The organism is Streptomyces sp. NPDC038213 (assembly GCF_055600495.1).
On sequence record NZ_JBVJYM010000017.1, the window covers coordinates 1 to 115,343 of the forward strand.

Sequence of the window (115,343 nt, forward strand, 5' to 3'; positions counted from 1 at the left end):
AACCGCTCACCCGCAGGCGACTTGACCTGCCCCACCCTCGCCACACCACAACCAACGAGCACAGAACATCTAAGTCACCAGCATTGGGGCTAGGCCGGGCCGGGGGCGCGGCAGTGGTCAGGGGTGCGGGGGCCGGTCCGGCGGCGGGGCGGCGGAGAAGGAGCGGACGGCGGTGCGCAGGGCGGCGAGGGCAGCCGACAGGGCGCTGACGGAGCCCAGCGCGCCCGCGACCGCCAGCAGGGCCCGCAGCAGCCGGGCCGGTTCGGGGGCGCCTCCGGCGGCCATCGCCTGGAGTGCGGCGAGCTCCTCCTCGGCGATGCCGCGCTCGGGGAACTCCCGCGGGTACGCGGCCAGTTCGCGGCGCAGCCGGGACACCGCGAGTTCCAGCGCGACCACCCTCGGGTCCCCTCCGCCGTTGCCCACGCGCCCGCGCACGCCGGTCAGTCAACCACGCCGCGGTGGTATCCAGGACCCATGGCACAGACCGGGAACCCCGAGAACACCCCGCCGGCCGTCGCCGGCCTCCTGCTGGCCGCGGGCGGCGGCCGCCGCCTGGGCGGGCGGCCCAAGGCCCTGCTGGACTTCCACGGCCGCCCGCTGGTCGAGAACGCGGTCCGGGTGCTGCGCGAGGCCGGCTGCGGGCCGGTCCACGTGGTGCTGGGGGCCGCCGCGGAGCAGGTGCGCGAGCGCGCGGCGCTGGACGGCTGCGTGCTCGTCGACAATCCGGACTGGGCCGAGGGGATGGGCTCCTCGCTGCGGGTCGGGCTGGGCTCGCTGGCGGGCTCGGGGGCGCGGGCGGCGCTGGTGAGCCTGGTGGACCAGCCGGGGATCGGGGCGGAGGCGGTGGCCCGGGTGCGGGCGGCGTACCGCTCCCCCGCGACGCTGGCGGCGGCCGCGTACGGCGGGGAGCGCGGGCACCCGGTGCTCTTCGGGGCGGACCGGTGGCCGGACATCGCGGCGACGGCGACCGGGGACCGCGGTGCGCGTGTCCACCTGAGGAATCACGCCGCGGAGCTCATCCTGGTGGAGTGCGGCGACATCGCGGAGGCCTATGACATCGACACCCCGCCGGACCTGGCGCGGCTGCGGTGAGCAGGGTGTGACCGCCGTGGCACCGAGAGCCATCCGTACGGCCGATATGTCGACCCGGAGAATCTCGACATCAACAAACCATTGAACTTCCACCACGTGGAAATTACTATCCACTGGTCAGAAGCGCCCTGAATCACAGACGGCGCCCGCGACCGTTACCCGGAACTCTCACCACCCAGCGGCACTCCGTGCCGTCGCACGAGCATTCCCACGGCCGCCAGGCACCGCCGCCGAAGGAGTGACAGCCATGTCAGCACCAGCGCCGTCCCCGCTGGCCATCGTCGACGCCGAGCCCCTGCCCCGGCAGGACGAGGTCCTCACAGAAGCGGCGCTGGCCTTCGTGGCCGAGCTGCACCGGCGGTTCACCCCCCGCCGCGACGAGCTCCTCGCCCGTCGCGGCGAGCGGCGAGCCGAGATCGCCCGCACCTCCCACCTCGACTTCCTCCCGGACACCGCACAGGTCCGCGAGGGGGACTGGAAGGTCGCCCCGGCCCCGGCTGCGCTCAACGACCGCCGCGTGGAGATCACCGGTCCCACGGACCGCAAGATGACCATCAACGCCCTGAACTCCGGGGCGAAGGTCTGGCTCGCCGACTTCGAGGACGCCTCCGCCCCCACCTGGGAGAACGTGGTCCTCGGCCAGCTCAACCTGATCGACGCCTATGAGCGCCGCATCGACTTCACCGACCCGCGGTCCGGCAAGTCGTACGCCCTGAAGCCCGCGGAGCAGCTCGCGACCGTGGTCATGCGGCCGCGCGGCTGGCACCTGGAGGAGCGCCACCTGCGCTTCGACGGCCGCCCGGTCCCCGGCGCGCTCGTCGACTTCGGCCTGTACTTCTTCCACAACGCGCAGCGCCTGATCGACCTCGGCAAGGGCCCGTACTTCTACCTGCCGAAGACGGAGTCGCACCTGGAGGCCCGCCTCTGGAACGAGATCTTCGTCTTCGCCCAGGACTACGTCGGCATCCCGCAGGGCACGGTCCGCGCGACCGTCCTGATCGAGACCATCACCGCCGCGTACGAGATGGAGGAGATCCTCTACGAGCTGCGCGACCACGCCGCGGGCCTGAACGCCGGCCGCTGGGACTACCTCTTCTCCATCGTGAAGAACTTCCGCGACGGCGGCGAGAAGTTCGTCCTGCCGGACCGCAACGCGGTCACGATGACGGCCCCGTTCATGCGGGCGTACACCGAACTGCTCGTGCGCACCTGCCACAAGCGCGGCGCCCACGCCATCGGCGGCATGGCGGCCTTCATCCCCTCCCGCAAGGACGCCGAGGTCAACAAGGTCGCCTTCGAGAAGGTCAAGGCCGACAAGGACCGCGAGGCCGGGGACGGGTTCGACGGGTCATGGGTGGCCCACCCGGACCTGGTGCCGATCGCCATGGCCTCCTTCGACGCCGTCCTCGGCGACAAGCCGAACCAGAAGGACCGGCTGCGCGAGGACGTCGCCGTGGCCCCCGGCGACCTGATCGCGATCGACTCGCTGGACGCCAAGCCCACCTACGACGGCCTGCGCAACGCCGTCCAGGTCGGCACCCGCTACATCGAGGCCTGGCTGCGCGGCCTGGGCGCCGTCGCCATCTTCAACCTGATGGAGGACGCGGCCACCGCCGAGATCTCGCGCTCGCAGATCTGGCAGTGGATCAACGCGGGCGTCGTCTTCGAGAACGGCGAGCTCGCCACCGCCGACCTGGCCCGCCGGGTCGCCGCCGAGGAACTGGCCGCCATCCGCGCCGAGATCGGCGAGGAGGCCTTCGCGGCCGGCAAGTGGCAGCAGGCCCACGACCTCCTGCTCCAGGTCTCCCTGGACGCCGACTACGCGGACTTCCTCACCCTGCCCGCGTACGACCAGCTGGTCGGCTGACGCCGCCCGCTCACACATCTGCAAAGGGGTCTGCCCCGGCACCGTGCGGTGCCGGGGCAGACCCCTTTGCACGTGCGTGCGCGGGCGGCGCGGGCCCGAACGACCGGTCGGTCGTTACCCAATAGTAATCTGCGGTTACCTAGCGGTAACACTTGCGGGCGTGGGAGATTCCGTGCCACCACCGGCCGGCGGTACCCCCACTGACCCAGCCATGCGCCCGAGTCGTCCCTCCTCGGCATGGCCTACCGCAGGAGTTCCGCCATGCCCGGATTCCGCACCGCCAGAAAGACGATGGCCGCCGCCCTGGCCGCCCCCCTCGCCCTCACCGCCCTGCTGGGCCCCGGCGCGGGCAGCGCCGCAGCCGGCCCCGGGACGGGCCCCACCGCCGTGGTCGCCATGGGCGACAGCTACATCTCCGGCGAGGCCGGCCGCTGGAAGGGCAACAGCCTCACCACCAGCGGCAGCCGCAACGGCACCGACCGCGCCTGGGTCAGCGGCAGCACGTACGACCCCTCCCTCGTATACGGGACCACGGCGGCCAGCGGCTGCCACCGCTCGGACTCCTCCGAGGTCGACAGCGCCACCGGCACCGCCCAGGCCCGGATCAACCTCGCCTGCTCCGGCGCCGTCACCGACAACGTCTTCCGCAGCTCCAACGGCGGGGTGTCCTACAAGGGCGAGAGCCCGCAGGCCGACCGGCTGGCAGCCGTGGCCGCGAGCCACGACGTCAAGGTCATCGCCCTGTCCATCGGCGGCAACGACCTCGGCTTCGCCGACATCATCCGCAAGTGCGCCACCGACTACATCGTCTGGTACTCGTACTGCCACGACGACCAGCAGCCCGCCGTGGACGCCAAGATGAACGGCGTCATGGCCAAGGTCGGCAAGGCCGTGGACGAGATCCGGGCCGTGATGTCCGCCGCCGGGTACGCCTCCTCCTCGTACCGGATCGTCCTGCAGTCCTACCCCTCGCCGATCCCGCGCGGCGGCGAGAACCGGTACTCCGAGAGCGGCTGGTCCCGGGTCAACTCCGGCGGCTGCCCCTTCTGGAACAAGGACTCCGACTGGGCCCGCGACTCCCTCGTCCCGCAGATCGCGAACCGGCTCCGGGCCGTGGCCGCCGCCAAGGGCGCGCAGTTCCTCGACCTGCGCGACATGCTCCAGGGCCGCGAGGTCTGCGCCCGGGCCGCCAAGCAGGTCACGAGCACCCAGCCGGCCTCCGGCGCAGCCAGCGAGTGGGCCCGCTGGGTCGACAGCAGCGAGTCCCAGGGCCTCGTCCAGGAGTCCATGCACCCCAACTACTACGGGCAGCTCGCCCAGGGCCGCTGCCTGTCCCTCGTCTACGCCCGCCCCACCGGCGACCACACCTGCCGCAACACCGCCGGCGCCGACCACACGGGCATGACGCTGACCACCCTGCCGTAGGCCCCGCGCGGCCCGCCGCCGCGGAGAACCGGACGATCGGAGCCCGGTCCCGGCCGGCCCCAGCCGGGGCGCGGCCGGGCGCGGGCGGTTGCTTCAGGCCGTGCCCCCGTGGAGCAGGGCGCGCAGGCCGGTGCGGGCGCCCTCCGCGTACGCGCGGGTGTACTCGGCGTCGCCCAGCCGGGTGCGGAGCACGGTCTCGGCGGGGGCCCGGCCGCGGGCCCAGAAGGCCGCCGCCCGCGGATCGCGCAGCAGCACGGCGCGGATCCGGTCCACCGCGCCCAGCAGCCGGGCGCCCTCGCGGTGCCGCCCGAGGTCGGTCTCCAGGGCGGCGAGCAGCTCGGCGGTGGCGGCCTGGCCCAGCAGGTCGCCCAGGGCCAGCTGCCCGGCGAGCGCCCCCAGCAGCTCGGTGCGGGCCGCGTCCCACTGGGCCTCGCGGCGCAGCACCTCGCCGTGGGCGTAGCCGACCCACGAGCGGGCCCACAGGTCCCCGGGGACCCCGGCGGGCCCGTCCTCGACGGGGACGGCCGAGGGGTCCGTACGGGACAGGGCCATCGTGTGCCCGGCCTGGAGGACGGCCCGCCCGGGGCCGAACTCCGGGTCGTCCGGCAGCTGGTCCAGGGCCTCGCGGAACTCCTCCCCGGCCTCCTTGAACCGGCACTCCCACAGGGCGACCGTGCCGCGCGCGTGGGCGAGGTAGGCCACGCAGGCGTCCTCGCCCTCCTGGACGGCGGCCGTCCAGCCCTCGACGAGCAGCGGATCGGCCCCGTCGGACTCCCCGAGCAGGCCGACCAGCCAGGCGGCCAGCCACAGCGCCCGCGCGGGCCGCGGGGCCGGGTGCAGGGCGAGGGCCCGCTCCAGGTGCCGGCGGCCCTCCAGGGCCAGCCCGCAGGCCGCCCACAGGAACCACAGGGCCACCGCGGTCTCCAGGGCCGGGGCCGGCCCGGGGCCGCCCACCGGGTCCATGGCCGCACGCAGGCCGGGCAGGTCGCGCAGGGCCGCCGCCCGGGCCTCGGTCTGCCGTCCGGCCCGCCACAGCTGTGCGCAGCGCTCGGCCACGAGCCGGTACCACTCGTGGCGGCGGCGGACCAGTTCGGTCTCCTCGCCGCGGGCCGGCAGCAGCCGGGCGGCGTGGGCGCGCGCGGACAGCGGCAGCCGGTAGCGGCCCGGGCCCGCGTCGAGCAGGAGGCCCGGGGCCAGCCGCAGCAGGAGGGTGCCGGCCTGCTCGGGCGGCAGGGCGCCGAAACCGCAGACCGCCTCGACGGCGGCCAGGTCGAAGGAGCCGGGGAAGACGGACAGCCGCTCCCACAGCAGCCGCTCGGCCGGGGTGCACAGCCGGTGGCTGCGCTCCGCGTCGGCGCGGGCCCCGCGGCCCGCCCCGCCCGCCAGGAAGCGCAGCGGGTCGGCCTCCAGCCGCCGCAGGGCCTGTTCGGGGGCGTACTGGTGGAGCCGGCCGGCGGCCAGCTCCAGGGCGCCGGGGATGCCGTCGAGCCGGCGGCACAGCCGGGCGACGGGGGCGGCGTTGCGGCGGTTCAGCTCGAAGGAGGGGTCGGCTCCGCGGGCCCGCTCGACGAACAGGCGCACGGCCGGGCAGTCGGCCGGGGCCGCCTCCCCGGAGCGGCCGGCGGCCTCGCGCTCGGCGGGCGGCACGGCCAGCGGCGGCACGCGCAGCACGGACTCCTGCGGCAGGCCCAGCGGCCACTGGGCGGTGGCGAGCACCCGCAGCCGCGGCAGCCGGACGAGGAGCTTGCCCACCAGCCCCGCAGCGGACTCCCCGAGCTCCTCGCAGCCGTCGAGGACCAGCAGGACTCCGGGGGCCGGTCCGGAGCCGGGGCGGGCGGCGACCGCGGCGGAACCCGGCAGCCGGGCCAGGAGCTCGCCCTCCAGGGCCGGCCAGGACTCCTCGGGCAGCCCCGCGAGATCGGCCCACACGGTCACCGCGCCGGAGCCCGCGCGCGCCCGGACCGCGCGGACCGCGAGACGGGTCTTGCCGATCCCGGCGGGACCCGTGAGAGTGACGAGGCGGTCGGTGTCGAGCCGGGCGGCGAGGGCGGCGAGCTCCTCCTCCCGGCCGACGAAACCGGACAGTTCGGCGGGAACGGCCGCGCGCAGCCCCCACCCGGACTCGCCCACGCTTCCTCCCGCCGTATCGCAGAGATGCACGCAACCACCCCCGTGCCCAGTTGAACGCACCCACGAGAGATCATCGGCTGACACCCCGGTCCCCCCGGGGACGACCGGGAGAACCACCAGGGGAAGGCATGAACTCCGCCGTTTCCGCCATGGACGACATGGATCGGGCACTCGTCCACGCACTTCAGCTTGCCCCCCGGGCCAGCTGGGAGAAACTCGCCCCGGTCCTCGGTGCCCGGCCCGACACCCTCGCCCGCCGCTGGGAGCGGCTGACCGGCTCCGGCGAGGCCTGGGTCTGCGGGCTGGGGCTGCGCACCGGGGGCCGGCCGCCCTGCACGGCCTGGATCGAGGTCAGCTGCACCGCCGGCACCGCGCCCGCGGTGGGCCGGGCCCTGACCCGCGACCCGCACGCGCTGGGCGTGGAGCACACCACGGGCGGCCGGGACCTGCTCGTCTTCACGGCGGTCCCGGACCTGCACGCCCTCTACCGCTACCTGTCGGCCCGGGTCCAGCGGATCCCCGGGGTGCTCGCGACCCGCTCCTCGATGGTGACGGCCGTGCACCACGCCCCGGACCGCTGGCGGCTGGACCAGCTGACCCCGGCGCAGACCACGGCCCTGGCCGGACTGTCCGCGGGCGCGGCCGGCCGCACTCCCCCGGGGGCCGCCGGGGTCGCCGCGCTGGCCCCGGAGGACCGGCCGATGGTGCTGGCCCTGGCCCGCGACGCCCGGCGCAGCGCGGCCTCCCTGGCGCGGGAGTTCGCGATGAGCGAGTCGACCGTGCGGCGGCGGCTGGCGCGGCTGGAGGCAGGGCACAGCCTGCGGTTCGGCTGCACCCTGGCCGCCGGGCACTCGGGCTGGCCGGTGTCGGCCACGCTGTGGGGGCAGGTGGCGGAGCAGGACGCGGCCGAGTGCGCGGCGCTGGCCGCGGGGCTGCGCGAGACCCGGACCTGCATGTCGGTCAGCGGCCGCTGGAACTTCCTCGTCACGGCGCGGCTGCGGGCCGTGGAGGACCTCGCCCGGTACACCGCCGAACTGGGCCGCCGGGTGCCGGGGCTGCGGGTCACGGACACCGCCGTGGCCCTGTACGCGCGCAAGAGCGAGGCCCAGGTGCTGGACCGGCAGGGCCGCCGGGTCGCCACCGTGCTCCCCGACATCTGGTCCGATCCGGCCCCGGGGGCCGGGTCCCGGGAGGGTGCGGCGAGCGGCGACCCGGGGCCGTTACGGGCGGCCTGAGCGCACCGCGGGCCCGCCCCGGGATCCGGGCGGGCCCGCGGCCGTACGGGAGCGGGGGCCGTACGGGGGACGGTCCCCGCTCCCGTACGGCGCCTCAGTGCGCGGCGACCGGATCGGGTGCGGCGCCGGCCCGTTCGCGGCGGGAACCGAGGTGGTTGAAGGCGAGGTTGAGCAGGATCGCCGCCACGCAGCCCGTGCTGATGCCCGAGTCGAGGACGACCAGCAGGTCCTCGGGGAAGGCGTGGTAGAAGCCGGGTGCGGCGATCGGGATCAGGCCGACGCCCAGGGAGGCGGCGACGATCAGGGCGTTCTCCCCCTTCTCCATGGCGGCGCCCGCGAGGGTCTGGATGCCGCTGGCGGCGACGGACCCGAAGAGGACGATCCCCGCGCCGCCGAGCACCGGCAGCGGGACCACGCCGATGACGGAGGCGGCGACCGGGCACAGGCCCAGCAGGATCAGGATGCCGCCGCCGGCGGCGACGACGAACCGGCTGCGCACCTTCGTCATGGCGACGAGCCCGATGTTCTGGGCGAAGGCGCTGCACATGAACCCGTTGAACAGCGGGCTGATCGCGCTGCCGAGGGCGTCGGCCCGCAGGCCGCCCTCGATGGTCCGCTCGTCCGCGGGGCGTTCGACGATCCGGCCGAGGGCCAGGATGTCGGCGGTGGACTCGGTCATGCAGACGACCATGACGATGCACATCGAGATGATGGCGGCGAGCTGGAACTGGGGGGCGCCGAAGTGGAAGGGCGTGGGGAAGCCGACCAGGTCGGCGCTGGTGACGGCGTCGAAGCTGGTCATGCCGAGCGGTATCGCGATCAGCGTGCCGGCGACCAGGCCGAGCAGGATGGAGATCTGCTGGAGGAAGCCGCGCAGGAACTTGCGCATCAGCAGGACGATCGCGAGGGTGGCGGCGGCCATGCCGATGTTCTTCAGGGAGCCGTAGCCGGCCGCGCCGGAGTTGCCGCCCTGGGACCAGTTGAAGGCCACGGGCAGGAGGGAGACGCCGATCAGGGTGATGACCGTACCCGTGACGACGGGCGGGAAGAAGCGGACCAGCCGGCCGAAGTAGGGGGCGGCGAAGTAGCCGAGGACCCCGGCGACGATGATCGCGCCGAAGATGACCGGTATCGCATTGTCCCCCTCGCCCTTGCCGATGGCGATCATCGGGGTCACACCGGCGAACGAGACGCCGTTGACGAAGGGGAGTTTGGCGCCGATCTTCCAGAAGCCGAGGGTCTGGAGGAGGGTGGCGAGCCCTGCGGTGAAGAGCGAGGCGCCCATCAGGAACGCGGTCTCGGTGGCGGTCAGGCCCACGGCCGGGCCGACGATCATGGGCGGGGCGACGACGCCCGCGTACATGGCGGCCACGTGCTGGAGGCCGCTGGTGAACATCTTCAGGGGCGGCAGGACCTCGTCGACCGGGTGCGTCCCCCCGGGATCCTGCGGTTGCCGCCCGAGCGGCGGGTCTGCGTCTGCGTCCTTGCTGAACCTGGGTGCTGCGACCACGGCGGAACTTCCTCCGGTCGGGTAACACGTCGGCAGGTGACGTGGGTGTCGGGAGGTGGTGCGGGACGGGGGTGTTCAGTTGTTTCGGGCATCCGCCGTACGGATCCGGGCCCTCCGGCCGGTCTGTTCGGGGCATGCCAAGTCGCCGGATCGGGGCGGACCCGTGTACACGAGTCACCAACCCCGGGGGCGCAGGAGGAGCAGGCCTCCGGCGCCCCCGGGACCGGCTGCCGCGGACCCCGCTCGGGTCCGCGGCGACCGGCCGGGGGCCGTCCCCCCCGACCGGACTTCCGGGGTCAGCCCTGCGCGGAGATCCGGGCCAGGCGCTGCGCCTCTTCCCGCGTGGACACGGCGATGGCGTCCTCGTCGGCGGTCAGGAGGCGGTTGTTCTCGACGATCTGCCGGCCGTTGACGAACGACGCGGTGACCGGGGCGGCCGCGCCGAAGACCAGGGCGGTGACCGGGTCGGCGATCGAGGAGTGCAGGAAGGTGCTCAGGTTCCACAGCACCAGGTCGGCGCACTTGCCGGCCTCGAGCGAGCCGATGCTGTCGGCGCGGCCGAGGACCTGGGCGCCGCCGTAGGTGCCCAGGCGCAGGGCCTGGCGGGCGTTGAGCGCGCGCTCGCGGTGCACCGGGTTCAGGCGGTTGATCAGCAGCGCGTTGCGCAGCTCGGTGTGCAGCTCGCCGGACTCGTTGGAGGCGGTGCCGTCCACGCCGAGGCCCACCGGTACGCCGGCGGCCAGCATGTCCGGGACCCGGGCGATGCCGGCGGCCAGGCGGGCGTTGGAGGACGGGCAGTGCGCCACACCGGTCTTCGTACGGGCGAAGGCCGCGATGTCGGAGTCGTTCATGTGGACGCTGTGCGCCATCCACACGTCCTCGCCGAGCCAGCCGGTCGACTCGAAGTAGTCGGTCGGGCCCATGCCGAAGAGCTCGTGGCAGAACTTCTCCTCCTCGACGGTCTCCGAACCGTGCGTGTGCATCCGCACGCCCAGGCGGCGCGCCAGCTCGGCGCCCTGCTTGAGCAGTTCGGTGGAGACGGAGAAGGGGGAGCAGGGGGCGACGGCGACCTGGGTCATCGAGTCGAAGGACGCGTCGTGGAACTTCTTGACGGTCGCCTCGGTGTCGGCCAGGGCGCCTTCGAGGGTCTCGACGGCGTGGTCCGGCGGCAGGCCGCCGTCCTTCTCGCTGCGGTCCATCGAGCCGCGGGCGAGGGTGAAGCGGACGCCCATCTCGGAGGCGGCGCGGATGATCGAGCCGGACAGGTCGCCGGAGCCCTTGGGGAAGACGTAGTGGTGGTCCATGGCGGTGGTGACACCGCCCTTGGCCATCGCGGCGAGGGAGCCCTGCGCGGCCGTGTACGTCATCTGCTCGTCGATGCGCGCCCAGGTCGGGTACAGGGCGACGAGCCAGTTGAAGAGGTTGTGGTCGGTGGCCAGGCCGCGGGTGATCCACTGGTAGAAGTGGTGGTGCGTGTTGACCAGACCGGGGGTCACGAGGTGCCCGGTGCCGTCGATCCGGCGGACGACGTTGTCGAGGTTCTCGGGGGCCCTGCCCGCGCCGATGGACTCGATCCGGTTGCCGGCGATGACGACGTGGCCCGAGGCGTACTCGGTGTCGTTCGCATCGACGGTCGCGATGGCGCAGTTCTCGATGACGATGCGCTCGACCGCGCTGTCAGGGGCTGCCGGTGCTGCCATGGGACTTCCTCGTGCTTTCAGTGGCGGTGCGGGCACGGCAAGGCCCGGGAATTTGAGGACCGGAGCCGGGGGCCTTGACAGCTGACAGTACTGCCGCCCCGTGCGATGCGTCCGGGTGCCGAATCAGGAAGTGACGGTGTGTTGTGCACGTGCGGTGCACGCGCCCCGGGACCACTGCGGAGCCCCGGGACGCGCAGGCCGCATCAGAGGTTGGTCATGTCCACGGGGATGCGCGCGTCGGCGCCGTCCCGCAGGATCGTGGCCTCGATCAGACCGTACGGGCGGTCCGCGGCGAAGTAGACCTCGTTGTCGTTCTTGAGGCCGAAGGGCTCCAGGTCGACGAGGAAGTGGTGCTTGTTCGGGAGCGAGAAGCGGACCTCGTCGATCTCCGAACGGTGGTTGATGATCCGCGAACCCATCTGGTACAGGGTCTGCTGGAGGGAGAGGGAGTAGGTCTCCGCGAAGGCTTCCAGCATGTGCTTGCGGGTGGCCTCGTAGGACTTCTCCCAGTGGGGCATCCGCTGCTCGTCGTCGGTCCAGTTGAACCGCCAGCGGCCCGACACCTGGGTGGCCAGGATGCGGTCGTACGCCTCCTGCAGGGTCGTGTACTTGTCCTTCACGTAGCCCCAGAACTCGGAGTTCGTGGAGTTCATGACGACCAGGTCCTTGAGGCCGGAGATGACCTCCCAGTTCGTGCCGTCGTACGTGATCTGGGTGACGCGGGTCTCCTGGCCCTTGCGGACGAAGGAGTGCTTGACCTCGTCGGCGCCGATGAACTTGGAGTTGGCGTCGGAGGTGGCGATCCGCTCCCAGCCGTACTCCTCGATGCGGATGCGCGCCCGGTGGATCGGCTCCTGGCTGTTGACGAACCAACGGGCCAGGTGGATGCCGAACTGCTCGGCGGACTCGATGCCGTACTCCTTGGCGAACGCGTACACCGTGTTCTTGGTGGTGTCCGTCGGCAGGACGTTGGCGTTCGAGCCGGAGTAGTGGACGTCGTCCATGTCGCCGGACAGGGCGACCGAGACGTTCAGGTCCTTGATGTGGTGGGTGTCGCCGTCCCGCGTGATCTTGACGACGCGGTTCTCTGCTTTGCCGTACTGGTTCTGGCCGAGAATCGTGGGCATTGTCTGCTAGCTCCCTCGGTAAACGGAGTAGCCGAACGGGTTGAGCAGCAGCGGTACGTGGTAGTGCTCGCCCGGGTTCACCGCGAAGGTGATGGTGACCTCGGGGAAGAACGCACCGCTGTCCCTTACGCGGGGGGCGTCCTGCTGCGCCTCGGCGGCTTGCTTCTTGGAGAAGTACGTCTCGGTCTCGAAGTCGAGGCGTACGTGGGTGGTGCCCTCCGGCAGGGCCGGCAGGTCCTTGCAGCGGCCGTCCGCGTCGGTGGCGCTGCCACCGAGCGCCACCCATGCGGCGTCGGAGCCGGCACGGGCGGCGAGCGCGATGGCCACGCCCTCGGCGGGGCGGCCGATGCTGGTGTCCAGGATGTGCGTGGACACGGAAGCGGTGGTGTCGGTGCTCATGCTCACTCTCCCTCTACGAGTCGGGTCAGGCGGATCCTGTTGATCTTGACGAGCTCTCCGCGGGCGATCTCCCGCTCGACCTCGGCGGTGTTCTCGATCCGGACCCTGACCGCGTCCCGCATCTGCTCGCCGGTCGCACCGGTGGCGCAGATGAGGAAGACGTGGCCGAACTTGTCCTGGTAGGCCAGGTTCAGCTCGAGCAGTTCGGCCTTGAGCTCCTCGGAGGCGCCGGCCATCCCGCGCTGCTCACGCGCGGAGGTCGGGTCACCCGGCTTCGGGCGGCCGATCGGCGGGTGGCCGGCCATCGCCTCTCCCAGGTCCGCGGCGGTGAGCTCGGCCATGGCGGCGTCGCTGGCTGCGAGGAGGGATGCGGCGTCGGCGTACGGGCGCTGGGCGAGCAGCCTGCTCCCCCATGCCGAACTGGCGCACACCTCGTGGAGCTCGGCCAGGGCCGCGGCGTCCGCCGAGGTGTTGAACCGGGCGAGGCCCGGTGTCGTACTCGAAGTCACGGGAAGCCTCCGTGGCCTTGTTGCTTTGGAACGGGCTGGGAGTAGCTAACGCCCTCGACAACACCGCGTCAACACTTTGTTGAAACTTCCCGTACACAAAAGCCGCCGCCCGGGAGATTGGGGCGGCGGCTCGTGACGGGGCGTGACAGAACGTGTCGGAGCTGTCACCCCTGGCTGTTCTTGTCGGTGTTTTCCCGGTTCAGATAGTTGTAGACCGTGAAGCGGCTGACGCCCAGCGCCCCCGCGACGGTCTCGACACCGTGCCGGACGGAGAAGGCGCCCCGCGCCTCCAGTATGCGCACGACGTCCTGCTTCGCCTTGCGGTCCAGCTGGGCCAACGGCACGCCGTGCCGCCGCTCCAGCGCCGCCAGGATGCGGTCCAGCGAGTCGGAGAGCTGCGGCAGCCGTACGGCGAGCACGTCCTGCCCCTCCCAGGCGAGCACGACGTCGTCGGCGCCGGCCTGCGCGGGATCCATGAGCTCCCCGCCCATGGCGTCGACCAGCGGCTTGACCGCCGCGACGAACGGGTGGTCGCGGGGTTCGGTCATGACGCGTCCTCCCCGAGCACGTTGACCTGGAGGGAGACCCGGGTGGCCCCGGCCTCCAGCGCATCGCGCAGCAGCGCGGCCACGGCGCCGAGCACCTCGGCCGCCCCGCCCTCGGCGGTATTGCCGAAGGGGCCGACGTCCACCGCGTCCAGCTGGGCCCTCTGGATGACCTCGCGGGCGGCCACGGCGTGGGCAGGGGCCTCTTCGAGATCGAAGGGCTCGGTCGTGAACTCCACTCTCAATCGCACGCGGCCAAGCTACCCCGAGGTACCGGAAAACCGGCAGGGGCCACTTGACATCCGCACACGAGCCCATGCAACCTTCCATCAAGCAGAAAACAACTTCCGCAATACGGAAGGAGCGCACACCCCTCATGGGATACACGGACCAGCGCTTCGATGTGAACCTGTCGATCCTCTTCACGGAACTCCCGCTCCTGGAGCGCCCCGCGGCCGCCGCCGCGGCGGGCTTCACCGCGGTCGAGCTGTGGTGGCCCTGGATCGACACCGCCACCCCCGCCCAGGAGGAGCTCGACTCCCTCAAGAAGGCCCTTGAGGCCGCGGGCACCCAGCTGGTGGGCCTGAACTTCTACGCCGGCCAGCTGCCGGGGCCGGACCGCGGTGCGGTGTCCGTACCCGGCGCGGAGTCGGACCGCTTCCGGGCCAACATCGACGTGGCCGCGGACTTCGCGGCCTCGGTCGGCTGCAAGGCCCTGAACGCCCTGTACGGCAACCGTGTCGAGGGAGTGGACCCGGCCGTCCAGGACGAGCTCGCCCTCGAGAACCTGGTCACCGCGGCCCGCGCCGCCGACCGCGTCGGCGCGATCCTCCTGATCGAGACGCTGAACAAGCCCGAGTCGCCGCTCTACCCGCTGGTGAGCGCCCCGTCCGCGATCGAGGTCGTGGACAGGGTCAACGAGGCGACCGGTCTGGGGAACGCCAAGTTCCTGCTCGACCTGTACCACCTGGCGATGAACGGTGAGGACCTCTCCGAGGTCATCGAAAAGTACGCCGCCAAGACCGGCCACGTCCAGATCGCGGACAAGCCGGGCCGGGGCGCCCCGGGCACGGGCGAGCTGCCCCTCGAGGACCTCCTCGACCAGCTCAAGAAGGCCGGCTACCAGGGCTTTGTCGGCCTGGAGTACAAGGCCGCCGACGCCGCCGCCTCCTTCGCGTGGCTGCCGGCCGAGGCCCGCGCCGCCGAATAAGGGGACGAAGTCCGGGCTTTCCGCCAGGCACCCCCGTCACTTTTCGTACATAGCTTTGAAGAGAAGGACCTCATCATGAGCGCTGCACTTCCGAAGGTCGCCTGGGTCGGGCTCGGCATCATGGGCTCCCCCATGTCCGAGAACCTCCTGAAGGCGGGCTACTCCGTCACCGGCTTCACCCTGGAGCAGGACAAGCTCGACCGCCTGGCCGCCGCCGGCGGCACCGCGGCCGGCTCGATCGCCGAGGCCGTGAAGGACGCCGACGTGATCATCACGATGGTGCCCGCCTCCCCGCAGGTCGAGGCCATCAACTACGGCCCGGACGGCATCCTGGAGAACGCCCGGTCCGGCGCGCTCATCATCGACATGTCGTCGATCACCCCGCAGACCTCGGTCGACCTGGCGAAGAACGCCGCCGCGAAGGGCATCCGCGTCATCGACGCCCCGGTGTCCGGCGGCGAGGCCGGCGCCATCGAGGCCGTCCTCTCCATCATGGTCGGCGGCGAGCAGGCCGACTTCGACGAGGCGCTCCCGATCCTGGAGGCCCTCGGCAAGGTCATCGTCCTGTGCGGCCCGCACGGCTCCGGCCAGACGGTGAAGGCCGCCAACCAGCTCATCGTCGCGGTCAACATCCAGGCCTGCGCCGAGGCCGTCGTCTTCCTCGAGAAGTCCGGCGTGGACCTCCAGGCCGCCCTGGACGTCCTCAACGGCGGTCTGGCCGGCTCCACGGTCCTGACCCGCAAGAAGGACAACTTCCTGAACCGCGACTTCAAGCCCGGTTTCCGGATCGACCTGCACCACAAGGACATGGGCATCGTGACCGACGCCGCCCGCAACGTGGGCGCGGCCCTGCCCGTCGGCGCGGTCGTGGCCCAGCTGGTCGCCTCCCTGCGCGCCCAGGGCGACGGCGGCCTGGACCACTCCGCCCTGCTGCGCGCCGTCGAGCGCCTCTCCGGCGCCCAGGTCTGATCCTGCGCCCCCCCCTGACGGGGACCTGAGTTTCCGGACGGTGCCGTCGCTGACACCTGTCCTGTCGCGCCCAGGCGGCGGCACCGTCCGGATCACCTCACCCTTCAACTTTCTTCAACAAACTGTTGACGTTGCGTTCGCGCCGAAATTAGGCTCATCCGCATGGCGGAAGACGCTTTCCGTCAGCAGCTCCCGTACGGAAGGTCACCATGTCGAAGCGCGTGCTCACGACCGAGTCCGGCGCCCCGGTCGCCGACAACCAGAACTCCGCCACCGCCGGCGTCGGTGGCCCGCTCCTGATCCAGGACCAGCAGCTCATCGAGAAGCTCGCCCGCTTCAACCGTGAGCGCATCCCGGAGCGCGTCGTGCACGCCCGCGGTTCCGCCGCGTACGGCTACTTCGAGGTGACCGACGACGTCACCGCGTACACCAGCGCGAAGTTCCTGAACGAGGTCGGCAAGAAGACCGAGACGTTCCTGCGCTTCTCCACGGTGGCCGACTCCCTCGGCGGCGCCGACGCCGTCCGCGACCCGCGGGGCTTCGCGCTGAAGTTCTACACCGAGGACGGCAACTACGACCTCGTGGGCAACAACACCCCGGTGTTCTTCATCAAGGACCCGATCAAGTTCCCCGACTTCATCCACTCCCAGAAGCGCGACCCCTTCACGGGCAAGCAGGAGGCGGACAACGTCTGGGACTTCTGGGCCCACGCCCCCGAGGCGACCCACCAGATCACCTGGCTCATGGGCGACCGCGGCATCCCCGCCTCGTACCGCCACATGAACGGCTACGGCTCCCACACCTACCAGTGGACCAACGCCCAGGGCGAGGCCTTCTTCGTCAAGTACCACTTCAAGACGAACCAGGGCATCCGCTGCCTGTCCTCCGAGCAGGGCGCCGAGCTCGCCGGCAAGGACGGCAACTCGCACCAGACCGACCTGCTCCAGGCCATCGAGCGCGGCGTGAACCCGAGCTGGACCCTGTACGTCCAGGTCATGCCCGCCGCCGAGGCCGCGGACTACCGCTTCAACCCGTTCGACCTCACCAAGGTGTGGCCGCACGCCGACTACCCGCTGCAGCGCGTGGGCCGCCTGGTCCTCGACCGCAACCCGGAGAACGTCTTCGCCGAGGTCGAGCAGTCCGCCTTCTCCCCGAACAACTTCGTCCCGGGCATCACCGCCTCGCCGGACAAGATGCTCCAGGGCCGCCTGTTCGCGTACGCCGACGCCCAGCGCTACCGCCTCGGTGTGAACCACACCCTGCTGCCGGTCAACGCCCCCAAGGCGACCACCGCGCAGAACTACGGCCGCGACGGCGCCATGGCGCTGCGCAACGGCTCGCGCCACGACAAGAACTACGAGCCCAACTCGTACCAGGGCCCGGCCGAGACCGGCCTGGCGCTGGGTGCCCCGAAGGCCGTCACCGGCTACACCGGCACGCACGAGGCCCCGGCCCACACCAAGGACGACGACTTCTTCCAGGCCGGCGAGCTCTACCGCCTGATGTCCGAGGACGAGAAGCAGCGTCTGGTGGCGAACATCGCCGGCGGCCTGTCCCAGGTCTCCCGCGAGGACGTCATCGAGAAGAACCTGGCTCACTTCCACGCCGCCGACGCCGACTACGGCAAGCGCGTCGAGGAGGCCGTCCGCGCCCTGCGCGAGGACTGAGCCCACAGGACGCACCGGGGGTCTGACGGGAGGTCGGACCCCGGGTGCCAGCCCGCTGCCGCGGACCCGGATGAGGGGTGGTTCACGGCGATGGGCAGGACGAGGACCGCGGTGGTGTCGAGCCAGTGCGGTGGTAAGGGCTCCGAGGCCCGTCTCTTGACCTGAGGGAGACGGACGCCGGAGGGCCTGTCGCCACCACCGCGGTCCCAGCCACTCCTTATATACAGGGGCTTCGCACAGGGCCCCCTGTACATCAGGACAACCACCTCCCCCTGTGACTCCGCCCGGCGGTGCGAACGTCCTGTCGCGCCAGCCTCGCACCGTCGGGCGGTCAGATTCCGCGCTCCACCGCAGTCCCGCAGTACAGCTCCACCCCAGGCCGGAGAGCCGGGTCACGGACGGTCCCGTGACCCGGCTCTCTGCCGTCTCCGCAGGCGTCCGGGCCGGATGCGGGGGCCTGCGCGGGGCGGACCGGCGCCCCGTACGCTCGCCGCATGATCGTTTCTCTTGAGGGCGCGACGGATGCCGAGGTCGCCATCGCCGCCGCCCGCAGCGGCGCCGACGTGGTGCGCGGGATGTACGGGCAGGACTCCGGGCGCGACCCCCGGGTCGACAAGGGCGGCGGGGACTTCGCGACCGCCGCCGACGTCGCGGCCGAGGAGGCGGTGCTCGCGGTCCTGCGCGGGGCCCGGCCGCAGGACTCCGTACTCGGTGAGGAGAGCGGCCGGCACGGCAGCTCCGCCGCCGCCCGCCAGTGGCTGGTGGACCCCCTGTGCGGCACCCTCAACTACGCCGCGGGATCCCTGCTCGTGGCCGTCAACGTGGCCCTGCGCGGCGGGGCCGCGGCCGTGGCCGACCCCTTCGGCGGGGAGGTGTACGCCACCGACGGCGAGCGCGCCTGGGTGCGCCGGGCGGGCGCGGACTCCCCGCTGCGGCCCACCGCCGCCACCACCCTCGTGGACGTGAACCTCGACCCGCCCTTCCCCGGCGCCCCGGAGTTCCGCGCGGTGGACCTGCTGGCCCGCCCCGGCTTCACGGCGGAGTTCCGCCCCCGGGTCGTCTCCACGACCCTCGCCCTGGCCTGGGTGGCCGCGGGCAGGCGCGCCGCGTACGTGACCGACGGCGGGGACCTGTCGGACAGCGTCCACTTCGCGGCCGGGATAGCCCTGTGCCGGGCGGCCGGCTGCGTGGTGACCGGGATCGACGGGGCCCCGCTCGGCCCGGAGGGCCGCGGGCTGCTGGCCGCCGCGGACGCGGCCACCCACCACCGCCTGCTCACCCTGATCCGCGGTGGGGCGTAGGCGCGGCCCGGGAACGCCGAGCGGCCCCCGTCCCTCCGGGTAGGAGGGGCGGGGGCCGCCGGTGCCGTGCGGTGAAGGCGGGGAGGCCTTCGGGGGCCGTCAGGCCTGGAGGGCCTTGATGGCGGTGGGCGCGTGGCCCGGCTCGGTCGCGAGCTCTTCGAACTCGGTGACGTCGCTCATGTCGACGGTCTTGCTCATCGCGATGTTGGTGATGCGCTCCAGGATGGCCTCGACGACGACCGGGACCTGGAACTCCTGGGCCAGCTTCTTGGCCTCCTCGAAGGCCTCGCCCAGCTTCTCCGGGTCGGTGACGCGGATGGCCTTGACGCCCAGGCCCTCGGCGACCTTGACGTGGTCGACGCCGTAGACGCCCAGCTCGGGGGTGTTGATGTTCTCGAACTCGAGGTTGACCTCGAAGTTGATGCCGAGGCCGCCCTGCGCCTGGCGGATCAGTCCCAGGTACGCGTTGTTCACGAGGACGTGGACGTAGGGGACCTTGTGCTGGGCGGCGACCGCCAGCTCCTCGATCATGAACTGGAAGTCGTAGTCGCCGGAGAGGGCGACGATCGGGGTGTCGCGGTCCGCGGTGGCGGCGCCGATGGCGGCCGGGATGGTCCAGCCGAGCGGGCCGGCCTGGCCGCAGTTGATCCAGTGGCGCGGCTTGTAGACGTGCAGGAACTGCGCGGCCGCGATCTGGGAGAGGCCGATGGTGGTGACGTAGCGGGTCTCCGGGCCGAAGGCCTTGTTCATCTCCTCGTAGACGCGCTGCGGCTTCATGGGGATGTTCTCGAAGTGCGTACGGCGCTGGAGGGTGGCCTTGCGCTCCTGCGCGGAGGCGGCCCAGGCGCTGAAGTCGGGCAGCTTGCCCTCCGCCTTCCACTCCTTGGCGACCTCGATGAAGAGCTCCAGGGCGGCCTTGGCGTCGGAGGCGATGCCGTAGTCCGGCATGAAGATCTTGCCGAGCTGGGTGGGCTCGATGTCCACGTGGACGAACGTGCGGCCCTTGGTGTACGCGTCCATGTTGTAGCCGGTGTGGCGGTTGGCCCAGCGGTTGCCGATACCGATGACGGTGTCGGACTCCAGGAAGGTCGCGTTGCCGTAGCGGTGCGCGGTCTGGACGCCGACCATGCCGGCGGCCAGCTCGTGGTCGTCCGGGATGGTTCCCCAGCCCATCAGGGTGGAGATGACCGGGACGCCGGTCAGCTCGGCGAACTCGACCAGCAGGTCGGAGGCGTCGGCGTTGATGATGCCGCCGCCGGCGACGATCAGCGGGCGCTCGGCCTCCAGCAGGAAGCCGAGGGCCTTCTCGGCCTGGGCGCGGCTGGCCTGCGGCTTGTAGACCGGCAGCGGGGTGTAGGTCTCGGGGTCGAACTCGATCTCGGTCAGCTGGACGTCGATCGGGAGGTCGATGAGGACCGGGCCGGGACGGCCGGAGCGCATCAGGTGGAAGGCCTGCTGGAAGACGCCGGGGACCTGCGCGGCCTCCAGGACGGTGGTCGCGGCCTTGGTGACGGGCTTGGCGATCGTCGCGATGTCGACGGCCTGGAAGTCCTCCTTGTGGAGCTTCGAGACCGGGGCCTGGCCGGTGATGCACAGGATCGGGATCGAGTCGGCGATGGCGGAGTACAGGCCGGTGATCATGTCCGTGCCGGCGGGGCCGGAGGTACCGATGCAGACACCGATGTTGCCCGCCTTGGCGCGCGTGTAGCCCTCGGCCATGTGGGAGGCGCCCTCGACGTGGCGGGCGAGCGTGTGGCTGATGCCGCCGACGTTCTTGAGCTCCCGGTAGAACGGGTTGATCGCAGCGCCGGGCACGCCGAACGCCTGGTCGATTCCTTCGAGCTTGAGGATCTCAACGGCCGCGGCGGCGGCGGTCATACGGGGCATCGGTACTCCTGCGGTCAGGCGGTTTCCGTAATCCGGAAGTTTTGTTCTGCTATACGGAACAACCTAGAAGGTGACTCTGTGTACGTCAAGACGCGTCCGCACCGCGGAACACACCAAATGCCGTGCCCCGGACCGTCGCTCAGACCAATCGCGGCCGGTCCCGGCAAGTACGGGGCCTGCGGCGCGCGCGTGCGCGACCATGGGTCCGGTGGTGCACGGCGCGTACGAGGGGGTACCCATGGCCGAGACGTTCCCGGTGCGCTGTCCGGCCTGCGGACGCCGCAACCCGTACGCCCCGCCGGCCTTCCCCTGCGCCTGCGGCAGCCCGGTCACCCCGCCGCTGGACCCGGGCCGCCCGCCCGTCGCCCTGACGCACCGGACCTGGGCGGACAGCTGGGTGGCGGTGCGCTGCGGGGCCTGCGGGCGGCAGGACGAGTGGCCGCAGCCGGAGGCGGCGTGCAGCTGCGGCACGGTGGCGCGGATCCCGGTGCTGCCCGCGGGCCGGGCGCTGCGGCCGGCGCACATACCCCTGCCCGTCACGGCCCCCGCGCCCCGGCCCGCCTTCCGGCCGGTGGTGATCCGCACGGCCGGGGACGCGGTGGCGGCGGCCGCGCTGTACCTGCGGTGGCTGGGCTTCCGGGAGGTGCACGGCACCGGCCCGGCCGCCGGGGCCGCGGGCTCCCCGGGCTCCGGCGCCGCCGTGGACCTGCGGGCCCCCGGGCTGGTGGCCCAGGTGGACCCGACCACCGCCCCCGCCGGGCTGCGGGCCGTGGAGTGCGTCTGGCTGACGGGACTGGCGGCCTCCGCGGCCGGGGTGTACTTCGCCCTGGCCGGCTACACCGACGAGGCCCGGTCCCGGGCGGACGACCTGGGCCTCCCCCTGTTCGTCATGGACCTCACCGGCGCCCCGCAGCCGGTGAACGGCGCGGCCGACGAGCTGGTGGGTACGGGCGCCTGAGCCGCGGTCCGGGGCTCAGCCGCCGCTGTTCCCGCCCGTACCCGGTCCGGCTGCGCCGCCGGCCCCCTGGAACCCCGTACCCCCGCCCGGCCCCGCGCCCCAGTCGTGCACCGGCCGCTTCGGCCGCCCCGGCTGGGCGTTCATCCGGTCGATCGCCTCGTCGAGGGTGGTCGCCGCCATGATCAGGGAGAGGTGGGTGAAGGCCTGCGGGAAGTTGCCGAGCTGCTCCCCGCTGGGGCCGATCTCCTCGGCGAAGAGGCCCACGTGGTTGGCGTACGTGAGCATCTTCTCGAAGGAGAACCGGGCCCGCCGCACCCGCCCGGCCCGGGCCAGGGCGTCCACGTGCAGGAAGGTGCACAGGCTGAAGGTGCCCTCGGCGCCGCGCAGCCCGTCGGGGGAGGCGCTGGGGTCGTACCGGTAGACCAGGCTGTCCTTGACCAGTTCGCGGTCGATCGCGTCGAGGGTGCTCAGCCAGGCGGGGTCGGTGGGGTTGAGCAGCCCGATCCGCGGGATCAGCAGCAGCGAGGCGTCGAGCACCTCGCTGTCGTAGTGCTGGACGAGGGCGGCCCGGCGCTCGCTCCAGCCCCGCCGCATGACCTGCTCGAAGATCTGGTCCCGGGCCCCTCGCCAGGTCTCCAGGTCCGCGGGCCGCCCGAACTCCTCGGCGAGCCGCAGCCCCCGGTCGAAGGCCACCCAGGACATGACCCGGCTGTACGTGAAGTGCTGCTGGCCGCCGCGGGTCTCCCAGATCCCCTCGTCCCGGTTGTCCCAGGACTCGGCCAGCCAGTCCAGCATCGAGGCGATGGCCTGCCAGCCGCGGTACGTGGGCTGGGTGTCGAGCCCGCGGCCCTGGGCGAGGGCGTAGAGGGCCTCCCCGTAGATGTCCAGCTGGACCTGGTCCACGGCGGCGTTGCCGACCCGGACCGGGTAGGAGCCGCGGTAGCCCTCGAAGTGGTCGAGTACCTCCTCGGGCAGCCAGGGGTCCCCGTCGACGCGGTACATGATCTGGAGGGGCCGGGTGCCGGTGGCGGGGCCGCCGGAGCGCTCGGTGACCCGGTCGGTGAGCCAGCCGGTGAAGGCGGCCGCCTCCTCCACGAAGCCGAGGTCGAGCAGGGCGCGTACGGACAGCGAGCCGTCCCGGATCCAGGTGTAGCGGTAGTCCCAGTTCCGCTCGCCGCCGATCAGCTCGGGCAGGCCGAGGGTGGCCGCGGCGATGGGGGCGCCGGTGGGGTGGTAGGTGAGCAGTTTGAGGGTGATGGCGGAGCGGTGGACCATGTCGGGCCAGCGGCCGCGGTAGCGGGTGGTGCGCACCCAGTTCTGCCAGAAGTCGACGGCGTTCCACAGGGCCTGCTCGACGGCGGGCAGGTCGGGCAGGGGCGGCGCGGCGGCGCCGGGTCCGGCCACGGTGAAGGAGGCCCCGGCGTACCCGCCCTCGGTGAGGGTGAGGGCGGCGCGCACGTCGTACTCCCCGTCGCGCTCCAGGGGCGCGCTGGACTGGAGGAAGGCCGTGGCCCCGGGGGTGCGGAAGGTGGCCGTCCGGCCGTCGACCGCGGTCTCGTGGCGGGCCCGCCCGAAGTCGAAGCGCGGCCGGCACTCCAGGGTGAAGGTGACCGTGCCGCGCATACAGCGCACGACCCGCATCAGGGTGTGCTGCGCGGCGGGCCGCCCGCTGTCGTCGGGGGGCATCCAGTCCATGAGCTCGCCCACGCCGTCGGGGGACATGAACCGGGTCACGAGCAGGGCGGTGTCCGGATAGTAGAGCTGCTTCACGGTGACGCCGGGGGCGTCCACGGAGAGCCGGAAGTACCCGCCGCGGTCGTGGTCGAGGAGGGCCGAGAAGATCCCCGGGGAGTCGAAGCGGGGGGCCGCGAACCAGTCGACCACCCCCCGGTTCGAGACCAGGGCTGCGGTCTGCAGGTCGCCGACGAGCCCGTGGTCGGCGATGAGCGGGTAGCGCTCCATGCCTCCCACTATCGGGGAGGGTGCGGATCGGGGCGCGGCGGAGGCGCGGGCGGGCCGCCGCACCCGCGGGGCGGCGCGGACACCGCGGTCCGAGATGCCCTCCGGGCGCGTACGGAAAACAATGATCCCAGGGGCATCGGGCTCCCCTCGGGGGGACCTCCTCCCGGAGACGGTCGCGACATGAACGCTGCACGCCAGGACCACGGGAAGACCGCGCCGGCCGGCGGCCCGCGCAAGAAGAGCGCGCTGTACCGGACCGGGCACTGGTGCGCCCGGCACTTCGTCGTCGTGATCGTGGCCTGGCTGGCCGCGGTGGCGGGGCTCCAGATCACCGACCGGGCCGTGGGCGGGGAGTTCTCCGACGACTTCGCCCTGCCCGGCGTGCAGTCGGCCGTGGGCCTCGACGTCCTCCAGGCCCACGAGCCCTCCGCGGGCGGCTACGGCACGCAGATCGTCCTCAACCAGCCCTCGAAACCGCTCACCGAGGACGCGGCGGCGATCAACTCCGCGGTCGCGAGCCTGCAGAAGCTGCCCGACGTGCTGAGCGCGCAGAACCCGCTGCCCCCGCCCGGGGCCACCCCGCCCGCCCAGCCCGCGGGCACCCCGAACACCGGCCCGCTGTCCACGGACGGCAGGACCGCGTACATCACGATGCGGTTCAGCGTGCCTCCCTCGACCCTCGGCGACGACTACCTGGCCGGGGTGGACGCGGCCGTCCAGCCGCTGCGCGATGCCGGGATCACCGTCGAGTACGGCGGCCCGCTCGGCGAGCTGGCCCGGCCCGACGCCGACGACCGCACCAGCGAGGCGATCGGGTTCGCGGTGGCGATCGTGGTCCTCCTGATCGGCTTCGGCAGCGTGGTCGGCGCCGTCCTGCCCCTGGTCACGGCCCTGGTCGGGGCGGTCGGCGGGCTGGCGCTGCTGGGGCTGATGGCGGCGGCGTTCACCTTCGGCACGGTCTCCCCCACCCTCGCCACCATGATCGGCCTCGGTGTCGGGATCGACTACGCGCTGTTCCTGATCACCCGCCACCGGCAGAACCTGATGGACGGGCACGATCCCGCCGACTCCGCGGGCCTGGCCACGACCACCAGCGGCCGGGCGGTGCTCGTCTCCGGCTGTACGGTGATCATCGCCCTGTCCGGGCTGTGGGTCTCCGGGGTCACGTTCATCGGCAAACTGGGCCTGGCCGCGGCCTTCACCGTGATCACCGCGGTCATCGCGGCCCTCACGCTGGTCCCGGCCATGCTGGGCCTGGTCGGCAACCGCATCGACAAGTGGCACGTGCGCAAGCCGGTGGCCGAGACCGGTGCGGCGCCCGGCGAGCAGGCCCAGGGCACCTGGCACCGGTACGCGCAGCGCGTCGAGAAGCGGCCCTGGTGGTTCCTGGTCTCCGGGGTGGTCGCCCTGGTGATCCTGGCCTTCCCGGTGTTCTTCATCCAACTGGGGCACATCGGGGACGGCGCCGACCCGAAGTCGTTCACGGACCGGCGGGCGTACGACCTGATCGCCGAGGCCTTCGGGCCGGGGGCGAACGGGCCGCTGACCGTCGTCGTCGACCAGTCCTCCGTACCCGCCGCCGACCGCTCGGCGCTGGCGGCGAAACTCCAGCAGTCCCTGACGGGGGTCCCGGACGCCGCCTCGATCACCCCGCTGCGCGCCACCTCCGACGGGGACGTGCTGATCGGCACGGCGTACTCGGTGGCCGCCCCGCAGGACGAGCGCACCACGCAGCTGACCGACCACCTCGTCGACGAGGTGCTGCCGCAGGCGGTGGAGGGCACGCAGGCGCAGACGTACGTGACCGGAACGACCGCCGCGCAGGTGGACTTCCTCGACATCGTCTCCAGCAGGCTGCCGCTGATCATCGCGGTGGTGGTGGCGCTGGCCTTCTTCGTCATCCTGGTGGTCTTCCGCGGGCTGCTGGTCGCCGTGAAGGCGGCGGTCCTCAACGTGCTCTCGATCGCCGCCTCGTACGGGGTGGTCGTGGCCGTGTTCCAGTGGGGCTGGGGCGGGCCGCTGCTCGGGGTCTCGGGCAAGGTGCCCATCGAGAGCTACGTACCGATGATGATGTTCGCCATCGTCTTCGGCCTGAGCATGGACTACGAGATCTTCCTGCTCTCCCGGGTCCGGGAGGCCTGGCTGCGCACCGGGGATCCGAAGGCCAGCGTGGCCCACGCCCTGGAGATCACCGCCCGGGTGATCACCTGCGCCGCACTGATCATGGTGAGCGTGTTCGCGGCCTTCGTGGTCTCGGACAACATCGTCGTCAAGATGCTCGGGCTGGGGCTCGCGGCGAGCGTGCTGATCGACGCGACGGTGGTGCGGCTGCTGCTCGTACCCGCGGTGATGACCCTGCTGGGGAAGTCCGCCTGGTGGACCCCCGGCTGGCTGGACCGGCTGCTGCCGCACCTGGACACGGAGGGCGAGGCCGCGCTCGAACGGGATCAGGCATCATCGACAGCGGACGAACGTCCCGCCGGTCCCGCCGGCACCGCCGGTCCTGCCCAGGAGAAGCCTTGAGCCTGTACGACATCCCGCTGACCACCCTGTCCGACGAGCCGACCAGCCTCGCGTCCTTCAAGGGCAAGGCGATCCTGCTGGTCAACACGGCCTCGCAGTGCGGTCTGACCCCGCAGTACTCCGGTCTGGCGCGGCTCCAGTTCAAGTACGCCGAGAAGGGCTTCACCGTCATCGGCGTCCCGTGCAACCAGTTCGGCGAGCAGGAGCCCGGCACCGCCGAGGACATCGCGACCTTCTGCGCGGCCGGCTTCGGGGTCACCTTCCCGATGCTGGAGAAGAGCGAGGTCAACGGTGAGAACCGGCACCCGCTCTACGCCGAGCTGGTCAAGCACGCGGACGCCGGGGGCGAGGCCGGCGACATCCAGTGGAACTTCGAGAAGTTCCTGATCTCCCCGCAGGGCGAGGTCGTGGGCCGCTTCCGCCCGCGTACGGAGCCGGAGGCGGAGGAGCTGGTCGCGGCGATCGAGGCGGTCCTGCCGGCCTGATCCGGTCCCGTCGGGGCGGGCCGGGGCCGGGACCGCGGGCGGTCCCGGCCCCGGCCTCCTCACTTGAGGTCGGCCTCGTGGTACTCGGGGCCCTCCCCCGCGCCCCGCGCCGTCAGCTCGCGCAGCTCCACGCGGCGGATCTTCCCGGACACCGTCTTCGGCAGCTCGGCGAACTCGATGCGGCGCACCCGCTTGTACGGGGAGAGCACCGCGCGCGAGTGCTCGAACAGCACCCGCGCGGTCTCCGGGCCCGGCTCCCACCCGGCGGCCAGGGCCACGTACGCCTTCGGCACGGCGAGCCGCAGCGGGTCGGGGGCGGGCACCACGGCCGCCTCCGCCACCGCCTCGTGCTCCAGCAGGGCGCTCTCCAGCTCGAAGGGGGAGATCTTGTAGTCGGAGGCCTTGAACACGTCGTCGGCCCGGCCCACGTAGGTCAGGCAGCCGTCCGCGTCCCGGGTGCCGATGTCCCCGGTGTGGTAGAAACCGCCGGCCACGGCCTCCGCCGTGCGCTCCGCGTCCCCGTGGTAGCCGGTCATCAGGCCGACGGGGGCGGGTCCGAGGTCCACGCAGATCTCGCCCTCCGCCGGGTGGGGGCGGCCGTCGGCCGGGTCGACCAGCGTGATCACGTACCCGGGGGCGGGCAGCCCCATCGCACCGGGCTTGACCGTCCGGCCGGGGAAGTTGCCCACCTGGAGGGTGGTCTCCGTCTGCCCGAACCCGTCGCGGACGGTGACCCCCCAGTCACGCCGGACCTGCTCGATCACCTCGGGGTTGAGGGGCTCGCCGGCGGCGACCACCTCGCGGGGCGGGGTGGCGAGGCGGGTCAGGTCGGACTGGATCAGCATCCGCCACACGGTGGGCGGGGCGCAGAAGCTGGTGACCCCGGCCCGGTCCATCTCGGCCATGAGCCGCTCGGGGTCGAAGCGGGTGTAGTTGTGGATGAAGACGGTGGCGCCGGCGTTCCACGGGGCGAAGAGGTTCGAGTAGGCGTGCTTGGCCCAGCCGGGCGAGGAGATGTTGAGGTGCACGTCCCCGGGGCGCAGCCCGATCCAGTACATGGTCGACAGGTGCCCGATGGGGTACGAGGCGTGGGTGTGCTCGACCAGCTTGGGCCGGGCGGTGGTCCCGGAGGTGAAGTAGAGCATCAGCGGGTCGGTGGCGGCGGTGGCGCCTTCGGGCGCGTACTCCGGGGAGGCTTCGTAGGCGGTGCTGAAGTCGAGCCAGCCGTGGGGTACTTGGGCGCCGACGGCGATCCGGGTGTAGTCCCCGGGGACCTCGTCGAACTTCGCGGCGTCCGCGGAGCGGACGAGTACGTGCCGGGCCCGGCCCCGCTCGACGCGGTCGCGCAGGTCGTGCGGGCCGAGCAGCGGGGTGGCCGGGATGACCACCGCGCGCAGCTTCATCGCGGCGAGCGCGGCCTCCCACAGCTCGCGCTGGTTGCCGAGCATGACGACGATCCGGTCGCCTGCGCAGACCCCCTGCGCGCGGAGCCAGTTGGCGACCCGGTTGCTGCGTTCGGCGAGGGCGGCGAAGGTGGTCCGCTCCTCGGTGCCGTCCTCCTCGGCGATGTGCAGGGCGGTGGCGGGGCCCAGTTCGCCGGCGGCCAGGTGGTCGAACCAGTCGAGGGCCCAGTTGAACCGCTCGGGGCGGGGCCAGGCGAAACCGGCGTACGCGGTCTCGTAGTCCTCGCGGTGCGCCAGGAGGAAGTCCCGCGCCGCCCGGAACTGGGCGGTGGCGCCCCCGGCTCCGCCGCCCGTGCCGGAACGCTGATCCGTACCGGCGCCCGTACCCGTACCCGAATCCGCCATGCCCTGCCCCTGCCCTTCCCGAACCCGCGCGCGGCCGACCGCCCGCCTGCGTACCTACTGCCTGCCTACCCGCCTGCCGGCCTATCCGCCTGCTCATACGCGCTGCGTCTGAGCATCGTGCCCGGGTACGACGGGTCGTCACCAGTCGCGCGTCAGCCGGTGATTGACCCGAAGCGGACCACGGGGTCGGCGGCCCCCGCCATCTCGCGCAGCATCCGCTCCCCCTCCTCGACCAGCTCCGCCCGCTCGGCCCTCCCCAGCCGGCCGAAGGCCTCCACGACCAGCTCGGCCCGCCCGCCGCCCCCGGGGTCCGCCTCCCCCATCCGCCAGACCCCCGCGAGGAGTCCGTCCACGAGGAAGGTGCAGTGAGCCTGGTTCCCCTGCCAGGTACGGCCCTTGAGGTCCGGCGGCACCAGGCGGGTGCGGTCGGCGTGCGACAGCAGGAGGTTGTCGAACTCGGGCAGGAAGCGGACGGGCGCGGGCGTGTCCCCGTCGGGCCTCGGGGCCTCCGGCAGGTCGAAGAGCTCCACTCCGTCCTCGTCCCGGAAGACGGCCAGCCGGGGCCGCAGCCGCTCGAAGACCTCCTTCAGGCGGGTGAGCCCGGCCCAGGTCTGCATGTCCCGTACGGAAGCCGGGCCGAAAGCACCCAGATAGCGCAGTACGGTCTCCTCCAGATCGGGCTCCGCGGCCTCGGCGGCCGCCCGGGCCGTGGCGGGCGAGCCGGCCAGCCAGCTCTCCAGCGTGGTCAGCCGCACCTGGCCGGAACGCCCCCACACCCCCCTGGGGGTGACCTGCACCAGCGGCAGCCGGCAGCGCGCGGCCACGGACAGCGACTGCGGATCGGCGTCCGGCCACTCCTTGAGGAGCTCCTCGCGCAGCTGGGCCATGGTCCGCGGCTCGGCCTCGACCAGCTCCCTCGCCAGGTCGGCCAGGCGGTCGAGGTCCACCCCGGTGAGCCCCCTGCGGAAGTACTGCACCTCCCGGTCGCGCGCCGCCTGCACCAGGGGCCGCAGCCGCAGGGCGTCCTCGGCGGTGTGCGTGTGGATGGTGGAGCGCATGGTGACGATCCGCACCACCTCCCGCGACTCCATCAGCCGCGCCAGCTCCGCCGTCTCGAACCCGCGCAGCCGGGACCAGAGCTGGAAGTACGGCGGCTTCACGTTCTGCGCCTGGAGCCCGAGCAGGAACGAGACGGCTTCGGCGGCCCCGGCCCCGGAACGCCCGAGGAGCATCTGCCGGGCGAGGGTGGCACGCCCGAGGGCCCGACGGCTGAGCACGGCATGCGACGCGTTGTCCATGCCCCCAACCTATCCCCGATCTAGGCCGAAACCTGTCCTACTTCCCGCCGCAGTTCACCGCCCGGCTCCTTCCCGCCTTCCCTCGCGCATCCCCTCCCCCACCCCCCTTCCCGCTCCCCTCCCCCACCCCCTTTCACCCGATATCCTCCCCCTGACCACCCCCCCAGCCGGGAGCTGCCCCCATGCCGGAGAACCGCGGACGCCGCCCCGCCCCCCGCAAGCACGTCTGGCGCCGCCCGCCCGCCCCGCAACCGGCCCCGTCCCCGCACCGCAGCCTGCTCGAAGCGGCCCTCTACCGCGACGGCCGCCGGGTGGCCTCCCCCGCCACCCTCGCCGAGACCTTCCGCCGGCTGCGCGAGCAGGAGGACGGCATGGCGTGGATCGGCCTGCACCGCCCCACCGAATCCGAACTCCACTCCCTCGCAGCCGAGTTCAACCTCCACCCGCTGGCCGTCGAAGACGCCCTGGAAGCCCACCAGCGCCCCAAGCTGGAACGCTACGGGGACACCCTCTTCGTGGTCCTGCGCGCGGCCCGCTACCTCGACGCCCCGGAGGAGGTGGACTTCGGCGAACTGCACGTCTTCGTCGGCCCGGACTTCCTCATCACCGTCCGCCACGCGGCCGCCCCGGACCTCTCCTCGGTCCGCCTGCGCATGGAGGAGAACCCCGAACTCCTCGCCCTGGGACCGGAAGCCGTCCTGTACGCGATCCTCGACGCGGTGGTCGACGGCTACGCCCCCGTGGTCGAAGGGGTCCAGAACGACATCGACGAGATCGAGACCGAGGTCTTCCGCGGCGATCCGGAGGTCTCCCGCCGGATCTACGAACTCTCCCGCGAAATGGTCGAGTTCCAGCGCGCCACCCGCCCCCTGGTCGGCATGCTCCACGCCCTGATGGCGGGCTTCGCGAAGTACGGCACGGACGAGGAACTCCAGCGCTACCTCCGCGACGTGGCCGACCACGTGACCCACACCAGCGAACGCGTCGACGGCTTCCGCCAGGCCCTCACCGAAATCCTCACGGTCAACGCCACCCTGGTCACCCAACAGCAGAACGCCGAAATGCGCGCCCTGGCCGAAGCCGGCTTCGAACAGAACGAGGAGATCAAGAAGATCTCCGCCTGGGCCGCCATCCTCTTCGCCCCCACCCTGGTGGGAACCATCTACGGCATGAACTTCGAGACGATGCCCGAACTGAAGTGGGTGGCGGGCTACCCCTTCGCCGTCCTGCTGATGGCAGTGGTCTGCGTCAGTCTCTACGTCGTCTTCAAGAAGCGGGACTGGCTGTAGGGGGGCGGCAGAGTGCGTAATATCTGAACTTGCGTATCAGGTATTACTCAACGGGGGGTCGCATGTGGGGGACCGCGCGGGCCTGGGTGGACGGGTGGGTTGTTTCGCGGGGGGTGGCGCAGGCCGTGGAGGAGCCCTGGGGGGTGAGTATCCGGGTCGGGGCGCCCGGTCAGGTGCTGCGGCACGTCCTGCTGGAGGCTGGGGCCGGGGAGGTCCGGGCGTTGGTCGGCTCCGTCACCGAGGCGACCACCTGTGTGAAGGGCTTCCTGCCCGCGGGGGTCATGGAGCCGTGGTTCACGGCCGACGGGTGGGAGCCGGTGGATCCCGGGTTCCTGATGGCCGCCGACCTGCGGCCCGCTCCCGTGCGGGCCCCCGAGGGGTACGCCCTCTCCGTCTCCGCCGCCGTCGGCGGGGTGGTGGACGTGCGGGTCCTCGACGGCCGCGGGGAGCAGGCCGCGGCGGGCCGGATCGGGCTGGCGGGCGGCACCTGCGTGTTCGACCAGATCGTGACCGGGCAGGCGCACCGGCGCCGCGGGCTCGGCACGGTGGTCATGGGAGCCCTCGCGCAGGCGGCCGTCGAGGGCGGTGCGGGCAGCGGCGTGCTCGTCGCGACCGTCCAGGGCCGGGCCCTCTACGAAGCGCTCGGCTGGAAGGTGCTCGCACCGGTCAGCGGGTTCGTCTACCGGCCGGCTCCGAAGAGCGCGTGGACCGCGGTGTCGTAGGCGGCGCTGACCCCGAAGGCCTTCGCCGCGAGGGAGAGGCGGCGGGGTCCGGGCACGGCGGCCGGGCGGCCGCCGCCGGCGGCGAGGAGGGCGAGGACGTCCGCGTAGTCGTCGGGGTCGGTGAGCGGGATGACGTGCTCGCAGTTCTTGGCCGCGCCGCGGAGCATGGCCGGCCCGCCCACGTCGATCTTCTCGCGGAAGGCCTCGAACTCCGGTGCCGGGGAGGCGCCTTCGGAGCCGGTGGCCGGAAGCAGGTAGTAGTTGCAGGCGACCAGGTCCACGCGGGTGATGTCGTACGCCCCGATCTCCGCGAGGTCGGCGGGGGTGTCCCGGGCGAGGATGCCGCCCATGACGGGCAGGGTGAGGGTCTTGACCCGGCCGCCGAGGAGGGTGGGGGCGCCGGCCAGGTCGGCGATGGAGCCCACTTCGATTCCGGACGCGGCCAGTTCGCGCCGGGTCCCCTCGGTGGCGGCCACGTCCCAGCCCAGGTCGAGGAGGCCGGCGGCCAGGGTGTCGATGTTGCGCTTGTCGCTGACGGCCAGGATGGCGAGCATGGCGGACTCCTTTACGGGAGGGTGATCAGGGCGTCGCGGTGGGAGCCGATCGAGACGTGGCGGACGGGGGTGCCGAGGAGTTCGGCGATGCCTTCGACGTAGGCGCGCGCGGCTGCGGGGAGTTCGGCGTACGTGCGGATCCCGGAGATGTCCTCGTCCCAGCCGGCGAAGGTCCGGTAGACCGGCCGGTACCCGGCGAGGACGGCCGGGCTGGTGCTGAACTCCTCGGTCCGGGTGCCGTCTTCGCGCGCGTACGCCGTGCAGACCTGGAGGTCTCCCGTGCCGGAGAGCTGGTCCAGATTGGTCAGGGCCACGGAGTCGGCGCCCTGGATCCGGGCCCCGTAGCGGGTGGCCACCGCGTCGAAGGCGCCCAGGCGGCGGGGCCGGTTGGTGGTGGAGCCGTACTCGCCCCACTGCCGGCGCAGCCGGTCGGCGCGCTCCTGCCCGTACTCCGTGACGAAGGGGCCCGCGCCCACGCAGGAGGCGAAGGCCTTGGTGACGCCCACGACGCGGTCCACCCGGGCCCAGGGGACGCCCATGCCGACGGGGGCGTGCCCGGCCAGGCAGGTGGAGGAGGTGGTGTAGGGGTAGATCCCGAAGTACAGGTCGCGCAGGGCGCCGAGCTGCCCCTCGGCGAGTACGGCGGCGTCCTCGTCCAGCGCGCGGGCCAGTACGGGGGTCACGTCGGCGACGTACGGCTCCAGGCGGTCGCGGACCTCCGCGGCCCAGCGCTCCACCTCGGCGGGCTGCGGCGGGACGGCGCCGTAGACCCCGGCGATCCGCTGCGCGGCCCAGTCCACGACCGCGGCCAGCCGCCCGGACAGGCCCTCCTTGTCGAACAACTCCCCCACCAGCAGGGTCTTCTTCATGACGCGGTCGCCGTACGCGGGCGAGATGCCCCGGCGCGTGGAGCCGTAGCGGCCGTCCGAGAGGCGGTCCTCCTCCAGGGCGTCGAGCTCGCGGTGGAAGGGAAAGCAGACGGAGGCCTGGTGGGAGACCAGGAGGCGGCCGGGGGCGACGCCGGGGTGGCCCGCGAGGGAGTCGATCTCGGCCAGCAGCCCTTCGGGGTCCACGGTCATGCCGGGGCCCAGGATGCTGGTCACGCCGGGGCGCATGACGCTGCTGGGCAGGCTGTGCAGCTTGAACGTGCCCTCGTCGGTGTGGATGGTGTGGCCGGCGTTGCCGCCGCCGTGGTAGCGGACCACGTACGCGGCCTCCGCGGCGAGGTTGTCGACCATCCTGCCTTTGCCCTCGTCACCCCAGTTGAGGCCGACTACTGCTGTGAGCATGGGAGGAGCTCCTTCGTGAAGCGGGAGGGTTGAGGGGCGGACGGGAGGAAGGGGGTGCGGGGCAGCGGGTGCGGCGCCGTCGCGCGCCGCACCCGCTGCCCCGCGGGCCGGAGTCAGGCCAGCAGCTGCCGGCGGCGCTCGGCGGTGCGCACCCAGACGTCCGGGTTGAGGGCGCTGGGCGGCTGCTTGCCGCCGAGGGCGGTGATGAGCTGCGTGGCGGCGTTGAGGGCCAGCGCCCGCTTGGTCTCGACGGTGAAGTCGGCGATGTGGGCGCTCAGTACGACGTTGTCCAGCTCCAGCAGCGGGCTGTCGGCCGGCAGCGGCTCCTCCTCGTACACGTCGAGAGCGGCTCCGGCGAGGTGTCCGCTGCGCACCGCGCGCACCAGGGCATCGGTGTCCACGACGCGCCCGCGCGAGGTGTTGACGAAGTAGGCCCCCGCCTTCATCTGCGCGAAGGTCTTGTCGTTGAAGATGTGCTCGGTCTCTTCGTTGAGTTCGGGGTGCGCGGTGACGAAGTCCGCCTCGGCGAGGAGGTCTTCGAGGCGCTCCACCTTGACGGCGCCGACCTCGGCCATCTTCTCGGCCGAGACGTAGGGGTCGTAGGCGAGGACGCGCATCAGGAAGCCGCCGTGGGCGCGGCGGGCGGTCCAGCCGCCGACGTTGCCGAGGCCGACGATGCCGAGGGTCTTGCCGGTGAGTTCGACGCGGTGGGCGGTGAGGCGGGAGTCCCACGCGGCCCGGTTGCCTTGCCGGTGTACGGCGGCGAGTCCGCGGGTGACCATCAGGAGCAGTCCGAAGAAGTGCTCGGAGACGGGCTTGCCGCCGAGTCCGGGGTTGTTGGCGACGACGACCCCGGCCTCGGTGGCGGCGTCGATGTCGATGTTGTCCACGCCGCGGCCGCTGGAGAGCACGGCGAGCAGGTTCGGTGCTGCGGCGAGGAGTTCGGCGTCGATGCGGGCGGGGTAGCGGGCCACCAGCCCGTGGGCGTCGGCGAGGGCCTCGACGAGGGCGGCGCGGTCGGAGTCGTCCACGCGGCGGACCTCGGCGTGCTGCTCCAGCAGTTCTTCCGCTTCGGCGGCGTACATCGAGCCGACGAGGACTACGTTCGGTCGCATGTGGTGTGCTTCCTGTGGGCCAGGGGCCGGGGGCTCCCTGGATGCGGTGGCAGGACGGGATAGGGGCAGGTCGGGGCGGGCAGGGGGACCGGGGCCCGGTCAGGCCGCCAGGCTGGCCGCCAACAAGCTCTCCAGCGGGCGGAGTTCGCCCCCGCGGCTGGCGGCCAGCAGCCGCTGGGTGAGCTCGGCGTGCTCCACGGGCGCGGCGGTGAAGCGGGGCCGCCCCTCGGCGAGCCGGTCGTGCGCCCGGCCGTACAGCTTGCGGCAGTACACCTCGCTGATGCCGAGGACGGCCGCGATCTCGCGGTAGCTGTACTCGAAGGCGGTGCGCAGGACGAGGACGGCCCGCTCGGCGGGGCCGAGGAGGGTGAGCAGCCAGTCCACCCCGTGCCGGAGCTCCTCGGCCCGGGCCACGTCCTGGAAGGGCTCCTCGGCGGGGGCCCGGCCGGCGGGGGCCTCGGGCACCAGGGTGCCGACGTAGGAGACCCGGCGGGTGTGGGCGGACTTCCAGTAGTCGGTGCACAGGTGGGTGACGACGGTGGACAGGAAGGCGTGGTCGTTCTCCACGTTGCGGGCCGTCATCCAGCGCAGCCAGGCCTCGGAGATGATGTCCTCCGCCTCCTCGGCCGAGCCGACACGGCGGTAGGCCAGCGCCTGCAGACTCGACCTGCGACGGTCGTACTCTTCACGGTCAAGATCGAACAAGGGTTTGCCTCCAGGCCGGCCCCGCGGCGCAGCCCATACTCGGGTCAGCTCAGGTCACTTGGTCCCGCCGGGCGGGGCGGTACGGGCCGGTCCCCCGGTCCGCACCGCCCCGCGGGCCGGGTGTCGTCAGGCGCGGCCCTCGGCCAGCACCTGGCGCAGCGAGGTGTCGAAGGCCTCGGCGAAGAACGCGATGTCCGCCTCGGTCATCGGGGTGGAGATGCAGCCCAGGCCGCTGTCGCCGATGTGGACGCCGTGGTCGAGCAGCACCCAGTACAGGCGCTTCAGGGCGGCCGCGGGGCTGGTGTAGCCCTCGGGGGTGCTGGTGGCGATCACGCGGAACAGCGAGCCGAGCCCGTTGACCTCCCAGTCCAGTCCCGCGGACTCGACGGCGGCGCGCATCGCGGTGCGGGCCTGCTCGCCCAGCTCGCCGATCCGCTCGTGCGCCTCGGGGGTGAGCAGGCGCAGCGAGGCCACGCCGGAGCTCATGCTGACCGGGTTGGCGTTGTACGAGCCGGAGTGCGGGAGCGCGGGGGCGCCCTGGCTCGGGTCGAAGACGCCCATGAACCTGCGGCGGCCGGCGACGGCGCCGATCGGCATCCCGCCGCCGATGACCTTGCCGAGGACGGTGATGTCGGCCTCGCTGCCGAGGAGTTGCATGGCCCCGTGGTAGCCGACGCGGTACGAGCCGACCTCGTCGGAGATCAGCACGGCGCCGCTCTCGTCGCAGAAGGCGCGCAGCGCGTCGAGGTAGTCCTTCTGCGCCGGGACCAGGCCGATCCGCCACGGCACCGGGTCGATCAGCACGCAGGCGAGCTCGTCGGCGTGCTCGCGCAGGACGGCGAGGGCGCCCTCGGCGTCGTTGTACGGGAACACCACGGTGTTGTCGACCACCCCGTCGGGGTTGCCGGTGGCGGCGTGGCTGATGAGCGAGCCGGAGCCGTCGTTGTTGACGGCGACCGCGTCGTAGGCCCCGTGGTAGGCGCCGGCGATCTTCGCGATCTTCGGGCGCCTGGTGTACGCGCGGGCGGCCTGGACCGCCATCATGACGGCCTCGGTGCCCGAGCTGGTGAAGCGGACGTGCTCGAAGGTCTCGTTGCGGGCCGAGAGCGCCTCGGCGTACTCGACCTCGACCGGGGTGGGCATGCCGAAGCTGGCGCCGCGGGCGACGGCCTCGGTGACGGCGCGCACCATCTCGGGGTGGGCGTGCCCGTGGATGAGGGTGGTGCTGTTGTTGAGGAAGTCGAGGCGCTCGACCCCGTCGGCGTCGGTGACGCGGGCGCCGCTGCCCGACTGGATGTAGACGGGGTACGGGGCGCTGTAGACGGCGGTGCGGCTGTTGCCGCCGGGCATGACCTCGACCGCGCGGGAGTAGAGCGCTGCGGACTTGTCCGTGTTCACGTGGTGGCCTTTCGCGGGCGGGAGATGGAGGAGGGGTGTGTCGGGAGGGGTACGTCGGAAGGGGCGGGGAGGACGGTGGGGGCGGTGCGGGACGGTGGGCGCCGTACGGTCCCTGCGCGCACCGGCTCAGCCCGCCGTGCGGATCGACACGTCGGGGCTGAAGTAGGGCCCGGCCAGCCGGACCCGGGTCCCGGCGGGCACCCACGGCGGGGACTGCGCCGGACCGGCGCCGGCGTCACCCGGGGCGCCGGCGTCACCACCGGGACCGCCCGGCTCCGTGCCGAGCTGCTCCCCGAGGCGCGCGGCCAGGACCGGCACCAGCGGGCCGGCGGTCTCGGCGAGGGCGCGTACGGCCATCAGCTCCAGCGCGGTGCAGGTGCGGGCGAGCCCGGTGGGCGGGCCCGCGGCGAGGGCGTCCTCGGCGGTCTCGGCGAACCGCCGGGCCTGCCGGACGAAGGTGTGCAGCAGTTCGGCGGCCCCGCGGGCGTCGAAGCGCTCGGGCCGCAGGGCGCGGGGCAGTTCGGCGCGGAAGGTGCGGATCTGCCCGTAGAACCGCTCGGCCTCCGGGTTCCAGCTGCCGGCCTCGGGGGCGGCGCCGCCGTAGTGCTTGTCGAGGCGGGCGCCGACGGAGGCGAGCCAGGGCTCCCAGCCGCCGAGCAGCTCGGTGCGGACGAAGCGGGCGTAGTCCTCGACGACGAAGTCGCGGCGGCGGATGTCGGGCCGGGTGCCGGCCAGGTGCAGGCGCAGCTGGTCGCGGGTCTCCTCGCGGAAGACCTCGCGGCCCCAGACGGCGTGCCGGCGGCCGGTGGAGAACTTGCTGCCGTCCAGCGTGTAGAACTCGTTGCAGACCATGGTGTCGGGCAGGGCGGGCCGGTCGGTGTACGCGCCGAGGACGGCCGGGAAGACGACGGTCCGCAGGAAGGCGTTGTCGAAGCCGAAGAACAGCACCGTGCGGGGGTCGTGGTCGCGCACGTACTCCCGCCAGCCGGCGGAGCCGCGGTCCTCGGCGAGGGCGTCGAGGGCGGTGAGGTAGCGGGCGGCGAGCTCGAAGGCCGAGTACATGCGCTGGCCCTCGGCGCCGCCGCCGGGGGCCGCGGGTACGGGGATGCCCTCGGAGGTGACGGTGCTGACCGGGAGGTCGGGCAGGGGGGAGGCCAGGACGCGGTCCACGTAGGCGCGGAGCCGGGCGCTCATGGCGACGGTGGCCAGGTATCCGGTGAGCTTCGCGCGCAGCGGTTCCAGCGGCAGGTACCAGCGGGTGAGTTCGCGCTGCTCCGCGGGGGTGTCGCAGGTGGCGCAGGACGGGTCGCGCAGGTCCTCGTCGGCGAAGGGCAGGGCGCAGGCCTCGCACTCGATGCCGGCGGTGTCGTACGAGCCGCAGTGCGGGCAGGCGCCCGCGACGAAGGCCTCGAAGAGGAAGGTGCCGCAGGGGCCGCAGTAGTTGGCGGGGACGGTGCGGGCGGTGACGGCGCCCTTGGCGCGGAGCTCCTCGAAGATCTCCAGGGCGATCCCCGGGTACGCGGGCGAGGAGGGGCGGACGAAGACGTCCCAGTCCACGCCGGCGGCGGTGAGGGCCTCCTGGATGGCGTCGGTGTTCTGCTCGGCCAGTTCGTAGAAGGACAGGCCACGGGCGCGGGCGGCGGCGGCGACCTGGGACTGGTGGCCGACGGTGCCGAGCAGGAGGTGCGCCGGGGTGCCGGCGGCGAGCAGGCCGCGGCGCACGAGGTCGGCGCCGAGGAAGGGGCCGACCATGTGCCCGAGGTGGAGTTCGCCGTTGGGGGTGGGGAAGGAGGGCAGCAGCAGCACGGGGCGCGCGGGGCCGGGCTGCGCGGCGTCCTCGCGGCCGCGGTGGGCGGCGTCGAGTGCGGCCATGTCCTCCCACCAGGTGGTGAGGAAGGTCAGCGGGCGGTCGGCGGAGGTGTTGTGCAGGGTGTGCACGCCCAGCGGGGGCAGCCGGACCGTGTCCCCGCCGGTGACCTGCGCGCGCTGCCCGTCGGAGGCGACCTCGCCCGCGCCGTCGAGGATCACCCAGACCTCGGTGTCGTGGTGGTTGTGCGGGGCGGTCTTCTCGCCGGGGCGCAGGGTGACCCTGCGGAGGTTGAACGGGAGGGGGGCCTGCTCCGCCCATGCGGGCTCGGCGCTGCGGACGAACCCGGGCAGGCCGAGCTCGCCGGCGGTGCGTGGGATGCGTATGACGTGCATGGCTGGGCGCGGAACGCCGTGCGGCCGCCGGGGGGGCCGCGGGCGTCCCACTGCTCCTCTCGTGGAAGGTCGTGTACGGGGTCTCAGCCCCGGCCGGCCGCGAGGGCGCCGGAGCGTTCCGGGTCCGGGTCCCAGTCCAGGGCGGTGCTGACCGCTCCCGTGTCGTAGCGCTCTCGGCCCAGCAGGCTGTTGGCGATGACCGCGCTGCGCCAGGCCAGCAGGCTGAGGTTGGGGTCGGCGACCCCGAACTCGCGGCGGGCGGCGTTCTGCACGTACACGCCGTGTCCGGCGGGGCCGTCCCAGTCGAGGCTGAAGTCCGAGCGGACCACGGGCAGTCCGTCGTGCAGGGTGAGCCGGTCCTTGAGGCCCAGGAGCAGGTCGGACATGCCGTGCTCGTAGCCGGTGGCGCAGACGACGGCGTCGACGCTCTCGTGGACGGGGTCGCCGCCGCGGCCGGGCTGCCAGGTGGTGCGGATGCCCTCGGAGGTGCGGGTGAGGGCGGTGAGGTGCGTGTCGAGGAGGATGCGGCAGGGCCGGCCGCCGCCTTCGAGGAGCTCCACGTCGTACAGGCGGCGGTAGAGGTCCTGGAGGGTGGACAGGGAGATGCCGTCGCTGGCCATCCGCAGCCGCTGGACGGTCTCCTCGCGCTCGGCCTCGGGGAGGCCGTGGAAGTGGCGGCTGTAGTCGGGCAGGAAGAGCTCGTCGACGAAGGGGCTGTCGTCCAGGGGGAGGAGGTTGCTGCGCCGGGTGCCCCACACGATGCGCGCGGGGCGCCCGGTCCCGTCGGCGAGGAGGTGGCGGACCACCTCGGCGCCGCTCTGCCCGCCGCCGACCACGGCCACCCGCTTGCCCGCGAAGTCCCTTGGTTTGCGGAGGAGTTGTTCCGCGTGGAACACCTGCGCGGGGTCGTGGCCCACGGCGCACTGGGGCAGTTTCGCAGTGAGCCCGGTGCCGGTGGCCACGTTGCGGGCGCGGAGCACCCCGTCGGTGGTGTGCACGAGGAAGGCGGAGCCGTCCCATTCGACGTTCTCGGTGGTGACGCCGAAGCGGAGGTTGCCGAGGCGGCGCGAGACCCAGCGGCAGTACTGCTCGAACTCGCGGCGGGGCACCTTGGAGCGGCCGGTGACCAGCAGCCGGTAGAGCCGCCTGTTCTCCACCTGGAAGGCGAGGAAGGAGTGCGGGTTGGTCGGGTCGACGGGGGTGACGAGGTCCTTGAGGAAGTGGACCTGCATCTCGGCGTCCGGCAGCATCAGGCCGGGGTGCCAGTCGAAGGCCTCCTTGCGGTCGAGGAACACGGCGGAGAAGCCGGGTTCCTGCGAGGTCAGGGCGGCGAGGCTCAGGTTGGAGGGGCCCAACCCGATGCCCACGAGATCGTGGGTCAGGGGTGAAGTACTCATGAGGGTGCTCCCGTTACAGGTGCGGGCGGCCGGCTTCGGCCGCCTCGTGGGCCGGCAGCCAGGTGACTCCGCGTGCGGTCAGCGACTCCATCACCCGCTGCGTCAGCTTCGGCGGCAGGGCGAGGTGGGGCTTGAGCCACCCCGTGCCGGCCACCGCGCCCTCGGCGAGCAGCCGGGCGGCCGCGGCCAGGGTGAACCCGGTGGTGCGGGCCATCGCGGAGAGGCCGGTGGTCTCGTCGGCGCGGTCGGTCACGGTGGTGCGCACGGAGGCCTCGCGGCCGTCGCGCTCGCCGTGCGCGGTCAGTTCCAGGACCACGATGTCGCGGTCCCCGGCCCGGGCCCGCACCTGCGGGGAGAGCACGCGCTCGACCAGGCGGCGCGGGACCACCCGGCCGCCGTCCACGTCGACCGGTTCGTCGGCCAGCAGGCCGAGCCGGGCCAGTTCGGTGACGGTGCGGGCGAAGCCCGGGCGGCGCAGGGTCTTCTGGGTGCAGTCCGCCTCGCGGAGGGCGGGGTGCTCGCCCAGCCAGGGGGCCATGCCGTCGTGGTAGGCCTCCAGCCGGCCGACCCCGTCGTAGTCGCGGGTCACCACCCCGGAGAAGCGGGGGTGGTGGACGGGCCGGCCGCCGTCGAGGGCGAGGGCCCGGCGCTGGGCGATCGGCAGGTGGTGGTCGTTCTCCCCGCCGAAGAAGGCCGTGTAGCCGAGGGGTCCGCGGGGGACGGCGGGGATGCCCCCGCAGTAGATCTCCAGGGAGCGGACGGTGTCGAGGCGCTCCGCGAGGTGGACGGCGAGCATTTCGGTCAGTCCGGGTTCGAGTCCGACGGGCAGCAGTACGGTGCCTGCGGCGGAGCGGATCCGGGCGTCGAGGGCGGCGAGGTCCTCGGTGGGCGGTCGGGTGATCGAGGCCACCGGTACCCCCGCGTCGAGCGCGGGTCCGAGGGCTGCTTCGGTGGGGGCCCAGGGCATGGCCGTCGCGAGCACCCCGCACCCGGTGAGGGCGGGGCCGATCGCGTCGGCCGTGCGGATCGCGGCGGCGGGCCGGGTCCCGGTCCCGCCGCCGCCCCGTAACCAGTCCCGCAGGGCTTCGGCCCGGCCGGGGTCCCGGTCGAGGAGGACGAGCTCCTCGGTGCCGGGGTCCGTGGCCAGCGCGTGGGCGGCGGCGCGGCCCATCTGGCCGCAGCCGAGGAGGGCGGCCTTCATCGGCGCGTCCTCCGCCCCCGTGTGCGGGCGGCCGTCATTCCCGGCCGGCGGCCGGGGTGATCCTGGCCGTCGCCTCGGTGGTGACGCGGTGCAGCAGCTGCTCCAGGCCCTCGCGGGTGAGGTGCCGCGCGATCACGGCGGACACCCGCTGCTGGCCGAAGTTCTCCGGCGGCAGGGCCACTTCGGTGCCCGCGGGGACCTCGGTGAACACGTGGTGGAAGCCCGGGTCCTCGAAGAGCGGGGTGAGTCCGGCGGCGCCCTCGAAGCGGCCGGGCCGCTCGGCGAGGACGAAGCGCAGGCCGGCGTTGAGCTGCCGGTCGTGCTCCAGCCGCAGGGGTTCGCCGGTGGCGACGCGGATCACGTTCTCGAAGTAGTCGACGCCGGTGGCCAGGGGCACCAGGTGGGAGCCGATGTAGTCCCCGGCGGGGCGGGCCGCGATCTCGATGAAACGCAGTCCGCGCCCGCCCCACTTGGCCTCCAGGTGGAAGGCGCAGTGGTCGAATTCGAGGGCGCCGACGATGTCCTTGGTGGTGGCGGCGATCTCGGCGAGGTCGTCGGCGGGCAGGGCGCTGGGCACCTTGTGCTCCAGCTCCAGGTGGTACGGGACACTGGTGGTCTTGTCGGTGACCGTGACGATGTGGACCTCCCCGCCGGAGACGAAGCCCTCGACGCTGAGCTCGTCGCCCTCGAGGAACTCCTCGACGATGAACTCGGCGCCGAACTGCCGGAAGACGGGGTCGAAGTCGGGCCGGGCGATGCCGGCGAGCCGCTCCATGGCCGCGTCCAGGTCCTGCGGGGCACGGAGTTCGAAGATGCCCTTGGAGCCGGAGGCGCCGGTGGGCTTGACCACCGCCGGGAGCCCGACCCGGGCGACGGCCTCCTTCAGCCCGGCCAGGTCGGTGACCTTGGCGAAGCGCGGGAGTACGCCGTCCAGGTGCCGCAGCGCGTCCTTCATGACGTACTTGTTGCGGGCCCGGAGGGCGGCGGTCTCGGACATCCCGGGGAGTCCGAGGTCGGCGGCGATGGCCGCCACGAGCTGGACGTCCACCTCGGTGAAGTTGGCGACGCCGGCGAACGCGTACGCGGCGTGGAGTTCGCGGGCCGCTTCGAGGGAGGCGGCCCGGTCGTAGGTGTCCACCTGGCGGAATTCGTGGACGAGCGGCTCGGCGAATTCGGGGAGGGAACGACCGAGGAGGACCACTCGGTATCCCAGGCGGCGGGCGGCGAGCAGGGACTCGAGCCCTTCCCTCTGAATGCGCCGGAGATTGACAAGGAGGAGATGACGCTCCGTCACTTAACTGCCCCTGTTGTGTTGGCTGTACACGTGGAATCTCAAGCACCAATCGAGTGATATCCAAGCACAGCCCCAGGGGCTTGTGAAGTTAATTCTGGGTGGATACTGGCCAATTCAGTTAAGTGCTGACTGAAAATAATCAGCTCGCACGGAGGCCCGCCACATGCGAGCGTGCACGCGGCATCTCTGGCGTTTTTCCGGCTGCCCGACCGGTTTTCGCAGCCCGGTAATGCCCTTAACTTCATTGCCACACGACGCGTGATATGGAGCCCCTCCCGCCACCCTCCCCAGTACGCCCAGGCACCCCGACACGGCTTTCTACCCGCCCTCTGACATGCGAAAACGCCGTCCGGTGCGGCCGGTCCGGGGGATCCCGGGCCGGCCGCCCCAGACGGCGTCTGAGGGTTCTCGCCAACGTCGCGGAAAAGAAATGTCAAAGACACCTAAAACCTAAAACACGGCGCCGGCCAATACGTGCCGGTCACGCAGGGCCACCGAGAATTGATCGGTGACGCGTTCCAGCCCCGCGGCGGATTCCTCGGCCACGGTCACCGCCCCGGAATCACCGAGGGTGATGTGCCGGTCCAGCGTGAACCAGCCCGGGGCGATGTGCGCCGCCCCCATCGCGGCCAGCACCGGTCGCAGTGCGTAGTCGATGGCCAGGAGGTGGGCGGTGGTCCCCCCGGTGGCCAGGGGCAGGACGGCCTTGCCGTGCAGGGCGTGCTGGGGCAGCAGGTCGAGCAGGGACTTCAGCAGTCCCGAGTAGGAGGCCTTGTAGATCGGCGTACCGATGACGATGCCGTCGGCGCGGTCGAACATGGCGGCGGCGGAGGCGATCGCCGGGTGGTCCACCTCGGCCGCGAGCAGCGGCCCGGCGGGCAGGGAGCGCACGTCGAGGTGGACCACCTCGTGCCCCCGTGCGGCGAGCCGGGCGTCCAGGTGGCGCAGCAGCCCGCTGGTCCGGGAGGTCGCCGAGGGACTTCCCGAGACGGACAGGACGGTGGCCATGCGAGGTCCCTTTCTCTGGGGTGGCGGCCCCCGACGGGGGCCGTGGGCGGGGCGGTTACGAGGCGGAGGCCCGCCAGTCCCCGCCCTCGGGCACGACGATCACGGCCGAGCGCACCGCGCTGAAATCGGCGTCGGGTCCCAGGCCGGGGGGGACCTCCCCGGCGGCGTGCGCCTTGAGGGCGTCGAGGAGGAAGCGGCGGGTGCGGACGATCCCGCGGTCGCTCTTGCCCGGGTTCTCCGCGGTCCGGTCCACGATCGGGCCCATGCTCTCCTGCACGGCCACGTCCTGGAGGACCAGTCCGCGGATCCCGGAGAAGCTGCGGCCCTCCCGCATGGCCTGCCGGTCCTGGCCCCACAGGTTCTCGCGGGTGTACCCCTCCCGGATGTCGTCGGGGTTGAGGGTGTCCAGGTCCAGCCCGAACTGCTCGCTGAAATAGGCCGGGTCGACGGGCCGGTCGTCGTTCCACCACAGGTACCACATGATCGTCTGGTGGTCGTTGACGGGCACCCAGGCGTGGAACAGCCGGTCCCCGTTGGGCAGTTCGGGGACCACCGTGTACCAGGGCATGGCGAAGGGCTTGACCCGGGCCAGGGTCTCCCCCGTCGACAGGGTGCGCAGGGCCGCGAAGCGCAGCCCGTACGGCTGCGGGTCGATCTCGTCGCGCGGGGCGGTGTCGTCCAGCAGGTCCTTCAGCGGACCGTTGCGCGCCTCGGTCTCGTGGAGCAGCGAGACGTGCGCGGAGTCGATGTCCGCCTCCAGCCCCTGGAGCCAGTTGCAGTCCACGAGGGCGACGGTGGCGAACACGTTCTCGGCGGGGACCTTGGTGAACGGGAACTCCGGGAAGGCCGGGGGCTTGCGGTCCGTACCCCCGAGCCATACCCAGACGACCCCGCCGGCCTCGACCACCGGGTGGTGCAGGAGCTTGACCCGCTCGCCGAAGCGCGGGCCGTCCTCCTCCGGTTCGGAGGGGGTCTCCAGCACCCGGCCCGAGACGTCGAACTTCCAGCCGTGGTAGACGCACCGCAGCGCGCAGTCCTCGTTGCGGGCGAGGACCAGGGAGGCGCCGCGGTGCGGGCAGGCCTCGTCGAAGCAGCCCACCCGGCCGTCGTCCGTGCGGAAGAACACGTACTTCCCGCCGAGGAGTTCCACCGGGAGCGGGGCGCCGCCGGGCTCCGCGAGCCGCTCCGAGCGCATGACGGGAAGCCAGTACTCGCGGAGGAGCTGCCCCATCGGGGTGCCCGCCCCCACCCGGGTCAGGGTCTCGTTCACCTTCTGCGTGGTCACTTCCGGCCTCCGTCGTGGTCGATTCCCGGGGGCCGACGCCGGCCTTCCGCCGTCGCCCACCCTTGTTGACGATCCAGGGCGGCCGGGCGTGACAGCCGGATCCCGTCAATCCGCCGCCGTACGGCCGGACAGCGCCGCGTACGGCTGCGGGGAGTCGGCCGGGACCCCGAGGAAGCGGCTGGTCAGGGCAGTCGCCTCGGCGAGCGCCGGAGCCCAGTCGGCGCCGGCGAGCCGGCCGGCCATCAGGCAGCCGAACAGCACGTCCCCGGCCCCGACCGTGACCACCTGCCCGGCCACGGCCGCCGCGGGCTGGTGCAGCGGCTCCGACCCGTCCTCCGGTACGAGCAGGGAGCCGTCGGCGCCGAGGGTGACCAGGCAGTGCCCGCCGGGCGCGGGCAGTGTGCGGGCCGCGGCCGCGATCTCCCGGCGGCCCGCGGGCGGCCCGCCGGCCCACAGGCCGAGCTCGCGCAGGTTCAGGGCCACGAGATCGGCCCCGCGGCCGCCCGGCCGCAGCTTGGACACCTCGTCGGGGTCGGCCGACAGCAGCCAGAAGGGCAGCCCGCGCCGCTGGGCCTCGGCCGCCAGCCAGGCGAGGGCGGGCTCCTCGGCGTCGGTGCCCGCGGCCAGCAGGGCGGCCGCGGCGAACAGGTCCCGGGAGCGGTCGAGGAGCCGGGGGGTGATCAGCCCGAGGGCCGCCTGCCCGAGGAAGCTCTTGCCGGCCACGGAGCCCTCGACGAGTTCGGCGTGGAAGACTGGCAGCGCGGTCCGTTCGGGCAGTGTCAGCCATTCCACGCCGTTTCCGGCCAGATGGGCGCCGACCGCCGGACCGAACTCCCCCGCGTAGGCGACGGTGGCCAGGGCCGGCCGGGCCCCGCGCGCGGCCAGGGCGCAGGCGGCGTTGTTCGCCACCCCTCCCCAGCGCAGGGTCACCGGCTCCCGGCCGCGGCCCGGCGGGCCCTCGTGCAGGAAGTCCAGCGTGACGGTGCCGACCAGGACCGGACCCCGCTGCTTCGTTTCGTGCGTGGTGGACAACACCGGTTCAACCCCTCTGCTCTCGGATCCCTGCGCCGGGCCGGCCGGACCGCCCGGGCGCGGCCCGGAGGCAGCGCGGCAGGCGGGGCGCGTACCGGTGCTGCGGCCGCGCTCCGGGCACGCACCGCGCGCCCGCACACCCCCCAGACCCCAGCGTCCTCATCGGAAAGGGAGGCCCGGACATGACACACACCGGTCGTACGGCCTCGGCGGAACCCCGCCGCCCGGCCGACGGCATCACCGTCGGGATCTTGACCTGGGCCTTCCCTCCGGCCCTCGTGGACGAGGCGGTGGCCGCCGCGGGCCGCACCGAGCAGCGTGCGCGCAGGCTCTCCGCCAGGACGATGGTCTATCACGCCCTGGCCATGTGGCTGTACCCCTCCGCCGGTCACGAGGAGGTGCTGCGCCGGCTGATGGGCGGCCTGTCCCGCAAGCACGGGTGGGCCCGCGGCTGGCGCATGCCCACCCCCTCGGCGCTCGCGCAGGCCCGGCAGCGGCTGGGCGCGGCCCCGCTGCGGCTGCTGTTCCGCACGGTCGCCCCGCGGGCCGTGCCGCTGTCCGCGCCGGCGGCCCCCGGGGCGGGGCGGGCGGCCGGACCGGGCGGGCGCGGCGGGGCGGGGGGTACGGGCGGCGGTACGGGCGCAGCGGCCGGTACGGTGCTCACGCTCGACGCGCTCGCCCTGCGCGTGCCCGACACCCCGGCGAACCGGGCGCGGTTCGGCCGCGCTGCCGGGCCGTGTCCCGGGGCGGGCCCCTCCCCCGCTGCCGCTCCCGCCCCTCCCGCCTCCCCCGCGCCCGCCCCGCAGGTGCTGCTGGTGGCCCTCGGGCACAGCGGGGCGCACGCGGTCCTGGACGCGGCCGTGGGGCCCCCGGCCCTCGGGGCCGCCGCCCTGGCCCTGGAGCTGCTGCCGTCCGTACCCCGCGGCAGCCTGCTCCTCGCCGAGCTGGACTCCCTGTCGGTGGGCCTGTGGCAGCAGGCGGCCACCCGGGCCGACCTGCTCTGGCGGGCCGGACCGCAGTGGCCGCTGCCGGTGGACGAGCCGCTCGCGGACGGCAGTTACCTCTCGCGGCTCGCGGAGCCCGAGGCCCCGGCCGCCCCGCCCGTCCCGGTCCGGGTGATCCCGTACCCGGCGGACGGGCGGGGCGGGCCGGACCGGCGGCTGATCACCACGCTGCTCACCCCGGAGGAGGCCGGGGCGGCCCAGCTGATCCGCGTGCACCGCGGCCGCTGGGGGCTCGCGGACATGGTGGAGGACGTGCTCGCGGGCGGGCTCACCGCGGTCGAACTGCTGCGCTCGCGCGGCCCGGAACTGGTCGAGCAGGAGATCTGGGCGATGCTGCTGGTCCACCACGCCGTCCACGGCCTGATCACGGACGAGCGCGAACTGCGGGCGGCGGTACGGGAGTGCGCCGCGGGCGGCGCGGCCGTGGCCGGAACCCTGCGCACGGCCCCCGGGGGACGCTTGTAGGCCGCTCGAAGATCGTGTTAGCTTCCGGCGAGTTGTGTCCGGTACGGCCGGTGCTGCGGAGCGCCTGCTCCCGCGGCCCCCGCACCGTGCGCGGTCCCGCCGCCCGAGCGCGAAGCCGGCCGCGGCCCGCGGACCCTGACGTCCCCCACTCCTTCACCTCCTTTCCCTTTCACCATTCCTCCTTTCTTTCTCACCCGTTCGTCTTCATTCGTTCGCTTCTCCACTCTCTTCTCGCCTGCCATTCCTCGTCGGCCTGTCGGAGGCGCCACGTGAGCACGGGAATGCTCCTCGGTTACGAATTACCGGAGGCGGGTCACCGCGACCCGACCCGCTTCCTCCTCGAATCCGCCCGGAAGGCCGAGGCCGCCGGGGTCCACCACCTCGTCCTCGGCGACCGGACCGCCACCGGGCCCGGCCGGTCCGCGTCCGGGTCCCCGGCCGCCCTGGTCGGCGTCTCGCTGCTGGCCGTCAACACCCGCCGGATCGGCCTGGTCATGACGGCCGCCCCCGCCTACCACGAGCCCTACAACCTGGCCCGGATGGTGGCCTCGGTGGACCACGCCAGCCGCGGGCGCGCGGGCTGGCGGGTGGTGACCGGCCCCGATCCGGACTCGGACGCGAACCACCGCCGCGAGGGTGCGGACCCGGCCGCGGGCCGGGAGGACCGGGCCCGGGAGTTCGTCCCCGTGGTCCGCGACCTGTGGGACACCTGGGAGGACGGGGCCTTCGTCCACGAGAAGGCCACCGGGCGCTTCATCGACCCCTCCCGCGTCCACGTCCTCGACCACCGCGGCACCCTGCGCGTACGCGGCCCCCTGAACGTGGTCCGCCCGCCCCAGGGGCACCCGGTCGTCCTCGCCGACGCCGCCGACCCGCTGGTGTCCGCCCACGCCGACGTGCTGACCGCCGGGAACCCGGACTCCGCGCTCAGCTCCGCGGCGGCGGGCGGGCGGCCCCGGCTCGGGGTGGTCACCCCCTTCGTCGCGGCCACCGCCGCGCAGGCCCGCGCCCTGCGCGAGCAGGCCGGCGCACCGGATTCCGACCGGGAGCGGGCCGTGCTCGACGGCACCCCCGGCGAGATCGCCGAACGGCTCGGCGCCTGGCTGGGCCGCGGCGCGGTGGACGGCTTCACCGTGCGCTTCCCCGAGCCCGGCCCCGGCCCGGACGGCGCCGCCGCCCGCGCGCTCGCGGAGTTCACGGACACCGTGCTGCCGCTGCTCACCGCCGCCGGGCACTTCCCGGCCACGTACACCGCCGACACCCTGCGCGGCCACTACGGGCTCACCCGGCCCGCGAACCACCTCGCCGAGCGGATCGCCGAGCGGACCGCCGCCGGCCCGGAAAGGGGCTGAACCCATGCCCACCGAGCGACAGCTCCACCTCGGCCTGATGTTCTGGGCCACCGGCACGCACGCCGCGGGCTGGCGCCACCCGGACGCCCGGGCGGACGCCGCGTACGACATCGAGCTGATCCAGGAGGTCGGCGCGGAGGCCGAACGCGCCAAGTTCGACTTCGTGTTCCTCGGTGACCGGCTGGCCTGCGACCCGGGGCTCCAGTACAGCAACCCGGCGCAGATCTCCCGGCTGGAGCCGTACGTCACGGCCACCGCGCTCGCCGCCGCCACCCGCCGCATCGGGGTGGTGGTCACCGCCAACCCCACGTACTCCGACCCGTACTCCCTCGCCCGGCTGCTGGCCTCCCTGGACCTGGTCAGCGCCGGGCGGGCCGCCTGGAACCTGGTCACCGGGGCCGACGCGGCCGCGGCGTACAACTTCGGCCGGGAGGAGCACTGGGACAACGCCAAGCGCTACGCCTGGGCGCAGGAGTGCCTGGACGCGGTACGGGCACTGTGGGACAGCACGGACGGCGGGGGCAGCGGCGGCGGGGCGGGCGACGGCGCGCAGGGTGAACAGGCCCTCCACGAAGGGGAGTTCTTCTCCGTGGCCGGTGCGCTGGACACCGGGCGCCCCCCGCAGGGGCAGGTGGTGCTGTTCAACGCGGGCACCTCCGACCACGCCCGCGAGCTCAGCGCCCGCGAGGCGGACATCGTCTTCGCCGGGCCGCAGCCGGACTTCGCGCTGCGCCGGGAGTACTACGCCGACATCAAGGCGCGGGCCGCCCGCCACGGCCGGGCCGGGCAGGTGGCCGTACTGCCCGGACTGACCCCGGTGGTGGCCCCGACCACGGAGGAGGCCGTGGAGCTGTACGACCTCCTCAACTCCCTGCTGGTCCTGGACCCGGAGGAGGAGCCCGGCGAACTGGTCCGCAAGGGCGGGATCGGTGAGGGCCACCGGCGCAACCTGTCCTCCGCGAGCCGGGTGTTCGGCGTGGACCTGCGCGGCGCCGACCTGGCGGCGGCGGTGCCGGCCGGGGTGCTGGCGCAGATGTCCGAGGAGGGGGTGCGGCGGCTGGCGGAGATCACCCGGCTGACCCGGCGCACCCCCGGGGGGCCGCGCCCGATCACGTACGGCGACCTGGTGCACGCCACCCCGTCCGAGCTCTCGTACACGGTGGTCGGCAATCCGGAGGAGGTGGCCGACATGATCCAGGAGTGGTTCGAGAACGGGGCCGCCGACGGATTCAACATCTACCCGGCGTACGTGCCCGGCTCCGTGACGGCGTTCACGGAACTGGTCGTGCCGGTGCTCCAGCGCCGGGGGCTCTACCGCAAGGACTACACCGGCAGCACCCTGCGCGAGCACCTCGGGCTGCCGGTGCCGCCGCCGCGCCGCCCGGCGCCCTGAAGCCCCAACCCCCTTCCGGATCGCGCGAGTTGACAAAGAGAGAGGTGAACCGGTGGCCACTCTGGCCGTCACGGGCGCCGGGACGCTGGTCTCCGGCGACCTCGCCCGCCCCCTGATCGAGGACGCCGACACGGTGCTGTGCACCGACGGGGTCATCACCGCCGTCGGCCGCGCCGCCGACCTGGCCGCGGACCTGGCCGCCGCCGACCGGGTCCTCGACGCCGGCGGGGGCACGGTCGCCCCCGGCCTGATCGACTCGCACGGGCACGTCACCTTCGGGGACTACTCCCCCCGGCAGAAGGCGGTGGACTACCTGGAGGGGTACGTCCACGGCGGGATCACCCGGACCATCTCGGCGGGCGAGGTGCACGTGCCCGGCCGGCCCCGCGACCGCGAGGGGGTCAAGGCGCTGGCCGTGGCCGCCCGGGCCAGCTTCGAGGCGTACCGGCCCGGCGGGATGCGGGTCCACGCGGGGAACGTGCTGCTCGAACCCACCCTGACCGAGGAGGACTTCGCGTACCTTGCGCGGTGCGGGGTATGGCTGGCCAAGTTCGGCTTCGGCGCCTACGGGAAGGCCGCCGAGGGGATCGACCAGGTGCGCTGGGCGCAGGCCCACGGGCTGGTGGTGATGTGCCACGGCGGGGGAGCGAGCGCGGCGGGCTCGGCCTCGCTGCGGGCCGCGGACCTGCTGGCGCTGGCGCCCGACGTGTGCGGGCACGCCAACGGGGGCCCGACCGCGCTGCCCGACGCCGATGTGGACCGCCTGCTGGCGGAGAGCCCGATGGCGCTCCAGCTGGTGCAGGCGGGCAATCTGCGGGCCGCACTGCGGATCCTGGACCGGGCCCGGCAGGAGGACGCGCTCGCTCGGATCGTGGTGGGCTCCGACAGCCCGTCCGGATTCGGGATCATGCCGCTGGCGGTGCTCAAGACCCTGGTGGAGCTGTCGGCGCTCGGCGGGCTGGAGCCGGCCCGTGCCTGGGCGCTGGCCACCGGGAACGTCGCCGACGTGTGGGGGCTGGCGGCGGGGCGGCTGCGGGTGGGGGCGGAGGCGGACCTGGTCGTCATGGACGCGCCGCGGGGGTCGGCGGGGGGTACGGCGCTGGGGGCGATGGCGGTGGGTGACGTGCCGGGGATCTCTGCGGTGGTCACGGACGGGGTGCCGCGGTTCCTCGCCAGCCGCAACACCCCGCGGGCGGGGCGGCCGGCCGCCCTCCTGCGCTGACCGGCCGTACGCCGTCCCGCCCGACCCCGGCCCCGCGCGCATCCGCTGCGCGGGGCCGTTCCCCTGCCCGCCCCTTCCCGTAGCGGGGGCTCCGCCCCCACACCCCCGCGCCTCAAACGCCGGCGGGGCTGGATGTGGCGCGCCTGAGCTGGCAACGTGCAGCGATATCCAGCCCCGCCGGCGTTTGAGGCGCGGGGTCTGGGGCGGAGCCCCAGGAACGGGAACGGGAACGGGCGGGTCGGGGAACAGGCCCCGCGCAGCGGGACCCGCACCCGGCTACGGGGTGAAGCGGTCGGGGCGGAAGGGCTCCGCCAGGGGGGACGGGGTGCCCAGGGCCTCCGCGGCGGCGATCTCGCCGAGGAGGGGGGCGAGGGTCAGGCCGCTGTGGGTGACGGTCACGTAGAGTCCCGGCACCACCCCGCCCACCACACTCAGGCCGTCCACCGGCATCGGCCGCACCCCCACGAACGCCGACTCCACCCCCACCCCGTCCCCCGCCCCCGGCAGGACCCGGTCCAGCCGGGCCAGGACCCGCGCCGCGGCGGTCCGCGCCTGCGCGTCCGGGTCGGGATGGGCCGGATCGAGCTCGTGGTCCACGTCGTGGCAGTGCAGGACCAGCCGGCCCCCGCTGTGCGGACGGATGCTGAGGTCGGGGGCGTGCAGGATGCGCCGGACCCGGCCCGGCTCCCCGCCCAGCGCACTGGTGCGGACCAGCAGCCCCATGGTCACCGGGCGTCCCTCCTGCCCCGGGTCGACGAGCGGCACGTGCGCCCCGGCGTGGGCGAGGAGTTCACGGGTGCCGCGCCCGGCGCAGCTGATGACGGTGTCGGCCCCGATCCGCTCACCGGAACCCAGCACCACCCCCCGCACCGCACCCCCGCGGCGCAGCAGTCCCGTGACGGGGGTGCCGGTCCGGATCTCCACGCCGAGGGCGCGGCAGCGGTCCTGGACGGCCGCCAGGAAGCGGTCGCTGATCACGTGCGCGTCGGACGGGTAGTGGTACAGGGGCCCGTGTACGCCGTCCAGGGCCAGCCCGGGCTGGAGCTCGGCCAGGGCCCGGGCGGTCCCGTACTCCTCCACGGGGTAGCCGCGGGCCCGGTAGCCCGCGGCGGTGGCGGCGAGGCGGGCGGCGCCGGCCGGGTCCTCGGCCCAGTGGAGGTTGCCGGTGCGGTGGAACCAGGGCGCTCCGGCGGTGCGGGCGGCGAGCCGCTCGTGGGCCGCGGGGGCTTCGGAGGTGAGGGCGTAGTAGGGGTCGGAGCCGTTGTCGACGGCGTTGACCCAGCCGAAGCCGTGGGCGGAGAGCCCGCGCGCCGGGTCGGCGCCGTCCACGAGGACGACGCGGGCGCCCCGTTCGGCGAGGTTGAGGGCGGTGCAGCTGCCGATGGATCCGGCGCCGACCACCACCACTGCTGCTGCTCCCGGGCCGGCGCTCACGCGTCCGCCCCGCCGCCCGCGCCGACGGCCGCCCCGCACAGGTAGCCGCCGACCAGGGCGGGCCCGAGGGTGCCGCCGGAGCCGGGGTAGCCGGGGCCCATGGGGGTGGCGGCCACGTTCCCGCAGGCGTACAGGCCGGGGACCGGGGTGTCGTCGTGGCGCAGGACCCGGCCGGCGGGGTCGGTGACGAGCCCGCCCTTGGTGCCGAGCATGCCGGGGCCGACCGGGACGGCGTAGTACGGCGCCTGTTCCAGGGGGCCGAGGCAGGGGTTGGGGCCGTGCCGGTCGTCGCCGTAGTAGCGGTCGTGGCTGGTGGTGCCGCGGCCGAACTCGGGGTCCTCGCCGCGGGCTGCATGCCGGTTGAAGGCGGTGAGGGTGGCGGTGAGTCCGGCCGCGTCGGCGCCCATGGCGCGGGCGAGGGCGGCGGGCGAGTCCCCGCGCAGGAACCAGTCGGGGACGGGGTCCCCGGGCTGGACGGAGGCGACGGGGTAGCGGCGGCGGAAGGCCTCGTCGAAGACCAGCCACGCGGGGGCATTGGGGCGGGTGTGGGTGGTGGGGTCGAAGGTGAGGAAGGCCTTGGTGATGTCGTTGTAGTTGACGGCCTCGTTGACGAACCTCCGGCCCTGCCCGTTGACGATCACCGAGCCGGGCAGGCAGCGCTCGCCCACCAGGTGGCGGGAGAGCGGGGCCCCGTCGTACTCCCAGTCCGGGGCGCCGACGGCGGGCACCCACCAGGCCTGGTCCATGCCGTCGAGGGCGGCGCCGGCCGCCATGGCCATCTGCAGTCCGTCGCCGTGGTTCCAGGGCGGGCTGACGGGGCGGGTGTCGGCGACCCCGAGGAAGGCCTGCTTGAGGCGGTCGTTCCACTCGTAGCCGCCGCTGGCGAGGACCACTCCGGCGGCGGCGCGGAACTCGGCCGGCCCGTCGGGGGTTTCGGCGCGGACCCCGGCCACCCGGCCGTCCTCGAGGAGGAGTTCGCGGACCCGCGTCCCGGTGGCGAACTGCACCCCGCGCTCGTCGCAGGCCGCGACCAGCCCGGCCACCAGGGCGGCGCCGACGGTCAGGACCCCCTCGGCCCGGCGGCGGGCGACCAGCTCGTGGTCGTACAGCTCCGGGGAGCGCCAGCGGTGGCGCTCGTCGTAGGTGACGGCGTCGAAGTGCTCGCCGCGCCGGATCCGCTCCACGAGGCCGGGGCGGCCGGCGGTGGGGAAGGGCACGTTGTCGAGGGTGCGGCCCGCGTCGCGGGCGCCGGGCCAGTCCGAGTGGTAGTCGGGCCGGTCGATCGGGAAGAGCCGGACCGGGGTCTTGGCGTGCAGGTAGTCCACCATCTCGGGGGCGGTGGCGACGTACTGTTCGAGCCGCTCGCGGGCCACCGCGCCCTCGGTGACCCGCTCCAGGTAGCGCAGGGCGTCCGCGGCGGAGTCGGGCAGGCCGTGCTCGCGCATCACGGAGCTGTCCGGCACCCAGACCATGCCGCCGGACACGGCGGTGGTGCCGCCGAGGACCGCGGTGCGTTCCAGGACCAGGACGCGGCGGCCCGCGTCGGCGGCGCGGCAGGCGGCGAGCAGCCCGGCCCCGCCGGAGCCGATCACGAGGGTGTCGTACGTGCGCGCCCCGGGCGCGTCGGTGCCGGACACGGGAAGCTCCTCCTGTGCGGGTACGGGGACGGGGGTGCGCGAGCGGTTCAGAGCAGCCGCCCCGGCTTGTAGCCCACTGCGTCGGGGTGGCGTTCCGTCACCTTGCCTATGCGGGCCAGGAGTTCGTCCACCTGGTCGGCGGCCGCCCCCGTGAAGCCGATGCGGTCGGCGAGGAGGGCGTCGAGCTGCCCGCGGTCGAGGGGGAAGCGCCCGTCGGCGGCGAGCCGGTCGAGGAGCAGGTTGTCCGCGCCCTCGGCGCGCATGGCGAGGGCGGCGCCGACCGCGTGCTCCTTGATGACCTCGTGGGCGGCCTCGCGGCCCACGCCGAGCCGGACGGCGGCCATCAGCATCTTGGTGGTGGCGAGGAACGGCAGGTACCGCTCCAGTTCGGCTTCGATCACGGAGGGGAAGACCTCGAACTCGTCGAGGACGGTCAGCAGGGTCTCCAGCATCCCGTCCAGGGCGAAGAAGGCGTCCGGCAGGGCGACCCGGCGGACCACGGAGCAGGACACGTCGCCCTCGTTCCACTGGTCGCCGGCGAGCTCGGCGGCCATGGAGGCGAACCCGCGCAGGACGATCATGAGCCCGTTGATCCGCTCGCAGGAGCGGGAGTTCATCTTGTGCGGCATCGCGGAGGAGCCGACCTGGCCCTCGGCGAAGCCCTCGCTGACCAGCTCGTCGCCGGCCATCAGCCGGATGGAGCGGGCCAGCGAGGAGGGCCCGGCGGCCAGCTGGACGAGGGCGCCCAGCACCTCGTGGTCGAGGGAGCGCGGGTAGACCTGGCCCACGGAGGTGAAGCGGTGGCTGAAGCCGAGGTGGGCGGCCACCCGGTCCTCCAGCTCGCCGAGCCGGGCCCGGTCGCCGCCGAGCAGGTCCAGCATGTCCTGGGCGGTGCCCATGGGGCCCTTGATGCCGCGCATCGGGTAGCGGGCGATCAGCTCCTCCAGCCGCGCGAAGGCCACGAGGACCTCCTCCGCGACGGTGGCGAAGCGCTTGCCGAGGGTGGTGGTCTGGGCGGCGACGTTGTGCGAGCGGCCGGCCATCACCTGCCCGGTGTGGGCTCCGGCGAGGCGGCCGAGGCGGGCGAGCAGGGCCGTGCAGCGGTCGCGTACGAGGACGAGGCTGTCGCGGATCTGGAGCTGCTCGACGTTCTCGGTGAGGTCCCGGGAGGTCATGCCCTTGTGGACGTGCTCGTGGCCGGCGAGGGCGTTGAACTCCTCGATCCGGGCCTTCACATCGTGGCGGGTGACCTGCTCGCGGCGGGCGATCGAGTCCAGGTCGATGGTGTCGACGACCCGCTCGTAGTCGGCGAGGACCTGCGCGGGCACCTCGATGCCGAGTTCGCGCTGGGCGCTCAGCACGGCCAGCCACAGCCGGCGTTCGAGCACGATCTTGTACTCGTGCGACCACAGGCCCGTCATCTCCGGGGAGGCGTAGCGGGCGGCAAGGACGTCGGGGATGTTGGCGTTCATCGCACTCTTTCCGGGTCTTTAGGACGGGCGGGCGGCGCTGGCGCCGGTCGCGGTGGTGGTGATGCCGCTGTTGTTGGCCTTGGTGAACCAGAAGTCGGTGACCAGCCCGCGGCGGCGGAGGTCCTCCGCCCAGGCGGTGGCCTCCTCGGGCCGCTGCGTGAAGGCGAAGCAGGCGGGGCCGGTGACGCTGAGGGCGATGGCGTCGATCGCGGGCGCGGCCCGCCCGGCGTCCAGCACGCTGGTGACGGCCCCGCCCTGGAAGGCGATCTGGGCCTGCTTGAAGTGGCCGGTGAAGGTGATCTCGTCGACGGCCGCGCAGAAGGCCTCGTAGTCCTGCTCCAGGACGGCCGGGGCCAGGCCCATGAAGACCAGGTGCGAGGTCCGCCAGGACTCCTCGGGCGGGATCGGGGTGGTGCGCTGGAACCAGTCCAGCTCCTCCCGGCCGCCGAGGTGGCGCCCGCGGGTGATCAGGACGAGCACCGGCCAGTCGGGGAAGTCCAGCCGGACCACCGGCCTGGGCGGGTCCACCTCCTGGGCGAACCGGCTGGGCCGCAGGTAGGCCCCCGGGTCGGCGGCGAAGCCGGGCGGGTTGCGGTGCCCGCCGTCCACGAGGAAGCCGCCGTGCTCCGCGAGCCCGGTGCTGGCCCCGGAGGTCCGGCCGCGGCCCAGGGTGCGGGCGAGGGCGCGCAGGTCCGGGTCCCGGCCGCACAGCTGCGCGTAGGCGTGGCCGACGGCGAGCAGGGTGCTGGTCTTCGAGCCGAAGCCGCTGTGCTGCGGCAGCGGACGGCTGACGGTGACCCGGGCGGCGGGGCCGTCCCACTGCTTGCGCAGGGTGTCGACGGCGGCGGCCACCTCGCGGGCGGTCTCCTCGGCGGTCCCGGTGACCTCGGTGACCCCGTCGGCGGCGGCCCGCACCTCGGCGGTCAGTCCGGGCCGGTCCACGGCCATGGCGGCGATGCCGTTGCGGCGCATGGAGGTGGCGTCGAGGCTGATGAGGGTGAAGCTGAGCCGGGCGGGGGCGGTGACCCGTACGGCGGCGGGGGGTACGGGGGCCACGGCGGCGCCTCCTCCTCGGTGGTCGTGGTCGTGGTCGTGGTGGTGATCGTGGCCGCGGCCGGTCACAGTCCGGTCCGCTCGCCCAGGTCGGCCCCGGTGGCCTTGGTGAACTCCCCCACGGCCGCGCCGAGTCGGGCGTGCGCGGCGGATCCTGAAGCCCCGTCCGATGCGGCGCGGTCCCGGCCGGTCCACAGGGCGGTGAGGGCGGCGTACACCTCGGAGGTGGCGGCGACGGCGTCGGCGGACAGCGGCTCCGGGCGGGGCCAGCGGTCGCGGGGCAGGCCCTCGCGGATGTGCTGCTGCACGCGCTCGCGCAGCCCGGGGTGGAGGTGGCGCAGCAGCTCCTTGCAGACCGGGGCGCCCTCGAAGTAGAAGCGGTTCTCGTCGGGGGTGCCGGCGTGGTCGATGACGATCGGCTCGCCGTCGGCGTCGAACCCGTACTCGGCCTTGCCGTCGACGAGTTCGAGGCCGAGGGCGGTGCAGTGGGCGGTGAGCACCGGGGCGAGGCGCCGGGTCAGCTCCTCGATGCGGGTGAGCCCGCCGGGGTCGACGCGGCCGACGCGGGCGGCCTCCTCGCGGGTGACGAAGCGGTCGGTCTCCTCGAACTTGGTGGTGAACTCGACCATGACGGAGGCCAGCCAGGGGGAGCCCGGTTCGCGCCGCGGCGGTACGAGCGCGGGGTCGAGGCGGCCCGCGGCGATCCGGCGGTGCACCGAGGACTCCCGGGGCAGGGCGTTGCGGTAGACCACCTGGAGGGGGATCATCCCGCCGGGCCCGGTGCGCTCCCGGGCGCCCTCGAAGTCGATGTCGAGGAGCTTGATGCGGATCGCGTTGTCGGAGACCTGCTCGGTGAAGTGGGTGCCGATGCCCGCCTCGTGCATCAGCTCGAAGGAGCGGACCGCCATGGCGCAGGAGGCCCGGCCCTTGCCGGGGATCTCGTCGGGCATGACCCCGAAGTCGAAGACGGAGTACCGGTCGGTGAAGGTCAGGATGCCGTCGCCGGGCCGGCCGTCGCGGGGCGGTGTGAGTGTGTACAGGTCTTTGGTGGACCAGCGCTTCATCGGCTCTTCTCTTCCGTGAGTGCGCCCGTGCGGTAGGCCACGGCGGCGCGGTGTTCACCCGGAGTGGAAGACGATCGAGGCCGTCCGGATGTGACAGCCGGCCGGGCGCGCGGCTGCTATCCGGGATCGGCGGTGAAGCCGAACACCCGCGCATACAGGGCGAGTTCGGTGCGCAGGGTACGGGCCACCACGGCGGCGCTGCGGAAGCCGTGGCCCTCCCCCTCGAAGGCCTCGTAGGTGTGCTCGACCCCGGATCCGGCCAGTGCCGCCAGCAGCCGTTCGGCCTGGCTGGGCGGGCAGACGGCGTCCCGGGTGCCCTGGAAGAGCGCGAAGGGGGCCCGGATGGCGGCGGCGCCGTGCACCGGGGAGCGGCGCCGGAACTCCGCCCGGTTCTGCGGCCAGGGGCCGATCAGGGTCTCGGCGTACCGCGATTCGAGGTCGTGGGTGGTGGACTGCCAGGTCTCCGCGTCGAGTACGGGGAAGTGGATGGCGGCGGCGCGGTAGAGCCCCGGTTCGGCGATCAGGGAGGCGGCGGCGGTCCAGCCGCCGGCGCTCGCGCCGCGGATCGCGAGGCGGTGCGGGTCGGCGAGCCCGTCGGCGACGAGCCCGCGGGCGGCGGTGGCGCAGTCCCGTACGTCGACCAGCCCCCAGCTGCCGCGCAGCCGGTCGCGGTAGGCGCGCCCGTAGCCGGTGGAGCCGCCGTACTGGACGTCGAGCACGCCGATGCCGCGGCTGGTGAAGTAGGCGATGTGCGGGTGCGGGGCCAGGTGGGTGCGGCTGGTGGGGCCGCCGTGCACCAGGACGACGTAGGGCGGGAGTTCGCCCTCCGGGCCCCGGCGGCGGGGGTGGTGCGGCGGGTAGACGTGGGCGTGCACCGGCTCCCCCGCCGCCCCCTCGTAGGTCCTGCGGAAGGGTGCGGGCCACAGCTCGGCGTGCGCGCGGGAGGGCGGTCGCAGGACCTCGGGGCGGGCGGGGCCGTACGGCGCCGGGCGGGCCGGCGCGGGTAAGGGTGCCGGTACGGGTGTCGGTACGGGCGGGGTGCCCTCCGCCGTCCCGGCCGGTGGCGCGGGGTCCGCCGCATACGGGTCGAGGAGGAGCACCGTCGGGCGGTGGGCCGGGCCGCAGGCCACGGCGGCGATCCGGCGGCCGTCGGTGGCGGGCGCCTGCCACTCGGTGTACGGGCCGCCGGGGTCCAGGGGGGTCCGGGTGCCGTCGGCGGTGAGGAGCGAGGGCCGGCGGGAGCCCGTGCCGTGGAGGACGAGCAGGCTGCCGTCGTGCAGGGGCAGGAACCAGCGCGATCCCGGCTTCCAGAGGGCCTCCGCGAACTCCTCCGGGACGGGGTACAGGGGGCGGCTGCCGCCACCGCCGGCTGCGGGTCCGGCGCCGGCGCCGGGCAGGTCCCCGAGGTCCACCTCGTGGAGGTTCCACCAGCCGTCGGGGTCGGTCACGGCGAACAGCCGCCCGCTGCCGTCGGCGGCCCACTCCGCCTGGGCCACCGACCGGCCGGGCCCGCCCGCGACCCGGACCGGGGGCCCCAGCTCCCCCGCCGGGGTGATGGCGGCGGCCATCAGGTCCGTACGGTCCCAGGGCATGTCGGGGTGGTCCCAGCCGAGCCAGGCGGCGCGGTCCCCGCCGGGTGCGATGCGGGGTCCGGTCAGGAAGCGGTGTCCGGCAGCCAGCACCCTTACCGCAGCCGGGTCTTCGGCCGCACTGCCGTCCAGCGGCAGCGCCACCAGCTCCCGCCGGACCCGCGGGGACGGGTCCGCCGCCGCATCCGGCTGCGGACCGGGGTCCGGATCCGCCAGCACCTCGCGTACGCACCACAGTTCGGCGCCCCGGACGGCGAAGTCGGCGTACCGGTGCAGTGCGCCGGGCGGGCCCTGCGGGCTGAGGGGGACGGGGTCGCCGCCGGGGTGCCAGCGGTAGGCGCGCTGGTCGGGGCAGTGCACGAAGGCGATGCCCGGTCCGGGCCCGGCGGCCGTCTCCGCCGCACCCGCCGCACCTCCCGCGGCGGGCGGCGGGAGCGGGATCCACGGCCTGGCCCCGTACTCGTTGAACCTGCTGCGGACGTCCCAGCCCGGCGGCAGCACCTCCTCGGGCGTCCCGTCCGGGCCGCGCCGCATCAGGGCGCTGCGCCCGCCGTCCTCGGCGAGCGGTTCCGTCCACCACACCTCGCCGCCCACGAAGTCCAGCCACTCGGGGAGGGCGGCCCCGCGGGCCACGTCCTCGGCGCGGAGGGCGGAGGGCCAGCTGCCGTAGGGCGCGGCCACGGCGGGTACCCCGCCCCCGGCGTGCTCGGCGTGCTCGTTCACGGCTTCCTCTCGTACGGCGGCAGGGGTACGGGGCGTACGGGCGTACGCAGGGACGCGGACCACCGGCGCGGGGCGGGCGGGCCTGCGCGCCGGGGTCAGTGCCCCGGGTCCGCGGGCGTCGGCGGCCGGCGGCCGGCCAGGAGGTGGGCGACGAGCGCGGCGACGGCGTCCTCGTCGTTCGACGGCAGGACCAGGTCCGCGGCCGCCCGCACCTCGGCGGGCGCGTTCGCGGGGGCGGCGGCCAGTCCAGCCAGGGCGAGCATGGGGAGGTCGTTGAGGCCGTCCCCGACGGCCGCCGCCTGCGCCGGTGGTGTGCCGAGCGCCTCGCACAGCAGCCGCAGCGCACCGGCCTTGCCGCCGCCGGGCGGTACGAGTTCCACGAACCGGCCCCCGGAGGCGGTGGCCGCGGCCCCGGTCCCGACGGCCCGCTGTACGGCGGCCACGGCCTCGGGGCCGCCGCCGGCACCGGTGTGCACGAGGAGTTTCGGCACCCGGCCGGCCGGCGGTTCGAGGGCTTCGCCGGGCCCGAGGTGGACCACGTCGTTCCAGTGCGCGGCGGCCTCGCGCGGGAAGGGGTCGAGGGTGACCGTGCGGTCGGCCAGGTCCAGGGCGCAGGACCAGCCGGGCGAGGCCGCGCGCAGGGTGTGCACGAGCCGGACCGCCGCCCCGGGCGGGAAGCCGAGCACCCGGCTCGGGCGGTCCGCGCCCGGCGCGTGGACCACGGCGCCGTTGCTGTACGCCCAGTGGGCGGCGGCGGGGATCCGGCGGACCACCTCGGCGGGCACGTCCCGCCGCGGGCGGGCGGTGATCACCGCGAGGGAGATCCCGGCCTCCCGGGCCCGGTGCAGGGCCGCGGAGACCCCGGTGCTCAGGCTGCCGCCCGAGTCGAGGAGGGTCCCGTCGAGATCGCAGGCGAGCAGCCGGATCGCGCCGGGGTCGGCCGCCCCCGCGCCCGCGCCTCTCTCCCCGGCCGCTCCGGCTCCGGCTCCCGGTCCGGCTCCCGCTCCCGCCGGGAGGGTGTGCTCCGGGGTGCCGGTCACCGGTCGGCCGGTTCGGAGGTGGTGGCGGGCGGGCGCGGGGCGGTCTCCGGGAGGCGGTGGCACAGGGCCAGCAGGACCACGCCGAGCAGGGCGCACAGGCCCGTGGAGGCGGCCGCCGGGCCGGGGCCGGAGGCTGCGAGGACCACTCCGGCGAGGGCCGACCCGAGGGCGGTGCCCGTGGTCAGGAGGGTGATCAGCCAGGCGAAGGCCTCGGTGACGGTCCCCTGCGGGGCGAGCGCGTCGACCAGCGTGAAGGCCACCACGAGCAGCGGGGACAGGAAGAACCCGGTGGACAGGCAGACCAGCGCCATCGGCGCGGGCGGGGCCATCAGGGCGACGAGCAGGTACGTGGCGCTGAGCCCGGCGCCGAAGCCGACGGCCTGCGCCGTGGGGGCCGCGCGCCAGTTCCCGCGCCCGTACAGCACGGCGCCGGCGAGGGCGCCGCAGGCGGACAGGGCGAGCAGGGTGCCGGCCCCGCCGGGCAGCGGGTGGCGTTCCGCGTAGGCGACGGCGACGATGTTGAGGCCGCCGATGGCCGTACCGGCCCCCGCCAGCCCGAGGAAGAGCAGCACGAGCGCGCGGCTGCGCAGCGGGCCGAGCCAGTTCCGGGCGCCCGGTGTGCCGCGCCACTGCCGGGAGGGGCGGGCCGTGGCCATGACGACGGCCCCGCCCAGGCACAGGGCGGCGGAGAGCACCACCGCCGCCTCGGGCGGGCCGAACGCGACGGTCGCGGAGACGAGCAGGGGGCCGCCGATGAAGACGAGCTCCTGGGCGGCGGCGTCCAGGGAGTAGGCCCGCTGGAGGTTCTCCTGCCCGACGAGTACGGGCCACAGGGCGCGCAGGCAGGGTTCCAGCGGCGGGGTGGCCGCCCCGGCGAGCGCGGCCCCGGCGAGGACGGCGGGCCGGACGGCCGGGGCCAGGGCGATCAGCAGGATGCCGCAGGTGGACAGGGCGGCGCTGGCCAGCAGGACGTACGTCTGCCCCCAGCGGTCGACCATGCGGCCGAGCACCGGGCCCCCGACGGCCCCCGCCACGGCGAGCACCGCCGTGGCCAGCCCCACGAAGCGGAAGTCCGCGCCGTGGGCGCGCAGGGCGAGGGTCATGGCGAGGGCCGTCATGGCGGTGGGCAGCCGCCCGATGAGCGCACCGCCGAGGGCGTGCGGGACGGACGGCCTGCGCAGCAGTGCCGCGTAGCTCACGTGCGGTTCTCCAGGTCGGTGCGGGAGTCGGGGACGGTTTCGGGGCCGCTACCAGTCTCCGGCGCCGTGACGAAGTGCAGCGACAGGCTCGTCACGGAGTCCGCGTCGAGCCGGATGCGGACGTCCGCGAGGCCGGAGCGGTGGCGCTCCGGGCGGTCGCCGGTGAGGGGGATCCACAGCCAGCCGCTGTCGAGCCAGGCGAACCCGACGCTCTCCCCGCCGCGCCGGGACGGGGCGGGGAGGGCCGGGGCCACGGCGTCCGGGACCTCGCGCACGTCGACCGCGCAGACCCGGCCGCCGGGGCCGAAGCCGACGGAGGCCACCGCGCGGAAGCCGACGGGGGTCTCCCCGGCCGCCGCGGGAGGCGGGCCGGAAGGCCGGCCGGAAGCCGGGGCGGCGGGCGGCGCGGGCCTCCCCGCCGGTGCCCCTGGGGGCGTGCCGGGCGTTCCGCCCCGGGTCCGTACGGCCTCCAGGGTTCCCGTGTGCGGGTTCCAGGCCGTGGTGAAGGTGTGCGGCGCCATCGCCACGCTCCCATCGGGTAGTCGGTGCAGCCGGCTCACACGTGCTGGAGCCGTTCGAAGCCGACCGCGGGCGGGGTGCCGAGCCGGGCCGGGCGCAGTTCGACCTCGCCGAGCACCGTGTCCGCGGGGGCCGAGACCACCCAGGACACGACCGAGGCCACCGATTCGGTGCTCATCTTCAGCTCGGAGAAGTCGTCGTCGAAATTGCGGATGGCGCCGGGGTTGAGGAGGGTGGTGCGGACCCCGTGCGGGCGCTCCTCCATCAGCAGGACCTCCGCCATGGACTTCAGCGCGGCCTTGGTCGCGCAGTAGGCCATGCCGCCCTCGAAGGGGCGGTCCCCGGCGTGCGAGCCCATCAGGACGATGTGCCCGCCGGCCGCCCGCAGGGCCGGCAGGGCGGCCTGGATGACGCGGAGGTTGGCGGTGAGGTTCACCGCCACCGCCTCGTCCCAGACCTCGGGGGCGAGCCCGTCCACCCGGCCGAGCCCGCGGGTGACGGCGTTGAGGACGAGCAGGTCGAGGGCGGGCCGGCCGCCGCGGGCCGGGAGGTCCGCGAGGACCGAGCCCGCGGCCTCGAACGCGGCCCGCCCGTCGGCCAGATCGGCCGTGACCGGGTCCCGGTGGTCGGGGCAGGAGCTGCGGTTGAGGCAGCGTACGGAGAACCCGTCGGCGGTGAGCCGCTGCCGGATGGCCCGCCCGGTGCCCCGGTTGGAGCCGGTCACCAGGGCGGTCCGCCCGGCCGCGGGTGCGGCCGGGGGCCCGGCTGCGGCCGCGGCCTCAGCCACGGGTGATGATCCGCATCAGCTCGGTCCACCGCTTGACGATCTCGTCCCCGGCCACGCCCTGGCGGAAGAGGTCCTTGTCGTAGCACTCTCCGGCGGCGGAGCGCAGCCGCATGCAGTCCGGGGAGATCTCGGAGTTGATGACGAGCCCGCGCTCCGGGTCGGGCGCGATGATCAGGCAGAAGTCCCAGAGGTCCAGGGGCTCCAGGAGTCCGCGCAGCACCGTGTTGCACTTCTGCGCGGCCTCGCGGTGGGCGTCCACGTCGAGCCCGAGGAGGCGCAGGTAGTCCTCGCCGATGGGCTGGTCCTCGGGGTCGGTGCGGTAGTCGAACTTCACCACGGGCCGGTCGAGGACCTGGCCCTCGGTGAAGAGGCCGGGGTACTTGCGGGTGGTCGAGCCGGTGGCCCGGTTCTTGACGATCACCTCGAAGGGCCCGGAGGGGCGGTAGTCGGCGAGGTAGGTGATCGGGCCGGTGCGCTCGCGGAAGACCGTGTGGACCCCTTCGGCGGCCAGCCGCCCGGAGACGTGCTCGAAGAAGTCGAGCCGCAGTTCGGCCGTCCCGTCGACGAGTTCGTTGCGGTTGAAGGTGAAGCTGCTGAGCGAGGGGATGAGTTCGACCAGGCAGGTCTGCCCGTCGAGCCGCCACACCTTCTTGCTCCGGCCCTTGACGTCGGGCTCCCGGGACATCACGTCCGTCACGTCGATATGCACGCCGCATTCCATTCTGGCCCGCAGGGCGCGGACCCGTGGGAAGGGAGGGGCGGCAGCCCGTGGGTGCGGGCGGCCGCGCTGCACCGTTCGCCTCCGGGCCTCGTGACAGGTGGCTACAGCACGCCTGGCCGACGGAGGGACTCGCACGCGATACACGTGAGTGAGGAAGAGAAGACTCGGCCGGCCCCGCACAGGGGGTCCGGGCCTCACGGAAAATCACCCTAGTCGGGCCTCTGAGAGATCGTCAACAGCCCGCCGGGGTGTGAGCAGGTCCATTCAACTCCCTTACGGATGGCCGGAATTGAGTGGTCAGTCAGGGTTCGCGGCGCGGTCGCAACGGGACCCGCGCCGGGCGGTCTCAGGCGGCGACGGCGAGGGTGAGCCGGCGGCGGCCCGCGAGCAGCAGCAGGACGGTGACGGTGACCCCGAGCGCCCCGCAGCCGGCCGCCCAGTGTGCGCCGTGGCCCTGGAGGACGACGCCGGTGAGGGCGGAGCCGAGGGAGGTGCCGGAGGCGAAGAGGGTGATCAGCCAGGAGAAGGCCTCGGTGGTGGTGCCGGGCGGGGCCAGTTCGCCGACGAGCATGAAGGTGGTGGCCAGCAGCGGGGCCAGGAAGAGGCCCGTGAGCACCATGAGGGGGGCCATCAGCAGCGGCGGGGGCAGCAGGACCAGCAGGGCGTACCCGGCGAACAGGCCGAGGGCCAGGATGCGGGCGCGCTGCGGCAGCGGAGCGGTCCAGCGGCGGGCGCCGTAGGCGAGTACGCCGGCCAGGGAGCCCGCGGCGTGCAGGGCGAGGAGTCCGGGCGCGCCGCCGGGGAAGGTGCGCTGCTCGGCGTAGTGGACGACGGTGATGTTGAGGGTGCCGATGGCGAAGCCGACCCCGCCGAGGCAGACGAGCAGGAGCACGAGGCCGCGTTCGCGCAGCGGGCCGAGCCAGTCGGTGGAGCGGGTGGCGGCCTTCCAGCGGCGGGAGGGGGCGGAGCCCGCCAGGACGAGGACGCCGGCGATGCCGAGGAGGGCCTGGGCCCACAGGACGGCGGTGGGTTCGAGGACCGCGACCGTGCCGGCGACGACCAGGGGGCCGGCGACGAAGACGAGTTCCTGGGCGCTGGAGTCCAGGGCGTACGCGGACTCCAGGTCCTCGGCGGGGACGAGATCCGGCCACAGGGCGCGCAGGCAGGGTTCGAGGGGCGGGGTGGCGGCCCCGGCGACGGCGGCGCCGAGGAGGACCAGGGCCCGCTGGTCGGGGGCGAGGGCGATGGCGATGAACCCGGCGGCGGCGAGCAGGGCCGTGGCGAGCAGGACGAGGGTCTGGCCGCGGCGGTCGACGAGCCGGCCGACTAAGGGGGCGCCGACGGCGGCGGCGAGGGCGTAGGTGCCCGCGGCGAGGCCGACGAACCCGTACGGGGCGCCCGCCTCGCGCAGGGCGAGGGGCACGGCCAGGGCGGCCATCGCGGACGGGAGCCGGCCCACCCAGCTGCCGGTGAGCAGCCGGAACACCGAGGGACGCCGGAGTATGTGCAGATAGGGCATGCGCGGTCCTTGTCAGGGTGCCGGGGCCTGGGGCAGCGCTCCGGCGATGAGCTGGGCGAGGTGGGCGGCCCGGCGGTCGGTCCGCTGGGCGATCTGGGTCCGGCAGCTGAACCCGTCGGCGAGGATGTGCGTGGCGGGGTCGGCGGCGCGGACGGCGGGGAGCAGCTTCTGCTCCCCCACGGCCACGGAGACCTCGTAGTGGCCGCGTTCGAAGCCGAAGTTGCCGGCGAGTCCACAGCAGCCGCTGCCCGCTTCGGTGTTGTCGACGCCCATGCGGCGCAGGAGCGCGGCTTCGGCGCCGGAGCCGCCGGCGGCGTACTGGTGGCAGTGGGTCTGGCTGAGGGAGCGGGCTTCGAGGGCGGGGGGTTCCCAGTCGGGGGCCCGCCGGGCGAGGAGTTCGGCGAGGGTCACGGCGGCGCCGGCCACGGCCCGGGAGTCTTCGGCGAACTGCGTCTCCCGGCCGAGGAGTTCGGGGAGGTCGGTGCGCAGGGCGGCGGTACAGCTGGGTTCCAGGCCGACGACGGGCAGGCCGGCGCGGACGGCGGGGGCAAGGGCGGAGACGGTGCGCCGGGCGGTGCGCCTGGCCGCGTCGAGCTGCCCGGTGGTGATCCAGGTGAGTCCGCAGCACGGGGTGCCGTCGGGGACCTGCACGGTGAACCCGGCGTGCTCCAGGACGGCCGTGGCGGCGCGCAGGACCTCCGGGGAGAAGTGGTTGTTGAACGAGTCGGCCCACAGCAGTACGGGGCCGCGCGGGCCCTCGGGGGCGGGGGTGCGGCGGCGGAACCAGGAGAGGAAGGTGCGGTCGGCGTACCGGGGCAGTTCGCGCTCCGGGGCGATCCCGCCGAGCCGTTTGACCAGCGGGGCCAGCGGGGAGCCGAAGACGGAGTTGACCAGGGCGGGGGCCCGGGAGGCGGCCCGGGACAGCAGGGGCAGCCAGCCCATGCTGTAGTGCGGGGCGGGCCGGAGGCGGCCCTTGTAGTGGTGGTGGAGGAACTCCGCCTTGTACGCGGCCATGTCGACGCCGACGGGGCAGTCGGTGCTGCACGCCTTGCAGGACAGGCACAGGTCGAGGGCCTCGCGGACCTCGGGGGAGCGCCAGCCGCCGGTGACGACCTCGCCCTGGGTCATCTCGTACAGGAGGCGGGCGCGGCCGCGGGTGGAGTCCTTCTCGTCGTGCGTGACCCGGTAGCTGGGGCACATGACGCCGGTGCCGTGGGCGGTGGAGGTCACGCACTTGCCGACGCCGACGCAGCGGCGGACGGCCTTCGTGAAGTCCCCGCCGTCGGCGTGGTGGGCGAAGGCGGTGGCGAGCGGGAGGGAAGGGCGGCGGGGGCTCACCTTCAGGTCCCCGTCCACGGGCAGCGGGCGGACGATGACCCCGGGGTTGAGCCCGCCGTCCGGGTCCCAGGCCTCCTTGAACCGGCGCATCAGGTCCATGGCGGCCGGGGAGTACATGGCGGGCAGGAACTCGGAGCGGGCCTGCCCGTCGCCGTGCTCCCCGGACAGGGAGCCGCCGTGGGCGGCGATGAGCCGGGAGACCTCGGAGCCGAAGGCCCGGAAGGCGGCGGTGCCCTCCTCGGTCTCGAAGTCGAAGTCGATGCGGACGTGCAGGCAGCCCTCGCCGAAGTGCCCGTACACGGCCCCGCTGAGGCCGTGCCGGTCCATGAGCTGCCGGAACTCCTTGAGGTACGGGCCGAGTTGCGCGGGCGGTACGGCGGCGTCCTCCCAGCCGGGCCAGGCCTCGGAGCCGTCGGCCCGGCGGGTGGCGAGTCCGGCGCCGTCCTCGCGGATGCGCCACAGCAGGCGGGCGCCGGCCGGGTCGCCGACGATCCGGCTGCCGAGGAAGCCCCCGGCCTGCCGGGCGGTCGCCAGCAGGGCCTCGGCCAGGTCCGGCAGTTCGGCTTCCGCTGCGCCCAGTTCGGCGATGAGCCAGGCCCGGCCGGGGGGCAGGGCCTCGACGGCGGCGCGGGTGGCGGGCCGGGTGACCATGTCCGTGAGGGACTCGTCGAGGCCTTCCAGGGCGAGCAGCGGGTGGGCGAGGAGGGGGACCACGGCGTCGGCTGAGGCGCCGGAGTCCGCGAAGCCGAGGACGACGAGGGTGCGGGCGGGGGGAGGTTCGGTGAGGCGGACGGTGGCGGATAGCACCACCCCGAGGGTGCCCTCGCTGCCGACGAAGGCCCGCGCGAGGTCGAACTGCTTCTCGGGCAGGAGGTGTTCCAGCGCGTAGCCGGAGACCTGGCGGGGGAAGCGGCCGAACTCCGTGCGCAGGGTGGCGAGTCCCCCGTCCGCGAGGGCGGCGAGGGCGGCGACGAGCCGGCCGCGGTCGTCGTCCGCGGCGGCAGCCGCCGCGATCTCGGCGCGGGTCATCGGGCCGAGGCGGACCACCGTGCCGCGGTAGGTGGCCACTTCCAGTTCGAGCACGTTGTCGGAGGTGCGGCCCCAGGCGAGGGAGTGGGTGCCGCAGGCGTTGTTGCCGATCATCCCGCCGAGGGTGCAGCGGCTGTGCGTGGAGGGGTCGGCGCCGAAGAGGAGCCCGTGGCCGGCCGCCGCGGCCTGGAGTGCGTCGAGGACGATGCCCGGTTCGACGGTGGCCGTGCGGGCCTGCGGGTCCAGGGCGAGGAGCCGGTTGTACGCGCGGGAGAAGTCGAGGACCACGCCCGCGCCGACGGCCTGCCCGGAGGTGCTGGTCCCGGCTCCGCGGGCGGTGACCGGGACGCCGAGGCGGCGGCACGCGGCGAGGGCGTTGAGCACGTGCGCCCGCTCCCGCGGGAAGACCACGGCCAGCGGGATCCGCCGGTAGTTGGAGGCGTCGGCGGAGTACCGGGCGCGGCTGCCGGGGTCGGCCGCCACCTCCCCGCAGTCCGCCGCGGCCAGGGCCCGGGCCACGGCCGCGGGGTCCGGTTCGGGCGGCACCCGCAAGGTCTCGTCCACGGTTCTCCGGTCGGGTCGGGGCGGGGCGGGGCCCGGTGCGGCGGCCCGGTGGGCGGGGCCGCTGCCGGGCGGCGCTGCCGCCGGGGGGTCAGCCGGTGGGTCCGGGCAGGGTGCCGTCCTTGGCCCGGCGCTCCAGCTCGTCGAGGGCGGCCACCGCCTGCCGGGCGGCCTCCGGGTCGGTCCGGGCGAGGCCGCTGGCCTCGAACTCGTCCTCGTCGAGGCGCAGCACCTCGGTCCGGTCGGCCGAAACCCACAGGTCGAGGTCGAGGTCCTCGACCAGGATCTCCGCGGCGCCGTCCGCGCCGGCGTCCTCGCGGACCGCGGCGGGGCGGGTGATGTCGCAATACCAGCCCTTGAGGGTGCCGGAGCCGTCGCGGACCTCCTTGACGGCGTACCAGCGGTCGCGCCAGTAGTGCTCCACGAACACGTCGCCCGGCTCGAAGCGCACGAAGCCGAAGTCGCGCACCCCGGGGGCGGACCAGGGGGCCCGCACCGAGATCCGGTTGCCGTCGTCCGAGAGCAGCTCCGCCGAGTAGCGGATCTTGACCCGGCCAGCCTTGGTGAGCACCACGTCCGCCTGCTGCCGCATGTCACGCCCCGTCCTCGTGCCGCTTTCCGTGCCCGGTGATCGTATCGGCGCGGGCGGCGGATGACGATCATCATTTTGGCCAACCGCGGGACAAACCGGCCGGGCCCCGCCGGTTCACCCGGATGGCCGAGCACCGGTCGGCACCGGGACCCGGACGGCCCAAGGGTGGAGGGACAAGGCCGCGGCGGCCCGGTGGGCAGCGCCGCACCGCACCACAGGAAGGTGACGGCCGTGACCCAGCAACCCACTCATGCTCCCCCCGCCGCGAACAGCGGCTGGGTGGTCGGCGGCGTGACCTTCGCGGGCGTCCTGATGCTCTGCAACGGCGTGATCGCCGTGCTCCAGGGCATCGCCGCCATCGCGGAGGACGACGTCTACGCACGCGTAGGCGACTACATCTACCGGATCAACCTCACCGGCTGGGGCTGGATCCTGCTGGTCCTCGGCATCCTGGCCGTCTTCGCCGGCTGGGGCATCCTCAAGGGCGCCGGCTGGGCGCGGGTGACCGGCATCATCCTGGCCTCGATCAGCCTGGTGTTCCAGTTCATGTTCCTGCCGTACGCGCCCCTGTGGTCGCTGTTCGTCCTGGCCATCGACGTGTTCGTGATCGCCGCGCTCGCGCTGTACGACCCGGAGGCGAAGGGCGCCTGACCCCGGAGCCCCTGCGCGTCCGGAAGGCGACCCGGGCCCGCCCCCACATCGGGGCGGGCCCCGGTCGTGGTCCCGTCCTGGTCCCGGTCCTGCGGGGCTCAGGCGCGGGGGTGCGCCGGTGCGGCGGGTTCCCGGTCCCCGGGGGCCTGCGCGGGCTCCGCCGCCAGGAACTCCACCACCGCGAGGGCGAGGAGCAGGCAGAGGGCCAGTGCGGCCACCACCCAGCCGGTCGGGTAGTCCCACAGCAGGTAGGCGAGCAGGGCTGCCGCGGTCAGGCCCCAGACGAACCAGGCCCGGTGGCGGCGCACGAAGGGGCCGACCGGCCCGGTGCGCAGGCCGGCGCGGTCGGCGGTGGCCCGTACCGCCCCGATGCCCGAGGTCCACAGCCCGCGGACCAGCGCGGCGCGGCGGCCGGAGCCGGTGAGCCAGGCGGCGAGGGCGACGAGCACGCCGAGGGCGACGACCATCCGCACGGTGGTGGACAGGAAGTGCGTGAGCGCGTCGTAGACGGAACCGGCCGCCGCCTGCGAGACCTCCGCGGGCAGGGCGTCGAGGTAGACCACGCGGAAGACCCGCAGTCCGAGCCCGAGGACCAGGGCGCCCGCGGCGACGGCGAGGCCCGCGGCGACCAGGGCCCGGCGGCGGCGTACGGCCAGCAGCACCCCGGCGGCGGCGCACAGCAGGCCGAGTACGGGCAGCCAGGTGCCGGCCGCCTGGAGCAGGCGCACGTACGTCCGGGCCCGGCCGATCTGCTCGGACCGCACCAGTGTGATGTCCGTGCTGACCTCGGGGATCCGCCCGGCGGCCGCCAGTCCCCCGTCGACGAGCCGCTGCTTGACCTGTTCGACCACGGGTCCGAGGTCGAGCGTGGCGGTGTCCCCCTCCAGCCGGACGGCCCCGCCGCCGCTGCCGGTCAGGGCCTTGTCCACGGCGGCGTGGGCCCGGCGGTTGGCCTCCGTCCATACCGTGGCGAAGGCGTCGGAGGCGGTGAAGTCCCCCGCCCGGTCGCGGACGAAGCTGCCGACGGCCCCTTCGAGGGAGTCGCCGAGCTTGCCGAGGGCCTTCTCCGCGAGCGGGCGTTCGGCGGGGGCGACCCCGGTGAGCAGGGCCTGGAGGTCGATCCGGGACATCACCGCGCCGGTGACCCGGTCGGCCACGGCGGCCTGGATGTCGGGGTCGGCGGCCAGGGGGGCGACGGTCTCGACGTAGCGGTCGGTGTCCCCCACCTCGGCGGAGGCCCAGGAGGCCACGATCCCGAGGGGGGCGAGCAGGGCGGCGAAGACGATGAGCACGGCGGAGAGGAGGGAGCGGCCGCGGTGGCGCGGCGGCCGGGGCCGCGAGCCTTCGAGCACCGCCACGCGGGCGCGCAGCTCCGCGAGCTCCCGTGCGTCCGAGAGGGCGTCCCCGCGGGCCCGGGGCTGGTCGTCGGCGTCCACCGGCACCTCCTGCTGTTCGGAGCCTCGTCTCCGGCCAGCGAATCCCCACCCGGCCCGGCCCGCGAGGAGGGCGCGCCGTTCGGGTGAGCCGGCCGGGAGCGGTCAGCCGGACGGGGGCGCCGGCGGGTTTCCAGGGGACTCGGGGGCCCCGGGCGCCCGCGGGTGCTCCACCCGGCCCAGGTAGCGGCTCGGCAGCGGCCGGGCGGCGAGGACGGCGCCGGTGGTGAAGGAGAAGGCGAGCGCGGCGCTGATCACGATCAGCCAGGACAGCAGGGTGAGGACCAGCCCCAGCGCCCCGTACTCCGCGAGGGCCCGGTCGAGGGCGGCCGGCATGTACAGGCGGGCGGTCAGCGCCAGGGCGGTGAGGGATCCGGCGGCGAGCAGGGCGCCGGGCAGCAGGGGCAGCCAGGGCACGCGCTTGGCGAGCAGCAGGTGCTGGGTCCACAGCCACAGCCCGGTGCCGGCGAGGAAGGAGAGCACGGTTCCGAGCCACGGGCCGGCCCCGAATCCGCTGCGGACCGGGCCCAGGAACAGCAGGAACAGCAGCAGGGCGAGCAGCCACACCAGCCAGCGCCAGGCGGCGATGCGCGTCTTCGCCTTGGGCAGCTGCCAGGCGCGCTCGCAGATCCGGGCCATGGCCCGGCTGAAGCTGGTGGCCGAGACGAGGGCCAGCAGGAGGCCGACGGCGCCGCTGGTCTCCCGTACGGTCTCGTCGGCGGACCCGTCGAGGACCATCTGCAGCTGCTGGTCGGCGGCCCCGGCGAGCCCGAACACGGCCCGCAGCGAGTCCCGGAGCTGGTCGCGCACGGCGAGCGGGGCGAAGGCGGCCACGGCGAACAGCAGGGGTACGGCGGCCAGGAAGGCCTGCGCCGCCAGCCGGGTGCCCGCCTCCAGGAGGTTCCCGGACGCCAGCCGGCCGGCGAGTTCGGTGAGCACGGGGAAGCGCCGCTCGGCCCCGGCCCGCAGGGCCCGCACCCGGGCCGTCCACGCCATCGCGCCTCCCGTCCCGGCCGTGCCGCCTGCGCACCCGCGGTCCCGGGCGCCCGCGCCGGCCCGGACCGCCCGACGGGCCGCCGCGGCCGCCGGCGCGCGCGGTCCCCGCCATTCGACGGGACGGCGGGCGCGCGGGCCAGCGGCGGGGGCCCGTACGGGGGATGCGGCCCCCGGCTACTTCCCGCGGCGGACCCGGGCGGCCCGGCGGGCCTCGGCGGCCTGGCGGGCCTCCGAGGCCCGCCGCGACGGCTGCTTGCCCGGGCGCGATCCGATGCCCTTGAAGCCCAGCTCGGGCTGCTTCCTGCCCTTGCCGCCGGAGCCGCCGGCACCCGGGGCGCCGCCCGCAGGCTCCTTCGCCCCGGTGATCCGGGCCAGCTCGGCCTCGCCCGGCTTGATCGTGGTGCTCTGCGGGCGGATGCCCGCCTCGGCCATCAGCGCGGCGACCTCGCGGCGGCGCCCGGCGGTCACCAGGGTGACCACGGTGCCCGTGCCGCCCGCGCGACCGGTGCGCCCGGCCCGGTGCAGGTAGTCCTTGGGGTCGGCCGGGGGGTCCACGTTGACCACGAGGTCGAGGTCGTCGATGTCCAGTCCGCGGGCGGCCACGTTGGTGGCGACCAGCACGCTGACCGCGCCCGTGCGGAACTGCTCCAGGGTGTGCGTGCGCTGCGGCTGGGACTTGCCGCCGTGCAGTGCGGCCGCGCGCACCCCGCTGTCCTTCAGCAGCCGGGTGAAGCGGTCCACGGCCTGCTTGGTGTCCAGGAACATGATCACGCGGCCCTCGCGGGAGGCGATCCGGACGGCCGCGTCGAAGCGGTCGGCGCCGTGCACGTGCAGCACGTGGTGCTCCGTCGCGCCGCCGGCCCCGGCCCCGGCGGCCGGGTCGACGGAGTGCACGGCGGGATCGGTCAGGTAGCGGCGGACCAGCAGGTCCACGTCCCCGTCGAGGGTGGCGGAGAACAGCATCCGCTGCCCGCCCGGCCGCACCAGCCCGAGCAGCTCGGTGACCTGCGGCAGGAAGCCGAGGTCGCACATCTGGTCGGCCTCGTCGAGCACGGTGACGGCCACGGCGTCGAGCCGGCAGTCGCGGCGCGCGACCAGGTCGGCCAGCCGGCCGGGCGTGGCGACCAGCACCTCGGCGCCCTCGCGCAGCGCCGCGGCCTGCCGGTTCAGGGCCAGCCCGCCGACGGCGGTGGCCAGGCGCAGGCCGAGGGCCTCCCCGTACGGGGTGAGGACCCCGGCGACCTGCTGGGCCAGTTCGCGGGTGGGGACGAGCACCAGGGCCAGCGGCTGCTTGGCCGCGGCCCGCCGGCCCGCCGTACGGGCGAGCAGGGCGAGCCCGAAGGCCAGGGTCTTGCCGGAGCCGGTGCGGGCCCGGCCCAGCACGTCCCGGCCCGCGAGGGCGCTCGGCAGGGTGGCCGCCTGGACCGGGAAGGGGGCGGTGACCCCGCGGGCCGCGAGCACGTCCAGCAGCGGCCGGGGCAGGCCCAGCGCCTCGAAGGTGGCGGAGGCTGCGGGGGCCCCGGGCGCACCAGCCGGGGTCGCGGCGGGGGCGTCCGCAGGAGCGGGGTCCTCCGTACGGGCGGGGTCCTCCGCAGGAGCGGGGCTGTTCGTACGGGCGGGGTCGTTCGTACGGGCGGAGCCGTCCACGGAAGAACCATCCTCGTGTCGCGCGCGGCGAGCGGATCCCCGTGCGGCCGTAAAGCGGTCATTTTAGCCGACCGGGCCCCGCCGGCCCGGCCCGCCGCGGCAGCGCCGACCGGGGGCGGGGCCGCACCGGCGCGGTACGGCCCCCGGTCAGCGGCCGCCGCTCCCCCGCCCCGCCGTGCGCGCCGCCCCCCGGTGCCGCACGATGCCTACATGAGCGAGGACAGCGCGGAGGGCGCCCCGCAGACCGAGGGGCTCAAGGCCGATGCGATCGGATTCCTCGACGCACTCGTCATCGGCCTGAACTCCACCTCGCCCGCCTACTCCCTGGCCGCCGCGCTCGGCCCGATCGTGGCGCTCGTGGGGATCTACGCCCCCGGGGTGATGCTGGCGTCGTTCGTGCCGATGCTGCTGATCGCGGCCGCGTTCTACTACCTGAACAAGGTCGACCAGGACTGCGGTACGACCTTCTCCTGGGTGACCCGGGCCATGGGCCCCTGGGCCGGCTGGATGGGCGGCTGGGCCATCGCCATGACCGGCGTGCTCGTGATCGGCTCGCTCGCCGACGTGGCCGTGCGGTTCGGGCTGCTGGCCGTCGGCCTCGACGGGGCCGCCGGGAACGAGTGGATCCGCCAGTCCCTCACCGTGCTCGTGATCCTCGTGATGACGGCGGTGTGTGTGATCGGCACCGAGATGTCGGCGCGGCTCCAGGACGTGCTCATCCTCGCCCAGGTGTTCTTCCTGCTGGTCTTCGCCCTGGTGGCGATCGGCAAGGTGTACGCGGGCACCGGCACCGCCGACTCCGTGGAACCCGCCCTGCACTGGCTGAACCCCTTCGGCGCGGGCGGGGCCGCCCTCACCGGCGGGCTCCTCCTCGGCGTGTTCATCTACTGGGGCTGGGAGTCCGCCGTGAACCTCACGGAGGAGGTCGAGGACTCCGCGACCGCGCCCGGGAAGGCAGGCCTCTGGTCGACGGTGGTGCTGCTCGTCACCTACCTGTCCGTCGGGATCGCCGTGGTCGCGTACGCGGGCCCCGCCTTCCTCGCGGACAACGCCGCCGAGGAGGAGGCGGTCTTCGCGGTCCTCGCCCACGAGGTGATGGGCGGCTGGGACTGGGTGGTGCTGCTCGCGGTCTGCACCTCGGCCCTGGCCTCCACCCAGACCACGATCATCCCGGCCTCCCGCACCGCCCTGTCCATGGCCCGCCGCAAGGCCCTGCCGGACGGGCTGGCGCACATCCACCCGCGGTTCCGCACCCCCGACGTGAGCACCTGGTGGGTGGCCGGCATCGCCATCGCCTGGTACCTGGTCGTGAACCGGATCAGCGAGAACGCCCTCTTCGACTCGCTGACCGCCCTGTCCCTGCTGATCGCCTTCTACTACGCGCTGACCGGCCTGGCCTGCGCGATCTACTACCGCCGGCACCTGACCGAGAGCCTGCACAACTTCCTGCTCATCGGGGTCGGCCCGGTGGTCGGCGCGGCCCTGCTGGCCTGGCTGCTCGTCGAGTCGGTCGTCGACATGGGCGACCCGGAGAACTCGTACAGCGGGGTGTCGTGGTTCGGGCTCGGGCCGCCGCTGGTGATCGGCATCGGGATCCTGGTGACCGGCGTGCTCGTGATGCTGTTCTGGCGGCTGAGGTCCGGCGTCTACTGGCAGGAGCGCCGCGGGGTGGCCGATCCGGCCCTCGTGCACCGCGGCCGCGAACACGAGGGGTGACCGGCGATGTCCGTGGTCCTCGGGTACGACGAATCGCCCGGCGCGGAGCGCGCGCTGCGGGTGGCGATCGAGGTGGCGGCAGCCTTCGGCGAGCCGCTGGTCCTGGTCTTCGGGGCGGCCGCCCCGGGCGGGGTCGGCGAGGAGTACCGCTCGCACCAGGAGGCCGTGCGGCAGGCGGGGCGCAGTGCGCTCACCCGGGCCGTGGAGGCGGCCGACGAGGCCGGGGTCCCCACGGCGGTGGAGATCGTCGACGCCCGGCCGGCGCAGGCCCTGCTGGAGGCCGCGGAGCGGCACGGCGGCCGGGTGATCGTGGTCGGCAGCTGGGGGGAGAGCCCGATCCGCGGGGCACTGCTCGGCTCCACCCCGCACAAGCTGCTGCACCTGTCCCCGCTGCCGGTGCTGTGCGTGCCGACGGAGCCGCCGGAGGGCTGAGCGGGGGACGGCCGCGCCCGGGCCGCGGGGCCCGGGCGCGCCGCGCCGTGCGGCGTGGTGCGCCGCGCTGTGCGGCGGTGTGTCAGGGGGCGATCGGGAGCTGCCGCTTGTGCTCGGTCATCCGGTACCGGCGCACGATCGCGTCGTACGCCGCCCCGCCGACCGGCTTCCCCTCCAGGAAGTCGTCGATGTCGTCGTACGTGACCCCGAGGGCGTCCTCGTCGGGCTTGCCCGGGTCGAGGGTCTCCAGGTCTGCGGTGGGGGTCTTCCAGACCAGTTCCGCCGGGGCGCCGAGCCGGTCGGCGAGGGCGCGGACCCGGCGCTTGGTGAGGCCGGTGAGCGGGACCAGGTCGGCGGCGCCGTCGCCGAACTTGGTGAAGAATCCGGAAACCGCCTCGGCCGCGTGGTCGGTGCCGACGACCAGGCCGTCGTGCGCGCCCGCGACGGCGTACTGGGCGATCATGCGCTGGCGGGCCTTGATGTTCCCGTGGACGAAGTCCTCGTGGTGGGCGTCGCGGAAGGCCACCCCGGCGGCGCGGGAGGCCTCCAGGGCCGCGTCGCTCGCGGGCTTGACGTCCACGGTGAGCACCTGGTCGGCGGCGATGACGGAGAGGGCGAGCTGGGCGTCCTTCTCGTCGCCCTGGACCCCGTACGGCAGGCGCATCGCGTAGAAGACCGCCTCGTGGCCCGCGGACCGGGCCCGCTCCACGGCGAGCTGGCAGAGCCGGCCGGCGGTGGTGGAGTCGACCCCGCCGCTGATGCCGAGGACGAGGGAGCGCAGCCCGGTGGAGGTGAGCCGGCCGGCGAGGAAGGCCACCCGGCGCTCGATCTCGGCGTCCGCGTCGAACTGGTCGGGCACCTGGAGCTCGCGGGCGATCTCCTGCTGCAGGTCGGTGGGCGCCGCGTCGGTCACGGGGTGCTCCTCGGGGGGTCGTGGGGGTCGTTCCGTCGTGCGTGCCGCACGCATCCGACTCTACGGGAGCACCCGGGGCCCGCCGGGGCCGGGAAGGGGTCGGCGGACGGGGGGCCGGCAGGGGAACGGACGGGGGCCGGGAGGCCGCCCCGGCGGTCCTCTCGGAAGGGCCCCGCGGGGGGCGGCGGGCGGGGTCGTGCAGGGGCTCGCGGAAGGGGTCGGCGGCGGGCCGCGAGCGGGGTCGCGGAAGGGGGCGCGCCGAGGCCCCCGCAGGGCCGTTCGGCACGGGCCCGATCGCCGGGTTTCACCTGGTTGACCGCCGCCCTTTACCTTCTCTTTTCCCACTCGGAGGTGCGGCTGTCGCACACTGTCCCACCAGCCTCAGCCGTGACCCGGTGGGAGGCGTTCCGACTCCCAAAAGGACCGAAGGCTCCGTGCCCGTATCCGTAGTCCTCACCGGCCGCTGCGTGCGGCTGGAGCCCCTCGCAGCGCACCACGCAGAGGCACTCGCCGAAGCCGGCGCGGAGGATCGTACGACTTATGCCTTCACTCCGGTGCCCCAGGGCCCGGAGGCGGCGCACCAGTACATCGCCCGTGCCCTCGCGGACCGGGACGCGGGCCGCTGCCTGCCCTTCGCGGTGGTCCGCACCGCGGACGGCCGGGTGGTCGGCTCGACCCGGTTCCTCGAACTCGACTACTGGCAGGGCCCGCTCGTGTGGCCCTGCGTGCCGGGCGTGCCCTACGGGGATCCGGCCACCGCCGTGCCCGACGCGGCGGAGATCGGCAACACCTGGCTCGCGCAGAGCGCCCAGGGCACCGGGATCAACGCCGAGGCGAAGCTGCTGATGCTGCGGCACGCCTTCGAGACCTGGGGGGTGCGCCGGATCTCGCTGCGGGCCGACGCCCGCAACACCCGCTCGCGCGCGGCGATCGAGCGGATCGGCGCCACCTGCGAGGGGGTGCGCCGGGCCCATTCGCGCGGGCTCGACGGGGCCGTGCGCAGTACGGCGTTCTACTCGATCCTCGATGAGGAGTGGCCGGCCGTGCGGGCCATCCTCCAGCTGCGGATCGCGCCCTCGGCGGTCTCCCCCGCCGCCCTCAGCCGGATGATCATGGCCTGAGTCCGCCTCGACCCGCCTCCCGGCCCCTGCGGGGGGTGGGGCATGCTGACGCGGTGACGCACGGGGCACTGACGGGGTTCGCCGCTTTCCTGCCCATCTGGGCCGTCACCGGCACGGGCTGGGCGGCGGGCCGGTACCAGGTGCTGGGGCCGCACGCCGCGGGGGTGCTGGGGCGGTTCGCCTTCGCCTTCGCGATGCCGGCGCTGCTGTTCCTGACGATGTCCCGGTCCCGGCCGGCCGATCTGGCCCGGCCGGGCGTCGTCGTGTTCGCGCTCAGCCTGCTGGCGGTGTTCGCGCTGGCGCAGCTGCTCGGGCACCGGGTCTTCCGGCGGGGCCGGGGCGACCGGGCCATCGCCTCGATGGCGGCGGCGTACGTGAACTCGGCGAACCTGGGCATCCCGGTGGCCGTGCACGTCCTGCACGACACCTCGTTCGTCGTGGCCGCGGCCCTCTTCCAGACCCTGCTGGTCACCCCGCTGATCCTGGTCCTGATCGACCTCGACGTGCGGCGCGGGGCCCCGGACCGGTTCCGGCGGCTGCTGAGCCTGCCCCTGCGCAACCCCGTGGTGGCCGCCTCGGGCGCGGGGCTCGCGGTGGCGGCGTCCGGGCACCCGCTGCCGGGGTGGGCGGTGGAGCCGCTGGAGCTGCTGGGCGGGGCAGCCGTGCCGGCCGCGCTGTTCGCGCTCGGGCTCTCGCTGCACACCCGGGCCCGGCCGGACGCGGAGGGGCGCGCGGAGCGGCGGGTGCTGGTGGCCCTGAAGGTGGCCGGGCAGCCGCTGCTGGCGTACGCGGTGGGCCGCTGGGCCTTCGGGCTGGAGGGGCACGCCCTGCTGTCGGTGGTGCTGGTGGCCGGGCTGCCGACGGCCCAGAACGCCTTCCTGTTCGCCTCGGAGTACCGGCTCGACGCGGACCTGGCCCGGGACGCGGTCCTGATGTCCACGCTGTGCTCGATGGTCTCCCTGTCGGTCATCACCTGGCTGCTGGCCGCCTGAGCCGTCCCCCGGATCCCGGCGGGGCCCGAAGCCGCGTACCAATCCGCCGCCCACCAGGAGTTACCGTAGGTAACATCACATCTTCCGGGGCAGCCGGGACCACCCGTCCGGCGGACAGTAGAGTGCGGATCCGTCCCCTTCAGATCCCGAGGTACCCGGCAGTGAGCTCCACGGCGCCCCCGCCCCCCACGACGCCCGCACCGACCCTCGTCGTCGGGATCGGAGCCGACGGCTGGGCCGGGCTCGGGCCCGCCGCCCGGCAGGCCCTCGGCGCGGCCGAGGTGCTGATCGGCGGGGTGCGGCAGCTGGACCTGCTGCCCGCCGCCGACTGCCCCGGCGAGCGGGTGCCCTGGCCGGTGCCGCTGCGGCCCGCCGTACCGAAGCTGCTCGCCGAGCACGCCGGGCGCCGGATCGCCGTACTGGCCAGCGGGGACCCCATGTTCTACGGGATCGGGCGGGCCCTGGCCGAGGAGCTGGGCCCGGAGCGGCTGCACGTGCTGCCCCACCCCTCCTCCGTCTCCTACGCCTGCGCCCGGCTCGGCTGGCCCGCCGAGGACACCGGGGTGGTCACCCTGGTGGGCCGCCCCGCGGCCCGGCTGGCCGCCGCCCTGCACCACGGCCGCCGGCTGCTGGTGCTCTCCGCGAACGGCGGCACCCCGGCGGAGGTGGCCGCCCTGCTGCGGGACCGCGGCTTCGGGCCCAGCCGGATGACCGTGCTCGAACAGCTCGGCTCCGAGCGCGAGGACGCCTACGCGGGCACGGCCGACGGCTGGGACCGTCCGGCCGGAGACCCGCTGAACGTCGTCGCCGTCGAATGCGCCCGCGCCCCGGGCGCCCCGCGGCTGGCGGCCGTACCCGGACTGCCCGACGCCGCGTACGAGCACGACGGGCAGCTGACCAAGCGGCACGTGCGCGCGGTGACCCTGGCCGCCCTCGCCCCCGCCCCCGGCGAACTGCTCTGGGACGTGGGCGGCGGCTCCGGCTCCATCGCCATCGAGTGGATGCGCACGCACCCGTCCTGCCGGGCCGCGAGCGTGGAGCGCGACCCGGTGCGCGCCGAGCGCATCGCCCGCAACGCCGAGCGGCTGGGCGTGCCGGGGCTGCGGATCGTGACCGGCGCGGCGCCCGGGGCCCTCGACGGACTGCCCGCGCCCGACGCCGTGTTCATCGGCGGCGGTCTCACCGCCCCCGGCCTGCTGGCGGCCTGCTGGGACGCGCTCCCGGCGGGCGGGCGGCTGGTCGCCAACACCGTGACCCTGGAGTCCGAGGCCCTGCTCGCCGGCTGGTACCGGCAGCACGGCGGGGAGCTCGTGAAGCTCGCGGTCTCGCACTCGGTGCGGGTGGGCGCCTTCACCGGCTGGCGGCAGGCCATGCCGATCACCCAGTGGTCCGTCACCAAACCGCACGCCGGCGCCCCGGGCCCGCCCGGCGCCGCCCCCGTACCCGTCCCGGGCACCACCTCAGGAGACCAGTCATGACCGTGTACTTCATCGGAGCGGGCCCCGGCGCCGCCGACCTGATCACGGTGCGCGGCGCCCGTACCCTCGCCGCCTGCCGGGTCTGCCTGTACGCGGGCAGCCTGGTCCCGCAGGAACTGCTGGCCGAATGCCCCCCGGACGCGCGCCTGGTGGACACCGCGCAGCTGACCCTGGACGAGATCGTCGGCGAGCTGGTGCGGGCCCACGAGGCGGGGCTGGACGTGGCCCGGCTGCACTCCGGCGACCCGTCGGTGTTCAGCGCGGTCGCCGAGCAGATGCGCCGGCTGGACGCGGCCGGGGTGCCGTACGAGGTCGTGCCGGGCGTACCGGCCTTCGCGGCGGCCGCGGCGGCCCTCAAGCGGGAGCTGACCGTACCGACGGTGGGCCAGACCGTGATCCTGACCCGGATCGCCCAGCAGGCCACCCCCATGCCGGAGGGCGAGGACCTGGCGACCCTGGGGCGCAGCGGGGCCCTGCTGGTGCTGCACCTGGCGACGCGGTACGCGGACCGGGTGGTGGCCGAGCTGCTGCCGCACTACGGCGCCGACTGCCCGGCCGCGGTGGTGGCCATGGCCAGCCGCCCGGACGAGCTGGTCATCCGCGGCACGCTCGGCGAGATCGCGGAGCGCGTGAAGGAGGCGGGCATCGTCCGCACGGCGGTCATCCTCGTCGGCCGCACCCTGGGCGCCGAGCAGTTCCGCGACAGCCACCTGTACTCGGCCGAACGCGACCGGCATGCCTGCTGATCCGGGGGGACCGGCCGGTCCCCCCGGCGGCGCGGCTGCCGGGGGTGGCTCCGGCGGCCGCGGGCACGTGCTGGTCCTCGGCGGGACGACCGAGGGCCGGCGGCTGGCCGAGGCCCTGCACGGCGGTGCGGAGGCGGCTCCCGGCAGCGGGTTCCGCGTCACGAGTTCGCTGGCCGGCCGGGTCGCGAACCCGGTGCTGCCGCCCGGGGAGACGCGGGTCGGCGGGTTCGGCGGGCCCGAGGGGCTGGCTGCCTGGCTGGCCGAGCACCGCGTGACCCGGCTGGTGGACGCCACGCACCCCTTCGCGCAGCGGATGAGCTTCCACGCGGCGGCCGCGGCGCGCGCCGCGGGCGTCCCCCTGCTGGCCCTGCGCCGGCCCTCCTGGCAGCCGCAGCCCGGGGACCGCTGGCACCGGGTGCCGAGCACGGCCGCGGCGGCCGCGGCCCTGCCGGGGCTGGGCCGGCGGGTGTTCCTGACCACCGGCCGCCAGGAGCTGGCCGCCTTCGCGCACCTGGACGGGCTGTGGTTCCTGGTGCGCTCGGTGGACCCGCCGGAGCCCCCGCTGCCGCCGTCGGCGCGGATCCTGCTGGCCCGGGGGCCGTTCACCGCGGAGGGCGAGCGCGCACTGCTGCGCGAGCACCGCATCGAGGTGCTGGTGACCAAGGACAGCGGCGGCTCCGCGACCGCCCCCAAGCTGGCGGCGGCCCGCGCCGCCGGGATCCCGGTGGTGGTCGTCGACCGCCCGCCGGTACCGCCGGGCGTGGCCGAAGCGGCCTCCGTGGCCGAGGCGCTGGCCTGGCTGTCCGAGCCCTCGCCTACCCTCGAAGGATGATCACGATCCTGATGACCGACGCGGGTCCGGTGGCCCCCGACGCCCCCGTGTCCCGTACGGGCGGCCTGCCCCTGGCCCCGCCCGGCACCGCGTGGCCGCACTGCGCGGAGTGCGCGGGCCCGCTGGGCTTCCTCGCCCAGCTGTACCCGGCCGACGCGCCCCGCGCCGCGGGCGGCCCGGGTGCGGGCGCCGCGGAGGCGGGGGTCACGGCCGTGTTCATGTGCCGCAACAACCCCGGCCTGTGCGAGGAGTGGGACCCCTTCGCCGGGGGGACGCTGGCCCTGCACTTCCCCGCCTCGGAAGCCGCCGCGCTGGTCCCGATGGAGGCGCCCGAGGGGGACGAGGTGCTGCTCGACGAGGTCCGCTCGATCGCGTACGAGCCGGCGGAGGGGCTGCCGTACGAGGACGCCGCGCCCGCGTGGGCGGAGCGGACCGGGCGCGACGAGCGGGAGGTGCTCGGCCAGTGGGGCGGGTCGCCGTTCTGGCTCCAGTACGAGGAGGTGCCCGACTGCCCCGGCTGCTCCCGCCCGATGGCCTTCACGGCCCAGCTGGAGGAGGGTCCCGACCCGGCCACGGCGATGAACTTCGGCTCGGGCAGCGCGTACCTGCACCACTGCACGCCCTGCGGGCGGGCCGCGTTCCTCTGGCAGTGCTGAACGCGCCCGCCCCCGCCGGGTGCGGAACCGGGCGGGGGCGGGCGGGTACGGGCACTGGTAGAGCTGACCGGGTCAGTCCCGGGGCGCCTCCGGGTAGCGGCGCGGGGTCCACGCCAGGCGGGTGCCGTCGGCGCGCTCGGTGACCCGCGTCTGCGAGGAGCCGACCAGCAGGATCGTGCGCATGTCCACCTCGGCCGGGTCCAGGGTGCCCAGGGTGAGCACCCGCACCGACTGCTGCGGGCCGCCCACGTCCCGGGCGACGACCACCGGGGTGGCGGCCCCGCGCAGTTCCACCAGCAGGTCGCGGGCCTGGCCCACCTGGTGGGTGCGGCTGCGCGAACCGGGGTTGTACAGCGCGAGCACCAGGTCGGCCGCGGAGGCCGCGCGCAGCCGCTCCGCGATCACCTCCCAGGGCTTGAGCCGGTCGGAGAGGGAGACCGTGGCGTAGTCGTGGCCCAGCGGGGCGCCGGCCGCCGCGGCGGCCGCGTTGGCGGCGGTCACGCCGGGGAGGACCCGTACCGGCACGTCCTTGTACGCGTCCTGCCCGGCGGCCTCCAGTACGGCGGTGGCCATGGCGAACACGCCCGGGTCGCCGCCGGAGACCACGGCCACCCGCTGCCCGCGGCGGGCCAGGTCGAGGGCGAACTCGGCGCGCTCCGCCTCGACCTTGTTGTCGGAGCCGTGCCGGACCTGCCCGGGGCGCACGGGCACCCGGTCGAGGTAGGTGGTGTAGCCGATCAGGACCTCGGCGTCGGCCAGGGCCCGCCGGGTCTCCGGGGTCAGCCACAGCGGCCCGGCCGGACCGGTGCCGACCACGGTGACCGCGCCGGGCCCGGAGGGCTTCGCCCCGGGGTTGCCGATCCGGCTGGGGAGCACGGCGACGGAGAAGTACGGCACGGAGTCCGGGTCGGTGTCCGCGAGGAGTCCGGTCCGCTCCCCCGCCATCGTGGCGCGCTCCACGTACCGGGCCTCGGGCAGCCGCCCCGAGGCCTCCATCGCCCGCCGCACGGCGGGGAAGGTCCGGCCGAGCTTCATCACCACGGCGGAGTCGGTGGCCGCGAGGCGGGCGGTGAGCTCCTCCTCCGGGAGGGTGCCCGGCAGGATGGTCAGCACCTCCTCGCCCTCGACGAGCGGGGTCTGGAGCCGGGCGGCCGCGGCGCTGACCGAGGTCACGCCGGGGATCACCTCGGTCTCGTACCGGTCGGCCAGCCGCTTGTGCATGTGCATGTACGAGCCGTAGAAGAGCGGGTCGCCCTCGGCGAGCACGGCCACGGTGCGGCCGGCGTCCAGGTGGGCGGCGAGGCGGGCCGCGGCGGAGGCGTAGAACTCCTCCATCGCGCCCTGGTAGCCGCCCGGGTGGTCGGTGGTCTCGGTGGTGACCGGGTAGACCAGCGGCTCCTCGACGTGGTCCGCGCGCAGGTGCTTCGCGGCGATGGAGCGGGCGATGGAGCGGCCGTGCCGGGCGCTGTGGTACGCCACGACATCGGCCTCCGCGATGACCTCGACGGCGCGCAGGGTCATGAGGGAGGGGTCGCCGGGGCCGAGCCCGACGCCGTACAGGCGGCCCGGGGCGGCGGGCCGCCCGGCAGCGGCGGCACCCGCTGCGCCGGTCTCCCCGCCGTTCGCCCCGCCCGTGGTGCCGGCGCCCGTCCCGGCGCTCGTGTCGGCGCTCATGTCGGCGCTCACTCCTCCTCGCTCGCAATGGCGTTGACCGCCGCCGCGGCGATGGCGCTGCCGCCGCGGCGGCCGCGCACGATCAGGTGCTCCAGCCCGGAGGGGTGCGCGGCGAGGGCCTCCTTGGACTCGGCCGCCCCGATGAAGCCGACGGGCACGCCGATGACCGCGGCGGGGCGGGGAGCGCCCTCCTCGATCATCTCCAGCAGCCGGAACAGCGCGGTGGGGGCGTTCCCGACGGCGACGACGGAACCCTCCAGCAGGCCGCGGTCGCGCCAGAGTTCGAGGGCGGCGGCGCTGCGCGTCGTGCCCATCTTCGCGGCGAGCTCCGGCACGGCCGGGTCGGAGAGGGTGCACAGCACCTCGTTGTCCGCGGGCAGGCGCTTGCGGGTGACCCCGCTCGCGACCATCTGCACGTCGCACAGGACCGGGGCGCCCGCGTGCAGCGCCGCGCGGGCGTTCAGCACCACGTCGGGCGTGTACCCGAGGTCCCGGGTGAGGTCCGTCATCCCGCAGGCGTGGATCATGCGCACCGCGACCTGCGCGACCGAGGCCGGCAGCCCGGCGAGATCCGACTCGGCGCGGATCGTGGCAAAGGACTGCCGGTAGATCGCGGCGCCGTCCTTCTCGTACTCGAACACTGTGTTCTCGCTCATCTCTTCACTGCTGTACGGGTCTTCACGTGCTGCGGGCTTGCGGGCTTGCGGGCTTGCGGGTCCTACGGATCACCGGGGGCGGCGGATGCGGCGGATGCGGATTCCGGTGCGGAACCCGCCCCCGCCAGCAGGGCGGCGATCCCCTCCGGCGGCACGCCGGTGCGCTCCGGCAGCCCCGGAGCCCGTACGGCGTACCCGCCGGGCGCCGCGACGAGGTCCACCCAGGCCGTGCCGCGGGGGTGCCCGCAGCGGCGTTCGCAGCCGGACCAGTGCACCGGGGCCCCGGGGGGACCGGCCTGCCGCTGCGCCACCGACCGGGCGTCGGCGCGCACGTCGGCCAGCGATTTCGCGCACCCGGGCCGTCCGGTGCAGGCGGTGACCCCTTCCCAGGGGCCGTCCGGCTCCACCGCCAGCCCGGCCGCGGCCAGCAGGGCGGCGGCGTCCGCGGGGGCCCGTACGGGGGCGTCGGGCACGACGACCGTACGCCACGGGGTCATCCGCAGCTCCCCCCGGCCGTGCCGGGCGACCTGGGCCAGGGCCCCGAGCTGCAGCGCGGACAGCCGGCCGAGCGGGGGCCGCACGCACAGGGTCGCAGCCGCCTGCGCCGCGGCGTCCGGGGCCGGGACGCGCCCGGTCCGCGGCGGCTCGCCGTACGGCCAGTCCACCTCCGCCACCGCCTGGGCGGTGAGCCCGTCCGCCAGCAGACGGCCTGTCAGAACACTTACGTCAAAGGGTTGTTCGGGGGGCAGCTCGGCGACCCGCCAGGCGCCGGTGCCGGCGGCCGCGGCGAGTTCGAGGAAGTGTCCGGCGGCCGCCAGCGCCGCCCGCGCGGCCTGCGCCGCCGGTACGGCGGCGGCCCCGCGGGCCGCGCCGGGCCGCACCAGCGCGCGGCCGTCCGGCAGCCCGAGCACGGTGATGTCGGGCGCGAGCGCCGCGACGTCCCCGCGCCCGTCGTCGAAGGCGAACAGGAACCGTCCGGAGAGGGCCGCGGCCCAGGGGCTCGCGCACAGCAGCCGGTCGAACTCCGCCACCCAGGGCAGCACATCGGGCCGACCGCCTCCGCCGGTGCCCGACATCGGACTGGCCACGATGTTGCGCACCCTCTCGTGGCCCGGCGCGGGCAGCAGCCCGGCCCCGTCGAGTACGGCGGCCAGTGCGGTCCCGCAGCCGTCGGCGAGTCCGCGCAGCTGGACGTTGCCGCGCGAGGTCAGGTCGACGTGCCCGTCGCCGAACCGGTCGGCGGCCCGCGCGAGCGCGGCGGCCTGCCGGACCGTGAGCAGCCCGCCGGGTATCCGGACCCGGGCGAGGAACCCGTCGTCCGCCGCGTGCAGGCGCAGCGCGCCGGGGCAGGCGTCGCCGCGCTCCCGTATGACGGGTTCGTCCCGGGATGCGGTGGAGGGGGGCGGGGGCATGGCGGCGAGCATACCCACGATTACACGCCCCCGACCTGTGGCCGTCGCCACCCCGGGCTCCGCCCCGGACCCCGATACCGTGCGCTCCGCGCCCGGTGCGCTCAATCTCCCCCAGACTTTGCCCGGGGGGGGACCGCCTGCGCACATCCCAGCCCCGCCGGCGTTTGAGGCGCGGGGTCCGGGGCGGAGCCCCGGTTCGGGAAGGGGCGGGGTGGGGAACAGTCCCCGCGCAGCGGACCTCGGCCCCCCGGGGACCCGCGCCACCTGGGAGAACCCCCTCTCCCGCGGCAGCGGACCGGCACATAGGATGCACCCCGACAGGCCGCCCGGCCCGTCGTCGCCGCAGACGGCGACAGGGGAGGAAGCCCGGTGAGACTCCGGCGCGGTCCCGCCACTGTGAGGACGGCACGCCACGCGCAAGCGCCCGGCGGCCGGACGAGCCAGGAACTCCCGCCGTCTGCACTGCCCGGGGCGAGGAAACCCCGAGGAAGGCCTGCCGCCGCATGATCCTGCTGCTGTCGACGTCCGACACCGATCTGCTGAGCGCCCGCGCCGCGCAGGGCCCGGTCCCCTACCGCTTCGCCAACCCCTCCCGGCTGCCCCTGGAGGACCTGCCCGCGCTCCTGGACGGCGCCGACCTGGTCGTCGTACGGCTCCTCGGCGGTCTGCGCGCCTGGCAGGAGGGCCTCGACCTGCTGCTCGCCGCCGGCCAGCACCGCCCGGTGGTGGTGCTCACCGGCGAACAGGCCCCCGACGCGCAGCTGATGGAGGCCTCGACGGTCCCGATCGGCATCGCCGCGGAGGCGCACGCCTACCTCGCGCACGGCGGCCCGGCGAACCTGGAGCAGCTGGCCCGGTTCCTCTCCGACACCGTGCTGCTGACCGGCCACGGCTTCGAGTCCCCCGCCGCCTCCCCCGCCTGGGGCCCGCTGGAGCGCCCGGAGGCGGCCGCCGCACAGGCACCGGCGGGCGGCCCCCGGATCGCGGTGCTCTACTACCGCGCCCACCAGATGAGCGGCAACACGGGCTTCGTGCACGCCCTGTGCGACGCGATCACCGAGGGCGGCGGCACCCCCGCGCCCCTGTACGTGTCGTCGCTGCGCAACCCGGAGCCCGGCCTGCTGGCCGAACTGGCCCACGCCGACGCCATCGTGACCACCGTCCTCGCCGCCGGCGGCACCCGCCCCGCGGACGCCTCCGCGGGCGGCGACGACGAGTCCTGGGACGCGGGCGCGCTGGCCGCGCTCGACGTACCGATCCTCCAGGCCCTGTGCCTGACCGGCTCGCGCAGCTCCTGGGAGGAGAACGACGAGGGCCTGTCCCCGCTCGACGCGGCCAGCCAGGTCGCCGTACCGGAGTTCGACGGCCGCCTGATCACCGTGCCGTTCTCCTTCAAGGAGATCGACCCGGACGGGCTGCCCGCCTACGTCGCCGATCCCGAGCGCGCCGCCCGCGTGGCCGGCATCGCCATCCGCCACGCCCTGCTGCGGCACACCGCCAACGCCGACAAGCGGATCGCGCTGGTCCTGTCCGCGTACCCGACCAAGCACTCCCGGATCGGCAACGCCGTCGGGCTCGACACCCCGGCCAGCGCCGTCGCGCTGCTGCGCCGGCTGTGCGCCGAGGGCTACGCCTTCGGTGCGCAGGAGGAGATCCCCGGCCTGGTCTCCGGCGACGGGGACGAGCTGATCCGCGCCCTGATCGAGGCCGGCGGCCACGACCAGGACTGGCTGACCGAGGAGCAGCTGGCCCGCAACCCGGTCCGGATCCCCGCGGCCGACTACCGCCGCTGGTACGCCGGGCTGCCCGCGGACCTGCGCGAGGCGGTCGAGGAGCACTGGGGCCCGGCCCCCGGGGAGATGTTCGTGGACCGCTCCCGCAACCCCGAGGGCGATATCGTCCTGGCGGCCCTGCGCTTCGGGAACCTCCTCGTCCTCATCCAGCCGCCGCGCGGCTTCGGCGAGAACCCGATCGCGATCTACCACGACCCGGACCTGCCGCCCTCGCACCACTACCTGGCCGCGTACCGCTGGATCCAGGCGTCGGCCGAGGAAGGCGGCTTCGGCGCGCACGCGATGATCCACCTCGGCAAGCACGGCAACCTGGAGTGGCTGCCGGGCAAGAACGCCGGCCTGTCGGCCTCCTGCGCCCCCGACGCGGCCCTCGGCGACGTGCCGCTGGTCTACCCGTTCCTGGTCAACGACCCGGGCGAGGGCACGCAGGCCAAGCGCCGCGTGCACGCCACGCTGGTCGACCACCTGGTGCCGCCGATGGCCCGCGCGGACTCGTACGGCGACATCGCGCGCCTGGAGCAGCACCTCGACGAGTACGCGCAGATCTCCTCCATGGACCCGGCGAAGCTGCCGGCGATCCGCGCCCAGATCTGGACCCTGATCCAGGCGGCGAAGCTCGACCACGACCTCGGGCTCGAAGAGCGCCCGGACGACGACGGGTTCGACGACTTCCTGCTGCACGTCGACGGCTGGCTGTGCGAGGTCAAGGACGCCCAGATCCGCGACGGGCTGCACGTCCTCGGCGGGGCCCCGGCGGGCACCGACCGGGTCAACCTGGTCCTGGCGATCCTGCGGGCCCGCCAGATCTGGGGCGGCACCACGGCCCTGCCGGGCCTGCGCGAGGCCCTGGGCCTGGACGAGTCGAAGGCCACCCGCACCGGCGCGGACGAGGCCGAGGCCGCCGCGCGCGCCCTGGTCGAGGCCATGGAGGCGGCGGGCTGGGACCCGGCGGCCGTGGCCCGCGTGGCGGAGGGCCACTCCCCGGACGTGGCGAACGTCCTGGACTTCGCCGCCCGCGAGGTGGTGCCGCGCCTGGCGGCCACCACCGACGAGATCGACCACGCGGTGCACGCCCTGGCGGGCGGTTTCGTCCCGGCCGGGCCCTCGGGCTCCCCGCTGCGCGGCCTGGTCAACGTGCTGCCGACCGGCCGGAACTTCTACTCCGTCGACCCCAAGGCCGTGCCCTCGCGCCTGGCCTGGGAGACCGGCCAGGCCCTGGCCGACTCGCTCGTGCAGCGCTACCGCACGGACAACGGCGAGTGGCCCGCCTCCGTCGGCCTGTCCCTGTGGGGCACCAGCGCGATGCGCACCGCCGGCGACGACGTGGCCGAGGCCATGGCCCTGCTGGGCGTCCGCCCGGTCTGGGACGAGGCCTCGCGCCGGGTCACCGGCCTGGAGCCGATCCCGTACGAGGAGCTGGGCCGGCCGCGCATCGACGTGACCCTGCGCATCTCGGGCTTCTTCCGGGACGCCTTCCCGCACGTGATCGGCCTGCTGGACGACGCGGTGCGGCTCGCCGCCTCCCTGGACGAGCCCGCCGAGGTCAACCACGTGCGCGCGCACGCGCAGGCCGACCTGGCCGAGCACGGGGACGAGCGGCGGGCCACCACCCGCATCTTCGGCTCCCGCCCGGGCACGTACGGCGCCGGCATCCTCCAGCTGATCGACAGCCGCGACTGGCGCACGGACGCCGACCTCGCCGAGGTCTACACCGTCTGGGGCGGCTACGCGTACGGCCGCGGGCTGGGCGGGCGCCCGGCGCGGGCCGAGATGGAGAGCGCGTACAAGCGCATCACGGTCGCCGCGAAGAACACCGACACCCGCGAGCACGACATCGCGGACTCGGACGACTACTTCCAGTACCACGGCGGCATGGTCGCCACCGTGCGCGCCCTGCGGGGCACGGCCCCGGAGGCGTACATCGGCGACTCGACCCGCCCGGAGACGGTCCGCACCCGCACCCTGGTCGAGGAGACCTCCCGGGTCTTCCGGGCCCGCGTGGTCAACCCCAAGTGGATCGAGGCGATGCGCCGCCACGGCTACAAGGGCGCGTTCGAGCTGGCGGCGACGGTGGACTACCTCTTCGGGTACGACGCCACGACCGGCGTGATCGCGGACTGGATGTACGACAAGCTGACGCAGACGTACGTCCTCGACCCCGAGAACCGCGCCTTCCTCCAGGACGCCAACCCCTGGGCCCTGCACGGGATCGCGGAGCGGCTGCTGGAGGCCGAGTCCCGCGGCCTGTGGGAGAAGCCGGACCCGCAGGTCCTGGCCGAGCTCCGGCAGGTCTACCTCGACACCGAGGGCGACCTGGAGGGCGAAGCCGAGAAGCAGTAGCCCGCAGGGGCCCGGCAGCCCCCGATGGGCCGCACCAATAGCGGTCGATCGGGGGCGAGCCCGACACAATGGCGCCATGTGCCACTACTGCGGGTGCCGCCAGATCCCCCTGATCCGGGAGTTCATCGCCGAGCACGAGGGCGTCACCGACGCCGCCGGAGATGCGCTGCGCGCCCTGGACCGGGGGGATCCGGCGGCCGCCCGGCCGCTGGTCGAGCGGATGGCCGGGGAGCTGCGCGCGCACTGGGAGGGCGAGGAGCGGGGCCTGTTCGCGATGATGCGGCAGGACCCCGAGTACGCGCCCTACATCGCGGACCTGGTGCGCGAGCACCGGGAGCTGGCCGCCTTCCTCGACCGCGCCGACCTGGCGGACCCCGCCGACGAGGCCCTGTTGCGCACGGCGGTGGACGAGCTCCACCACCACATCGCCAAGGAGGAGGACGGGCTCTTCCCCGCCTCCCTGACCGCCCTCACCGGCGAGGAGTGGGACCTCTCCATCGCCGCCTGGCAGTCCGCCCACCCGGACCGCACCCTGCGCCCGCCGGGCTGAACCCGCCCTTCCGCCCCCTGCCCGGCCCGCCCGTCCCCGCATCCCGGACAATCCAGCCATGGATCTTGATCTCACCATCGCCGGCATGGCGGAGCGGCTCGCCGCCGTGGACGGGGTCGCGGGCGTCTGCCTCGGCGGCAGCCGGGCCCGCGGCACGCACCGCCCCGACTCGGACTACGACCTCGGCCTCTACTACCGCGGCCGCCCCGACACCGCGGCCCTGCGGACCCTCGCCCTCGAACTGACCGGCGCCCCGGTGGAGGTCGCGGAGCCCGGGGCCTGGGGCCCCTGGGTCGACGGCGGGGCCTGGCTGGAGCTGGGCGGGATCCGGATCGACTGGCTCTACCGGGACCTCGACCGCGTGGAGCGGATCTGGGAGGACTGCCGCGCGGGCCGGTTCGAGATCGGCACCCAGGCGGGCCACCCCGCCGGGGTGTACTCCCACGCCTACGCCGGAGAGCTCGCCACCGGCGTCGTCCTCGCCGACCCGGGCGGCGAACTGGCCTCCCTCCAGAGGCAGATGGCCGCATACCCGCCGGCCCTGCGCACCGCGCTCGTCGAATCGGCCCGCTTCGAGGGCCCGTTCGCCCTGGCCTGCGCACGCAAGGCGGTGGCGCGGGCCGATGCCGCGTACGCGGCGGGCTGCCTCTTCCGCGCGGTCGTCGTGCTGGTCCAGGCCCTGCACGCGCAGGCCGGGAGCTGGCCGCTCAACGAGAAGGGGTCCGTGGCCGCCGCGGGGCTGCTCCCCGCCGCTCCCCCGGAGTTCGCCGCCCGCGCCCACGGCCTGCTGGGGGCCGTCGGCACCGGCCCGGAGGAGATCGGGGCCACGCTGGACCGCGCGGACGCCCTGATGCGCGACACCCTCAACCGGCTCTGACCCGCCCCACGGGCACCGGGGGGCCCGGCCGGGGCCGGACGGCCCTCCCGGGTATAGCGGGTCGGTGCGGGCGCCGGGGGCGAACGGGCACGCCGTCACCTGATGCGGTGAACTCCGCCATGAGGGGCGGGAGTCGGGGGTAGGGCACTGCAGATTCCCGTGCGGGGGGCCGGGGCCCGGCCCCCCGCACCCCGTGACGAAAGGTCTGGCCCCCTGTGACGCAGCCGTTCCGACTGCCGGAGTTCTACGTGCCCTATCCGGCCCGGCTCAACCCCCATCTGGAGGAGGCGAGGGCGCACACCAGGCAGTGGGCACGCGGCCTCGGCATGCTGGAGGGCTCCGGGGTCTGGACCGAACAGGACCTCGAGTCCCACGACTACGCGCTGCTGTGCGCGCACACCCACCCCGACTGCGACTCCGCGGCCCTGTCCCTGGTCACCGACTGGTACGTGTGGGTCTTCTTCTTCGACGACCACTTCCTGGAGGTCTTCAAGCGCACCGGGGACCGGGCCGGGGCCAAGGAGTACCTGGAGCGGCTGGCCGCCTTCATGCCCATGGACCTCTCCCAGGGCTTCCCCGAGGCGGTGAACCCGGTCGAGGCGGGGCTCGCGGACCTGTGGGCCCGGACCGTCCCCGCCATGGGCGCCGACTGGCGGGAACGGTTCTCCGAGAGCACCCGCAACCTCCTCAACGAGTCCATGTGGGAGCTCGCCAACATCGGCATCGGGCGGATCGCCAACCCGCTGGAGTACATCGAGATGCGCCGCAAGGTCGGCGGCGCGCCCTGGTCCGCGGGGCTGGTGGAGTACGTGGCGGCCGAGGTGCCCGCCCGGGTGGCCGGCACCCGCCCGCTGGCCGTGCTCCGCGACTCCTTCTCGGACGCGGTGCACATCAGGAACGACCTGTTCTCCTACGAGCGGGAGGTCCGCGACGAGGGCGAACTGTCCAATGCCGTGCTGGTGCTGGAGACCTTCCTCGGCTGCTCCACCCAGGAGGCCGCGGAGCTCGCCAACGACCTGCTGACCTCGCGGCTGCACCAGTTCGAGCACACCGCCCTGGTCGAGGTGCCCGCACTGGCCGCCACCCACGGGCTGAGCCCGGCCGAGCTGGCCGCCGTACTCGCCTACGCCAAGGGGCTCCAGGACTGGCAGTCCGGCGGCCACGCCTGGCACACGGTCTCCAGCCGCTACATGAACGCGGAGGTACAGGCGCCCGCGCCGGCCGCGCTGCCCCTCGCCCCCTCGGGTCCGGGCACCGCCGCCTTCGACGTGCGCTCCCTCGCCACCCCCCGCTCGGCCCGGCTGCGGGCGCGCAGCTTCACCCACACGCCCTTCCGCCCGGTGGGCCCGCCGGACCTGCCCGAGGTCAGGATGCCCTTCACCCTGAGCCTCAGCCCCCATCTGCCGCTGGCGCGGACCGAGTTGGTCGCGTGGTGCCGTACGACGGGACTGCTCGACCCGCAGCCCGGCGACCCCGGGTCCGCGATCTGGACCGAACGCACCCTCGTCGCCGCGGACTTCGCGCTCTGTTCGGCTGGCATCGACCCGGACGCGTCACCCGGGGACCTGTGCCGCAGCGCACAGTGGCTGGCCTGGGGCACGTACGCCGACGACTACTACCCCGCGGTCTTCGCCGCCTCGAAGGACCCGGCCGCGGCCCGCGCGGCGACCTCCCGCCTGATCGCCATGATCCCCCTCGACCCGGCGCAGGCACCGGAGCCGGTCACCGCACTGGAGCGGGGGCTGAAGGACCTGTGGGCGCGGACCGCCGCGCCCATGGGCCCCGCGGACCGGGCGGAGTTCCGGCAGTCCGTCGCGGACATGCTGGAGAGCTGGGTGTGGGAGGTCGACAACGCCGCCGCGCACCGCATCCCGGACCCGGTGGACTACACCGAGATGCGCCGCTACACCTTCGGCAGCCGGCTGACCATGCTGCTGACCCGGCTGGGCCACCAGGGCCCGGGCGTCCCCTCCGAGGTGTTCGCCACCGGGGTGTTCCAGTCCCTGGAGAACGCCGCCATGGACGTGGGCTGGCTGGTCAACGACCTGTACTCCTGGCAGAAGGAGACGGAGTTCGAGGACGAGCTGCACAACCACGTGCTCGTCACCCAGGCCTTCTTCGGCATCGGGCACGAGCAGGCCCTCCCGATCGTCTACGACCTCCTGGAGCGCCGGCTGGAGGAGTTCCTCCACATCCGGGACGCCCTGCTGCCCGTCCTGTGCGAGGACCTCTCGCTCGGCCGGCAGGCCCGGGAGTCCCTCGACGGGTACGTACGGGAGATCGAGGACTGGATGGCCGGGGTCCTGCACTGGCACCGCGAGACCCGCCGCTACGACGAGGCGGAGCTGCGCCGGGTCCCGGTGGGGTACCGCCCCGCCGGGCTGCCGTTCGCGGGGCCCGCGCTCGGTTTCGGCCCCGGGCGGGCGGCGGCCGGGCCGGGGACGGCGGCCGCGCGGATCCGTCCCGTGCGGACCGGCTGAGGTACGGGGGCGGGGAGGGGGCCGGCGCGGGCCGGGCCCCCTCCCCGCCTCCGGTCAGAACTCGTCGACGGTGTTCGGCAGCAGCGCCGTCCGCAGGGCTGCGTCGAGCCGCCCGGCCGCGCCCGGGGTGTGCTCCGCCGCCAGCCCGGCGCGGACCAGCGAGGCGGCCGGGGTACCGCCCAGGTAGCAGGCGGCGAGGCCGTCGACGCCGAGGGCGAGGTCGGCGGGCGGCCCGTCCGGCCCGGCCCCGGCCCCGTCGACTGCTTCGCACACCGCCCCGTCCGGTCCGGCCTTGAGCCGGAAGCGGCCGGAGTTCGCGGGCAGCAGCCCGTCCCGCACGTCGAGGACCAGTTCGACGGAGGCGGCCCAGGAGCGGGCGGCCAGGGCGGCCCGTACGTCGACCAGCCGCAGCCACAGCGCGGGGAACTGGCTCGTCACCCGGACCTGGTCGCGGTCGGCGGCGAAGAGCAGCAGCGGGTCGTCGGCGGGCCGCCCCCAGGCCTTGACCACGGAGGTGAGGTCGAGTGCGGCCAGGTACCTCCACAGGGCGGCCTCGGCGGCGGGGGTGTCGGCCTCGAGCTCGTAGACCTGCACCACGCCGCCGGGGCGGCCCGGGGCGCTGTCGTCCTCGGCCTTCGTGCGGTAGACGGCGTACCCGGCGAGGGGCTCGCCGGGGACGCCGAGGGCGAGGACCCGCGGCGGGCCCAGGGTGTCGTCGTCCTCGTCCTTGTCCTGCAGCCAGACCCCGGTCCAGCGCTCCTCGTCGCGGGCGGCGCGGCCCGCCCGGCCGGCCCGGGTGCGCTCGAAGTACGCGCCGGCCGCCGCGGCCGCCTCCCCGGGGGCGAGCAGCCGCAGCGGGCGCGGGTCGGGCTCGATGCGCAGGGCCAGGGGGCGGGTCGAGTCGATCTCGACGGTGGCGCCCTGGGTGGCCGCGCCCCACCCGAACCGCCCGTAGATGGCGCTCTCGGAGGCCCACAGCGCGGCCACGGCGTGCCCCGCCCGCTCCGCGCGGCGCAGGAACTCCGTCATGAGGGCGGTGAGCACCCCGCGGCGCCGGTGGGTGGGGGCGACGGACACGAAGGTCAGGGAGGGGCAGGGCAGGTCGGCCCCGGGCACCGACATCCGGAAGGGGTGGACCGCGAGCAGGCCGACGAGGGCGTCGCCCTCGTACGCGCCGAGCCGCTCGCAGCCCGTGAGGATCCGCCGGTCGCGCTCCCGGTCCTCCTCCTCGGGGCGGGCGTGGAAGACCAGGTAGGCCAGTTCCTGGGCGCATGGGATGTCTTCCACGGGTACGTCTCGGATGTCGATGTCCACCATGATCGGGACCCTACGGGCTCATTGGGGAGGGGTCATCTCATCATGGCCGGATTCGCCAGGCGTACGAGCTCCTCGGCCTGTTCGGGGAACCACTCGCCGGCCTTGGGGGCGACGAGTCCGCGCTCGGGGTCCTGCGGTCCGCGGGTGCCGCGCAGGCAGGAGCCGTCCGACTCCCCGGGGGTCTTGATCCAGAGCCTGGCGTCGTGGAGGACGTACCCGGTGGCGGTGGTGGGGCGGGCGCCGAGCCCGCGGCCGGGCGGGTTGCACCAGTCCTGCGGGTCGCGGTACTTGCCGGACGGGGCCTTCCAGGGGCCGTTGCCGTTGCGGCTGGTGTCGGTGACGAAGTGCTTCATCCTGGCCGGATCCAGCACCCCCCGGTGCGCGTCGACCCAGGCCCGGGCCTCGGCCCGGGGGCGCCACTGGTCGGGGCAGTCGGCGGGGCTGCCGCCGGAGTCCGCGTAGCCGAGGCAGACGGAGACCAGGTAGGCGAACCAGACGTTGTCGGCCTCGGTGTTGTAGTTGGAGACGTTGACGGCGAAGCCGGTGGCGCCCGCGACCCCGGCCTCGCGGAGCCTGGGCACCATGTTGGTGACGCTGTGCCAGGTGGCGTGGCCGGTGTCGAGGTACACGTCGGTGCCGGGGCGGGCCTCCAGGGTCCGCACGGCGTAGCCGATCTCGGTGTAGCGGGCGGCGGTGCGGGTGCCCGCCAGTTCGCCGGAGCCGGGGGCGGCGGGGCATTCGCGGGGCAGCAGGGCCAGCGAGTCGGGTTCGAGGACGACGAGGGCGGGGCGGTCGCCGATGCCGCGGGCGACCGCGTCGATCCAGCGTCGGTAGTCGGCGGTGCCGGCGGCCCCGCCGGCGGAGTACTGGGAGCAGTCGCGGCCGGGCACGTTGTACAGGACGAGGACGGGCAGGCTCCGGGTCCGGGCGGCGTCCTCGGTGACGGTACGGGCCTCGGCCTCGGCCTTCCCGGGGGTCTGGTCGCCGAGCCAGACGGCGTGCGGGGTGGCCGCCATGGCGGTGACCGCCTCGGCTTCGCGGCCCCGGCCGGCGGCGCCGAGCTGCCGGGCCTGGAGGTGGGCGGCCGGGTTGGCCGGGGGGACGTAGAGGGGGCGCTGCGGTGCGGCGCTCTCGCGGTGCACGGCAGGGGCGGCGGGCAGGGGGGCCGGGCCCGCCACAGGGGGGAGCATGACGGCGGCGAGGGCGGCGGCGGGCAGCAGGGCCCGCACGAGGTGTCGGTGGTGCACGGCAGCCGACGGTGGTGCAGGGGCCGCGGGCCGGTCAAGCCCCGTTACCCGGGCGGCTCAAGGGCGCAACCCGTGCGGGTTGCGCCCTGGTGTGACGGCTTGCTCCGGTGCGCCGGTCCGGGGGCGGTCGGCGGCGGCCGCCCTCAGGCGACGACGCCGATGCGGGTGACGGAGGTGGCGGAGCTGTCCTTGTGGATCGGGGTGTGCGCGCCGGTGAGGGCGGCGCCGGAGCCGCCGCGGCGGTTGGCGACGATCTCGGCGGCTATGGACAGGGCGGTCTCCTCCGGGGAGCGGGCGCCGAGGTCCAGGCCGATCGGGGAGCGCAGCCGGGCGAGTTCGAGCTCGGTGACGCCGACGGCGCGCAGCCGCTCGTTGCGGTCCTCGTGGGTGCGGCGGGAGCCCATGGCGCCGACGTAGGCGACGGGCAGTCTGAGGGCCAGTTCGAGGAGGGGGACGTCGAACTTGGCGTCGTGGGTGAGCACGCACAGCACGGTGCGGGCGTCCACCGGGGTCTGCGCGAGGTAGCGGTGGGGCCATTCGACGACGACCTCGTCGGCCTCGGGGAAGCGCTGCGGGGTGGCGAAGACGGGCCGGGCGTCGCAGAGGGTGACGTGGTAGCCGAGGAACTTGCCGATGCGTACGAGCGCGGAGGCGAAGTCGATGGCCCCGAAGACGATCATGCGGGGGGCCGGGACGCTGGACTCGACGAGGATCCGGAGGGGCTCTCCGCAGAGCCCGCCCTCGGCGCCGACCTCCAGGACCCCGGTGCGCCCGGCGTCGAGCATGGCGCGGGCCCCGTCGACGACGGTGCGGTCGAGTCCGGGGTGGCCGCCGAGGCCGCCTTCGTACGAGCCGTCGGGGTGCACGAGGACGGCGCGGCCCCGGAGCTCGGCGGGGCCGGCGGCGATCCGGGCCACGGCGGCGGGCTCGCCCTGGGCGGCGGCGGCCGCGGCGGCGGCGAACACGGCCCGCTGGGGGCTGTCGGCGCGGACCGGGGTGACGAGGATGTCGATGATGCCGCCGCAGGTCAGGCCGACGGCGAAGGCGTCGTCGTCGCTGTAGCCGAAGCGTTCGAGGACGGATTCGCCGTCGTCGAGGGCCTGGCGGCACAGCTCGTAGACGGCGCCTTCCACGCATCCGCCGGAGACCGATCCGATGGCGGTGCCCTCGGAGTCCACCGCGAGGGCGGCTCCGGGCTGCCGGGGTGCGCTGCCGCCCACCGCGACGACGGTGGCGACGGCGAAGTCGCGTCCCTGGCCGACCCACCGGTTCAGCTCTTCGGCGATGTCCAGCATGTCGGCCTCCTCGGCGGTCGTTTCCAGTATCGGATGCGGGGGCGGTGGAAAGGGGGCGCCGTCCGGGCCGGACGGGCCCGGACGGCGCGGTGGATCAGCCGATGCCGAGCCAGCCCTCGATCGGGTGCAGGGCGAAGAACACCACGAAGATCGCGGTCAGGCCCCACATGAAGGCGCCGATCTCGCGGGCCTTGCCCTGGGCCAGCTTGATGGCGACGTGGGCGATGACGCCGGCGGCGACGCCCGCGGTGATCGAGTAGGTGAAGGGCATGATCACCACGGTCAGGAAGACCGGGACGGCGGTGGCCATGTCGGCCCAGTCCACGTGGCGGGCGTTCTGCATCATCATGGCGCCGATGACGACCAGGGCGGCGGCGGCGACCTCACCGGGGACGATCTGGGTGATCGGGGTGAAGAAGATGCAGGCGGCGAAGAAGAGGCCGGTGACCACGGAGGCGAGGCCCGTACGGGCACCCTCGCCGACGCCGGTGGCGGACTCGACGAAGACCGTCTGGCCGGAGCCGCCGGTCACGCCGCCGATGGCACCGCCGGCACCGTCGATGAACAGCGCCTTCGACAGGCCGGGCATCCGGCCCTTGTCGTCGGCGAGCTTGGCCTCGGTGCCGACGCCGATGATGGTGGCCATCGCGTCGAAGAAGCCGGCGAGCACCAGGGTGAAGACGATCATGCCGATCGTCATGGCGCCGACCTCGCCCCAGCCGCCGAAGGAGACGTCGCCGAAGAGCGAGAAGTCCGGCATCGAGACGGCGGAGCCGGAGAGCTCCGGCGGGCCGCTGGCCCAGGCCTTGGCGGGGATGTCCACGACGGCGTTCAGGACGGCCGCGAGGACGGTGCCGGCCACGATGCCGATCAGGATGGCGCCGGGGGTCTTGCGGGCCTGCAGCATGAAGATCGCTATCAGGGTCACGCTGAAGAGGAGGACGGGCCAGCCGGCCAGCTCACCGGTGGGGCCGAGGACCACGGGGCCGCCGCCGGGGGCGGGGTTCTCGTGGACGAAGCCGGCCTTCACGAGGCCGATCAGGGCGACGAACATGCCGATGCCCATGGTGATCGCGTGCTTGAGTGCGAGGGGGATCGCATTCATGATCATCTCGCGGAGGCCGGTGACGACCAGGAGACAGATCACTACGCCGTACATCACGCACATGCCCATGGCCTGCGGCCAGGACATCTCGGGCGCGACCTGCGAGGCGAGTACACCGGAGACGGAGAGTCCGGCGGCGAGCGCGAGCGGTACCTTGCCGACGAAGCCCATGAGCAGGGTGGTCACGGCCGCGGCGAACGCGGTGGCGGTGATCACCGCCTTCTGGCTCATGGTGTCGCCGTTGACGTCCTGACCACCCAGGATCAGGGGGTTGAGCAGGAGGATGTAGGCCATCGCCATGAAGGTCGTGATACCGCCACGAACCTCGTTGCCGACGTTGGATCCTCTGTGGGTGATGTGAAAGTACCGGTCGAGCCAGGACGTGCCGGCGGGCTGCTGCGGGCCGGGGCCCGCATCTTCCGCGGTGGTCTTGGCCTCCACTGACGACTGGGTCATGGTGCCTAACTCCCAAGGTTCAAAGGGGCACCCGCAAGGGGGATGGGAAAAGCGCGCGGGATTTGGGATGAAACGTTGGCTGCACGACCCGGGGTGACGGCCCGAGACGAAGCTGATCTTTCGAACTGCGGTACTGCTGGTTCTGCCGGTGGTGCGGGTACTGCCGGGGGTGGAGCGGTGAAGCGGACCGCGAGCGGTGCGGTACTTCGTGCTCCGGGCGGTGCGGCGGCGAAGTGTGACGTTCCCTCCGCACCGCCCGGAGAGCCGGGGTCCGGGGGCCTCGCGGCCCCCGGAGGACGCCGTCCTAGAGGGTGCCGGTGAGGGCCTCGGGACGGATCGGCGTCTTGTTGAGCTCCAGGCCGGTCGCCGCCCGGATCGCCGCGAGGACGGCCGGGGTGGACGACAGGGTGGGGGCCTCGCCGAGACCGCGCAGGCCGTACGGCGCGTTCGGGTCGGCGAGCTCCAGGTAGTCGACCGGGATGCTCGGGGTGTCGAGGATCGTCGGGATCAGGTAGTCCGTGAAGGAGGGGTTGCGCACCTTCGCGGTCTTCGGGTCCACGATGATCTCCTCCATCACCGCGACGCCCAGGCCCTGGGTCGTACCGCCCTGGATCTGGCCGACGACGGAGAGCGGGTTGAGGGCCTTGCCGACGTCCTGGGCGCAGGCCAGCTCGACGACCTTGACGAGGCCGAGCTCGGTGTCCACCTCGACCACCGCGCGGTGCGCGGCGAAGGTGTACTGGACGTGGCCGTCGCCCTGGCCGGTGACCAGGTCGAAGGCGACGGTCGGCCGGTGCCGGAACTCCAGCTCCAGGTCGATCGCGTCCTCGCCCTCGAGCAGCTCCGCGATCTCAGCGAGGACCTCGCCGCCGTCGGTGACGACCTTGCCGCCCTCCAGGAGGAGCTCGGCGGTGGCCCACGCCGGGTGGTAGGAGCCGTTCTTGCGGCGGCCGATCTCCAGGACCTTCTCGCGCACGGCCTCGCAGGTGTTCTTGACGGCGCCGCCGGTCATGTACGTCTGCCGGGAGGCGGACGTGGAGCCGGCGGACCCGACCTGCGTGTCGGCGGGGTGGATGGTCACGTTGGTGACGCCCAGCTCCGTACGGGCGATCTGCGCGTGCACGGTGACACCGCCCTGGCCGACCTCCGCCATGGCCGTGTGGACCATCGCGACGGCCTCGCCGTTGACGACCTCCAGGCGCACCCGGGCGGTGGAGTAGTCGTCGAAGCCCTCGGAGAAGCCGACGTTCTTGATGCCGACCGCGTAGCCGACGCCGCGGACGACGCCCTCGCCGTGGGTGGTGTTCGACAGGCCGCCGGGCAGGGCGCGGACGTCCGCGTTCTCGCCGGCGGTCTCCCACTGGCGCTCGGGCGGCAGCGGGCGCGCCTTGACCCGGCGCAGCAGCTCGGCCACCGGGGCGGGCGAGTCGACGACCTGGCCGGTGGGCATGAGCGTGCCCATCTCCATGGCGTTGAGCTGCCGGAACTCCACCGGGTCCATGCCCAGCTTCTCGGCGAGCTTGTCCATCTGGGCCTCGTACGCGAAGCAGGCCTGGACGGCGCCGAAGCCGCGCATCGCGCCGCAGGGCGGGTTGTTCGTGTAGAGCGCCACGGCCTCGATGTCGACGTCCTCGACGACGTACGGGCCGACGGAGAGGGAGGAGGCGTTGCCGACGACCGCCGGGGAGGCCGACGCGTACGCGCCGCCGTCCAGGACGATCTTGCACTTCATGTGCGTGAGCTTGCCGTCCTTGGTGGCGCCGTGCTCGTAGTAGAGCTTCGCCGGGTGGCGGTGCACGTGCCCGAAGAAGGACTCGAAGCGGTTGTAGACGATCTTGACCGGCTTGTTGGTCGCGAGGGCCAGCAGGCAGGCGTGGATCTGCATCGAGATGTCCTCGCGGCCGCCGAAGGCACCGCCGACGCCGGAGAGCGTCATGCGGACCTTCTCCTCGGGCAGGCCGAGGACGGGGGCGATCTGCTTGAGGTCCGAGTGCAGCCACTGGGTGGCGACGTAGAGGTCGACGCCGCCGTCCTCGCACGGCACGGCGAGGCCGGACTCCGGGCCGAGGAAGGCCTGGTCCTGCATGCCGAAGGTGTACTCGCCCTCGACGATCACGTCGGCGCGCTTGCGCGCCTCCTCCACGTTGCCGCGGATGATCGGCTGGCGGTGCACGATGTTCGGGTGCGGCACGTGGCCGGCGTGGTGGTCGTCGCGGCCCTCGTGCAGCAGCGGCGCGTCGGGGGCGAGGGCGGAGGCCTCGTCCGTGACGACCGGCAGCTCGCGGTAGTCGATCTTGATCTTGGCGGCCGCGCGGCGGGCGGTCTCCGGGTGGTCGGCGGCCACGAGGGCCACCGGCTCGCCGTGGTGGCGGACCCGGCCGTTGGCCAGCACCGGGGTGTCCTGGATCTCCAGGCCGTAGTTCTTCACCTCGGTGGGCAGGTCGTCGTACGTCAGGACCGAGTAGACGCCCGGCATGGCCAGCGCCTCGGAGATGTCGATGCCGGCGATCTCGGCGTGCGCCACGGTGGACCGCAGGGTCTGGCCCCACAGCATGTCCTCGTGCCACATGTCCGACGAGTACGCGAACTCGCCGGTGACCTTCAGCGTGCCGTCCGGGCGGAGCGTCGACTCGCCGATGCCGCCCTGGCTGTGCTTCTGGGAGACGTTGGTCGGCGTACCGGAGGGAGTGGTGCGGATATTGGTCATGGTCAGACCGCCTCTCCCTGACGGGCGGCCGCCAGGCGGACCGCGTCGAGGATCTTCTCGTAGCCCGTGCAGCGGCAGAGGTTGCCGGAGAGGGCCTCACGGATGTCCTGGTCGGACGGGGACGCGTTGCTCTCCAGCAGCGCGTCCGCCTGCACCAGCAGACCCGGGGTGCAGAAACCGCACTGGACGGCGCCGGCGTCGATGAACGCCTGCTGGATCGGGGAGAGCTCCACGCCCTCGCCGGTCTGGGAGTCGCCCGGCTTGGCCGCCCACTGGCGGGCCTCGTCGGTGCTGACGCCCTTGCTGCCGCAGCCGCCGCCGGTGCCGCAGGCACCGCCGTGGCCGTGGGCCTCGCGCTGCTTGGCGAAGTCGGCCAGGCCCTCGACGGTCACGACGTCGCGGCCCTCGACCTGGCCGGCGGCCACGAGGCAGGAACATACGGGCACGCCGTCGAGGCGGACGGTGCAGGAACCGCACTCGCCCTGCTCACAGGCGTTCTTCGAACCCGGCAGCCCGAGGCGCTCGCGCAGGACGTACAGGAGCGACTCGCCCTCCCAGACGTCGTCGGCTTCCTGGGGACGGCCGTTGACCGTGAAATTGACGCGCATGGTTACGCAGCTCCTTCCAGCGAGCGGCCGTTGGTGCCGCGGTACTGCTCCCAGGTCCAGACGAGCTGGCGGCGGGCCATGATGCCGACCGCGTGGCGGCGGTACTTCGCCGTGCCGCGGACGTCGTCGATCGGGTTGCAGGCGCCGGAGGCCAGGTCTCCGAACTGCTTGGCGATCGAGGGGGTGATGATCTTGCCGGACTCCCAGAAGCCGCCCTCTTCGAGCGCGGCGTTCAGGAACTCCTCCGCGGCCTTCGCCCGGATGGGGGTCGGGGCGGCCGAACCGATGCCGGTGCGGACCGTGCGGGTCTCGGGGTGCAGCGCCAGGCCGAAGGCGCAGACCGCGATGACCATCGCGTTGCGGGTGCCGACCTTGGAGTACTGCTGGGGGCCGTCCGCCTTCTTGACGTGGACGGTCTTGATGAGCTCGTCGGGGGCGAGCGCGTTGCGCTTCACACCCGTGTAGAACTCGTCGATCGGGATGAAGCGGGTGCCGCGCACCGACTCCACCTCGACCTCGGCACCCGCGGCGAGCAGGGCGGGGTGCGCGTCACCGGCGGGCGAGGCGCAGCCGAGGTTGCCGCCGACGCCGCCGCGGTTGCGGATCTGCGGGGACGCGACCGTGTGCGAGGCGAGCGCGAGACCGGGCAGCTCCTCGCGGAGGTTCTCGATGATCTGGGTGTACGGGACGGAGGCGCCCAGGCGGACGTTCTCCTCGCCGACCTCCCACTCCCGCAGCAGCCCGATGCGGTTGAGGTCCAGGAGGTACTCCGGACGGCGGTGGTCGAAGTTGATCTCGACCATCACATCGGTGCCACCCGCAATCGGCACAGCTGTGGGGTGCTCTGCCTTGGCGGCGAGCGCCTCCTCCCAGCTGGCGGGGCGAAGGAAGTCCATGTGTGGCTCTCTTCTACTTAATCGGGTCGTTCACTTCAAGCCAGGAGGACCGAAGCCCCTCGACTGGTCGTTCACGTGCTGTTAACGCGGTGTGGAGTCAGTACACAAGCCGCGCGTCCCCGGGTGCAGTCACCGAAACCATGAAGGAGTTGGCTGGCTCCCTCCTTCGTCTTGTAGATTCGTATAAAAGGCGAGGCAGAGCTGCCTCTCCCCATCTCAACGGCAACATCGAGACAGATCGGCGGCGACCCATGAGGCTGCGCGCACTGCTGGAAACCGAGGCGCTGGGCCTGCGGCTGCTGGGCGGCGAGGACGAGCTCGACCGCACCGTCCGCGGGGTCATGACCACCGACCTGCGGGATCCCAGCCGGTACCTCTCGGGCGGCGAATTGGTGCTTACCGGGCTCGCCTGGCGAAAGAATTCAGCCGACTCCGAGCCGTTCGTACGAATCCTTGCGAGCGCGGGCGTCGCCGGTCTCGCCGCCGGCGAGGCGGAGCTGGGCGATATCCCGGACGATCTGGTTTCAGCCTGTCGGCGCAACCGGCTGCCGCTGTTCGCGGTGAACGAGAACGTCGCCTTCGCGACGATCACGGAGTACGTGGTCCGGCAGGTGTCCGGCGAGCGCGCCGGGGACCTCGCGGCCGTCGTGGACCGCCACCGCCGGCTGATGACCTCGGGTCCCGCGGGCGGCGGCCCCGACGTGGTCCTCGATCTGCTCACGACCGACCTCGATCTGCGCGCGTGGGTGCTCTCCCCCACGGGCCGGCAGATCGCCGGGGCCGGAGAGCCGCTGCCGCCGGGCGTCTGCGCGACGCTGGCGGGCGAGCACCTCGCGGCGACCCGGACCGGTCGCCGGGGCCCGCACCGGATCTCCATCCAGGGTATTACCTACTCGCTCTTCCCGATCAAGGGAGCGGTCCGGGCCGCCGGGCCCGCGGCACGCGACGTGCGCGAGACCGTCCTGTCCGACTGGCTGCTGGCCGTGGAGGCCGACGCGGGCGACTGGCCCGCCGAGCGCCTGGACCTGCTCCAGGGCGTCACCCAGCTGATCGCCGTGGAGCGCGACCGCCGGGACGCGGCGCGCACGGTCCGCCGCCGGCTCGCCCAGGAGGTCCTGGAGCTGGTCCAGACGGGCGCCCCGCCCGCCGAGATCGCCGCCCGCCTGCGCGTGGCGGCCCCGGTCCTGCTGCCGGGACTGGGCGCGGCCCCGCACTGGCAGGTGGTCGTGGCCCGGGTGGACTGGGACGGCGGGGAGGTCCCGGGCGGCCCGGTGGCCCAGTCCCTGCTGGAGGAGATCCTCGTCGACCCCGCCGCCTCGGGCCCCGAGCCCTCGGACCGGATCGCGGTGGCGCACGCGGGCGACGAGGCCATCGCCCTGGTCCCGCTGCCCGCCCTGGCGGGCGAGGGCGGGCCGGACGCCGCCCTGCACGCGGACGCGCTGCTGGCGTCCGTACGGGAGCCCCTGGCCGCCGGACTGGGGGACGACGGGCGCCTGACCCTGGGCGTGAGCGCCGCGGTGCACTCGGCGGAGGGCCTGCGCGGGGCGCTGGAGGAGGCGCGGCACGCCCGCCGGGTCGCGGCCGCGCGGCCGGGCCGGGTCTGCGCCGCGGGCCACCACGAGCTGGCGTCGCACGTGCTGCTGCTGCCGTTCGTCCCGGACGACGTCCGCAAGGCCTTCACGGCCCGCCTGCTGGACCCGCTGCGGGACTACGACCGGCGCCACCGGGCCGAGCTCATCCCGACCCTGGAGGCCTTCCTCGACTGCGACGGCTCCTGGACGCGCTGCGCGACCCGGCTGCACCTGCACGTCAACACGCTGCGCTACCGCGTCGGCCGGATCGAGCAGTTGACGGCCCGCGACCTCTCCCGGCTGGAGGACAAGCTCGACTTCTTCCTCGCCCTGCGGATGAGCTGATCAACGGCGGGAACGGCTCCCGGCACCGGACTGACTGATGATCACATTGTCGGTGCACGACTTTGTGAAAAGGTTCACCTGACCCCTTGGCCGATCACATCGGCGTGTGCTGGGATTCGCCCCAAGGCTCAACGACGCGCTTTGGGGAGGGCAATGTGGCGGACACCGCCATGTCGGGTGCCGGGGCGGCCGGGGGCGACGACCCCCTCCAGCGGGCGATATGGCGGCTGCGGTCGCGCGGCTGCTGGACGGACGCCGCGGCACTGCTGGAGCCGCACGCGGGAGCACCCTGGGCCGCCCTCCAGCGGGCGGCCCTGCTGATCGAGCGCTGCCTGTACACGGAGGCGGGCTGGACGGAGGCGGAGGAGGCCCTGCGGGCCGCCGAGGCCGCGGCGGGCACCGACGACGAGCGCGGCGAGGCCGCCTGCGAGCGGGGCTACCTGGCCTACGCGGCCACCCTGCTCGGCGTCCGGGACCGCTCCGACGAGGCCCGCTCGGCCCTGGGCCGGGCCGCGGCCCTGATCTCCCCGGCCTCGCCCCGGCGGGCGCTGCTCGACTTCCGCCGCGGCCTGGTCGCCGAGAACATCGCGGGCTCGGCCCAGGCGGCCAGGGCGGCGTACCGGCGCTCACACACCGCCGCGGCGGCCCACGGGGACGCGCTCCTGCTCTCCTTCACCTGGCGGCACCTGGCCGGACTCGCCCTGCGGGACGGGGAGTTGAAGGAGGCACGCAACGGCTTCGCGCAGTCCCTGGCACTGCGCGAGGAGCTCGGCTACCTGATCGGCACCGCGCCGGCGCTCGCCGCGCTCGCGGAGACCGAGGAGGAGCCGGAGGCCGGCCGGCTGCGGGCCGAAGCCCGGCGCCTCGTCCACCTGTTGGGCGGCGTACCCACCTGGCTGGCCGTCAGCCTGTCGCCCAGAACGGCCTGACGGGAGGGGGCCGCGGGCCCCGAACCCGCCGGTCAGGGGAGCGCCTCCGCGATCGCGGGGGCGCTCCGGTGCACCGTGCACCCCGGCCGGGCACCGATGCGCCGCAAGATCAGTGTTTGTGGCTCCGGTCCGGATGGGCACCCTGCCAGGCATGTCAGCGAAGACGCAGTTCACAGCGGGGAGCGCCCCCGGCGCGCTCCCCCTTGTCGGGCACGGGCGGCAACTGCTGCACCGTCCCCTCCAGTTCCTCGCGGAACTGCCCAAGTACGGGGACCTGGTGGAGATACGCCTCGGCCCGCACCCCGCCTACGTCCCCTGCCACCAGGACCTGCTGCACCAGGTCCTGGCGGACGACCGCACCTTCGACAAGGGCGGTCTGCTCTACGAGAAGGCCCGCGACTTCCTGGGCAACGGCCTCGGCAGCTGCCCGCACTCCGACCACCGCACCCAGCGCCGCCTCCTCCAGCCCGCCTTCCGCCCCGAGCGGCTGGAGCAGTACGGCACCGCGGTGGAGAACCGCCTCGACGCCCTCCAGGCGGACTGGTCGGACGGGGCCGTGTTCGACGCCTTCAGCACCTGGTACCGGTTCACGCTGGGCACGGCGGTGCGCGCCCTCTTCTCCACCGACATCGCCGACGCGACGGCCGCCCGCATCGAGCGCTCCCTCGACGTGATGCTCGGCAACATCTTCGCCCGCATGCTGGTGCCGGGCCCGCTGCAGAAGATCCCCACCCGCGGCCGGACCCGGTACGCCGAGGCCCTCGCGGACCTGCACGCCGTGATCGACGAGCTGGTCGCCCAGTACCGCACCTCCGGCGAGGACCACGGGGACGTCCTCTCCATCGTGCTGGCCTCGGGCGGGCGCATGGGCCGCGAGCCCACCCCCACCGAGCTGCACGACCAGATGACCAACCTCCTCACCGCCAGTTCGGAGACCTCGGCCGCCACCCTCACCTGGGCCTGCTGCCTGCTGGCCCAGCACCCCGAGGCCCTGCGCCGGGTCCAGGAGGAGGCCGACGCCGTCCTCGGCGGCCGGCAGCCCCGGTGGTCGGACGTCCCGGCGCTGGAGTACACCCGCAGGGTCCTCCAGGAGACCATGCGGCTCTACCCGGCGGGCTGGCTCCTGACCCGCGTGAGCACGGGAACCGACACCCGGCTCGCGGGCCGCCACATCCCCGCCGGCAGCACCGTGGTCTTCAGCCCGTACGTCGTCCAGCGGCGGGCGGACCTGTACGAGCGGCCGGACGCGTTCGATCCGGACCGCTGGCTCCCCGAGCGGGCGGCGCGCCTGCCGCGGGGCGCCTTCTCGACCTTCGGAGGCGGGGCGCGCAAATGCATCGGCGATACTTTCGCACTCGGCGAGACCTCCATGGCGCTCGCCAGCCTGACCTCCCGGTGGCACCTGGAAGTCGCCCCGGGGGCGGACCTGCGGCCCGCGCGGCTGGCGACCATCCTGCGCCCCCGGCGGCTCGGCATACGGCTGCGTGCGCGGTGAGCACGATACGCCGGGACCCAGTGGACACCCGGAGCCACCTGCACCTGCTGGAGCTGCCGTTCCCCGAGCGGGTCAGCCCCGACGCCGAGCGGGCCCGCCGCCGGCACCTGCGCTGGATGCGCCAGCAGGACCTGCTCTCCGCGCGCGACCTGCGGGCGTACGACGTGCTGCGGCTGGACCAGCTGGCCGCCCGCGCCTACCCGTTCGCCTCGGGCGCCGGGCTGGACCTGATGCTCGACTGGATGGGCTGGTACTTCGTCTTCGACGACCAGTTCGACAGCCCGCTGGGCCGGGACCCGGCCCGGGTGGCCGAGGTGGTCGCGGCCACGGTCGGGGTCATGGAGGGGCAGGTGCGCCCGGCGGGTCCGCGCGATCCGCTCCGGGACGCCTTCCGCGAGCTGTGGGGGCGCTCCGTCGAGGGCATGTCCCCCGACTGGCGGAGCCGGCACCGCGAGAGCTGGACCAGATTCGTCGGCGGGTACGCGGGCGAGGCCGCGGACCGGGATGCGCCCGGTCCGCCCTCGCGGGCCCGCTACCTGGCCGTCCGCCGGGACACGATCGGTACGGACTCCTGCTTCGACCTGGTCGAGCGGCTCACCGGGGCGGAGGTCCCCGCGGCGGTCCGCCAGGCCGCCGCGGTGACGGGGATGGCGGACCTCAGCAGCGAGGTGGTGGCCCTGACCAACGACCTCGCCTCGCTGGGCAAGGAGCTGGCCTCGGGCGAGTTCCACAACATCGTCCCGGTGCTCCAGGCCGAGACGGGCTGCTCGGCCGGGGAGGCGGCCGCCGAGGCGGTGCGGATGGTGGCCGACCGCGTGGCGCGCTTCAAGGAGCACGCCGCCTCGGTCCCGGCCCTGTGCCGGGCCCACCGGCTCTCGGAGCGGGAGGAGCAGGCCCTGTGGAACCTGGTCCGCTGCATGGAGGACTGGATGCGGGCCACCCGCGACTGGTCCCTGCTGACCGGCCGGTACTCCGAGGCCGGGGTCCGCGAGGCCGAGCGGCCGCGCCCCTGGGCGCGGATCTACCGGGCGCTGTGGTGAGGGGGTGCGGCGCGTGGGGCGTCCGCCCCGGTTAGGGCCGGGACAGCCCGTACGGGAGGGGGCCGCCGTGCGGGGCGGGCCCGCCGTGCGGGAGGGTGCGGGGGGCCGGGCCCCCCGTCAGCGCGGGGCGCCGGTGAAGTGCTCCCGTACGAGCGACTCCACGACGGGGAGGTCCTGGGCCATCAGGGCCTCCAGCAGGGCCGAGTGCTCCGCCGCGTCGGCCACCAGGTCGGCGCGGCGGATCCGCGGGGCGCCGGGTACGGGCCACTGGGACCGCCGGTGCAGGTCGTCGGCGACCAGCAGCAGCTGCTCGTTGCCCGCCAGGGCCAGTACGGCCCGGTGGAAGGCCCGGTCCGCGTCCGCGTAGCCGGGCAGGTCGCCCGCGGCGGCGGCCGCGGCGGTCGCCGCGGCGGCGGGCCGCAGCTGCGCCCAGCCGGACCGGGGGACCGTGCGGGCCAGCCCCAGCATCACCGGGACCTCCAGCAGGGCCCGTACCTCCGCCAGCTCGGCCAGCTCGCGCGCCGTGCGCTCCACGACCCGGAAGCCCCGGTTGGGGAGGCATTCGACGGCGCCTTCGAGGGCCAGCTGCTGCATCGCCTCGCGCACGGGTGTCGCCGAGACCCCGAAGCGCTCCCCCAGGGCCGGTCCGGAGTAGATCTCGCCCGGTACGAGCTCCCCGTCCACGAGGGCCGAGCGCAGGGCACCGAGGATCTGGCCGCGGACGGAGTGGCGCACCACCTTCTGGACCGGAACGGATGCTTCGCTGTGCACTCTCCGAGGATACGGGGCAGCGTGGACAGGGTATGCCTGAGATCAGGTAAGGTAAGGCTAACCTGTTAACGATCTGCGATTCGGTGGTCCCTCCATGACCGTCCCGGTTTTGCTCCCCGTTCCCTCCGCCCCGGCCGGCTCTCCGGTGGCGGACGCGTACGCACGCATGGCCGAGGTGTTCTCGGGACTGCGGATCCAGGAGCTCTCCGCCTCCGACCGGGCCCCTCGCCGTGCGGGCTGGGTCGGCGCGGCGGAGCTGGCGTCCGGCGGCGGTGCGCTGGACGCCTTCCTCGCCTGGGACAACGCCCAGGTGCTGCGCGACTACGCCCACCAGGCGCGGCCGGACGTGATCGCGAGCTTCGGGCTCCACCGGTACGCCTGGCCGGCCTGCCTGCTGTTCACGGTGCCCTGGTTCCTGGAGCGCCGGGTGCCGCGGCTGCCGGTGGAGTCGGTGGCCTTCCACCGGACGCTGGGCCGGATGGCCGTACGGGTGGACTCGTTCGCGTGCCTGCCGGGCGATCCGGCGGCGGCGCTCCCCGGGGCCCGGGTCGTGGCCGACGAGGAGGCGCTGCGGGCGGAGGTGCGGGCTGCGGTGGCCGAGCACCTCTCCCCCGTGCTGGAAGGTTTCGGCCCGCGGATGCGGCGCGGCCGGCGGGCCCTGTGGGGCATGGTCACGGACGAGGTGGCGGAGAGCCTCTGGTACATCGGCCACCTGCTCGGCGAGGAGCCGCGCGCCATGGCCGAGCTGGATCAGCTGCTGCCCGGGACCACGGCCCCTTACACGGGCGGGGCGGGCTTCCGGATGCTGACCGGGCCGGAGGGCGAGCAGCTGCCGACCCGCAACCGGGCCAGCTGCTGCTTCTTCTACACGATCCGCCCGGAGGACACCTGCATCACCTGCCCCCGCACCTGCGACGCCGACCGGGTCGCACGCCTGTCCGCGGCCGCGGCGGGCTAGCCCGCACGGGGGTCACGCGGGTCCGTTCGGATGACGGGATTCGAACTCGATTCCGTTGATTCGAGGGTGAGTTCGACTCGAATCACCCTATCCGGAGGGCCGCACCCCCCGAAGGCGTCCACTTGCCCCGAAACCCGCATGCGGGACGGACCGGGTCGGCCACTATGGCGCCCGGAAAGCCGCCGTACGCGAGTCAAGGGACACCGGATGAGACTGACCGACATATCGCTGGACTGGCTGCTTCCGGGCGCCGTGCTCATCCTGGGCGTGCTTGCGGCGGTGGCGGTCATGGCCCGGGGCCGGCGCGACGGCGACAAGGCGGTGGCCGAGGACAGCTGGGAGCGCAGCGAGGAGCGCCGCCGCCGCAAGGAGGCCGTGTACGGCACCGCCTCGTACGTCCTGCTCTTCTGCTGCGCGGCGGTCGCCGCCGCCCTCTCCTTCCACGGGCTCGTCGGCTTCGGCCGGCAGAACCTCAACCTCTCCGGGGGCTGGGAGTACCTCGTCCCCTTCGGGCTCGACGGCGCCGCCATGTTCTGTTCGGTGCTCGCCGTCCGCGAGGCCAGCCACGGGGACGCGGCCCTGGGGTCCCGGCTGCTGGTCTGGCTGTTCGCCGGCGCGGCCGCCTGGTTCAACTGGGTGCACGCACCCCGCGGGCTCGGCCACGACGGCGCCCCGCAGTTCTTCGCCGGCATGAGCCTCTCGGCGGCCGTGCTCTTCGACCGGGCGCTCAAGCAGACCCGCCGGGCCGCCCTGCGCGAACAGGGGCTGGTGCCGCGGCCGTTGCCGCAGATCCGCGTGGTCCGCTGGCTGCGCGCCCCCCGCGAGACCTTCGGCGCCTGGTCGCTGATGCTCCTGGAGGGCGTGCGCACCCTGGACGAGGCCGTCGAGGAGGTCCGCGAGGACAAGCGGGAGAAGGAGCAGGACCGGCTGCGGCGCCGCGAGCAGCAGCGCCGGGAGCGCGCCCACATGCGGGCGCTGGGACGCCAGAACCGGGCCTTCGGACGGCAGCGCGGGCGCCAGCTCGACCTGCCCGGACTGACCTCGGGAGCGGGCTCCGCGCCGGTCGGCGCGGAGCCCGCCATAACCGAGCCGGGACAGCTGCCGGTACGCCCCAGGCCCTCCCTCCAGGCCGTGAACAGCGGTCCTCATAGCGGTGGTTCGCGCAGCGGCGAGCCCGAGACGAGGACCGTGGACCTCACGGCCGAGGACGACACCCAGACCATCCCCCGGCTCGACACCCTGGAGCGCAAACTGAAGGACCTGGAGCAGCAGTTCGGATGACTGCGCCCGCCCGGCCGGGGTGCGGCCGGGAGACGGGCGGACGGACGGGGGGCCGGCCGGGGCGCGGAGCGCTCAGGCCGGCCCCCCGTCCAGTTCGAACCAGACGGACTTGCCGCACCGGTGCGCGCTGACCCCCCAGTCGTCGGAGAGCGACTCCACCAGGAAGAGGCCCCTGCCGTGCGTACCGTCGTCGGCGGCCGGTACGCACGGTCGGGGCTGCCTGGCGGCGAAGTCCCTGACCTCCACCCGGAGTCGGGAGGCGGCGAGGCTGGCGGTGATCTCGGCCCCCTGGTCGGTGTGGACCAGGGCGTTGGTGACCAGTTCGGTCGTGAGCAGCTCCGCCACCTCGGCGGAGTCGGGCCGCCCCCAGTGCCGCAGGAGCTCCCGCAGGGCCCGGCGGACCTCGCCCACGGCCCGCAGGTCGGCCCTCCGCAGGGACCTGCTCATCCCGGCGGCCGGAGCCTCCCGGCCGCCGTGGCCCGGCGGCCCCTTGCGGGCCTTCGGGCGGTGCGTCCCGTACGGCTCCTGCGGCCCGTACCGCTCGGCCGCACCCGGCGGGGCGGCGGGCTCCGCGGGCGCCGCGGCACCGGCGGGCCGCGGCGGCGCCGGGGCCGCAGGGGCTCCGGGCGGCTCCCCGGAGCCGGCGGACTCCCCGGGGCCCGGGGGCCCCGGTGGGCCCTGGCGGCCCGGCGGCGGCTGCCGCCCTGAGGGACCCCGCTGCCCCGGGGGTCCCGGGGAGCCCGCCGCTCCCGCCCCCCGGGCGGCCTCGGCCGCCCGCGCTCCCGTTCCCTGGTCCTCGGACGGCTCGCGCAGCGCCGGCCGTCCCCTCGGCTGATTCCCGGTTTTCGCCCCCACCCGCACGGCGACTCCATCCCCTTCCTCGAACAGGTCTACGGGATGCATGCCCCGCCGGGACGGCGGCACTCCTGCCCGGAACGGCTCGGGCAGGTCCCGGGTTCCCGTTGCCGCAAGGGGGTTTACGGGCGAGCTGCGCCGGGATTATGGCCGGGGCACATTCCGCAGGTTCGAGCGGGCGAGCTGCAGCATCCTTCCGACACCCCCGTCGAGCACGATCTTGCTGGCCGACAGGGCGAAGCCCGTGACCATCTCCGCCCTGATCTTCGGCGGGATGGAAAGGGCGTTGGGGTCGGTCACCACATCCACGAGAGCTGGGCCTTTGTGCCGGAAGGCGTCCTTCAGCGCACCCGCGAGCTGCTTCGGCTTCTCGACCCTGACCCCGTAGGCGCCGGCCGCCCGCGCGATCGCCGCGAAGTCCGGATTCCGATTCGTGGTTCCGTACGAAGGCAATCCGGCGACGAGCATTTCGAGTTCGACCATACCGAGCGAGGAGTTGTTGAAGAGCACCACTTTGACGGGCAGGTCGTACTGCACCAGGGTGAGGAAATCTCCCATCAGCATGGAGAATCCGCCGTCGCCCGACATCGACACCACTTGACGCCCGCGATCCGTGAACTGTGCGCCGATCGCCTGCGGAAGGGCATTGGCCATGGAACCGTGGCTGAAGGAACCGATGATGCGGCGTTTACCGTTGGGTGAAATGTAGCGCGCGGCCCAGACATTGCACATGCCCGTGTCCACGGTGAAAACGGCGTCCTCGTCGGCGAGTTCGTCGAGCACCGAGGCCACGTACTCGGGGTGGATCGGGGTGTGCTTCTCCACCTTGCGCGTATAGGCCTTCACCACCCCCTCCAGCGCGTCCGCGTGCTTCTTCAGCATCCGGTCGAGGAAGCGGCGGTCCGTCTTGGCCCGGACCCGCGGGGTCAGCGCGCGCAGGGTCTCCCGTACGTCGCCCCAGACCGCGAGGTCGAGCTTCGACCGGCGGCCGAGGTGCTCGGGCCGGACGTCGACCTGCACGATCTTGACGTCGTCCGGAAGGAAGGCGCGGTACGGGAAGTCGGTGCCGAGCAGGATCAGCAGGTCGCACTCGTGAGTGGCCTCGTACGCGGCCCCGTAGCCGAGCAGACCGCTCATCCCCACGTCGAAGGGGTTGTCGTACTGGATCCACTCCTTGCCCCGCAGGGCGTGGCCCACCGGCGCCTTGACCCGGGCGGCGAACTCCATCACCTCCGCGTGCGCCCCGGCCGTGCCGCTGCCG

The 115,343-nt window shown here is 74.3% G+C and carries 92 protein-coding genes (1 of these 92 running past the window's edge); 36 read left to right on the top strand and 56 right to left on the bottom strand.

Annotation, left to right across the window (positions count from 1 at the left end):
* Positions 1-117 precede the first annotated feature (117 nt).
* Entirely contained in the window at positions 118-435 is a 318-nt protein-coding gene (locus ACZ7JZ_RS22380) for a DUF5955 family protein (protein WP_470941891.1), read from the bottom strand.
* Positions 436-474: 39 nt separating this feature from the next.
* On the opposite strand from ACZ7JZ_RS22380, the gene ACZ7JZ_RS22385 reads away from it, so the two are divergent.
* The 3 genes from ACZ7JZ_RS22385 (at position 475) to ACZ7JZ_RS22395 (ending at position 4,384) form a co-directional block, all read left to right on the top strand.
* Positions 475-1,092: a nucleotidyltransferase family protein gene (locus tag ACZ7JZ_RS22385; RefSeq protein WP_470941893.1), complete on the top strand. Its 618-nt coding sequence runs from the start codon at positions 475-477 to the stop codon at positions 1,090-1,092.
* 247 nt (positions 1,093-1,339) lie between these two features.
* Positions 1,340-2,959, top strand: coding sequence for a malate synthase A (aceB, locus tag ACZ7JZ_RS22390; RefSeq protein WP_470941895.1), 1,620 nt, complete (start codon positions 1,340-1,342; stop codon positions 2,957-2,959).
* A 261-nt stretch (positions 2,960-3,220) separates the two neighbouring features.
* Positions 3,221-4,384 (top strand): GDSL-type esterase/lipase family protein, encoded by a 1,164-nt coding sequence (locus ACZ7JZ_RS22395; RefSeq protein WP_470941898.1) that lies wholly within the window; start codon positions 3,221-3,223, stop codon positions 4,382-4,384.
* Positions 4,385-4,477: 93 nt separating this feature from the next.
* Here the strand turns inward: ACZ7JZ_RS22395 and ACZ7JZ_RS22400 are convergent, their stop codons facing one another.
* A complete protein-coding gene (locus tag ACZ7JZ_RS22400; protein WP_470941901.1) occupies positions 4,478-6,514 on the bottom strand; it encodes an ATP-binding protein in 2,037 nt (678 codons plus the stop codon).
* A gap of 128 nt (positions 6,515-6,642) precedes the next feature.
* On the opposite strand from ACZ7JZ_RS22400, the gene ACZ7JZ_RS22405 reads away from it, so the two are divergent.
* On the top strand, positions 6,643-7,749 hold the full coding sequence (locus tag ACZ7JZ_RS22405; protein ID WP_470941903.1) for an Lrp/AsnC family transcriptional regulator: 1,107 nt from the start codon (positions 6,643-6,645) through the stop codon (positions 7,747-7,749).
* Between the two features lie 94 nt (positions 7,750-7,843).
* Here the strand turns inward: ACZ7JZ_RS22405 and ACZ7JZ_RS22410 are convergent, their stop codons facing one another.
* The 7 genes from ACZ7JZ_RS22410 to ACZ7JZ_RS22440 all read right to left on the bottom strand — a co-directional run bounded on the left by ACZ7JZ_RS22410 (position 7,844) and on the right by ACZ7JZ_RS22440 (position 13,790).
* Positions 7,844-9,259 carry a nucleobase:cation symporter-2 family protein gene (locus ACZ7JZ_RS22410; protein WP_470941905.1) on the bottom strand — a complete coding sequence of 472 codons (1,416 nt, stop codon included), beginning with the start codon at positions 9,257-9,259 and terminating at the stop codon, positions 7,844-7,846.
* A 296-nt stretch (positions 9,260-9,555) separates the two neighbouring features.
* Positions 9,556-10,959, bottom strand: a complete 1,404-nt coding sequence (locus tag ACZ7JZ_RS22415) for an 8-oxoguanine deaminase (protein ID WP_470941907.1) — start codon at positions 10,957-10,959, stop codon at positions 9,556-9,558.
* 203 nt (positions 10,960-11,162) lie between these two features.
* Positions 11,163-12,086: a factor-independent urate hydroxylase gene (gene pucL, locus ACZ7JZ_RS22420; protein WP_470941910.1), complete on the bottom strand. Its 924-nt coding sequence runs from the start codon at positions 12,084-12,086 to the stop codon at positions 11,163-11,165.
* 6 nt (positions 12,087-12,092) lie between these two features.
* Complete coding sequence (gene uraH, locus ACZ7JZ_RS22425) at positions 12,093-12,485, bottom strand: hydroxyisourate hydrolase (RefSeq protein WP_470941912.1); 393 nt, start codon at positions 12,483-12,485, stop codon at positions 12,093-12,095.
* Between the two features lie 2 nt (positions 12,486-12,487).
* Positions 12,488-12,994 (bottom strand): 2-oxo-4-hydroxy-4-carboxy-5-ureidoimidazoline decarboxylase, encoded by a 507-nt coding sequence (gene uraD, locus ACZ7JZ_RS22430; protein ID WP_470941915.1) that lies wholly within the window; start codon positions 12,992-12,994, stop codon positions 12,488-12,490.
* A 164-nt stretch (positions 12,995-13,158) separates the two neighbouring features.
* Positions 13,159-13,542 (bottom strand): helix-turn-helix domain-containing protein, encoded by a 384-nt coding sequence (locus ACZ7JZ_RS22435; RefSeq protein ID WP_470941918.1) that lies wholly within the window; start codon positions 13,540-13,542, stop codon positions 13,159-13,161.
* Positions 13,539-13,790 (bottom strand): hypothetical protein, encoded by a 252-nt coding sequence (locus ACZ7JZ_RS22440; protein WP_470941921.1) that lies wholly within the window; start codon positions 13,788-13,790, stop codon positions 13,539-13,541. Before ACZ7JZ_RS22440 ends, ACZ7JZ_RS22435 begins: the two co-directional genes overlap by 4 nt.
* Positions 13,791-13,915: 125 nt before the next feature.
* On the opposite strand from ACZ7JZ_RS22440, the gene ACZ7JZ_RS22445 reads away from it, so the two are divergent.
* From ACZ7JZ_RS22445 to ACZ7JZ_RS22460, 4 genes are all read left to right on the top strand, one after another.
* Positions 13,916-14,749 carry a TIM barrel protein gene (locus tag ACZ7JZ_RS22445; protein ID WP_470941924.1) on the top strand — a complete coding sequence of 278 codons (834 nt, stop codon included), beginning with the start codon at positions 13,916-13,918 and terminating at the stop codon, positions 14,747-14,749.
* Between the two features lie 75 nt (positions 14,750-14,824).
* Positions 14,825-15,718: a 2-hydroxy-3-oxopropionate reductase gene (locus ACZ7JZ_RS22450; protein WP_470941926.1), complete on the top strand. Its 894-nt coding sequence runs from the start codon at positions 14,825-14,827 to the stop codon at positions 15,716-15,718.
* A gap of 209 nt (positions 15,719-15,927) precedes the next feature.
* Positions 15,928-17,385: a catalase gene (locus ACZ7JZ_RS22455; protein WP_470941929.1), complete on the top strand. Its 1,458-nt coding sequence runs from the start codon at positions 15,928-15,930 to the stop codon at positions 17,383-17,385.
* A gap of 494 nt (positions 17,386-17,879) precedes the next feature.
* Positions 17,880-18,686 (top strand): inositol monophosphatase family protein, encoded by an 807-nt coding sequence (locus ACZ7JZ_RS22460; protein WP_470941932.1) that lies wholly within the window; start codon positions 17,880-17,882, stop codon positions 18,684-18,686.
* A gap of 99 nt (positions 18,687-18,785) precedes the next feature.
* On the opposite strand, the gene gcl is transcribed toward ACZ7JZ_RS22460, so the two are convergent.
* A complete protein-coding gene (gene gcl / locus ACZ7JZ_RS22465) occupies positions 18,786-20,573 on the bottom strand; it encodes a glyoxylate carboligase (RefSeq protein WP_470941935.1) in 1,788 nt (595 codons plus the stop codon).
* Positions 20,574-20,811: 238 nt separating this feature from the next.
* On the opposite strand from gcl, the gene ACZ7JZ_RS22470 reads away from it, so the two are divergent.
* Positions 20,812-21,531, top strand: a complete 720-nt coding sequence (locus ACZ7JZ_RS22470) for a hypothetical protein (RefSeq protein WP_470941937.1) — start codon at positions 20,812-20,814, stop codon at positions 21,529-21,531.
* Between the two features lie 15 nt (positions 21,532-21,546).
* Here ACZ7JZ_RS22470 and ACZ7JZ_RS22475 read toward each other — a convergent pair whose 3' ends face one another.
* Entirely contained in the window at positions 21,547-23,493 is a 1,947-nt protein-coding gene (locus ACZ7JZ_RS22475; protein WP_470941942.1) for a glycoside hydrolase family 15 protein, read from the bottom strand.
* Between the two features lie 180 nt (positions 23,494-23,673).
* Between ACZ7JZ_RS22475 and ACZ7JZ_RS22480 the strand changes: the two genes are divergently transcribed.
* Together ACZ7JZ_RS22480 and ACZ7JZ_RS22485 are read left to right on the top strand one after the other, a co-directional pair.
* A complete protein-coding gene (locus ACZ7JZ_RS22480; protein WP_470941946.1) occupies positions 23,674-26,016 on the top strand; it encodes an MMPL family transporter in 2,343 nt (780 codons plus the stop codon).
* A complete protein-coding gene (locus tag ACZ7JZ_RS22485; RefSeq protein ID WP_470941949.1) occupies positions 26,013-26,501 on the top strand; it encodes a glutathione peroxidase in 489 nt (162 codons plus the stop codon). Before ACZ7JZ_RS22480 ends, ACZ7JZ_RS22485 begins: the two co-directional genes overlap by 4 nt.
* A 59-nt stretch (positions 26,502-26,560) precedes the next feature.
* On the opposite strand, the gene ACZ7JZ_RS22490 is transcribed toward ACZ7JZ_RS22485, so the two are convergent.
* Together ACZ7JZ_RS22490 and ACZ7JZ_RS22495 are read right to left on the bottom strand one after the other, a co-directional pair.
* Positions 26,561-28,309, bottom strand: coding sequence for an AMP-binding protein (locus ACZ7JZ_RS22490; protein ID WP_470941951.1), 1,749 nt, complete (start codon positions 28,307-28,309; stop codon positions 26,561-26,563).
* A 152-nt stretch (positions 28,310-28,461) separates the two neighbouring features.
* Positions 28,462-29,607 carry a winged helix DNA-binding domain-containing protein gene (locus tag ACZ7JZ_RS22495; protein WP_470941953.1) on the bottom strand — a complete coding sequence of 382 codons (1,146 nt, stop codon included), beginning with the start codon at positions 29,605-29,607 and terminating at the stop codon, positions 28,462-28,464.
* A gap of 182 nt (positions 29,608-29,789) precedes the next feature.
* On the opposite strand from ACZ7JZ_RS22495, the gene ACZ7JZ_RS22500 reads away from it, so the two are divergent.
* Both ACZ7JZ_RS22500 and ACZ7JZ_RS22505 read left to right on the top strand, forming a co-directional pair.
* The gene (locus ACZ7JZ_RS22500; protein WP_470941955.1) at positions 29,790-30,896 is read left to right on the top strand and encodes a magnesium and cobalt transport protein CorA; all 1,107 of its coding nucleotides are present in this window, start codon (positions 29,790-29,792) and stop codon (positions 30,894-30,896) included.
* A gap of 143 nt (positions 30,897-31,039) precedes the next feature.
* Complete coding sequence (locus ACZ7JZ_RS22505) at positions 31,040-31,618, top strand: GNAT family N-acetyltransferase (RefSeq protein ID WP_470941958.1); 579 nt, start codon at positions 31,040-31,042, stop codon at positions 31,616-31,618.
* Here the strand turns inward: ACZ7JZ_RS22505 and ACZ7JZ_RS22510 are convergent.
* The 12 genes from ACZ7JZ_RS22510 to ACZ7JZ_RS22565 form a co-directional block, all read right to left on the bottom strand.
* Entirely contained in the window at positions 31,576-32,172 is a 597-nt protein-coding gene (locus ACZ7JZ_RS22510; RefSeq protein ID WP_470941963.1) for a hypothetical protein, read from the bottom strand. The genes ACZ7JZ_RS22505 and ACZ7JZ_RS22510 overlap by 43 nt on opposite strands.
* A gap of 11 nt (positions 32,173-32,183) precedes the next feature.
* Complete coding sequence (locus ACZ7JZ_RS22515) at positions 32,184-33,461, bottom strand: adenylosuccinate synthase (protein WP_470941966.1); 1,278 nt, start codon at positions 33,459-33,461, stop codon at positions 32,184-32,186.
* Between the two features lie 113 nt (positions 33,462-33,574).
* Positions 33,575-34,576 (bottom strand): hydroxyacid dehydrogenase, encoded by a 1,002-nt coding sequence (locus ACZ7JZ_RS22520; protein ID WP_470941968.1) that lies wholly within the window; start codon positions 34,574-34,576, stop codon positions 33,575-33,577.
* Positions 34,577-34,675: 99 nt separating this feature from the next.
* Positions 34,676-35,281, bottom strand: a complete 606-nt coding sequence (locus tag ACZ7JZ_RS22525; RefSeq protein ID WP_470941971.1) for a sigma-70 family RNA polymerase sigma factor — start codon at positions 35,279-35,281, stop codon at positions 34,676-34,678.
* Positions 35,282-35,407: 126 nt separating this feature from the next.
* The gene (locus ACZ7JZ_RS22530; protein ID WP_470941974.1) at positions 35,408-36,679 is read right to left on the bottom strand and encodes an aspartate aminotransferase family protein; all 1,272 of its coding nucleotides are present in this window, start codon (positions 36,677-36,679) and stop codon (positions 35,408-35,410) included.
* 126 nt (positions 36,680-36,805) lie between these two features.
* A complete protein-coding gene (locus tag ACZ7JZ_RS22535) occupies positions 36,806-38,881 on the bottom strand; it encodes a class I tRNA ligase family protein (RefSeq protein ID WP_470941976.1) in 2,076 nt (691 codons plus the stop codon).
* Positions 38,882-38,964: 83 nt separating this feature from the next.
* On the bottom strand, positions 38,965-40,278 hold the full coding sequence (locus ACZ7JZ_RS22540; RefSeq protein WP_470941979.1) for a lysine N(6)-hydroxylase/L-ornithine N(5)-oxygenase family protein: 1,314 nt from the start codon (positions 40,276-40,278) through the stop codon (positions 38,965-38,967).
* 13 nt (positions 40,279-40,291) lie between these two features.
* Entirely contained in the window at positions 40,292-41,479 is a 1,188-nt protein-coding gene (locus tag ACZ7JZ_RS22545) for a saccharopine dehydrogenase family protein (protein ID WP_470941981.1), read from the bottom strand.
* A 34-nt stretch (positions 41,480-41,513) separates the two neighbouring features.
* A complete protein-coding gene (locus ACZ7JZ_RS22550) occupies positions 41,514-42,773 on the bottom strand; it encodes an ATP-grasp domain-containing protein (protein WP_470941984.1) in 1,260 nt (419 codons plus the stop codon).
* 450 nt (positions 42,774-43,223) lie between these two features.
* Positions 43,224-43,781, bottom strand: coding sequence for an NADPH-dependent FMN reductase (gene ssuE / locus ACZ7JZ_RS22555; protein ID WP_470941986.1), 558 nt, complete (start codon positions 43,779-43,781; stop codon positions 43,224-43,226).
* Between the two features lie 55 nt (positions 43,782-43,836).
* Positions 43,837-45,066, bottom strand: a complete 1,230-nt coding sequence (locus ACZ7JZ_RS22560; protein ID WP_470941988.1) for a Rieske 2Fe-2S domain-containing protein — start codon at positions 45,064-45,066, stop codon at positions 43,837-43,839.
* A 105-nt stretch (positions 45,067-45,171) separates the two neighbouring features.
* Entirely contained in the window at positions 45,172-46,098 is a 927-nt protein-coding gene (locus ACZ7JZ_RS22565; RefSeq protein WP_470941991.1) for a PfkB family carbohydrate kinase, read from the bottom strand.
* 182 nt (positions 46,099-46,280) lie between these two features.
* On the opposite strand from ACZ7JZ_RS22565, the gene ACZ7JZ_RS22570 reads away from it, so the two are divergent.
* The 4 genes from ACZ7JZ_RS22570 (at position 46,281) to ACZ7JZ_RS22585 (ending at position 51,534) form a co-directional block, all read left to right on the top strand.
* Positions 46,281-47,567, top strand: a complete 1,287-nt coding sequence (locus tag ACZ7JZ_RS22570; RefSeq protein WP_470941993.1) for a transposase domain-containing protein — start codon at positions 46,281-46,283, stop codon at positions 47,565-47,567.
* A gap of 269 nt (positions 47,568-47,836) precedes the next feature.
* Positions 47,837-48,919 (top strand): LLM class flavin-dependent oxidoreductase, encoded by a 1,083-nt coding sequence (locus ACZ7JZ_RS22575; protein ID WP_470941996.1) that lies wholly within the window; start codon positions 47,837-47,839, stop codon positions 48,917-48,919.
* A 4-nt stretch (positions 48,920-48,923) separates the two neighbouring features.
* Positions 48,924-50,312 (top strand): LLM class flavin-dependent oxidoreductase, encoded by a 1,389-nt coding sequence (locus tag ACZ7JZ_RS22580; protein WP_470941998.1) that lies wholly within the window; start codon positions 48,924-48,926, stop codon positions 50,310-50,312.
* A gap of 52 nt (positions 50,313-50,364) precedes the next feature.
* Positions 50,365-51,534: an amidohydrolase family protein gene (locus ACZ7JZ_RS22585; protein ID WP_470942000.1), complete on the top strand. Its 1,170-nt coding sequence runs from the start codon at positions 50,365-50,367 to the stop codon at positions 51,532-51,534.
* A gap of 276 nt (positions 51,535-51,810) precedes the next feature.
* On the opposite strand, the gene ACZ7JZ_RS22590 is transcribed toward ACZ7JZ_RS22585, so the two are convergent.
* The 14 genes from ACZ7JZ_RS22590 to ACZ7JZ_RS22655 form a co-directional block, all read right to left on the bottom strand.
* The gene (locus ACZ7JZ_RS22590; RefSeq protein WP_470942003.1) at positions 51,811-52,968 is read right to left on the bottom strand and encodes an NAD(P)/FAD-dependent oxidoreductase; all 1,158 of its coding nucleotides are present in this window, start codon (positions 52,966-52,968) and stop codon (positions 51,811-51,813) included.
* Complete coding sequence (locus tag ACZ7JZ_RS22595) at positions 52,965-54,605, bottom strand: FAD-dependent oxidoreductase (RefSeq protein ID WP_470942006.1); 1,641 nt, start codon at positions 54,603-54,605, stop codon at positions 52,965-52,967. The genes ACZ7JZ_RS22590 and ACZ7JZ_RS22595 overlap by 4 nt, the downstream gene beginning before the upstream one ends.
* Before the next feature lie 47 nt (positions 54,606-54,652).
* Positions 54,653-56,077, bottom strand: coding sequence for an adenylosuccinate lyase (gene purB / locus ACZ7JZ_RS22600; RefSeq protein ID WP_470942009.1), 1,425 nt, complete (start codon positions 56,075-56,077; stop codon positions 54,653-54,655).
* A gap of 18 nt (positions 56,078-56,095) precedes the next feature.
* A complete protein-coding gene (locus ACZ7JZ_RS22605) occupies positions 56,096-57,133 on the bottom strand; it encodes a beta-ribofuranosylaminobenzene 5'-phosphate synthase family protein (RefSeq protein ID WP_470942015.1) in 1,038 nt (345 codons plus the stop codon).
* A 62-nt stretch (positions 57,134-57,195) separates the two neighbouring features.
* Positions 57,196-58,194 (bottom strand): phosphoribosylaminoimidazolesuccinocarboxamide synthase, encoded by a 999-nt coding sequence (locus ACZ7JZ_RS22610; RefSeq protein WP_470942018.1) that lies wholly within the window; start codon positions 58,192-58,194, stop codon positions 57,196-57,198.
* Between the two features lie 116 nt (positions 58,195-58,310).
* Positions 58,311-60,506 carry an alpha/beta hydrolase family protein gene (locus ACZ7JZ_RS22615; RefSeq protein ID WP_470942023.1) on the bottom strand — a complete coding sequence of 732 codons (2,196 nt, stop codon included), beginning with the start codon at positions 60,504-60,506 and terminating at the stop codon, positions 58,311-58,313.
* A 95-nt stretch (positions 60,507-60,601) separates the two neighbouring features.
* A complete protein-coding gene (locus ACZ7JZ_RS22620) occupies positions 60,602-61,546 on the bottom strand; it encodes an HAD family hydrolase (protein ID WP_470942025.1) in 945 nt (314 codons plus the stop codon).
* Positions 61,543-62,745, bottom strand: coding sequence for an MFS transporter (locus ACZ7JZ_RS22625; protein WP_470942028.1), 1,203 nt, complete (start codon positions 62,743-62,745; stop codon positions 61,543-61,545). Before ACZ7JZ_RS22625 ends, ACZ7JZ_RS22620 begins: the two co-directional genes overlap by 4 nt.
* Positions 62,742-63,266 carry a hypothetical protein gene (locus ACZ7JZ_RS22630; protein ID WP_470942030.1) on the bottom strand — a complete coding sequence of 175 codons (525 nt, stop codon included), beginning with the start codon at positions 63,264-63,266 and terminating at the stop codon, positions 62,742-62,744. Before ACZ7JZ_RS22630 ends, ACZ7JZ_RS22625 begins: the two co-directional genes overlap by 4 nt.
* A 35-nt stretch (positions 63,267-63,301) precedes the next feature.
* Entirely contained in the window at positions 63,302-64,051 is a 750-nt protein-coding gene (locus ACZ7JZ_RS22635; protein ID WP_470942034.1) for an SDR family oxidoreductase, read from the bottom strand.
* Positions 64,044-64,760: a phosphoribosylaminoimidazolesuccinocarboxamide synthase gene (locus ACZ7JZ_RS22640; protein ID WP_470942036.1), complete on the bottom strand. Its 717-nt coding sequence runs from the start codon at positions 64,758-64,760 to the stop codon at positions 64,044-64,046. The genes ACZ7JZ_RS22635 and ACZ7JZ_RS22640 overlap by 8 nt, the downstream gene beginning before the upstream one ends.
* A 358-nt stretch (positions 64,761-65,118) precedes the next feature.
* Complete coding sequence (locus ACZ7JZ_RS22645; RefSeq protein WP_470942039.1) at positions 65,119-66,291, bottom strand: MFS transporter; 1,173 nt, start codon at positions 66,289-66,291, stop codon at positions 65,119-65,121.
* 12 nt (positions 66,292-66,303) lie between these two features.
* Entirely contained in the window at positions 66,304-69,222 is a 2,919-nt protein-coding gene (locus ACZ7JZ_RS22650) for an FAD-binding and (Fe-S)-binding domain-containing protein (RefSeq protein WP_470942042.1), read from the bottom strand.
* Positions 69,223-69,310: 88 nt separating this feature from the next.
* On the bottom strand, positions 69,311-69,811 hold the full coding sequence (locus ACZ7JZ_RS22655; RefSeq protein WP_470942044.1) for a ribonuclease FAU-1 family protein: 501 nt from the start codon (positions 69,809-69,811) through the stop codon (positions 69,311-69,313).
* A gap of 231 nt (positions 69,812-70,042) precedes the next feature.
* Here ACZ7JZ_RS22655 and ACZ7JZ_RS22660 point away from each other — a divergent pair, with 231 nt between their 5' ends.
* A complete protein-coding gene (locus ACZ7JZ_RS22660; RefSeq protein WP_470942046.1) occupies positions 70,043-70,462 on the top strand; it encodes a DUF7144 family membrane protein in 420 nt (139 codons plus the stop codon).
* Positions 70,463-70,560: 98 nt separating this feature from the next.
* On the opposite strand, the gene ACZ7JZ_RS22665 is transcribed toward ACZ7JZ_RS22660, so the two are convergent.
* From ACZ7JZ_RS22665 to ACZ7JZ_RS22675, 3 genes are all read right to left on the bottom strand, one after another.
* Positions 70,561-71,898, bottom strand: a complete 1,338-nt coding sequence (locus tag ACZ7JZ_RS22665) for a hypothetical protein (protein WP_470942049.1) — start codon at positions 71,896-71,898, stop codon at positions 70,561-70,563.
* A 102-nt stretch (positions 71,899-72,000) separates the two neighbouring features.
* A complete protein-coding gene (locus tag ACZ7JZ_RS22670; RefSeq protein WP_470942051.1) occupies positions 72,001-72,891 on the bottom strand; it encodes a YhjD/YihY/BrkB family envelope integrity protein in 891 nt (296 codons plus the stop codon).
* A 174-nt stretch (positions 72,892-73,065) separates the two neighbouring features.
* Positions 73,066-74,538 (bottom strand): DEAD/DEAH box helicase, encoded by a 1,473-nt coding sequence (locus ACZ7JZ_RS22675; RefSeq protein WP_470942054.1) that lies wholly within the window; start codon positions 74,536-74,538, stop codon positions 73,066-73,068.
* 210 nt (positions 74,539-74,748) lie between these two features.
* Between ACZ7JZ_RS22675 and ACZ7JZ_RS22680 the strand changes: the two genes are divergently transcribed.
* Both ACZ7JZ_RS22680 and ACZ7JZ_RS22685 read left to right on the top strand, forming a co-directional pair.
* Entirely contained in the window at positions 74,749-76,254 is a 1,506-nt protein-coding gene (locus tag ACZ7JZ_RS22680; protein ID WP_470942057.1) for an APC family permease, read from the top strand.
* Positions 76,255-76,260: 6 nt separating this feature from the next.
* Positions 76,261-76,686, top strand: a complete 426-nt coding sequence (locus ACZ7JZ_RS22685; protein WP_470942060.1) for a universal stress protein — start codon at positions 76,261-76,263, stop codon at positions 76,684-76,686.
* 82 nt (positions 76,687-76,768) lie between these two features.
* Here the strand turns inward: ACZ7JZ_RS22685 and nadE are convergent, their stop codons facing one another.
* Complete coding sequence (nadE, locus tag ACZ7JZ_RS22690; RefSeq protein ID WP_470942062.1) at positions 76,769-77,599, bottom strand: ammonia-dependent NAD(+) synthetase; 831 nt, start codon at positions 77,597-77,599, stop codon at positions 76,769-76,771.
* 434 nt (positions 77,600-78,033) lie between these two features.
* Between nadE and ACZ7JZ_RS22695 the strand changes: the two genes are divergently transcribed.
* From ACZ7JZ_RS22695 to ACZ7JZ_RS22720, 6 genes are all read left to right on the top strand, one after another.
* The gene (locus ACZ7JZ_RS22695) at positions 78,034-78,720 is read left to right on the top strand and encodes a GNAT family N-acetyltransferase (protein WP_470942064.1); all 687 of its coding nucleotides are present in this window, start codon (positions 78,034-78,036) and stop codon (positions 78,718-78,720) included.
* 53 nt (positions 78,721-78,773) lie between these two features.
* Positions 78,774-79,712 carry an AEC family transporter gene (locus ACZ7JZ_RS22700; RefSeq protein WP_470942066.1) on the top strand — a complete coding sequence of 313 codons (939 nt, stop codon included), beginning with the start codon at positions 78,774-78,776 and terminating at the stop codon, positions 79,710-79,712.
* Positions 79,713-79,873: 161 nt separating this feature from the next.
* Positions 79,874-81,190 carry a precorrin-6y C5,15-methyltransferase (decarboxylating) subunit CbiE gene (gene cbiE, locus ACZ7JZ_RS22705; protein ID WP_470942068.1) on the top strand — a complete coding sequence of 439 codons (1,317 nt, stop codon included), beginning with the start codon at positions 79,874-79,876 and terminating at the stop codon, positions 81,188-81,190.
* Complete coding sequence (cobM, locus tag ACZ7JZ_RS22710) at positions 81,187-81,936, top strand: precorrin-4 C(11)-methyltransferase (RefSeq protein WP_470942071.1); 750 nt, start codon at positions 81,187-81,189, stop codon at positions 81,934-81,936. Before cbiE ends, cobM begins: the two co-directional genes overlap by 4 nt.
* Positions 81,926-82,768 (top strand): cobalt-precorrin-6A reductase, encoded by an 843-nt coding sequence (locus ACZ7JZ_RS22715; RefSeq protein ID WP_470942075.1) that lies wholly within the window; start codon positions 81,926-81,928, stop codon positions 82,766-82,768. The genes cobM and ACZ7JZ_RS22715 overlap by 11 nt, the downstream gene beginning before the upstream one ends.
* Positions 82,765-83,424 (top strand): hypothetical protein, encoded by a 660-nt coding sequence (locus ACZ7JZ_RS22720; RefSeq protein ID WP_470942077.1) that lies wholly within the window; start codon positions 82,765-82,767, stop codon positions 83,422-83,424. Before ACZ7JZ_RS22715 ends, ACZ7JZ_RS22720 begins: the two co-directional genes overlap by 4 nt.
* 72 nt (positions 83,425-83,496) lie before the next feature.
* Here the strand turns inward: ACZ7JZ_RS22720 and ACZ7JZ_RS22725 are convergent, their stop codons facing one another.
* The 3 genes from ACZ7JZ_RS22725 to cobG all read right to left on the bottom strand — a co-directional run bounded on the left by ACZ7JZ_RS22725 (position 83,497) and on the right by cobG (position 87,166).
* Complete coding sequence (locus ACZ7JZ_RS22725) at positions 83,497-85,098, bottom strand: precorrin-2 C(20)-methyltransferase (RefSeq protein WP_470942080.1); 1,602 nt, start codon at positions 85,096-85,098, stop codon at positions 83,497-83,499.
* An 8-nt stretch (positions 85,099-85,106) separates the two neighbouring features.
* Entirely contained in the window at positions 85,107-85,754 is a 648-nt protein-coding gene (locus ACZ7JZ_RS22730) for a precorrin-8X methylmutase (RefSeq protein ID WP_470942082.1), read from the bottom strand.
* Between the two features lie 62 nt (positions 85,755-85,816).
* On the bottom strand, positions 85,817-87,166 hold the full coding sequence (gene cobG, locus ACZ7JZ_RS22735) for a precorrin-3B synthase (RefSeq protein ID WP_470942084.1): 1,350 nt from the start codon (positions 87,164-87,166) through the stop codon (positions 85,817-85,819).
* A 503-nt stretch (positions 87,167-87,669) separates the two neighbouring features.
* On the opposite strand from cobG, the gene cobN reads away from it, so the two are divergent.
* From cobN to ACZ7JZ_RS22755, 4 genes are all read left to right on the top strand, one after another.
* Entirely contained in the window at positions 87,670-91,299 is a 3,630-nt protein-coding gene (gene cobN / locus ACZ7JZ_RS22740) for a cobaltochelatase subunit CobN (RefSeq protein WP_470942086.1), read from the top strand.
* 76 nt (positions 91,300-91,375) lie between these two features.
* On the top strand, positions 91,376-91,849 hold the full coding sequence (locus ACZ7JZ_RS22745) for a hemerythrin domain-containing protein (RefSeq protein ID WP_470942088.1): 474 nt from the start codon (positions 91,376-91,378) through the stop codon (positions 91,847-91,849).
* 58 nt (positions 91,850-91,907) lie between these two features.
* Positions 91,908-92,726 (top strand): nucleotidyltransferase domain-containing protein, encoded by an 819-nt coding sequence (locus ACZ7JZ_RS22750; RefSeq protein WP_470942091.1) that lies wholly within the window; start codon positions 91,908-91,910, stop codon positions 92,724-92,726.
* A 215-nt stretch (positions 92,727-92,941) separates the two neighbouring features.
* Positions 92,942-95,206: a terpene synthase family protein gene (locus ACZ7JZ_RS22755; protein WP_470942093.1), complete on the top strand. Its 2,265-nt coding sequence runs from the start codon at positions 92,942-92,944 to the stop codon at positions 95,204-95,206.
* 54 nt (positions 95,207-95,260) lie between these two features.
* Here ACZ7JZ_RS22755 and ACZ7JZ_RS22760 read toward each other — a convergent pair whose 3' ends face one another.
* From ACZ7JZ_RS22760 to ACZ7JZ_RS22790, 7 genes are all read right to left on the bottom strand, one after another.
* Positions 95,261-96,523, bottom strand: a complete 1,263-nt coding sequence (locus ACZ7JZ_RS22760; RefSeq protein WP_470942095.1) for a GNAT family N-acetyltransferase — start codon at positions 96,521-96,523, stop codon at positions 95,261-95,263.
* A 32-nt stretch (positions 96,524-96,555) separates the two neighbouring features.
* Positions 96,556-97,770 (bottom strand): glycoside hydrolase family 6 protein, encoded by a 1,215-nt coding sequence (locus ACZ7JZ_RS22765; RefSeq protein ID WP_470942097.1) that lies wholly within the window; start codon positions 97,768-97,770, stop codon positions 96,556-96,558.
* 143 nt (positions 97,771-97,913) lie between these two features.
* A complete protein-coding gene (locus tag ACZ7JZ_RS22770) occupies positions 97,914-99,065 on the bottom strand; it encodes an XdhC family protein (protein ID WP_470942100.1) in 1,152 nt (383 codons plus the stop codon).
* A gap of 94 nt (positions 99,066-99,159) precedes the next feature.
* Positions 99,160-100,626 carry an NCS2 family permease gene (locus tag ACZ7JZ_RS22775; RefSeq protein WP_470942103.1) on the bottom strand — a complete coding sequence of 489 codons (1,467 nt, stop codon included), beginning with the start codon at positions 100,624-100,626 and terminating at the stop codon, positions 99,160-99,162.
* Positions 100,627-100,930: 304 nt separating this feature from the next.
* Positions 100,931-103,333 carry a xanthine dehydrogenase subunit D gene (pucD, locus tag ACZ7JZ_RS22780; RefSeq protein ID WP_470942105.1) on the bottom strand — a complete coding sequence of 801 codons (2,403 nt, stop codon included), beginning with the start codon at positions 103,331-103,333 and terminating at the stop codon, positions 100,931-100,933.
* Positions 103,334-103,335: 2 nt separating this feature from the next.
* A complete protein-coding gene (locus tag ACZ7JZ_RS22785; protein ID WP_470942108.1) occupies positions 103,336-103,941 on the bottom strand; it encodes a (2Fe-2S)-binding protein in 606 nt (201 codons plus the stop codon).
* A gap of 2 nt (positions 103,942-103,943) precedes the next feature.
* Positions 103,944-104,837, bottom strand: coding sequence for an FAD binding domain-containing protein (locus ACZ7JZ_RS22790; protein ID WP_470942111.1), 894 nt, complete (start codon positions 104,835-104,837; stop codon positions 103,944-103,946).
* Positions 104,838-105,088: 251 nt separating this feature from the next.
* Here ACZ7JZ_RS22790 and ACZ7JZ_RS22795 point away from each other — a divergent pair, with 251 nt between their 5' ends.
* The 4 genes from ACZ7JZ_RS22795 to ACZ7JZ_RS22810 all read left to right on the top strand — a co-directional run bounded on the left by ACZ7JZ_RS22795 (position 105,089) and on the right by ACZ7JZ_RS22810 (position 110,217).
* Complete coding sequence (locus tag ACZ7JZ_RS22795; protein WP_470942114.1) at positions 105,089-106,753, top strand: PucR family transcriptional regulator; 1,665 nt, start codon at positions 105,089-105,091, stop codon at positions 106,751-106,753.
* A 170-nt stretch (positions 106,754-106,923) separates the two neighbouring features.
* Entirely contained in the window at positions 106,924-107,682 is a 759-nt protein-coding gene (locus tag ACZ7JZ_RS22800; RefSeq protein WP_470942210.1) for a hypothetical protein, read from the top strand.
* 151 nt (positions 107,683-107,833) lie between these two features.
* On the top strand, positions 107,834-109,177 hold the full coding sequence (locus ACZ7JZ_RS22805) for a cytochrome P450 (RefSeq protein WP_470942116.1): 1,344 nt from the start codon (positions 107,834-107,836) through the stop codon (positions 109,175-109,177).
* A gap of 20 nt (positions 109,178-109,197) precedes the next feature.
* Positions 109,198-110,217, top strand: a complete 1,020-nt coding sequence (locus tag ACZ7JZ_RS22810; protein WP_470942119.1) for a terpene synthase family protein — start codon at positions 109,198-109,200, stop codon at positions 110,215-110,217.
* A 117-nt stretch (positions 110,218-110,334) separates the two neighbouring features.
* Here ACZ7JZ_RS22810 and ACZ7JZ_RS22815 read toward each other — a convergent pair whose 3' ends face one another.
* Positions 110,335-110,988: a GntR family transcriptional regulator gene (locus tag ACZ7JZ_RS22815; RefSeq protein WP_470942122.1), complete on the bottom strand. Its 654-nt coding sequence runs from the start codon at positions 110,986-110,988 to the stop codon at positions 110,335-110,337.
* A gap of 94 nt (positions 110,989-111,082) precedes the next feature.
* Between ACZ7JZ_RS22815 and ACZ7JZ_RS22820 the strand changes: the two genes are divergently transcribed.
* Both ACZ7JZ_RS22820 and ACZ7JZ_RS22825 read left to right on the top strand, forming a co-directional pair.
* Positions 111,083-111,946, top strand: coding sequence for a (2Fe-2S)-binding protein (locus tag ACZ7JZ_RS22820; RefSeq protein WP_470942125.1), 864 nt, complete (start codon positions 111,083-111,085; stop codon positions 111,944-111,946).
* Between the two features lie 207 nt (positions 111,947-112,153).
* Positions 112,154-113,227: a DUF2637 domain-containing protein gene (locus tag ACZ7JZ_RS22825; RefSeq protein ID WP_470942129.1), complete on the top strand. Its 1,074-nt coding sequence runs from the start codon at positions 112,154-112,156 to the stop codon at positions 113,225-113,227.
* A gap of 72 nt (positions 113,228-113,299) precedes the next feature.
* Here the strand turns inward: ACZ7JZ_RS22825 and ACZ7JZ_RS22830 are convergent, their stop codons facing one another.
* Entirely contained in the window at positions 113,300-113,674 is a 375-nt protein-coding gene (locus ACZ7JZ_RS22830) for an ATP-binding protein (protein ID WP_470942133.1), read from the bottom strand.
* A 552-nt stretch (positions 113,675-114,226) separates the two neighbouring features.
* A protein-coding gene (locus ACZ7JZ_RS22835) for a pyruvate dehydrogenase (protein WP_470942137.1) crosses the window boundary here: on the bottom strand, positions 114,227-115,343 show its 3' portion. It continues 626 nt past the right edge of the window; the window shows 1,117 of its 1,743 coding nt (coding positions 627-1,743); the start codon falls outside the window, past its right edge; the stop codon is at positions 114,227-114,229.

Coding starts and splice junctions, on each gene's coding strand:
- ACZ7JZ_RS22385 (WP_470941893.1), top strand. CDS start 475: ATGGCACAGACCGGGAACCCCGAGAACACCCCGCCGGCCGTCGCCGGC.
- aceB (WP_470941895.1), top strand. CDS start 1,340: ATGTCAGCACCAGCGCCGTCCCCGCTGGCCATCGTCGACGCCGAGCCC.
- ACZ7JZ_RS22395 (WP_470941898.1), top strand. CDS start 3,221: ATGCCCGGATTCCGCACCGCCAGAAAGACGATGGCCGCCGCCCTGGCC.
- ACZ7JZ_RS22405 (WP_470941903.1), top strand. CDS start 6,643: ATGAACTCCGCCGTTTCCGCCATGGACGACATGGATCGGGCACTCGTC.
- ACZ7JZ_RS22415 (WP_470941907.1), bottom strand. CDS start 10,959: ATGGCAGCACCGGCAGCCCCTGACAGCGCGGTCGAGCGCATCGTCATC.
- pucL (WP_470941910.1), bottom strand. CDS start 12,086: ATGCCCACGATTCTCGGCCAGAACCAGTACGGCAAAGCAGAGAACCGC.
- uraH (WP_470941912.1), bottom strand. CDS start 12,485: ATGAGCACCGACACCACCGCTTCCGTGTCCACGCACATCCTGGACACC.
- ACZ7JZ_RS22435 (WP_470941918.1), bottom strand. CDS start 13,542: ATGACCGAACCCCGCGACCACCCGTTCGTCGCGGCGGTCAAGCCGCTG.
- ACZ7JZ_RS22445 (WP_470941924.1), top strand. CDS start 13,916: ATGGGATACACGGACCAGCGCTTCGATGTGAACCTGTCGATCCTCTTC.
- ACZ7JZ_RS22450 (WP_470941926.1), top strand. CDS start 14,825: ATGAGCGCTGCACTTCCGAAGGTCGCCTGGGTCGGGCTCGGCATCATG.
- ACZ7JZ_RS22455 (WP_470941929.1), top strand. CDS start 15,928: ATGTCGAAGCGCGTGCTCACGACCGAGTCCGGCGCCCCGGTCGCCGAC.
- ACZ7JZ_RS22460 (WP_470941932.1), top strand. CDS start 17,880: ATGATCGTTTCTCTTGAGGGCGCGACGGATGCCGAGGTCGCCATCGCC.
- gcl (WP_470941935.1), bottom strand. CDS start 20,573: ATGCCCCGTATGACCGCCGCCGCCGCGGCCGTTGAGATCCTCAAGCTC.
- ACZ7JZ_RS22470 (WP_470941937.1), top strand. CDS start 20,812: ATGGCCGAGACGTTCCCGGTGCGCTGTCCGGCCTGCGGACGCCGCAAC.
- ACZ7JZ_RS22475 (WP_470941942.1), bottom strand. CDS start 23,493: ATGGAGCGCTACCCGCTCATCGCCGACCACGGGCTCGTCGGCGACCTG.
- ACZ7JZ_RS22480 (WP_470941946.1), top strand. CDS start 23,674: ATGAACGCTGCACGCCAGGACCACGGGAAGACCGCGCCGGCCGGCGGC.
- ACZ7JZ_RS22490 (WP_470941951.1), bottom strand. CDS start 28,309: ATGGCGGATTCGGGTACGGGTACGGGCGCCGGTACGGATCAGCGTTCC.
- ACZ7JZ_RS22495 (WP_470941953.1), bottom strand. CDS start 29,607: ATGGACAACGCGTCGCATGCCGTGCTCAGCCGTCGGGCCCTCGGGCGT.
- ACZ7JZ_RS22500 (WP_470941955.1), top strand. CDS start 29,790: ATGCCGGAGAACCGCGGACGCCGCCCCGCCCCCCGCAAGCACGTCTGG.
- ACZ7JZ_RS22510 (WP_470941963.1), bottom strand. CDS start 32,172: ATGCTCGCCATCCTGGCCGTCAGCGACAAGCGCAACATCGACACCCTG.
- ACZ7JZ_RS22515 (WP_470941966.1), bottom strand. CDS start 33,461: ATGCTCACAGCAGTAGTCGGCCTCAACTGGGGTGACGAGGGCAAAGGC.
- ACZ7JZ_RS22520 (WP_470941968.1), bottom strand. CDS start 34,576: ATGCGACCGAACGTAGTCCTCGTCGGCTCGATGTACGCCGCCGAAGCG.
- ACZ7JZ_RS22535 (WP_470941976.1), bottom strand. CDS start 38,881: ATGCACGTCATACGCATCCCACGCACCGCCGGCGAGCTCGGCCTGCCC.
- ACZ7JZ_RS22540 (WP_470941979.1), bottom strand. CDS start 40,278: ATGAGTACTTCACCCCTGACCCACGATCTCGTGGGCATCGGGTTGGGC.
- ACZ7JZ_RS22545 (WP_470941981.1), bottom strand. CDS start 41,479: ATGAAGGCCGCCCTCCTCGGCTGCGGCCAGATGGGCCGCGCCGCCGCC.
- ssuE (WP_470941986.1), bottom strand. CDS start 43,781: ATGGCCACCGTCCTGTCCGTCTCGGGAAGTCCCTCGGCGACCTCCCGG.
- ACZ7JZ_RS22570 (WP_470941993.1), top strand. CDS start 46,281: ATGACACACACCGGTCGTACGGCCTCGGCGGAACCCCGCCGCCCGGCC.
- ACZ7JZ_RS22580 (WP_470941998.1), top strand. CDS start 48,924: ATGCCCACCGAGCGACAGCTCCACCTCGGCCTGATGTTCTGGGCCACC.
- purB (WP_470942009.1), bottom strand. CDS start 56,077: ATGAACGCCAACATCCCCGACGTCCTTGCCGCCCGCTACGCCTCCCCG.
- ACZ7JZ_RS22610 (WP_470942018.1), bottom strand. CDS start 58,194: ATGAAGCGCTGGTCCACCAAAGACCTGTACACACTCACACCGCCCCGC.
- ACZ7JZ_RS22630 (WP_470942030.1), bottom strand. CDS start 63,266: ATGGCGCCGCACACCTTCACCACGGCCTGGAACCCGCACACGGGAACC.
- ACZ7JZ_RS22645 (WP_470942039.1), bottom strand. CDS start 66,291: ATGCCCTATCTGCACATACTCCGGCGTCCCTCGGTGTTCCGGCTGCTC.
- ACZ7JZ_RS22655 (WP_470942044.1), bottom strand. CDS start 69,811: ATGCGGCAGCAGGCGGACGTGGTGCTCACCAAGGCTGGCCGGGTCAAG.
- ACZ7JZ_RS22670 (WP_470942051.1), bottom strand. CDS start 72,891: ATGGCGTGGACGGCCCGGGTGCGGGCCCTGCGGGCCGGGGCCGAGCGG.
- ACZ7JZ_RS22680 (WP_470942057.1), top strand. CDS start 74,749: ATGAGCGAGGACAGCGCGGAGGGCGCCCCGCAGACCGAGGGGCTCAAG.
- ACZ7JZ_RS22685 (WP_470942060.1), top strand. CDS start 76,261: ATGTCCGTGGTCCTCGGGTACGACGAATCGCCCGGCGCGGAGCGCGCG.
- cobM (WP_470942071.1), top strand. CDS start 81,187: ATGACCGTGTACTTCATCGGAGCGGGCCCCGGCGCCGCCGACCTGATC.
- ACZ7JZ_RS22715 (WP_470942075.1), top strand. CDS start 81,926: ATGCCTGCTGATCCGGGGGGACCGGCCGGTCCCCCCGGCGGCGCGGCT.
- ACZ7JZ_RS22720 (WP_470942077.1), top strand. CDS start 82,765: ATGATCACGATCCTGATGACCGACGCGGGTCCGGTGGCCCCCGACGCC.
- ACZ7JZ_RS22725 (WP_470942080.1), bottom strand. CDS start 85,098: ATGAGCGCCGACACGAGCGCCGGGACGGGCGCCGGCACCACGGGCGGG.
- ACZ7JZ_RS22730 (WP_470942082.1), bottom strand. CDS start 85,754: ATGAGCGAGAACACAGTGTTCGAGTACGAGAAGGACGGCGCCGCGATC.
- cobG (WP_470942084.1), bottom strand. CDS start 87,166: ATGCCCCCGCCCCCCTCCACCGCATCCCGGGACGAACCCGTCATACGG.
- cobN (WP_470942086.1), top strand. CDS start 87,670: ATGATCCTGCTGCTGTCGACGTCCGACACCGATCTGCTGAGCGCCCGC.
- ACZ7JZ_RS22745 (WP_470942088.1), top strand. CDS start 91,376: ATGTGCCACTACTGCGGGTGCCGCCAGATCCCCCTGATCCGGGAGTTC.
- ACZ7JZ_RS22750 (WP_470942091.1), top strand. CDS start 91,908: ATGGATCTTGATCTCACCATCGCCGGCATGGCGGAGCGGCTCGCCGCC.
- ACZ7JZ_RS22760 (WP_470942095.1), bottom strand. CDS start 96,523: ATGGTGGACATCGACATCCGAGACGTACCCGTGGAAGACATCCCATGC.
- ACZ7JZ_RS22770 (WP_470942100.1), bottom strand. CDS start 99,065: ATGCTGGACATCGCCGAAGAGCTGAACCGGTGGGTCGGCCAGGGACGC.
- ACZ7JZ_RS22775 (WP_470942103.1), bottom strand. CDS start 100,626: ATGACCCAGTCGTCAGTGGAGGCCAAGACCACCGCGGAAGATGCGGGC.
- pucD (WP_470942105.1), bottom strand. CDS start 103,333: ATGACCAATATCCGCACCACTCCCTCCGGTACGCCGACCAACGTCTCC.
- ACZ7JZ_RS22785 (WP_470942108.1), bottom strand. CDS start 103,941: ATGCGCGTCAATTTCACGGTCAACGGCCGTCCCCAGGAAGCCGACGAC.
- ACZ7JZ_RS22790 (WP_470942111.1), bottom strand. CDS start 104,837: ATGGACTTCCTTCGCCCCGCCAGCTGGGAGGAGGCGCTCGCCGCCAAG.
- ACZ7JZ_RS22795 (WP_470942114.1), top strand. CDS start 105,089: ATGAGGCTGCGCGCACTGCTGGAAACCGAGGCGCTGGGCCTGCGGCTG.
- ACZ7JZ_RS22800 (WP_470942210.1), top strand. CDS start 106,924: ATGTCGGGTGCCGGGGCGGCCGGGGGCGACGACCCCCTCCAGCGGGCG.
- ACZ7JZ_RS22805 (WP_470942116.1), top strand. CDS start 107,834: ATGTCAGCGAAGACGCAGTTCACAGCGGGGAGCGCCCCCGGCGCGCTC.
- ACZ7JZ_RS22820 (WP_470942125.1), top strand. CDS start 111,083: ATGACCGTCCCGGTTTTGCTCCCCGTTCCCTCCGCCCCGGCCGGCTCT.
- ACZ7JZ_RS22825 (WP_470942129.1), top strand. CDS start 112,154: ATGAGACTGACCGACATATCGCTGGACTGGCTGCTTCCGGGCGCCGTG.
- ACZ7JZ_RS22830 (WP_470942133.1), bottom strand. CDS start 113,674: ATGAGCAGGTCCCTGCGGAGGGCCGACCTGCGGGCCGTGGGCGAGGTC.